The organism is Dyadobacter arcticus (assembly GCF_011762185.1).
GTDB lineage: Bacteria > Bacteroidota > Bacteroidia > Cytophagales > Spirosomataceae > Dyadobacter > Dyadobacter arcticus.
Genome location: NZ_JAASQJ010000002.1, coordinates 980,417 through 1,095,759, shown reverse-complemented (window position 1 = coordinate 1,095,759; position 115,343 = coordinate 980,417). Strand labels below are relative to the sequence as shown.

The window sequence follows — 115,343 nt, the reverse complement described above, 5'->3', positions numbered from 1 at the left end:
TTCCAAACGTACGCCAGAAGGCTGTCTTCCAAATTGCGGCTGGCGCATAAACAAAACAACACCGATAATCAGCAGTGCCAGTATTACAAAAAATATCATAAGGATTTTTTTAAGTCTTTTCATTGTAGGAGGAACATCATGATTTCAAGAGTTTTCCATGCCATGATTCCTGGCCGGAATTTCAATATTCTTTAATTCTGTTCCAAATGATTGCGGCTGACACTTTGGCTTCCCAGCGATATGATTCTCCGCCAGGCTACCAAAGAATTGTCGTTTAATGCGTCTGATCGTCACTTATTATGTTTATTTTTAAGTCTGCATAACGCTCATAAGAATTTCTGTAATAAGCGAATTGGTCGATTCGAATCAGTTTGAATTGCATTCTTGCCTTTCTTTATCAAGCTCAACCTTCGTCTATAAGAATGTGGTCAGGTAAGTCGTTGTGCGGGCGTTTTTGTCATGAAGTGCTAATATGCCTGGTTTTTATTTGCGGGATTTTAGGTAATGCATTGTCTTGTCAGGCTCAGGAACCAGGCATGCTCACCCCGGACATCATTTCCAGTAAGGATGGGCTGCCTCAGGCGTTTGTGCCGGACATTCTTCAAGATCGGCAGGGGTTTATCTGGATGGCTACCCGGGACGGACTTTGCCGGTATGATGGCAGCCGTCTTAAAATTTTTCAGCCTAAACCACAGGGGAAACCGTCGCTATCTTTCACAGGTGTTATCAAAATAATTCTTGACAACAAAGGGAAGATTTGGATATTAACCGAACAAGGCTCTATTGACGTCTTTAATCCCCATACCGAAGAGTTTGATAACATATCCCGTCGCCCACTTTTTGTAAAGCATTTAAAAGGCAATTTTAACAATCAGATGTTCTCGGACAGCCGCGGTCGCATTTGGGGGGCGAGTTTTTTCAAAGGCATCACCAGCTTTGATACGAATACTGAGCGCGTTAATTCGTATCCATTCAGTGAAGCTGAGACGAAGCTATTTTCCGAACATCCGAATATTTCAATAACAGAACTGAATGGCCGGATTTGGATGACGACTTCATGGGCTCTCTCCGTTTTTGATGAACAAAGAAAAAAATTTGTCGCATATCCACAGAAATTGCCGGTCGGACCAAATGCGCTGGAATTCCTGCAGATCCGGAAAGCAACGGGCGAACTTATGATTGGGACAAAGGATTCATTTATCTTATTAAACCCGAAAACAAATAAGATCAGAGAGTACCTCCTTCCTGGAAAAGTTGATAGCGGCACTTCCTACCTTGTCGCAGACCAATCGGGTAATGTTTATTGCTCGAATAATCGTCTTCTCTTTAAATTCTCAGAAGCGGGAGGATTGCAGGTCCTTGCGGATTTTAGTAAAGAGAAATGGGATTGCAGAAGCCTGTTCATGGATCGTTCGGATGTCTTGTGGATGGGTACAAACGGTGCGGGGGTAAGAAAGTTTAATTTACGGAAGGGAGCATTTCAGATATTTGAATACAAAAAAGATTTTGCCCATGACTTGATTAGCACATGGAGCAAAATACCCGGAAATCCTCAACCTTCGGCTGGATCACGGTTTACAGGTTATCAGTTTCGTTATTGTATTGACAAAATAAGAGAAAGCACCTGGTACACCTACGGGGGAACAGAACAGGCCGTTTACAAACTTGATCACAAATCCAACACAATAAGTGTTTTCAGGTTACCCGTCCGACTTCTCTCTCAGGAAAGGGTTTACCCCATTACAGTCGACCCGGCTGGTCACGTTTTCGTTTTACAAGGAACCGATATTTTACAGTTTTCCGATTCGCTAGGCCAATTTGACCGTGTTGCCTATAAATTGGACGCTGCGATTCTTGGAAACCTCTTTCAAATGGTTTCTGACAGCGAACATTTTTGGTTTATCAGTTGGGAGAAAGGCTTAGTCCGTTACAATCGAAAAACCGGTGGATCACGTCTTTTTGCAAGCCAGCCAAACAATCCAAAGTCGCTAAGCAGTAACACGCTGTTTTGCCTTTCCAATGATCCGCTTGACGCGAACAGACTTTGGGTGGGAACATTCGGAAGCGGGTTATGTGCTTTTGACAAACGAACCGGAGAGAGCCAGCGAATTACAGCGGATCAGGGCTTGCCCAATAATGTAATCTACTCTGCCATTCCTGATGGGTTAGGGAATATTTGGATCGGGACCAATAAAGGCCTTGCCCGGATGAACCATAAGACATTAAAAATCCGGACTTATACGGTTGACGACGGCATTATGTCCGATGAATTCAACCGCTATCATTACATCCAGTTTCCTAACGGATACATTGTAATGGGCGGGATTACTGGTTTCACAGGATTTGATCCGCAAAAGTTGAAAGACGATAATTTTAATCCACTGGTAGAACTCGTTTCTTTGGAAATCAACAATAAAGTGGTTTCTGAAGACGAAAGCAGGATAAGTCATTTGCCAGTGCATTTGTTAAAAGAACTGCGTCTGCCTTATGACCAAAACTTTCTGACTTTCGACTTTGCTGCCCTGCAATACAATGAGCCCCGCCGAAACCGGTATCGATACCGATTGGATGGTGTTGATGAAGGATGGATTGAAAGTGACCTGGCCAGGGCCGTTTATACTGATCTAAGGCCGGGAACATATACATTAAAGCTCAATGCTTCCAATACCTCCGGAATCTGGAGTCCTCATTTTCGGCTTTTAAATATCACAATCAAACCACCTGTTTGGGCGACCTGGTGGGCTTATGTAATTTATACAGTAACAATCGCGGGAATTATTCTGTGGATATTCAGGATCTACGTGCACCGTATGAAAATGAACCAGCTCATGTTGCTGAAACAAGCGGAAACAGAGCAACTCAGGGCGGCTGATGAGATGAAAACGCGATTCTTTTCCAACATTACCCATGAATTCAGGACGCCGCTGACGTTGATCATGGCGCCAGCTGAGCAATTGAAAATGAAATTGAAAGATCAGGAAGATCAACGGAAACTGACCTCTATAAACCGCAATGCAAATCAGTTACTGGAATTAATTAATCAGTTGCTCGACCTTTCCAAATTGGAAGCCGGTGCGTTGCCAGTTATGGAAATCCGAGGTGAACTTGCGCCATTTGTGAAGCAAACATTCGATTTGTTTGAACAACCGGCTCAGGATAAGGGAATTGAGTTGTTTTTTGAAAATGTAAATATTACCGGAGATTACTTATTTGATGCAGATAAGATTGAAAGGATCATTCATAATATCGTTTACAATGCGCTTAAATTTACTAAGAGGGATGGTCGAATTGCGTTAACTATTGAGCAGCAGGAAACTTCCGTGCTGATGAAAATTAGTGATACCGGCATTGGGATCGAATCGCAAAAGCTGCCTTCTATTTTTGACCGCTTTTACCAAGCCGATGAGCCAGGAACCCGGCAGCAGCAGGGAACAGGAATCGGCCTAGCGTTGGTGAAGGAAATTATAGACCTGCTAAAAGGGAATATTTCCGTCGAGAGTGAATTAGGGAAAGGTACTTCATTCAGCATTTATCTTCCGTTAACACGTGTCGCCGCAACCACGGCAGAGCCAGTGGCGGTACGCGAAGAGGAATTGGTTGTTGAAAAGTCTGAAAATCAAGAGATCAGGATACTGATCGTTGAGGATAACCCTGAACTTTCCAGCTATATCTCGACGAGCCTGCCGACATCTCACAAAATATCTTTTGCTTACGACGGTCAGGAAGGTTTGGAGAAAGCCCTGGAAGAATTGCCAGACCTTATTATCAGCGATGTGATGATGCCAAAAATGGACGGGCTCACATTGTGCGGCAGATTAAAGGATGATATTCGTACGGGCCATATTCCTGTGATTTTATTAACTGCAAGAACTACTTTCGAAGATCGGATCGCAGGATTGGAACAAGGCGCCGACGAGTATCTTGCTAAGCCATTTAAAGTAGTTGAATTACAGCTGCGGGTCAGGAATCTGCTGGAGAGTAAACGCAGACAACGCGAATGGGTACATTCGGACATTTCTTCATTGAAGGAAAGTATTGTACCAAAACCTTCCCCGGATCCATTCCTTCGCGAGCTGTACGAATTGATGGACCTGCATTTGGATGATTCCACTTTTGGGGTAGAACAGCTTTCCGAACGCATGCGGATCAGCCGGATTCATTTATACCGGAAAATTAAATCCCTAACGGGCTTCACTGCTACCGAATTTCTGAGAAACTACCGTTTGAAACAGGCAGTTGGTTTCCTCAAATCAGGATATCCGGTCAGCGAGGCCGGCTATATGGTCGGGTTTGAAACGCCATCATACTTTACCAAATGCTTCCGAGACCTTTTTCAAGTAACCCCCACAGAATTTTTGATCCAAAAAATGTCCGAAAACTGAGTTTTCAGGCCTTTTTTCATCGATGTAACATATGTGATAGTCGTATGTAACATCTGAAACATCCGTAGCAAAGCCTTGAGATTAGTTTTGGCTTGTTGATCAACAAAGCCTGAAAGCACACGCACATATTGTGAAGTGTCTGCTTCATTATTTACTCAAACATCTCTAATCTCAGCTTGTTATGAAAAAGATCTCCTTAGCATCTCTATTATTTTTATGCGCATTCGTTGGGCCCAGGTATGCCCCAACCCGGACAATGTCCGGCAACGATTTCATAGTTAATTTAAATTGCTCTGGTCCCGGCTGCGTGGATCCTTTGCTTGTCTTTCCAACTCCAGACGCTGTTTCAGGAGCCTACCCAAGTCCGCTGACCCCGAACGAACAGGCGGGCATTTATGTGCCTGGCAATCCCGCACTAAGAGGGTACGACCAAAGTTACAGCGTGATTGTAGGTGGTAACTATTCGGTTTCTTCCAACGGTGGCCGCGAAGTTGAGGGGAGGGTTGCCATCGGTGGTAATCTGATTATCGACAACATTGGTTACGGTATGTCACAGTCCGGAGGAGGAACATTTGTGGTTGGCGATGGAGGTAGTACTTTCCCGGTTGCTGTTCAGGGATCAGTCTCAGGTTCAGGCACATTGGGTGTGGGATTCAATAAAGGAGGTAGTTATATTGTGCGCTCAGGCGGGCCAAACACTGTGGCTTCATCTGGTGGCAGCGCTGGCCAATCCAAATCGCAGAATCAGGGAACATCCGGTGTCAACATATCGACGATCATTGCCGATATGAAATCGTACAGCAAAATCATGTGCTCGGCGATCCCAACAGGTGTAGCCAGTGGTGCAGGTTTTGTGGGCACCAACGCTACAAATGAAGTTTTCACAGTAAATAACAGTTCACTAATCGGAAATCTGTCATTCACAAATATCGCCCCGGGTGCAACAGTGCTAGTGAATATCGAAGGATCTGGTAGTTTAGACGTAAACTGGACGGCACGGATTGGCAGGACCGCGGAATCTGGGACGGCAGATGCTGATGCGACGGTTTACAATGTCATTTTCAATTTTTGCGACGCTACAAATGTTTCGTTCAACAACTCATTTATTGGAACAGTGCTTATTCCAAATGGCGGCGCGGAAATTAAGCAATCATTTGACGGACGTATATACGCTTCCGGTAACCTGGTGCATTCAGGGGAATCGTCTGAAATACACAATTATCCGTTTATAGGAGACTTAACCCCGTATACTCCCTCAACCTTGCCTGTGACATTAATGTCTTTTCAGGCGGTGGCTGGAATAGATGGTGTGGATTTGAAATGGGCTACCCAATCGGAGGTCGACTTCAGTCATTTTGAGATTCAGCACAGTAATAATGCCAGAAACTGGGAAAAAATTGGGGAAGAGTTAGCAGAAGGTAATGGTAAAACTGAAAATAAGCTGTACACTTTCACCCACACTTCGCCTGAGCCGGGAGCACAGTATTATCGCTTGAAAATGGTGGATCTGGACGGTTCCTTCGAATTTTCAAGGGTGCAAAATGCTTTTGTAGATGGTAATGCCAGACTAGTTGTGTCCCCCAATCCTGCGTCTTCACAATTCGCCATTACAGGCCTGTATAATCCTGAAAAACAATTCGTTCATGTCAAGATCTTTAATGCCGCCGGAAAGCTTTTACAAGCATTTAGCAGAAGTGCGGATCAACTCGAATTCCCTGTTTCGAAGAGCTGGCCGAAAGGGATGTTAGTCATTCAGGTGGGCGTTGGGGGAGGCGCCGAGAAGTCGATGAAGCTGTTGAATCAATGAAGGTATTTTTTAGATTCAAATATCCTAATGCAAAGAAATTACTGATTTGTAAATAATCATATCAGTTGAGTCGAGAGTTCAATCAGCCAATCCATGTTATTTGGGTTGGCTGATTCGTTTCCGATCAGGCTAGCGGCACCAGTAGCTTTCTAATCCAATCGATTGATTGCCAAACCTTAAAATAACTCAGATCTGTCGGGAAATAATTCACATTTGCTATTGATGGGACGTCTCTGTTATTTCTTAATTCTAACTATCCCCGATCATGAAAAAAATCACATGGCTACTCGTAGTACTCAATTTGTGCAGTATTGCGACTTATTCACAGGATACCATTATCACGGTGTTATCAAAAAACCACATGAAAACGTTCTTGCCCGAAAGAAACACCTTTGTGGGAACCGGTTGGCTGGATATCCTCGAAAAAGTGAAAAAATCGAATTATGTATTAATTGGTGAAGACCATTTAATGAATGAAGTTCCGCAGTTCTGCTCTGCCCTTTTGAACGAAACCAAATTCGACAATTTCTTTTGTGAAATTGACCCGTTTTCAGCATCCATAATCGAAACAAGATTGAAAAGTCAATCGGATAAAGAGTGGAACGAGTTTATCCTGGCATATGGGAACACATTTTCATTTTATGCCATGAAACCGGAATTGGATCTCTTCAAACAATTGGTGAAGGACAAAACAAAAATTTTCGGGACGGATCAGATCCTAATCGTTGCCGACCGGCTGATTTGCAATGAGTGGAAAACAAAAACGAAAAATGCAGCAGCAGCTGCTATTTACGCCGAAATCGAAAATCAATCAAAAACGCATTTTGATCGGTTTCGGAAAGATCCCAGTCAGCCATTCTACATGCTAACCTCTGATTTTGAGAAAAATATTTCAGCACTTTCGGCATTACAACTGAGCAAAGAGGAAGTGAATGTGATAGACAAGCTGAAACTTACCGCCAGAATCTATAAAGAGCAAAATCACCATTTGCGAATTCAATTAATGAAAGAGCAGTTAATGCAGGAATACGAGAATTGGGCCGATAAAAAGAGCCTGTTTAAATATGGCGCGATTCATATGCCCAAGGGACAAAGCCTGATGGACATTTACGATCTAGGTAACCTAATCAACAATGTTGCCGACAGCCGCTTTCAAAAATCCCTTCACATCATGATCATCGGAAAGTCCGGGTCGCAGGCTTCACCTTTCGAAGGTTTTCCAGCCTCTCCGATTGATCAGGAAAGCGACGACCTGAAAACCTTGAAACCATTCTTCAAAATCGAAAGCGGAGAAAACTGGCAATGCTTCGATTTGGGGTCAATGAATGTAGAAATGAAGAAAGCAAAGATTAACCCTCAGAGTACCAGAATGTCGCAGATACTGGAAGGATATGATTTGCTGGTCATTATACCGACTGCTACGCCCGCCAAGTTCGCCTTCTGAGTATCAGCTCGGATACAAAATATTTCTTCTGTATTTTTGATTAGAAACCTTTAATACACTTCTGATCTGTTATGAAGATATTTTCGCTACTTTTCCTGCTCCTGGCAGGTTCTTTTTTGTCGAATGCCCAAAATGCACCTGCGATCGATACGGGTTTTGTGAGAAGTAACTATCTCAAAACAGAACAGTACATTACCATGCGGGACGGCGTGAAGCTTTTCACCACCATTTACACACCAAAAGATTCGTCCCAGACATATCCCATTCTGATGCAGCGCACCCCATATTCGGTGAGGCCATATGGTGCTAACAATTACAGACGCAGCCTGGGGCCAAATACGATACTTATGCGGGAGAAGTACATTTTTGTTTATCAGGATGCCCGCGGTAGGTATAAAAGCGAAGGAGAATTCAGGGAGATGACTCCTGCAATAGATAATAAGAAAAGTAAAAAGGACGTCGACGAGTCCAGCGATACCTACGACACCATTGAATGGCTTTTGAAAAACACCAAAAACAATGGTAAGGTCGGGCAGTCCGGTATTTCTTTCCCGGGTTACTATTCCTCAGCCGCACTGCCCGACGCGCATCCTGCACTGGTGGCGGTCTCTCCTCAGGCACCCATGTCCGATGAATTCATCGGAGATGACTGCTACCACAATGGTGCATTCTTCCTAATGGACAATTTTGCCTTTTACAGTGGGTTTGACGGGCCAAAAAGTGCTGACGGACAGAATTATAAGTCGCATTTTAATGCTGATTTCAGCGATGCTTACCAATATTTTCTCGATTTTGGCCCGTTGAAAAAAACCAATGCAGCGCCTTATTTTGCGGATGAGAAAAGTATATGGCGACAAACTACTGCACATCCGATCTACGATGAATTCTGGCAATCGCGGAATATCAAAAATCATTTGAAAAACATCAAACCTGCGGTTTTGATCGTAGGAGGGTGGTTTGATGCGGAGGATTTGTACGGTGCATTGAAAACTTACGCTGCCATTGAAAAGCAAACGCCTGGGAACAATAACAGATTGGTTATGGGGCCCTGGACGCACGGTGGCTGGGCAGCCGCTACTTGGAAATCATTTGCGCAATATCAGTTTGGTGCGGATGTGAACAAGTATTATCAGGAGGAGATCGAGACCAAATTCTTTAATTTTTATCTTAAAGGAAAAGGCAGCTTTGATCAGTCCGAAATCACTGTTTTTGAAACAGGGACTAACAAATGGAAAAATTATGATGTTTGGCCTCCCAAAAATAGCCTGCCCACCGCCTATTATCTAGGTCCCAAAGGCACATTGTCGACCACCAAGCCAACTTTCGCTAAAAGTACGTCGGAATACGAGAGTGATCCTGCGAAGCCTGTTCCTTATACCAATGTCATCAGCGGAAACAGAAACAATGAGTATATGGCCGAGGATCAGCGATTTGCGTCCAGAAGACCGGATGTTCTGAGCTTCCAGGGCGATTCGCTTTCCGAAGACGTAACATTAACCGGCGAAATTGTTGCCAACTTAATGGTATCGATGACTGGTTCCGATGCAGATTTCATTGTGAAGGTCATTGATGTGTGGCCGTCCAATACCGCAGTTCCGGCAGCAAAAGAAGGAGAACGTCCTGTACAAATGGGCGGATATCAGCAAATGGTCCGTGCGGAGGTTTTAAGAGGAAAATTCAGGAACAGTTTTTCCAAACCGGAGCCTTTCGCGAAAGATAAAATTGAAAAAGTTACGGTCAGGCTTAATGAAGTCGCCCATACTTTTAAGAAAGGCCACCGCATCATGGTACAGGTACAAAGCAGCTGGTTTCCATTGGTTGACAGGAATCCGCAGAAATTCATCAATATTTTTGAAGCTACTGAAGAAGATTTTCAAAAGGCAAAAATCACCATTCACCACGACTCGAAAAACAGCAGCAGCTTTCTTTTGCCAGTTCTCAAATAGCGCCGTTTTATTCACCTGTTTTTAATTCCCTTCCGCTTTTTGTATTCCTGGTAGCGTTCGTTATATTCCTTCAACTCAGCTTCTTTAAAGCTTTTTTCATAGCGCTCCGGAAGTTTCAGCCGTTCCTGCATTTCCAACTTATCAGACAATTCGACGAGTGTATTGCTTCCGTTTTTGTCTTTTGCCAGGTCAAAGGCATCGTAGAGGTCACCATTTACCGTGAATGCTTTAAAGGAAAGTTTATCCTGATTAATTGTGATCGCCTGATATAACTGGGTATCTGACGCCGCACGGTCCATCCAGTTTTGCAGACCTATATCATACATTTTCGGGCCGCTGACCGAAACCACGTAAATGGGGCCGTCCGGTTTTTTCCGGCTTTGACCAAGAGGCATATTAATCCCTCTTCCATAAGTGTGGTCATGGCCCTGAAGAACAAGATCAACCTTATATTTTTTGTATATCGGCTCCATTTTCTCCCGCCACTCGTCGTTATCCCTGCCTTGTTTGGTAGAATAAATGGGGTGATGGTGGACAACGACAGTCCAGCGGTTTGTGTTTTCGGAAGCTACTTTTTCAAACCATTCGGCCTGCATGTCACGCGAACTTTTGCTCGAAGTGGCTTCCTCGGAGTTGAGAAAGATGAACCGACTTCCTTGGTAATCAATGTAATAGGTGGTTTCCAGCAAATCTTCCGGCCCGTTCTCCGGTAATGCAAATTGCGGTCTCCAATGTTTGGAAACTTTTTCCTTTTGGCCTTCCCGATAATATTCATGGTTTCCTGGTGCCGCAAGATTAGGTACCATACCATTCACCCAACCACCGGCCTCGAACCATTCGCCCCATTGGTAATCACTGTTGGAATTGTTGATCAGGTCACCGGCGTGGATCATGAAATTAGCTTTGGGCAGGGTAGAATACGCGCCTCGAATGGTACGCGACCAAAGCGCCCGGATGTCATTCTGGGCATCGCCAAAGTAAAGAAAAGACAATGGTGTCGGCTTATCTGACGCAGTTTTAAAGTGAAACCATTCACTCCATTGTGTACCATTACCGACCCTGTAGACATATTGAGTTTCCGGTTTAAGGTCGGTAAAGTTCACTTCATGATAAATTACCGATCGCTCTTCCAATTTGGTGGGTTGGCTTAATGCCTTCACAATGATCGCTTTATCTTGAAAATCAGGAGATGCGTCAGCTTCGTCGATTGCAGCGACGGCATTGGTTACAGTAGAATCTGTGCGCCAGTTCACAGCCTGTGAAGTGGCTGGGTTACCCTTGTAACCCAATATAACCCGGTCCGGAAACTGAGACGGCGGATACGTTTTGTTTTGCTGTGAGTAGAGAGGAAAGCAGCAGGATAGTAAAAAACCTGCGAGATATTGAAAAAATAATCGGCGACCGCGGTACATAATTTCTTGAAAAGTTCAGACAATGATAATACCCATTTTACTAATAATCCGACTATTGGCTGTTTAGTTTGTGTTAAGAAAAAGGCTCTTAATTTTGTAGTACAATCTTCATTCGCTTTGCAAAAGAAAACGCTTCTCATTACTCCCCCTTTTACCCAGCTTAATACGCCGTACCCAGCCACTGCATATCTTAAAGGATATTTGAATACACTGGGAAGGGAGTCGTATCAGGCTGATCTGGGTATTGAGGTGATTGTGGAATTGTTCTCTTCCGACGGTCTGGGAAGACTTTTTGCCGATCTGGATAATGCAGATATTGAATTGACTGATAACAGCTTTCGCATTTACTCGCTGAAAGAGGATTACATCAGCACCATTGACCCGGTTATCCGATTTCTGAAAAACATTAATCCCACCCTTGCACACAGCATTTGTGACCGCAGCTACCTACCCGAGGCCGGCCGATTTTCGCAATTGGAGGATATGGATTGGGCATTCGGAACGATGGGGATACATGATAAAGCCCGCCATTTTGCGACATTATATCTCGAAGATTTGGGCGATCTGATCCAGGAAGCAGTCGATCCGCATTTTGGATTTAGCAGATATGCGGAACGCCTGGGACGCTCGGCGACAAGTTTTGATGAAATGGAGAAGGCATTGGAGGCGCCAGTTACGCTGTTGACTCAGATATTAACAGCTGTGCTGGAAAGAAAAATTCAGGAAAACCATCCGGACTTAGTTTGCATTTCAGTACCATTTCCCGGAAATCTCTATGGCGGGTTCAAATGCGGACAATACCTAAAAAAGCATTATCCACACATCAAAATTGTAATGGGCGGCGGTTTTGCGAATACAGAACTTCGGTCGTTAAAAGAACCACGTGTTTTTAATTACATCGATTTCGTTTGTCTGGACGACGGCGAGGCGCCGTTGCTTTCACTACTCGAATATCTGGACGGACAAAGGGAAATTGCACAGCTGAAGCGGGTTTATTCCCGCGTGAACGGTGAGGTTGTGTACCATAATGGCGCAAAGGAAAAGGACGTACCGCAGCGGGACACCGGAACGCCGGATTACAGCGATCTTCTTTTGCACGATTATCTGTCCGTCATTGAAATTGTCAATCCCATGCACAGGTTATGGAGCGATGGACGGTGGAATAAGCTGACATTAGCCCATGGATGTTATTGGGGAAAATGCTCATTCTGTGATATTTCCCTAGATTACATTCGCCGATATGAACCAATGACAGCGGCTTTGCTTTGCGACAGAATTGAGGAAATTATAGCGCAAACGCAGCAGAATGGTTTTCATTTTGTGGATGAAGCGGCACCTCCTGCATTGCTGAGAGACCTGGCACTGGAAATAATCCGCCGCAAAATAACCGTGGTGTGGTGGACGAATATTCGATTTGAAAAGAACTTCACCCATGATCTCTGCATCCTGCTGAAAGCTTCGGGTTGCATTGCAATTTCCGGTGGCCTGGAAGTGGCATCCGATCGGTTGTTGGAGAAGATGAAAAAGGGCGTAACCGTCGCACAGGTGGCGAAAGTGGCAGATGGTTTCACGCAGGCCGGCATTATGGTGCATGCTTATCTGATGTATGGTTTTCCAACACAAACTGCCCAGGAAACCATCGATTCACTGGAAATGGTCCGGCAATTGTTTCAGGCAGGTATTGTGCAGTCGGGGTTTTGGCATCGGTTTGCAATGACCGCCCACAGTCCTGTTGGTTTGCATCCGGCGGAATTTGATGTAATGCGTTTAGGGCCTGATACAGGCAAATTTGCCAACAATGACCTGGAACATCGGGATCCGTTAGGCACTGATCATGACCGTTTTGCAGACGGATTGCGCAAATCATTATTCAATTACATGCACGGAGTTTGTCTTGATTTCCCGCATTCCAGATGGTTTGATTTCAAAGTACCTCCTACATCCATCCCGCCATCCTATATCGAAAAAAGCATTCAGGATATCCCTGATCTGAATAGTCGGCCTAATGCGGTTATGATATGGCTGGGAAGTTTGCCTGAGATGTCCATTTTTCAAGAGCAAAAAGGTAGTTTAGTTCTTGAAGTAGCCGAGCTGGTCTTTTTTAGCAAAAGGAGAGAATGGGCCATTGAAGCCAATTTGGCAATAGGGAAATGGCTCAGGGAAATATTTCCAAGGTTACTTGTCGCCAATCAGGAACCTTACCTTTTTGAACAATTGAAAAAAGATTTCGAACAGGCTGGTTTAGGAAGTTTTGATGCGTGGACTGCTTCGGAAACATGGCAGGAGCTAAGAAACGGAGGTCTTCTTGTTATTTGACACTACATCGTCAACACTTCAAATTTTTCGAGATTGTCATCAAAAGCGGTGAAAATGGCTGGATATCCAATGTCTATGTTGCCGATTTGTTTGTCAAGCCGTAAGGCGGTTGCGGGACGTATGGTCGCCATTTCAATTGCTTCCTGCAACGGAATTCCCACAATTTGAACTGCGTTTCGTACTGCATCTGGCAGCGAAATGGTTGCCCCTGCCAGATTTCCGTCCGAGTTGGTATAGCGACCGTCTTTGAGATAAGCATCAAATTCCCCCCATTTAAATTCAGTTACTTTTTCTCCTAGGAACAAAGCATCGGAAATCAAAAACAGCTTATCTTTTTTGATCTTATAGGCGACACTGGCGGCTCCGAAATCGCAGTGGATACCGTCGATAATAATGGGGGCATAAACAGATGCTATATCAAAAGTAGCACCTACCAGGCCAGGTGCTCGATGGCCAAAGGCGGACATTGCATTGTATAAGTGCGTTACGAGGCCTATTCCCTGGGAAAATGCTTTCACCGCTTCCTCATATGTAGCATTGGAATGACCAGCTGAAACGGTAATTCCGGAATCCAGAAGCATCTGAATCTGATCTTCCGTAAACATTTCGGGGGCTATGGTGATCAGTTTGATGACATCTTTGCCATAACGGATAATCTCTTCCAGCTCTGAATTGATAGGTTTACGTACATATTCAGTAAGATGAGCGCCTCTTTTTATGGGATTAAGAAAAGGGCCTTCCAGATGCATCCCTGGTACACCCGCTTCTGGATTTTTAGAAATATAGTTCCTGGTCGCCTCAATGCCTTTTAAGATATTGTCCAGCGGAGAAGTTATGAGCGTGGGGAGTACGTAGGCAGTTCCAGATTTTACACTCGCCTGATAAATATCATCAATGGTCTCTTCGTCGGCCCTTTCAGTAAAATAATATTTTTCACCGCCATTGATATGGCTATCAAAAAGGCCGGGAGCCAGGTTCGATACCCTTGAAATGGATCCGATAGACGAGGCTTCCACATATTCCATTGCGGCTATCTGACCGTCCAGGACTTGAATAAGCTGATTTTTAAGAACTTCTTTTCCCGTAAAAACCCGATCGGCAAATAGCTGTGACGACATAATTCATTTGAATATTTAATCGGGCCAAGAAACGAAAAATGCCTAGCGGTTCAAAATTCTATTTGATAATTATGTCAAATCTGGTCAGCAGGCCGGCTAAATCGGAAGACAGGAATTTGGCTTTTCGGATATTGTTGCGGGTGGGATCGATGGTGAAGTTCTTACTGCTTGAAAAGTCGACGCCCGACAGATTAGAATTTTCAAAAACAGCGTCCCAGAAATCAATGTTATGTATCCTGCATTTCGATAAGTCAGCGCCGGTGAAGTCGGCACCATGAATTTTGCAGTTACTGAATGAAGATTTATTCAATTTTTTATTTTCGAAAATTGCATAATCAAGAATGCAGTTTTCAAATATTGCGGCAAAGGCAAATTCCTTGCTTTCCGTAAAGTTGACACCAGTTAATTTGCAATTAACAAACTGTACATCAGATATTTTGCAATTCCGAATCAGCGCATTACTCAGGTTGCAATCCTGAAATATGCAATCAATAAATTCAATGCCTGAAAGATCGGTGAAGGTGCAATTGGAAAAACGGATTTGCTCAAAATGATCCCCGTCCAAGGCGTCCGAGCTGAAATTCTTGTCTTTAATAACTTCCAGATGATGGGTCATTAACATGAATACTTATAATGCTGACAGCAAGAATGTTAAATGTATTTTTTTATGATGGACTCTAATTGGTCGGCCTGCACTACCCCGGACTGTCGCCACATTGCTTTTCCATGTTTGAAGACAATGAGCGTGGGGACTCCCTGGATTTTATAAGCATTCGCTGCGGATTTGTTTTTATCCACATCCACTTTAATGATGGTTGCACTATCTCCCAGATCGGCCTTCACTTTTTCCAAAATCGGTTTCATCATTTTGCAAGGCCCGCACCATTCGGCCGAAAAGTCTACCAGGACCGGTTTAATGCTATTTATCAATTCTGAGAACGTTGCCATTTTCAAATGCTTTTTGATTTACATAACCAATCAAAAGTAAAGATCGTGCCAATAAATGCTGAAAATGGATTGATTAGCCCCACTTCGTCCGCAGGAATTTGCTAAACCGTTTCTCTATGATTTCGAATGTAAAATGGGAATAGCACACTGTGAGGATAATGGAGGTAACCAGGGAGACGGCGATCATCATTTCACTTTTGGGCGACTTCAAAAGTCGAAAAAGCGCCACATTGACGAAAATTAAGACGATCGCATGATTGAGGTAAATAGAGTAGGAGATTTTGCCGAGGTACTGAAACGGCTTGGTAGAAAGCATTTTTGTTACTACTCCTGTCGAGCTCGTAAAAATCACTATCCCGATCGCAAACAGGAAAGGAAAAGTAAGTTTCCATAAATTCCATTCCCAATGATGTGCGCAATACATGGCCGAAACCAGTATGATCAGAAAGGGGATTTCCAGAAAAGACAGATAGAAGGTCTTCCTGCGTAGCAAAAGATGTGTGAATATTCCAAGGCAGAAGCAAAGCAACCCACGCACAAAACCATAGTCATAGGCAAGCAAATATTCACCTCTTGAAAAGATAAAAATGCCCGATATGATCAGCAAAATCGTAAAAGCCAGATATTTCAATTTCGGCAAAAGCAGAATAACAATCCCGAAAATAATGTAGGAAATCATTTCTGCGGAAATAGACCACGAGGGATAGTTGTTAGCGATCCAAGCCCCTAAAATGGGCGTGGAGCCCATGAATGTAATGGTATCCAATGTAGTGGAAAAGTAATATTCAGAACCCAGGCTGCCGACATTTTTCATGGGACTTTTTTCCCCCAATAAATTGGCGATTAAAAAAACAATTTCAGTAAAAAATAAGAGCGGATACAAACGGATGAACCGTTTTTTGAGAAAAATAAAGAAGTCGTTTGAGCTTTGAATACGATCTACGTAGTTCAGGGCGATCACAAAACCACTTAAAACAAAGAAGAAATCGACAAAAAGATTGGAATTGATGACGAAAAAATTGTCGTAAAGCGGCGAGGTTTTGAACGCATTATGATGATGAGCTATGACCAGTACCGAAAAAATCCCCCTTAATCCATCCAGTTGTTCTACTCGGTCTTTCATGCGTTTGATGGTTGCCTTACCAAATTGATATTGAAGGCAGGTTTTCCTGGAATTTAAAAGGATTTACGTTGTAACCGGAGCCATTGTTTGCACAACAACAGGCTTTCTGTTAAAACTGTCGAGATAACGAATTCCAAGAAAGCGCATCATTACTGAGTAGGGAAACCAGAATGCAATGTCGTAAGGTCGGCCGCCGGTCACCAGCAACACCATCATGGAAAGAAAAAAATAGGCCAGAAAGGTACTAAGCGGATTGGTATACCTGCGTATTTCGCGAATTGCAAAAACGAAAAGGAAAAAATTGAAACTGGCAAAAAATATAAATCCAAAGATGCCGTGACTTACCCAGGCTTCCAGAAGCGGGACGTCGAGGTAATCGCTCTTATATCCTCTGCCCAGGAAAACATCCCATGAGAACAGGGTTTCCATAAACTCGCCAAACCCGCTTACACGGCCCATCGCGGAATAATCCACGTCTGCGGAATCGGTAAGCTTTACACCTGTGGACGTAAATACTACATCCATGATCCGGTCTTCGAAGACATCCCAGTAATTGAGCAGCAGGCCCATTATGTCCCCATATCTGGAGAGAAAATAGTTGATACCCACAAGTATAATGACGATGAAGATTACATTCCTGAATTTGAATGCATCCCCAACAGCTGAAACGAGGTGGGAAAATTTGAACCGAAATATAAAATAAGCGCCCGCAGCAATGCCCAGACCGAGATAGCTTGATTTAGCAAGAGACATCACTACCACTGCGAGGCCAAAAAGCATGGAGAAAAACAGGAATATCTTTGTAAAAATGCCTTTGGTGCTACCCAACATTACGAAAGCAGATACTAAACATATCACTCCGTTACGCGCTGTAATGTGTGGGTTACCACCGGGTTGGGCGCCTTCATTGGCAAAACTAACCGCCGCGCGCATACCGGGAGACCAGTTGGGATCGGTTATAAGGGAGTATACGAGTGTAATATTCGTGAAAAATGAAAACAGGAAGAATACAGCGATCAGGGTATCTTTGACATCATTGGGAACGTGCAATAGCAGAACAATGAACCCGAATGTGAAAACGTAGTTTCCAATGTCAGCCACGGATTTCCCCTGGTGGTTCATGAAGAAAAAGTAATATAATGTTATGAGGAGAAAGCCTACCCCTAGATTAATCAGGATGACATTTGGCTTATAAAGCCGCTTAAATAAGTGAAGCGGCAACATCAAAATCAGGGCCAGAGAGAAAAAAAGTGCTGTAAAAACGCTGCTGGCAGGTCCTACTCCCAAGGTATCACGAATAAAGAAAATCAGTGGAAACCCGTTGAACATCATTGCGATGCCCACAGAGTATCTGAGATAGTTAAAATTAGTCACTACATTAAATAAACTCCAATTCATCTGGACAGTCTGAAACTGATGTACTTGATATCCAATCGCAGGATGAAGTATGCGATTTTTCGAATACGGCACCAAAGATACTTGATTTTGTTAACAGCCGGGGGACTGTTCGGAGAAATGTACAATTTTTGTATTCTATGGTGCTCCTCTACGCCGACTGAAGCAATGTTAGATGATTTGGCATCTGCATGGACACGAAGCGCCCCTGCCAGTCCTTCCACCTTGCGGGTAACCGTGTTTTTCTGAGCGGTGTATCGGGTTATGAATTCATAGTCAAATGCAAATCGGTAGCTCTCATCAAAGGCACCGTATTGCTGAACTAGGGAACGTTTGAAAAATAAGGATTGATTGTGGATCTGCATTCCTTCGAGCACCTGACAATCAAAATTGTAAGAAGTGGTTTTGAGAATTTCGGTTACGTCGTCATCCGTGGATATCATATACAGATCGCCGTAGAGTATGTCTGCAGATTGTTTTACAGCAGCTTCTCCAAAACGTTTGAAGGTACCCGGGAAATATACATCGTCGGAATTTTGGAAACCAATGTATTCCCCTGTTGCCCGATCGAGGGCTTTATTGATGGCATGAACCTGGCCACGGTCTTTTTCGGATACCCACCAGGAAAGATACTTTTCATATTTTTTGATGACCTCCACACTCTGGTCCGTTGAGCCGCCGTCCACAATGATGTATTCAAGATTAGGGTAATTTTGGTTCAGGACACTTAGAATAGTCCTTTCCAGAAATGCTGCCTGATTGTAGGAAGGCGTGATGATTGTTAATTTTGGATACTTCTCCTGCTGCCCGACAGATTTGATTTTTAATGCGGATAGAAAATCCCTCAGATCCTGTGTGCTTTTTTCGAGAAAGTGCATAGACGCTTTATTACTTGAGTATGTTAAAACTGATCTATGTATACTGAAAGAGACTTCAATGTCTTCGCAATATTATTTCTAAATAGCCTAAAACGCTTAACATGAATGGTTTTCCCAAAACCAGGCCTGTAGTCGGAGTGTTTCAACCCTCCATATTTTTTTAACGTATTTTTATATTCGGCAAAAAAGTTTTTGAAGACACGATTACTTGATAATAATGCCACATAATCTGACCAAATGGGATCAAAATAGGAAAGCCCGGCAAAATCGATCGAAATCAGAGCCGCGCCATCGACAAAATACTTGCCATTCTCAAAAGTCAGCTTCCTGTTAAGTACCTCGTGCAAGCCGTAATGCCATCCTGGATGCCTTACTACCGATGTTTCCGGAACCCAGATCGGCAGGTAATTCAGCCAGAGCTGATCCATATTCATTCCTTCGCAAAGATCGAATTTCGCCCTGTCGACAGTCCTTTCTGCCCACCATTGAAGAACCTTAACATTTGTAGGGTTAGTATTTAATATCCAGCTTCCAGCGTGAAACATTCCGATATTCAGAATCCTCTTGTCATCAAGGATAGCGGATGCTGCAAGGGGCTTCACAATGTTTGGGGTTAAAAAGGCTGTTGAAGAGGAATTTAGGATTTCGGAAAAGCCTTTTAACAAAATAACAGTTGGAGCGAAGAATGTAATTTGCCTGCAATCGGAATACTTAGCGACTAATGTTAATGCAAACCAAGGTCGGCAAGCGGCAAGTAACTCAAAATCAATATATTGATTTTTCATAAACTCCCATTGCGGAACATTTGCTTCCGTAACTGAAAGCACATTTATATGCGGAGGGAGGCCAACAATCGGATAAGTATCGACCCAGCAAAGGTAAAAAGTATGATCCGGTTGATGTTCTGCTACCGAATTCGCCAGAGCCAGTGCATGCGTCAGGTTCGTTCGGTTACAAACAGTGTATATAATATTCATGTACAATTAGTCCGCTTCAGGCAATGTTTTGAAATAGGGCGCATATTGAATATTGGCCCTTGAAATGCCTGTTAATGCAAATGGAAGACTTTTAGCCCCATTAAAGTTGATTGCATTTTGAGCAAAATGTTGACGGACAATTGCAGTCGGTTTCCTAAGGTATGGCCAGAAGCGATTTGCTTCTATGTCCCAAAATACGGAATCGGCATGAATCAGATCATTATTGCGATACTGATAAGCCTCCTTTTTCTTACTTTTCAATGTTTTGGTCATATGTTCAATCTGGCAAAGGTATAGACCATTATCCGTATACCCTTGTCCGAACGCTCGTTTTTCATCTTCTTTCAAACCAGTAACCCTTGAAAGGAAGTCGTCGTTCACCTGTTTTCCGCTTTGAAAAACCGGGGCAGCTTTAATATAATCATAACCTTGCTTGCACCAGTAATAGAGTTCGTCCTTGATTACCCAGCTGTTAAGTTCATGTACAAGTAAAAAATCACACCAATTGAAGCGTTCATAAAAGTCTTCAAGCAGAAAGAGGCTTGCGAGGTGATCCCTGGATCGGAAATATTTTTTTGGAAAATAAATGACGTCTATTTCCTCATTGTGTTCCTTAATAATGGAAAGATCAGCGCCCTCAAAAGTGATGAAAATTAAAGGGTACTTGTATAGTGTTGCAAGACAATGATGCAACATTTTCTCCTCCGTAGGATTGATCTGCGGGTTTAGGATAGGGATCAATACGGATACAAGTTCTTTCATCAGGTCGTTTCCACCAAATCAATCACAAAGTTGACCGGTGTTTTTAGCAGTTTTCTGATCCGCTGGTAACGACGGGCAATATCAGGCTTAATGTAAGCGCACTGAAATTTACGATAATACGCGTTGCCGTTTTTTAACAGACTAGTTCTGTAAAGGTCAAATAGTGGAGCGAGGTCTGTACGGTCGGCTAATTCGAAACGGTTCTGATATTTTGATAGCATGTTAGGTTTTGCAGGATCGTAACCGCTGAAATGAAAGAAGATCAAAGGATTGTCACCATTTACTAAATGCGTATCGTCTTGTATTGTAAAAGTCCGTTCGTGCATGTTCCAATAGGCTGCATTGTACCCAGGATTTCTCTCAATACGGGTACTGGGGACGAAGATAGGAAGAAAGTTCATCCAGTTCTGATCCACAAAAAGCCCACTGCAAACATCATTCAAGCATTCAAACCGTAATTTTTCCTCCCACCATTCAATGAACCTGTTGTTTTCCTCGCTTCTGCGGAATGCCACGAAACCGAGATTGTAAACGCCAGTGTTCAAATGATGAACTTCGTTCGGTGTCATCTGGTCCTCAATCGGCGTGATGATATGGGGCGTAAGCACGGCATTATGCGTAGCCAAAGCATTCAAAAGCTCGGTTAATGGCTGAAAGACAATGATATCCGGGTCGAAATAAATAACATTGTCGGCTTCCGGGTAATGTCTGAAAAAGTAGGTGAAATAAAACGGTTTTACCGCTGTATTCAACTCGGTAATATCATATCGGTCCGCCATGCCCTGAAAATCGCTGATTTCAATTTTATCAATTTCGATCATTGGAAACGTGGGGGCGAAAGAATCCTCGAAGGCAATATCTTTCAGGGAATCGACCAGGCCGACAAAAAATAAGATTTCTGGGTTAGTAGATTTGAGTGAATCTCTTAACGTCCGGGCCTGCGCTAAATAATTGATTGAACAGATGGTAAAGGCAATGGTCATTGATTGTGTTGTTCCGAAACCTGCAAAGGCAGATACTTTTGAATGATGGCTTCAATGCTTCCGACACTTTTCTCGGTATTGTGCCTCTCCAATACTTTTTTGCGGCCATTTTGCCCCAGGGTATCTCTTAATGTCGGGTCAAGAACCAATTGGATAACTGCCTCAGAAGCAGCAGAAATATCCATATAAGGGACCACAAATCCTGCGTCAGATTCGATCAGTTCAGGAGCGCCGCCCGCATCCTCAAAGCAAACCACAGGAATTTCCTGCAATGCAGCCTCGAGGACAACCAAGGGATAAGGGTCTTCTCTTGAACTTAGTAAGAGTACGTCGAAACGGTTAATGTAGTCAAGTGCGTGGGATGTAGGAGGTACAAGGATAATCCTGTCGCTTAACCCCATCAGCCGAATGTCACTTTCAATCAGTTCGTAGATTTGATGTTGCGGACCTGCGCCGACCCAAACAAAGTAAACAGGTAAAGGATGCGTTTTATGGATAACGCGTTTGGCGATCCAGTTGAAAATGTCATTTCCTTTACGCCATTCAGCATTTCCGCAGCCTCCAATTACAATGGCGTCCTTCGGGATTTTATAGGTTTTTTCAAGAATGTCGCGCTGGATTGTTTTCAATTTCCGATCAATATGCTCGTGATCGATTAGCGTGAAAGTGCTGACGTGTTTTTCAGGATAGTCGTATTTTTTGATGTAGTAAGCGGCTACTGCATGCGAAACTGCGATCAAATGATCTGTTTTCTTTAAAAGGAAATTCAGGGTTTTTTCATGTGAATAAACCTTTACAGACATGGCGAGTTCATGCACAAACAAAACCAGCGGCAGATGGTGCAGGAATTTCAGGAAGTCATGATAAACGCCGGAATTTGCTATTGAATTGACGAAAACCAAGCCAATATTCTGTTGCTCCAATTCAAAAACGATCTTCTCGTTGACGCGCTGTACTGAGCGATCCTGATATAATTTATAGAGATTGACTTTTTTGAGAAGTTTTCCGGTAAAAGGATTAGAAGCGACTTTATAGGTTTGATAAAGTCTTGTCATACTAATAACCTCCTCAAATTCACTTTCCAACTCTCCTCCATTGCAAAGCAAGAGGTGCATGGGAACGCCGCGTTCTTTCAACAGCCTCAACAATTGCAACAGCAGCAGCTGACTTCCCGCCCTGTTCGCATCATGACTTACAAATAGTATTTTCTTCGGCTCCATTAACCCAATGATTGCTATCTTAAACTTTCGATATTCCTATCACTACTTCTGCTCAGCTATCAATTCGTCAGTAAGCTTCATGACTAAGTTTGCCGGGAACCTTCTTGGCAGGATTCCCGATATATATTCCCCATTCTTCTGTTTCTTTTGTTATGGCCGACGCCATACCTACCAATGTGCCCTGCGCGATAGTCGTATAATCGCGGATGGTACTGTTCACTCCAAAAAATGAATAGGATTCGACCAGGCAATGCCCGGAAAGAACAACATGTGATGTGAAAAATATGTGGTCTTTGATCTGACCATGGTGGCCGATATGGTTACCGCTCCACATCACCACATTATTGCCGATGGTGGTAAACGGTTGAATGGTATTGTCTTCGAGAATAAAGCAATTGTCCCCGATCACATTATCAAAAAGAGTTGCTTTGGAACTGACATAGGAGATAAACTGATATCCTTTTGACTTCGCCTGATTGTAAATTGCTTCCCTGTTCCGGTTCATATTGCGACCGGTCATAGGCGCAAAAAAGGAATATTCGGCTGGCGGAAACAAATTTTCTACATCTTCAAACGCAACAATCGGCAAACCTTTAAACGACTCATTTTCTAGATATTCACGATTGATAGTAAAAGCAACTACTTCATGCTCTGAGTCATGTGTGATATAATAGTGTGCTAATTCAGCGGTATCGAGTACTCCAAAAATGATAATTTTCGCCATTCCTAAATGAGTTGGTAAGCCTCTAATTGTTTCCTGATTTCCTTAGGATTGTTAAACATCAGCACATCGATAACTGACAACCAAGGTACAAAAGCATTTTTAAATTGGGGATAAGGGCTTGAAACACTCTTCATGAAGTCAAGTTTTATTCCTTCGTTTTCAAATCTGCCTTTATCATATAACTCCATTCCTCCAATCGGATTAATGTAGTGGCTGGCATTTTCCTGTTTGCAGATATCCAGAATTCTTTCCTGTCCCTTCAGGTGCTTGTTATTATATATCGTCGAAGAGGGGGTAATTTGAGTCTCAATTTCCATTGCCGCAGAGAACCTTGACATGGCATAAAGAGCCAGTTCACAAATAGTTTGAACTTCTAAATTTACAATTTCTTCGATCAGAACAAAAACCTTTTGATAATATGGTGCTTTCTGGTAAGACTGCTGAATGGTTTTTAGAAATTTTTTCTGCCACGGGTCGTTTCGCGCCAATTCCACTTCATAGATCAGCTTATTTTGGCTGGCGTCCTTCAATGGAATTGTAAAAAGATGGGAATTGCCGCCAACCAGGATGTTATTTCGGTTAATCCAGCCCTTATTGATAAAATTGACATCGTCGTAAATGATGAACTTATCAACCGCATTAATGAGCTGAAAATAGCCAATATACGGAAAAATATAGGGCTGCATAATGGCAATCGTCATGGGCTGTTATTTAAGTTTCCGGAGGTAATAATCCTCGCCTTTCACATCCAGGCCTGTCATAGTTGTGTCGGATCCAAGGCGGATATCACTTGGCAGGGCTTTGATTTTGCTGGTATCATTAATTACGCTTCTTGCATAAAAAAGATAGTCAGCGTCTTTGGGTATCGGCTTCAAACCTTTTTCAAACGGGTGAATCGTGATCAGCCGGCGCGTAAGTTCTGCCCCGTACAAAGGGTATTCGAAATCGTCATTAATTGTCGCAAGGGCCACCGTAGCGTTTTGAGGAACCAGTGAATCAAATTTCTCATAAGCCTTGGTAATATCCGGCCGGGCAAACGTCTGAAACTGAATGCGTTTTGCTGAAAGCGCAGACTCATAACCGTAAGCCGGAAATGGCAGGCAGCGGATGTTGAGATAAACAGACATGACCGCAGAAATACAGGCTAACCCGACAATGATGAGAATATAGCCCTTCCAGACATTGCGCCTGGGTTTTGTAATGGATAACCGGTGATGCGAAAATAAAAGCAAAAGGAAAGGCACGCCGAACAAACCGGTTTCAATAAAATATCTTCCTTTAAAAGGATCATAAGGTGCTGAATAAGAAAGCGCCGCAAAGTGCAGGCAAAACGCCAGCGCCAGAAACCAATGCACCCTGGATCGAAAAACACGAATGAATACCAGGAGAACAAGCGGCAATATCAATGCAAATCCAAAAATGCCCCAATAGGGATTCGCATTATAATTATTAAACCGCCTCTGCATTGAAAATGGCAGAATGGAAAAATCAGTTTCTTCATCCAGACGCATATGCATCTTTTCTTCCAGGATCGCGATAGGCTTTCTTATGGTAGTATTCAAATCGTAACCCCATTGGGCATTACGGATCCCGTCCAAATTGAAAAATTCATAGGCATACCGAATCACATTCCGGCTTCCCTGTTCAAATAAATTGGATAATGGGCCTGCCCGTTCTATGGACTGATGTTTTAGCGAGGTAGGAGGGCCGATCGGATGCCCAAAGACCATGATGTTTTTGATGTATCCGGTTGGGAATGTATAGATAAGCATTGCAATAAAGATCGAAACAGCCAGTTTCAAAAACCTGTTGAAAAAAACCTTCAAATCCGGAGCAAGGAAAACGGTATAAAGCATGATCACAAAAACCGACGGCAGCAAAAGCACGAATGTAACTTTATGGCCGAAAACGATGCCAAATGCCATCCCCGACAGATATAAATATCGGTTTTGCCTTGTTGTGTAATAAGTAAAAAGAAAGTAAAGAAGGCAGCTCAGATAGGCGGTCATTACAATGTCCGTTTCTGTTGTTACTGCCTGCATCAGGAAATCCAGGAATATGCTGTAAGCCAATGCACAAAAAAAGCTGGCTGACAAGTTTCTGCCAATGCGCTGCGCAATTCCAAAGACGGCTACCAGCGTAACATAATAGGAGAGATGATGGATCAGCTTGAATGCATTTTCAACTTTACCGCTGATCAGGTAACTGTATATCTGAATGGTAGTCAGGCTTTTAGGATAAGTATCCATATTCCAGTTTGTACCACCGAAATGTTCCATCGTACTCCGCTGAATGTACCGGATCGCGCGGTTCAAATGACCTGTCATGCTATCCCATTCATTTGGGATTGTAAAAAACACTAAAACCAGATTGGTCACCGCAATCACTGCAAGTGTACCGAACATGATGATGAATATTGTTTTTAAATAAACAGATAGCTCTTTTGTCCAGAGACGAAATGTAGTCGCCCGGTTGGCCAGAATTTTTCTAACGGAGAAGGATTGGTTCTCCCTGACCAGATAGGACCAGCAGAAGTAATGAATAAGCAATGTAATGTAGGTGCCTGTTATCCAGGCAAAAATATTGGCTGTCAGATCAAGTGCAGACAGTACAAATCCGGTAGGTATGACACTTCCGGCAAATAAAATGGAGCAGGTGATGATCCATTCGGTCAGCGAAGGCTGAGAAATCTTTTTTGCAACGAAACCAATGCCGTATAAAAAAAGCAAAAAGGATAGCCAGTAAAGAAGCACCATTCGACTACGGTAATAGGTGACCATTGATAATGCCCGCTATCCGCTCAATATCTGAGTAAGGAAGACCGACATATAATGGCAAACTTAACACTCTTACCGATATATCTTCCGAAACAGGGCAGGCAATTTGTTTGGGCATGAAAGAAAGGGTGTTTAGCGACGGATAAAAATACCTTCGTGGAATAACTTCTTCAACACGTAAAGCATCCATTACTTTGAACATCACTTCTTCGGATGGAAAAACGACAGGGTAATAAGCGTAGTTGTACTCAACATCCTGGCTAATAGTCGGTTTGAAAAGAATATCCCAGTTTAAAAGGTTGTCATAAGCATCGAAAACCGCTTTGCGGGCCTGGATGATTTTAGGCACATGCGGAAGATTGACCAATCCCATTGCCGCATGAAACTCAGAGTTTTTACCGTTGATACCCGCAAATAAATAATGTTCGTCGCCTGAATGTCCGAACGCGCGGAGCATATCCAGTTTGCGGTCCAGTTCGGGATGATTGGAAATCAACGCACCTCCTTCAATGGTATGAAAGACTTTTGTAGCGTGGAAGCTGCAGGTGCTGATATCACCAAATGATAGCAAAGAGCGGCCTTTATAAGTTACGCCAAATGCATGGGCCGCGTCATAAATCACCTTTAAGTTGTGCTTTTTGGCAATTACTTCAATCGCCTCAATGTCGCAAGGATTACCGTATACGTGCGTGGCCAATATAGCGGTAGTAGCAGGCGTAATAGAATTTTCTATCAGCGCTGCATTGATATTAAAAGTTTTTGGATCAATGTCAACAAAAATGGGCGTGCAATGTTCCCAGAGAATAGCATTGGAAGTAGCGCAATAGGAAAAAGGGGTAGTAATCACTTCAGCCGTTATTTCCAATGCTTTAATGGCGATCTGAAGAACGATCGTGCCATTTCCACAAAAATATAAATGATCGACCTTGAGGTAATCTTTTAATTGAGTTTCGAGCTTTTGAAGGACAGGCCCGTTATTCGTAAGGTATCCGCGCTCCCAAATTTCCCGGACGTACTGCAGATATTCTTCCTGATCTGGTAAAAAGGTTTTAGTGACGTTAATCATTCACTACGTGTTCAGTTTGGCGAATGGAAAAATTAAGTTGGGGGCGAATATAACCAGGCCATTTGCCATACCAGGTAACATTTTCACGATAATCTTCAACATCAAATACGAGCGCTTCTTCCATATTGTACAAAACAGTACTGGTATCCCTGACAATCATCATCGACACAACGTAAGAGCCGTCATTGAGGAAGTTTCCAGGTATTTCGCAAACCCCACTCACAAGTCCTTTTGCAAATGGCTCCGATTGGGTACCGACATTGAAGATACATTCACCGGTAAAGGTGTATAAGTGCATACTTAAATTGATATTGGCACCTTCTACAAGATTCCAGAATTCGAACTGGAAATTAATAGGGGTCCTGACGTCAATATGGTTGAGATCGTCTTGATATTCAGGGAAGATCTTAAATCTTTTTACGCGGACCTGATCAGTTCCTGGGGCGTTTTCTATATTATCCCAATGCTTATCCAGCATTTTGTGGGAAACTTTACTAAGGTAAGTTGTAACAATATGGGTTGTTTCCCCTTGCTCGATTAACCGGCCTTTTTCGAAGTAAAAGGATTTATTGCAAAGTGCCTGGATGGCTGTAAGGTTATGGCTTACAAATATCAATGTCCTGCCACTTTCGGACACATCCCGCATTTTCCCAAGACACTTCTTTTGGAATTCCGTATCTCCAACCGCCAAAACTTCGTCTACAATCAGGATTTCGGGGTTAAGGTGAGCTGCAATTGCAAAACCCAGCCTTACATACATTCCGGAAGAGTATCGTTTTACGGGAGTATCCAGGAATTTTTCAACGCCCGCAAAGTCTACAATGGCATCAAATGATTGTTTGATTTCATTTTTGGACATTCCCAGAATCGCTCCATTGAGAAAGATGTTTTCGCGCCCTGTCAATTCCGGGTGGAAACCAGTTCCTACTTCCAGTAAGCTGGCAATCCGGCCTTCGATTTTGATCTGGCCGGTAGTAGGTTCGGTAATACGGCTTAGTATTTTAAGGAGCGTTGATTTTCCTGCGCCGTTGTGACCCACAATTCCTATACGGTCACCTTGATCTATGCTAAAATTGACATCCCGAAGTGCCCAGAATTCCTCTTTTTCAGCAAAACCGGAGTTATCTTTCTTTCCAGAAAACCATTTGTCCATCTGATCCGTCACGATATCTCGCAGGCTAGATGGACCATTCTTTCGCTGGTGGTCGATGATATATCTCTTGCTGATGTCTTCAGCTACAATTACAGGCATGCCCAAGTATTATTGTTCAGATATGATCCACGAAAGTTTTCTCTTTTCTACGGAAATAAACCAAAGATAATATCAATATCAAAAAGGAGATTATTGCCGTTGAGTACAAACTTTGTGGATTAAAATAGGACTCATCTCCAAGCAGGCACCATCGAAATCCATCGATGATCCCAACCAGGGGATTCAAATTATAATATTTTTCAAACCAAGTGCCGTGCGCCAGTCTTCCGCTGTAAGAAACGGGGCAGACATATGTTCCTACCTGCACCAAAAACGGGATCAACTGACCGATGTCACGAAACCGCACATTTAACACTGCAAAAAACAGGCCGAAACCCATTGAGGTAATAAATGTAAGTAAAATGAAGCAAGGAAGAAATACGATTTGCCAGCCTATCGGGTGTTTGAAGAAAATAGTCATGATCACATAAATTCCGAACGTGATCAGAAAATCCACAAATCCAACGGCAATTGAACTCAAGGGCATCAGCAACCTTGGGAAATAGACTTTGGAAACCAGGTTGGAATTAATCAGAATGCTATTGCTGATCTGTTGAAATGTGCTCGAGAAAAAGGTCCATATGGTAAGTCCTCCCAAAACGGTCAATGGAAACGGAACGCCCGGATCACTCCGTATTTTGGCCAGATAGCTAAAAACAAAAACCATGACCATCATAGTCATTAGAGGTCTCAATACGCTCCATGCAACCCCCAGTAAAGTTTGTTTGTAACGAACTGAAATGTCTCTCTTGGAAAGGATCCACAAGAGCTGGCGGTTCAACCAGAGGTCCTTCCAGTAGTCTTTTTCGGAACCTCCTGCCTTTATCGTAGTTGTGTGCTGAACAGTCGCCATTTTATGCCCTTTCTATTTTTGGAACAGTAGTGAAAACGGTCCTGAAATAAGTAAGGATCAGCGCTATCATTAGTCCCGCAAGGGCACCGATTTTTGAGTTTCTTTGATCTTCACGTTTCACATCCAAAGGAACCTTGATCCCCTCAATTTCTGTAAAAAGAGGAGCTTCACGGACAAGGGACACACGCATTTTTTCTGCATTGGCCATCGCTTCGTAATAAAGTTGTTGGAGAAATGAAGATTTTCTTTCCATGCTATTTGTAGAAACCTTGGCCTCAGGCAGCATAATTTGCTGACTGTAGTCCATCTGCCTGGCGAGCCTGTGTTCAGCAATCCCTAGCACAGAGGCCAGAGAGTCGGCGCGATGTTGGAGGAGACGAAGCGTTTTTCTTGTTTTTTGAGTCTGGTTCTCTGTATACATTTCCTCCACCGTCTTCAAAAGGGTAGTAACCCACAATCCGGCCAGGGTCTCATTTTCCATCTTGGTAGCAAGCATAATAAATGAGGATTTACGGTCCAATGCTGCTATTTCAGTTACCTCTCCCGTTCTCTGCACAATCATGTTGAGCACAATCCTGGATTTCATATCAAGTTTTTTAAGATCCCTGTCTTGAAACTGGAATGTTTGCAGGTCAGGTCTATCTTTCCAATCTGAAATCTTAATACCACTAGAATCAATGTAGAAGTTTGCCAGGATAACCTTTTTCCCGTGAACATCGACTTCCTTCATGAGGTTTCTTTCAAGGACGGGACGAGATTTTACAAAGTAAAAGAAGTTTTCCCCGGTGAAGATATTCGCGTCGGGTGCTGAGCCAAGGCCGAGTAAGCCAGCGACGTCACCAAAACCTGCGGCCTGGCTTCCGCCCCCAAGGTTGAATACGACATTGGCTTCGTAAGTATTCGGCTTTTTCAGATATGTATCCATTCCATACCCGATCCCGAAACCAATGATAGGCAATAGCAATATCAGTTTCCAATTTCGAAATATCGCAGTTTTAACTACGAGTACTTTCTCGACTACCTCCTTGGGAGTTAACTCGTCTTCTGGAACCTGATGTGGTTGTGCGATTGTTGCGGACATTATCTGATGGAGCGGAAAGCTAATACTGTGACGATTAATCCCATTACTGAACTCAACAGGCCTGTGGCTGTTGAAATGGTTTGCTGCGTATTCAATGCTGGCGCTGCTCTCATCGGAACGAAAATCTCTGAGCCCGGTTCAACTCTTGGATAGACATTAAAAAACAGGAACCGCCTTGTACGGTCAATATTTCCGTTAGGATATTTGATATAAGAGCTTTTTCTGAGGGATTGCGTCGTAAAACCGCCCGATTGAGAGATATAGTCTGAGAAAGTCATTCCTTTTCCGTACTTCACCGACGTCGGATACAGCACAGAACCGGCAACCTGAACCGTTTCCAAACGTTTGGGAATCCTGATAATGTCGCCTTCCTGAACAATAAGGTCTTCAAATGAACCCGGGTTTTTCAGAATGTTTTTGAGCACAATACCAATCTTCTCCTCCTTCACATTGGGGGTATCGCCAATAATGGTACCTTTTTTAATGCTTTGTTCTGTGACCTCAGCTTGTTCATAATCAGTAGGCTCTTCCAGGTTTTTAACCATTGTCCTCCGAAGCAATGTAGCCCCTTCGGGGTAGGCAAGATCTGTGAGGCCTCCCGCTCTTTTAATGATATCACTGATTTTATCATTCTTATTAACGATGGTATAAGGCCCGTTCACGAGCACTTCGCCTTCGACGAATACGGTTTGCTGTTCCACATAATTGGGCGATTTACGAACAATTACCTGATCAAATGGAAACAGCGGAAACCCGGAGGCCTTGCTGTTCAGTGAAAGGTCCCTGCTGACATCAAATTTAAAGACTTCTGAAATCTGTGCGTTCGCAGCACCTGCAATGCTATTTCTTTTACGTCTTACGACTTCAACCTCGGTTGTATAAGCCGATTCCTTCAATCCACCTGCCTGTACGAGTACATCTTCAAGCGTCATGTCGATGGTGTAAGGAAACTTACCTTCATTTTCACCAATTCTCGGGTTGTTCACTTCTCCTTCAACACTTACATAAGAAGCCTCCGCCATTTCAAATTTCGATGGTATAATGACCTGGTCAAGCCTGGTCAGGATCAGATCTGGTGCTGTATTATTGATAATGTCGGTATAATTGATGGGTATGCTTTGGATCACAAGGTCGTCGCGGGTACGCAATACGCTTACCCGACCTACAAAGGCATCCTCGCGTAAGCCCTGCGCATTTTCAATTAATTTCTTCAAGGATGGACTGCTATCCAGCGAATAGTCCCCGGGCCTCATGACGGCACCTTCAACGGTTACACGGTTTTCGAAACGATCAAGTACAGTCTCAACACCAATTGAATCACCCGTAGCGACTTCAAAAGTGCCAAAATTATCTTCTGAAACCTCGAGAAGTTTCCGCTCTTTGGAAGTTACCCTTTGGATTTTAAGTCTGGCCCTGTACGCCTTGTCCATAAAACCTCCTGAATAACGGAGCATATCCCCCAGTTTTTCTTCGGGCTTCAACTCGTAAATCCCAGGTCGTTTAACCATCCCAGTTATTTCCGCCCTCTTCAAATAATATCCGACTACAATGTTATCATTATCTTGTACGCGAATATCTCCGTCCACCTTACCATTTGAAAGGTAATCGTAGACATCCATATGCGCCACAACTTTACCATCGCGCACTACACGTACATCGCGGAAAGATCCAATTTCATTTGGGCCACCAGCCTGATACAGCGCGTTAAATGCAGATGAGAGCGAGGAAACGACATAAGTCCCTGGATTAATAACTTCTCCGGTAACAAATACCTTTATGGAGCGGACCGCGCCAAGCGTGACCATTAATTTGGTACGGGCGGTCGCTCCGCCACCGCCAAGCAGGCCAGGTACGAATTTCGAGAACTTGTCAATCAGTATTTTACGTACCTCTTCGATCGTATGGCCAGCAACGTGAACCGGCCCAAGCCTGGTTATAACAATGTTACCGTCCTTATTCACAATGCCTTCGTAAGAGCTTTCCGCGTAATTGTAAATGAAAATATTTAGTTCGTCACCGACGCCAACCACATAATTAGTGGGTGTGGCTATCTGTAAATCAGGAATCAGATCCAGATTTTTGTTAGCAAAAATAGAATAGCCGTATATACGTTGCCGTAATGTCTCTTTTTGTTGCTCTTCCGGGCTTAAAGTGCCTGTCGTATTCTGGTTTGTTTTACTTTGCTCATTGCCAGTTTCTGTATTTTGGACAGCCGGATCACCGGCGGCCTTTCCCTTATCTGTGTTTTGCTGTAAGTCGCCTTGTTGCTGGGTACCTTGTTGAGTACCTTGTTGCTGGGTTGATTGCGATGAGTTTGAACTGGCGGGCTGATTTCCTTGCGTATTTCCCGCACTATTGCTTCTTGGCGCTCCCGGTTGCGTGTTCCCCTGATTACCTGTTGAGGAAGGGGCTTGTGTAGAAGGAGCTGTTGGTGTTACCTGTGCAAAAGTGGGTAGGGCAATGATTAAACAAAAAAAATAGGGAAGTAGAGATTTATAACTTTTAGCCAATTTGAATCTGTTCATATGAAGAATTATTGTACTATTGAAATGCTTTAAATTCTTAAAAACTATGTGTAAGACTAGAATTTTTGAATTTGAGACCGGAGTATGCCTTGTTTTTGAATGTGTATATTAAGGCAAAGTAAATTAGATTTTTCCTATTTTTAAACAATTTCTATTTTTCGGCTCTCAGGCAGCTGTTGTGCAAAGTTATAACAGCGTAACGATAAAAATCTAAAATTATTAAAATACAATATTTAAAATCAGAATTCCGGTTAAAAGAATATTTATATATATGGAAAGTTCAAACGTTCAATACAATGAGGATAGCATCAGGTCACTGGACTGGAAAGAGCACATACGTCTCAGGCCAGGAATGTACATTGGAAAACTGGGTGACGGGTCGTCTATTGATGATGGAATTTATGTGCTGGTGAAGGAAATCGTAGATAATTCCATCGATGAACACATGATGGGCAATGGCAAAACCATCGAAATAAAAATTACGGAGCATAAGGTGGAAGTGAGGGATTATGGCCGGGGTATTCCGCTCGGAAAGGTCGTGGATTGCGTTTCTAAGATTAATACCGGTGGTAAGTACGATTCGGGGGCTTTCCAAAAATCGGTTGGGTTAAATGGGGTTGGAACGAAGGCTGTAAATGCGCTTTCGCAGTATTTTAAAGTACAGTCTTTTCGGGATGGGAAAACGAAAAATGCAGAATTTCATCAGGGCGGTCTCCTGAATGAATCAGGTGAAGAAGCTACGACTCAGCGTAATGGTACCCACATTGCATTTGAACCGGACGCGACGATCTTCAAAAATTTCAAATACATACCCCAGTACCTGGACAACATGATCTGGAATTACTGTTACTTAAATGCAGGATTGACCATCAATTTTAATGGTGAAAAATACATTTCGCAAAACGGGTTACTTGATCTGTTGCGTAGCAAATCCGACGCAGATTCTTTGAGATACCCAATCATACATTTGAAAGGGGAGGATATTGAGTTTGCGATGACCCACGGTAATCAGTATGGGGAAGAATACTATTCGTTTGTCAACGGGCAATATACAACGCAGGGCGGGACGCATTTGGCTGCATTTCGGGAAGCGGTTGTGCGAGCGGTGAGAGAACATTTCAATAAGGATTACGCGCCTGAGGACATTCGTTCGTCCATCATAGCCGCAGTTGCGATCCGGGTTCAGGAACCGGTATTTGAATCTCAAACAAAAACCAAATTAGGCTCCAATACCATCACACCAGATCCCAACAGCACAACTGTCCGCACCTTTGTGAACGACTTTATTAAAGAAAGACTAGACAACTTTCTGCATATGAACTCCGAGGCCAGGGATGCTTTGAAGAAAAGGATCGAACAATCCGAGCGGGAGCGCAAAGAATTGGCAGGGATTAAAAAACTAGCAAATGACCGGGCAAAAAAGGCAAACCTTCATAACAAAAAGCTCAGGGATTGCAGGTTACATCTCACAGACCTTAAAAATGAGTTTCGTTACGAAACTACCTTATTTATCACAGAAGGGGATTCGGCCAGTGGATCAATAACCAAATCGCGGAACATTCAGACGCAGGCGGTATTCAGTTTGCGGGGCAAGCCTTTAAATTGCTTCGGGCTTACCAAAAAGATCGTCTATGAAAACGAAGAATTTAATTTGCTACAGCATGCCCTGGATATTGAGAATGGTGTCGAAAATCTTCGTTTTAACAGGATTGTAATTGCTACCGACGCGGATGTGGACGGCATGCATATCCGGTTGCTTTTGATGACATTTTTTCTTCAATTTTTCCCGGATTTGGTTCGAAATGGCCATTTATTTGTCCTTGAAACGCCATTGTTCAGGGTGCGTAACAAAAAAGAAACCTTTTACTGCTATACCGAAGAAGATAAACAGGCAGCCATAAATAAGCTGGGAAGCAAACCTGAGATTACCCGTTTCAAAGGGCTGGGGGAAATATCACCTGAGGAATTCGGGCAATTTATCGGGGAGGACATGCATGTGGAGCCAGTAATTCTTCAGAAGGAAACTTCGATACAGAAATTATTGAGTTATTTTATGGGTAAGAATACGCCTGAAAGACAGCGTTTTATCATTGATAACCTTAAGGTAGAGAAGAATGTGGAAGAGTTGGCTTTGGCTGGCTAATGTTTTTTGTCAAATCAATTATTTAGAAATTTCCCTGTGGAGTTACGGAATTTAAGAGACAGAATAGATACACTCGACGATCAGCTACTGAGCATTTTAAACGAGCGCATGGAGCTGGTTAAAAAGGTTGGAGAGTTGAAGCGTTCGTCGCAATCGATCATTTATCGCCCCGAAAGAGAAAAGGAAATACTCGACCGACTTGAAAAGCGCAATACAGGTCTTCTGACGCGTCAGGCCATTGATGCTATATTTTTTGAAATATTTGCCGTTTCCCGTAATCTGGAACTGCCCGAAAGAATATCCTATTTGGGGCCGGAAGGAAGTTTTTCACATCAGGCAGCAGAAAGTCGCTTTGGCGGCATGAGCGAATATCTGGTGTTACCCACCATTCATTCTGTTTTTGAAAGTGTGGAAACCAGCCGCGCAAAGTTCGGCGTGGTTCCTATTGAGAATAATCAGGAAGGTATTGTCATCGAAACAGTCGATTTTCTGCGGGAAAAAAACCTGTCTATTGTGGCTGAGGTATTGCTTCAGGTACATTTCACATTCGCTTCTCAGTCGGACACGTTGCGAAATATCCGGAGGATTTACTCAAAAGACATTGCATTCCGGCAATGCGGAAAGTTTATCCACGAATATCTGGAAGCTATGGACATTGAACTGATTCCCGTTGAATCAACGTCCAAAGCTGCTAAAATGGCTGCCGAGGATCCGGATGCAGCAGCTATATGCTCGTCGATTTCAGCCAGGCTTTTTGGGGTACCTATTCTTTTTGACAACATTGAGGACAGTGATCAAAACCGCACCCGGTTTCTGATACTGGCAAAGGACTTCGTCAACATTAAAAGCGACGACGATAAAACAACCATCATTGCCAATTTGCCCAATACCAACCGTCCGGGGGTACTTTATGAATTCCTGAAAGATTTTAACGATCGCGGAATAAATCTAACAAAAATAGAAAGCAGGCCATTGCGCGGAGAAGCCGCATTTCGGACATGGTTTTTGGTGGAGTTCCTTGGCCATCGGGACGATATTCCCGTGCAGGAAATTTTGCAGAAATATGGGACACATCTCAAATGGCTGGGCAGTTATATCAGAATCTCATAAGCAAAAAGGCCCGCAGCATTCACTGTGAGCCTTTTTTGAAGTATTCCTTATTGTTATTTTCTTAATGTTCCCCGATACAACGAAGGCCAGTTTCCATACAATTCAATAGTCGCTTCTGAGCCGTCGGGCAGTTTTATTTTTACCGTTTGGTTTGCGGTAGGGGATTGGAACGAATCAATCGCAAGCACAACAATTTTATCGCCTTTGGTAACAGACGTTATAAATGGTTGTTTTTTGTCGATCGCCAAGAGTGCCTGTTCTTTTTTAGGTTCAATCCATTTCCCATCCATTTGAAACGGTAAGTCTTTATTAGTGCCGCCCACAATTACGTCTTCCACCTGTTTTGCCATCCAATTACCCAGAGAATAAAATTCGGTCGGGAAATCCCAATATGTAGGCGAATTTTTTCGGGGAGCGTTTTTGCCAATTTCACTATCGGGAGTCTTTCCATCTGCCGGATACCATTCATAACCCCAGCCAGGTGCATCCTTTGAAATCTGATAAGCATTAGAGCCGCGACCGCTCGGGCCGCCATCGTGCCATAAGTAGTAGCCGTCGAAAAGAACCAATGAGAAAAGTGAAAAGCCAAGCGCCTGGCTGGCAGGCATCATTTCAAGCTGATTCATGACCAGTTCGCCCTTCGGCTCTGTCAGCTGATAATTCCAGGGAACGATCGGATCCTTGTACAACGGCATATACCGGTTCCAGCCGTAAAAAATGAATTTATTATTTTTCTGGTAAGGTATCAGCTTATTAATCCGCAGGGAATGTAAAGCTGAGAGCAGGACAAAGTTATTGGGAGAGTTTCCCTGCTCATCCATCCCAAACATCGGTTTAGGATAAACGTCGATGGGTGTGGTATTGAAAATATTCTGAAAGCTTTCTCCATTCGGCAGCGGATCGAAATTAGAGTTATTAGCCTTCGGATTCTCATAATCTTTGATAAAATCCTTTGCATTTGCACCGCCTAATGTGTTGATATGCGGGTTAGTATAGGCACCGCCTCCCCAATAATCCATCAAATGCATCTGGGGATGATTTTTACGGATTACTTTAGAAAACCAGATCAGCCTCTGACGGACTTCCGGAGAATATTGCTGGTTCCAAAACTCGAAATCATAAGCATAGACGCCAAATCCTGGGACACCAGCCAATGCTTCCACCTCTTGTTTTGAAAGCGCTGAAAACCATTTTGCGTCTTTATCATTAAAATAGTTGGGGGTGGCAGTATAATGCATTTTCGCAGGGGGCAAATTGCTTTCTCCATTGAAAAGATAAGATATACCGCGATTGTAGTAATTGGCAGAGGGTACATCCGCATTCATCCGGTACTGCATTACCAGCTTGCCTTCAATCGGCTTAAATTCAGGGAATTTGGTATCAAAATCAACATTCAATCCACGCGCAGGTGCAAACCATTGAGGTATCTCAATTTTGGTTAGCTTCTGGTTAGTCACTTTGCCTGATGGACCGGAAATCCAGATATTCTGCTGGCGAACCGAGCGGTTCTTAACTTCATTCCACCAATCATTATAAGGTGCATCGATCCATCTTGCGGTGATCGAATATAAAAATCCGGGTTGAACCTCGATCCCGTTTTCCATGCCTTTTACGCCAATGCCATCGATCATGATGACTTTGGTCCGTCCGTCTTCATAGTTTGCGAAATCTTTCAGGTAAAATTTGCCATTTCGAGTTACCGGCCGCACGTCCAGAAAAATATCCTTGCTACCATGACGAACCCAGGTTTTGGCGTCGGGAATTTCATTTTGGATCGCAGTGTCGAAGTTGAATGAAGCCGTCGTTTCGCAACCAGAGAGTCCCAGGCTAGTTACCTTGATTTTCGCAGGTCCGGATGTAAGATTTACCTCAGATATGGTCAGCCAGGTACCGTAACGGTGTGGGAGCTGCTTGTACTCCTGTACTTTTTCGTTTTGAGAAATCTCGACATTGTAAGGCGCCAACCCGCCAGCATTCGATGCCAGTTCAAACTGCATTTCCTTTCCTATTTGCCGGTACCGGCGTATGACAAGGTCACAGGCATGCGAAGAAGAGTCGAGCGTTTGGGCAATGGGGAGAGCCGTGGAAATTTCAGCGTAATAGTGTTTATCTGAAGGACCAAACCGGTTCCAGGCCCAAATGCCCGAACCGGTTAGGAAAATCAGGATCCCGCTGATCCAGATAAGAGATGTTTTTGACAAAATATTGTTTTTTCGTACCACAATCCGATGATTACCACCAGCGATAGAAAACACCTACCGAGCCGTTCACTGAGGAAACGCCCTTTTCGATGTATTCATGCTTGTAGGAAGTTCCGTCATATTTCACCCGGACGTCGATTCCGAATGAGCCGTCTTTTTTGAATAAAAATTTGGAACCTACGCCCACCCCATATTTGGGAGCCACTTTTTGATGCTGAGTCGTAAGACTGCCGTAATATAAGGTATAATCTACAATGCTAACTCCACCACTTAACTGAACATAAGGCTGAATGGTGGAATTTTTGCCGAGGAGATGGTAGTTTCCAAAAAGCTCAATTGGATATTGTGACAGGGTCCTGGTTTGCACTGCCGAAACCGTTTCGTCCCCGTTTTGGTACAGTGCTCTCGGGATTTTTTTCTGAAAATAAGTAGACCCAATCTCACCGCCTATCGAAAGCGGCGAATTTCTAAGCACCCATTCAATCGAAACAGAGGCATTTTGAAACGAAGCTTTGTCAATGTAAGAATCTGCAAATGAACCTATTGGCATTGCACCCATCAAGCGGGCGGTGGCCAGGTAATGGGTGTAGCGGTCAAATGGTGAGGGAAGCGTGTAAAGCTTTGGTGCTTCCTGCGCAAACCCGGAAAAACCGGCAAGAACGAGGGCTATGATAACGATCGCTTTTTTCATTTCAATTTATTTTTAAATAACCTGACTGGCCGAAGATTGAATCGACCATTTTGTCTATATATTGTGAATCACCAATGCCTCCGCCCCTGATCTGAGCGTCCCAGACAACATTATAGGTTTTGTCAGTGGTATTGGGATGCTTGAAATCCACCATGGAAATGAGCCAGTAACTTTCGCTGGTTTCGTAATAAGAGTAGTAACTCGGATAGCCGTAGCCATATCCGCCGCCGCCACCCCAATAACCGCCATAGTAGGAGGAAATTGGCTGCGAAACTGCATTCAGGTAAGTGTTTGTGATCCAGGATGCATTGATACCCACATCCGGTTTGCTTTTGGGGCTTACATAGGTGTAACCCAGACTTTGCATGTTGGTGATAATGCGTTGCAGAAGACTTCTGTCGATATCGTCCAGCGAAGTTCCTGAACGATCATTTTCTACAATAAGTACCGAATCGACTATACTGAATGTTTTGTACTGGGTATAGTTGGCTGATTTATCATGATTGGTAACATATACGAGCGATTCCTCGGTTGAAAGATCGCCGATCGGGTCCTTGGAGCAGGAGGCCAGTCCAAGGGTGATTGCTAACAGAGCGAATGTTGAGGCTTTTTTTAACATTTTTAGATCTTGTATTTAAAATTTGTTAATTAAACGAAAATTGAAATTGAACATTTTATATTTGGCCATATCATGGTTCAATTTTTAGTTTTAAATATATGGACGATTACGTGACCACTATATCAGAAAATTGGTTGCCTGAGGATAAAAATTGAAGTTAATGAGGAGAAGATATTTACGATTTTCTTTGATTTGAACGAACGGAACATAGCGCCTTACACAAATAAATATGGAGACAAAAGAAGAGCTTTTAAGAATTATAGATGTACTGAACGACACCTACGAAAGTGAGGAAGCATGGTATGGTCCTTCCGTGGTGGAAGCTTTGAGAGATGTCACGCCGAAAATGGCCGAAGTGAGATTGAGCACCAATACGCATTCGATTGCAGAAATTGTCTATCACATGACCACCTGGCGGATATTTGTGGTGCGTAAGATTCAAGGTGATGTGGAATTCGATATCAAAACTGAGGATAAGGACTGGAAAAAGATTCCAATCGTTGACGAATTTGAGTGGGAAGCTATTCAGATGGAACTGAGCCTATCTCAGGAAGAATTGATTTCAGAACTCGAAAAGATAGAAAGTGACGCATTTCTGGAAGAGTTTGTCCCGGGCAGGGATTATTCATATTATACAATGATTCACGGAGTTATCCATCATGACGTGTACCATGCAGGACAGGTCGGATTGATAAAGAAGGCGATAAAAGGAATGCGGTTGGCGGAAGATGACTTCGGTGCTTTCGATGACCGTTCGGAATTTGACAGCGGCGCCGACTATTATTGATACTTGTATGAAATTTCGTGTAAATGCAGAATTACCTATTGTTTATTGTTTAAATTTCTTATTTTGCATTATAATAGAATACGGTATTTCAAAATATACCAATGTTCTAATGGTGTGGATATAAATAAAAAGGCTGTTCGATGCTTCGGACAGCCTTTTTTTTACATGAAATTCTTCGCAACATTAGCATTACGAACAGAGCTTCATTTATGAAAATATTAATTGTTGAAGACGAACCAAAGCTAGCCGGCTTTTTGAAGCGCGGACTGGAAGAACAGTCCTGGGAAGTTGAACTCGCCTATGACGGGCAGGTTGGCAAGAAGATGGCGTCTAATTACCGGTTTGACGTTATTGTTTTGGATGTTAACCTGCCTTTATTGAATGGTTATGACCTCGCCAAGCAACTCCGGCACGACGGACTTTCCACCCCAATTTTGTTTCTGACCGCATTGGGTACCATTGACGATAAGCTGGACGGTTTTGAAGCCGGCGGAGACGATTATCTGGTGAAGCCGTTCGAATTCCGGGAACTCATTGCCAGGATCAAAGTGCTGTCGCAGCGAAATAATTCCAGAGAACAATCCAGCCAGGTTTTAGCACTTGCAGACCTGGAACTGAACCTCGACGAAAAAGTGGCGCGGAGATCCGGTAACCGCATTGACCTCACTGCGAAGGAATTCGCGCTCCTCGAATATTTAATGAGAAACCGGGGCAGGGTCGTTTCCCGTGTTGACATTGCTGAGCAGGTGTGGGACATCCGTTTCGATACGGGTACCAACGTTATTGACGTTTACATCAATTTTTTGAGAAAAAAAGTGGATAAGGATTATCCTAGCAAGCTGATCCACACCGTCGTCGGCATGGGTTATATTTTCAAGGAGGAATGAACATTAAGTCCCGTCTTACACTTCTTTTTACCATGCTGGTAGGGTCGATTATGGCCCTATTTTGCTTGTCGATCTATTTTTTTTACGATCAGTACCGTGAGAGACAGTTTTATACCTTTCTGAACGAACGCGGGCAGACGGTGGCACAATTGGTGGAAGCTAGTACCGGGATCAGTAAGGCGGACATTGAAAAGATTGAAAAAGAGAATAAAACCATTCTGCTTGACGAAGAAATAACCATTTACGACGGTGCTGACTCGGTAATCTTTATCAGCGGAAACGAAAATTTCATCCTTTCCAAAGCATTGCTTAATGAGGCGAGAAGGGGAAAAGAGGTACATGACAAATACCGGAAACGTGAAATGATCATCATACGGCACATTTTGCAGGATCACCGCAAGCCCTGGGTGGTGGTGGTGACTGCGGATGATTACCAGGGAATGAATGCGTTGAAGCGGTTGCGTGAAATTTTGGTCATAGGCTGGCTGCTGTCGTTGGTATTGGTTGGCGTGGCAGGCTGGCAGTTTTCCAATGATGCCATCAAGCCGGTTTCAGACATTATTGATCAGGTAAACAACATTTCGGCAGGTAACCTGCATGAAAAGGTGACTGTTGGAAGAGAAAAGGACGAGCTGGCACTCCTGGCAGAGACATTCAACCAAATGCTGACGCGGCTTGAAATTGCATTTGTAGCCCAGAAGAACTTTGTATCGCATGCTTCCCACGAGCTGCGTACGCCGCTGGCCCTCATCATGAGCGAGGCGGAGCTAAGCCTGATGAAAGAGCGATCGGTACATGAGTATGAAGATGCATTGAAAGGCGTTTGGGCAGAAGCAAAGGAAATGAACGAGCTGGTAAGCAGGTTGCTGGAACTGGCACGGACGGACGAAAATGCATTCAAACTGAGCTTTTCAAAAATCCGGGTTGACGAAGTGCTTTGGCAGGCCAAAGCCTCCATCCAGCAAAAAAACCCGGGTTACGAAGTTCACATTCATTACGATAAAATCCCCGATGACGAGGAACAATTGAAAAGGTATGCGGACGAGAGTTTGTTGCGCACCGCGTTCATCAACCTCATGGATAATGCCTGCAAGTACTCGGGCAACAGGACCGTTAATATTTTCCTGGAAATCAAAAACAATTTCATCAGGATCTATTTTAAAGACACAGGTATCGGAATATCGCCGCAGGAACTCCCCTACATTTTTGATACATTTTATAGAAGTACAAACACCATCAGCAAGCCCGGTTACGGCATAGGGCTCGCCCTTACCAAACGCATCATCAACATGCAGGGTGCCAGTATCGAGGTCGAGTCCACATTAGGCAGCGGAACCACATTTGTCCTCAAATTCCAGCCATTTTAATTTTCTTTTAATTCTGTGTTAATGCTCCTTTAACACCCATAAATGTTTTTTGTAGCATAAATCAGCCAATTCCGGGTCATCCGCTTGCTGCGCGAAAAAATCAAAGAGAAACTGTATTAAGTTAAATTGAGTTAGGTGAGTAGTAACAAAAGAATGGCCTTCGGATTTTCCGGAGGCCAATTTTATTTACCCTCAATGCGGGTGGTTGGAAGTGCTTCCGGATATTCCTGTGCGATGAATTCGATCATCTTCTCACGGACTATGCAACGCAGATCGAACGTTTCCGAGGAATTGCGGGCCGACATCAATGCCCTCACGACCATTAGCTGCTCCTGCGTATCGGTAACCTGCAATGCCCAGGATTTCCCGTCCCACAAAGGGGTTTGATCAAGAATTTCCTTCAACTTCTCCCTGAGCCGGTCAACAGGTGTGTGATAATTGAGGTGAAAAAATGCGCTGCCTATCAGAGCACTTTCATTGCGCGTCCAATTTTGAAATGGGGTTTCGATAAAATAAGTAATGGGCAAAACAATCCGTCGCAGATCCCAGATATTTACAACAACATAAGTCAGGTTAATCTCTTCAATCCGGCCCCATTCTCCTTCCACAATCACCACATCGTCAATCTTAATAGGCTGGGTAAAGGCAATCTGAATGCCGGCCATCAGGTTAGCAAGCGATTTCTGCGCAGCGAAACCAATAATTACACTGGCAATGCCCGCCGATGTGAGAATGCCCACGCCATAAGACCTCACGCTTTCAAAGCTGAGCAGCAAAATCGAAACGCCAATGGTAATGATCATAATGATCACCATCCGCTTGACAAACTTGATCTTGGTAAACATTCGCCTTGCCTGATTATTATCCGGCGTGTCAAAATCAAGTTTATCGATCAGGATTTTCTCGATCACAACCACAATGCGGACCATCAGCCAGGTTGTGAGGGCGATCATTAATGTTTTGCTGATCGCGAAAAGCCATTCATATTCTTTATAAGCCAGAGAATAACTCTTGACGATGGTTGTGATCAAAATCATCGGAATGAAGAAATAAAGCACACTTGTCAGGTTTTCCCGGATTGCGCGGACCGCCTGCCATTGTTTCCTGGCAGCAGTAATTTTGATCAGATTGATGAGAACGGCGCTGATGATCAGGCCGATAATGCCTGTCAGAAGGATGATGAGCCAGGGATATTGTCTGTAATTAAGAAATTCGGGAAAATCCATTCATTGTGTTAGATATCGTTGAGTCTGGCGACGATCATACCCGTGTGTTTGGGGACCGAAGCCACGTATTCAGCCAGGGGAACGCTGGACATGATCACTTTTTTTCCGGACAGGGAGGCGTGGATCAGGTAAGCGCGGCTGCCCATTTTTGTGATTACACCCATATGGTTTACGTCCAAGCCTTCTACTGACGACGTAAAAGCCACAATATCACCATTGTGAAGCATTGGTTCCGCTTTTTGAATTCCTTCTTTGGGAATATAGCTATGCTCTCTGGAATTGATCATGTTTTCTTGTTCCTTTATTTTTTCCCAAACTTCGCCGGACGCCATCGCAGGGTAAAGATTGGCATGATTCGTCATAAAATTGATTTCCTTTTTGTACGGAATGCCGCCTACCTTTTCCGTAATGTCTTCCAGCCTCCCGCGTTTCTGATTTTCATACATCCAATCCAGCACATAATGAAGCCGGGAAGGATATCCGTCAATGTTACCTTCTCTGTAGCGGAGTTTAGTTAATTCATTTTTATAACCTTCAAAAGTCGGATTTTCACTTTTCGCAACAGCCAATGCTACCGAGCTTTCAACCAATGTCGTGCAGTCCAATCCATCGAACTTGCATACCAGCCGCTCCGTAGGGTTTCCTTCAAGGGTTCCGCCTACATACGGCGTTCCCAGGAATGATTCGCTCATGCGCAGCATTTGCGTGCCCATGTCCCGGCTTTCCGGTAAATCCATCTTTTGCCCAAACACTTTTTGCAAACCCGACTGCCCGTAAATGCCCGTCGAGGCGAGTACCAGAATGGATTGAATGATAACTCTTAACATAACCGGATTTTTTTGCGGGGTCAATGTAAATAATGGTATTGATGTAAAAATAACGATCGAAAGGTCTATTTGCAATGCAAACAACGCTTGGAATGGGTAAGGGCATTTGTTATTATTTAAGTTTTTCAACAATGTCAAATACAAAAACAGACATCGGAGGCAATTCTAAACTCACGCCTGTAGATGTGATTTCAGCAGCTTTCAGGCGAAGTTGAGTTACGTGAAGAGGGAAAATAGGGATCAATTGGAATTGGCCAGTACCTCCGAGTTTTAAACAATTATTCCAGGCATCCTGCGGGATCCGAAGAGTTGTCTCAATGGTTTTCTCTTTGCTGAAATTATATACAAATAACAGTTTCTGATTGTCAGTATATCTCAAATAGCTATAAACCAATGTTTTGTCGTAATTGTAAGATTGCCCGTCGACGTTCACATATTGCAGATCATAAAATTCGCCCGCATACACTGCCTCATTGTCAAGCACAAAATGGTTCAGGCTTTCATAAAACGACCGGAGTTGCTGTTGTTCAGGAGTCAATAAGTCTGTATTAAACTTTCCGCCATTTACCCATTGCTGGAATTCAGTTACGCCCCAATAATCGAAAATGGTAGTACGACCGTCCTCGCCCTGAAATCCTTCCGACGTGACCGGAGTAACCCCCAGTTCTTGACCAAAATACAGCATTACCGGGCCACTGTGCAAAGTTGCGCTCAATGTCATGGCAGGTAATGCCAGCCAGGGATTGCCTGCAAAGTACCGCGACGCAATGCGCTGCTCGTCATGGTTTTCGAGGAACCGTAGCATATTTTCACTGATATCACCGGATTCCTGTTGCCAGATCCTCGTAATGTCTTCAACCGTCCCATGTCCCTCAATTAATTTTCGCAAAGAATTGTAAAGGCCCACCTTGTCATAGAGATAGTCGAATTTCCCAATGTTGATATAATTATGATATTCATACGGATTGTAAATCTCTGCAATGAAAATAACCTTTTCACCCACCTTCTTTATTTCAGGAATAACCCAGGACCAGAAATCGACAGGCACCATTTCTGCCATATCACACCTAAAACCATCCACTCCTTTTTGTACCCAATAGCGAAGGATACTGTACATTTTTTGCCACGTGGAAGGGATCGGATCAAAATAACTGGCCCTGCCCTGCAAATAATCCACGCCATAATTGAGCTTAATGGTCTCATACCAATCATATTGGCTCGGCTGGGCCTGGAACACATCATTTCCAGTGGCTTTGGCAGGTCGCTCGTGATAGGGCGTGTGAACCGGGATAGGAGGGGTATGCCCTTCCGGAACCATAAAATCATGATTCGGGATATAATAAAAATTATTAGAAGGACTGAAACTTACCGTATTGTCATCACCTTCCCCAAAGTCCAGGATCCCCGACTGGCGCGCATCGGAATGATATTGGCGTGCGACGTGGTTGGGAATAAAATCAATGATCGCCTTTAAACCGAGGCTATGTGTGCGGCTGATCAGGCTTTCAAATTCCTGCATCCTGTTGTTCACATCTACTGCCAGATCAGGATCTACATCATAATAATCCTTCACGGCATATGGCGAGCCTGCTATTCCCTTCACAATCAGCGGATGATCCGGCTTTATTCCATATTCCGAGTAATCCGTCAGCGTGGCATGTTCCAGCACACCCGTGAACCACACATGCGTAACTCCGAAGTTTTTGAGTTCTGTCAGGGCAACGTCCGTAATGTCATTAAACTTCCCGCTCCCGTTTTCTTCGATGGTGCCATATACCTTATTGGTGGAATTCTGGTTTCCGAACAGGCGCGTGAAAATCTGGTAAATGACAAATTTATCTTTATTGGTATTGGACATAATAAGTTTGAATGTTCAGTCCGGAATAAGGAAAGGTAGTTCATGAAAGTATGAACTAATCCCCAAATAAGCGATAGTTTGGCCATAACGCAGGAGGAAGGGATTTTTTACTATTTTGCAAGATATTAAATTTGAAATAATATGCCCTCAATTAAAGCCTGCCTTTTTGACCTGGATGGAGTGATCGTGGATACGGCGAAGTTCCATTACATTGCCTGGCGCAGGCTCGCAAATGATCTGGGTTTTGATCTGACGCTCGAACAAAATGAGCAATTGAAAGGGATCAGCAGGATGGAATCATTGGACATTATCCTTTCTATTGGCGGGATCACACTCAGCAAAGAAGAAAGATTGGCGCGTGCGACTGAAAAAAACCTTAGGTACCTCGAACTGTGCAAACAAATGACGCCAAATGATGTCCTGCCCGGTGTGCGCACTTTCATGGATGAACTTAAACAATTGTCGATCCCAATGGGGCTGGGTTCGGCCAGTAAAAATGCCACGATCATTCTTAATAGCATTGACATGCTGCGTTACTTTGATACGATCGTCGATGGCAACCGCATCACAAAAGGCAAGCCCGATCCGCAGGTTTTCCTGATGGGCGCTGAGGATTTGCAAACTAAGCCCGAAAATTGTGCGGTATTTGAAGACGCTGTGGCAGGAATTCAGTCCGCCAAATCGGCTGGTATGCTAGCGGTTGGAATTGGAGTAAAGACCGTTCTCGCCGAGGCAGATATTGTTATTGCAGGTTTTGAAGGTTTCAAATTTGCCGATTTACATTAACACCCATCACTTTCGATCTTAAATGAAAAATTACATCACCCATGATGAATGGTGCATCGTAGAGAATGGCTTTCACCCTGAGCACAATGAGATTACCGAAAGTTTGATGAGCCTTGGAAATGGTCGCATGGGGCAAAGAGGGAATTTTGAAGAAAGATATTCGGGAAAAACGTTGCTGGGGAATTATGTGGCAGGTGTTTATTTTCCTGATAAAACGAGGGTTGGCTGGTGGAAAAATGGTTACCCTAATTATTTCGCCAAAGTGCTCAATGCATGTAACTGGATAGGTATTGATGTCCAGATTGGAGGGCAAATGCTGGATCTGAACACCTGCCAGATTGAGGAATTCAGCCGGGTACTGGACATGAAGAAGGGAATATTGGAGCGCTTTGCGACCGTTATCCTGCCAGGTGAGAAAAGACTAAAAATCCATTCGAAACGCTTTTGCAGCATGGCCGACGACGAGTCTGGCGCGATCAGTTACAGCGTTACACCCTTGAATTTTGAGGAAGATTTTATCATTACGCCTTACCTGGACGGTAATATCAGGAACAGGGATTCCAATTACAACGAATCATTCTGGAATGAAATTGAGAGAGAAACCAGTGAAAATTGTGGCTACCTGATCCTGGAAACCAAGGAGAATCCATACGGTGTGGAGCGGTTCCGGGTAGCGACTGGCATGCGGTTCACTGCAACGGTTAATGGAGTGGATGTTCAGCCGGAATCACTGCCTTTTGAGACAGAGAAATATGTTTCCGCAAGCATTAAAATTAACCTTAAACAAGGCGAAGAACTTGCTGTTTACAAATATGCGGTGAACCTGTCTTCTTCCAATTATGAGGCAGGAAATCTCCTGGATGCGGCAAAAAGTTACATCGCACGCATTTCGGAAAAGGGTTTTGAACAGTTGTATACAGAACATATACTGGTCTGGGCCGACAAATGGGCTAAGAACGACATTACGATTGACGGAAATGTAGCCGCCCAGCAGGGCATCCGATTCAACATTTTTCACCTTGGGCAAACTTACACGGGAGAGGATGAACGCCTGAACATTGGACCGAAAGGGTTTACCGGCGAAAAGTATGGAGGCAGCACTTATTGGGATACCGAAGCGTATTGTATTCCTTTTTACCTCGCAACTGCCGAGCAAAAAGTAGCGCGTAACCTACTCGTATATAGACATAAGCACCTGCAAAAAGCCATTGAAAATGCTGAGAAACTTGGCTTTACCGGCGGCGCTGCATTATATCCGATGGTCACCATGAATGGTGAGGAATGTCACAACGAATGGGAGATTACCTTTGAAGAAATCCACCGAAACGGCGCTATCGCTTTTGCCATTTACGATTATACCAGGTACACTGGCGACAAAACATATCTTCCGGAATTCGGCCTTGAAGTTTTGATCGGAATTTCAAGATTTTGGAAACAGAGAATTACCTGGTCGAAGGATAAAAACCTGTATGTCATGCTGGGCGTCACCGGGCCGAACGAGTATGAAAACAATGTGAACAATAACTGGTACACCAATTACATCGCCTGCTGGACATTGCGGTATACCCTTGAAACGATCGGCGGGCTTTGGGAAAATGATTCAAAAAAGCTGAACGAGATCATTGTCAAGACCAATTTACAATTGAATGTGGAACTGGCTGATTGGAAGCACATTGTGGAGAATATGTATTTCCCTTATGATGAAACCCGAAAGGTTTACTTGCAGCAGCAGGGGTTTCTGGACAAGGAAATCCTGACCGTCGACGACATCGCAGACCAGCGTCCCATCAATCAGCGATGGTCGTGGGACCGCATCCTCCGGTCGTGTTTTATCAAACAGGCGGACGTATTGCAGGGATTGTATTTGTTTGAAGAGGACTTCGAGCCTGATGTGATCAGAAGGAATTTTGAGTTTTATGAACCCATGACCGTCCATGAATCCTCATTATCTCCCTGCGTCCACGGGATACTGGCGGCTGGACTTGGGTTGAAGGAAAAGGCTTATGAAATGTATGTGCGCACCGCCCGGCTTGATCTCGACGATTACAATAATGATACAGAAGATGGTTTGCACATTACTTCTATGGCTGGTACCTGGATGAGCGTGGTAAAAGGCTTTGCGGGTCAGCGCGTGAAAGACGGGATGTTAGTGCTAAATCCTTACATTCCCGATCAATGGAATTCCTATTCATTCCGGATCGGTTTTCAAGGCAGCTGGCTGAAAATATCCGTGAAAAAACAGGAGGTAATCATTGAAAACACTTCCGAAAAAGCATTGGCATTGCTTGTAAACGGGAAGGAAGTATATCTGGAAGCGTTCGCTAAAACTCAGATTTGAGGATAAGCTTATTTATTGAAAAAATGATATTTTACGCGGATTTTATTAATCCCGTAAAGCCACAATTGCAAATCTGAAACTTTCCTTGTAGGTTAGTGGCTTTTGAGCCATTCTAATTGACTATGGTAAACAAATTCTACTGGCTAATTTTTGTGGGTATGTTGCTGATGTTTAGGACTATATGCCCTGACGCAGCATCTGCGCAAGATTTTGGTGAATGCCAGAAGATAGTCAAGGATCTTTTGCCTGTTTTTAATAAATCTTTTGAAGAAAATAACCCTGCTCTTCTCAGGGAAGAATCCTACCAGCGCGGAATCAGAAATCTTCAGGCTGCTTACGCATTGTACCATAAGCAGGCATTCCAATCCAGCGATTCGGCCCAGCGCATGAACAATGAGGCCGTGATTTTGGCTTTGTCAGGCAATTATCAGAAGGCGCTGCACATTATGGAAGAGCTCAACCTGAGTACCCAGGATGGTCAGATGCATTATAACCGAGGATTATTTAGTCTCCTTTCCGGAAAATTTGCTGACGCGCGAAACGACTTTGCAGAATCTCCGGGAGGGTCTCACGGAACATTGAACACCATCGTCGCTTTTGCGAAACAAAAGAAGTACAGTGAGGCCGTCGACTTTGCAAATGGTAATTCAGCGAAGAACACCGGAGGCAAATGGAACTACAATATTGGCCTGTTGTACAAATATCTTGGTCAACCTGAGGAAGCGGTAAATGAGATCACGACCGCGATCCGCCAAAAGGACGAAATGGCTTACCGGCTGCAAAGAGGCGATATTCTGATGCGGACCGGAAATGAGAAAAAGGCGGTCAAGGATTTCGAAAAAGTAGCCAGAACGCATCCAAAGGCGCAGATCCGATATGCCAATGCATTACTATCATTGAACCAGTTTGGGGCAGCAAAGGCTGTTTTTCAAACCTATTTGGAAACGGACGACCGGACTTTCCGCGGAGATGCCTATCTGGGCATTGCTCATTGTTCGTACGGTCTCCAGCAAATCAGCGAGGCACAGCGGTATTATAAGCTTGCTTCCACATTGAAGCGGGAAACACCTGCACTGCAATCCGGAATTGCCAATACTCATCTTTCCAAACACGAGTATCAGACCGCATTCACCCTTTTCGACCGGGTTATCAAAAAGGATTCAACTTACCTGCCTGCCTACCTCGGCCGTGCAGTTTCCTATTATGGCCAAAAGAAATACGATCTGGCACTTAAAGACTTCAAAAAGGCGGAAAAGGCTTTGAGCGAGGATAATAAGTTTTTCGCGGATTTGTTTGTGACCAAGGCTTTCTCGGAATATTATCTCAAGAAAACCAGCGAAGCGCAGGACGATTTCCAGAAAGCCATTAAGCTCGATGCGGCCAGGTACGAAGCATTGGCAGGTATGAGCAGTATCATGATCGATCAAAAAAGGTTTTCCGAAGCAGGACAGTTTCTTGCCAAAGGCTTACAGTACGAACAGGGTTACGACCTGATGTGGAGCAATTATGGAAGCCTGCTAATGCATTTCGATATGTATAAAAAAGGCTATAAGGTTTTCCAAAAAGCGGTTTCCTTGAATCCGGCCAATGTGAATGCACAGAACGGCTGGGGTATTGTGTTGCTGGAAAATGATCAGCTGGACAAAGCCATGGCACTGTTTGACAGTCTTGTGCGTGAAAAACCTGAGCTGCCTTTTTTGCATAACAATCACGGGATCGTGCAGGCGTATATAGGAAACAGGCATGACCAGAAACACCAGGTCAATGAGGCTAACACACGGTATGATGGATCGTTTGAAGATTTTAAAAAGGCCATGAATGCTGCACCTTCCCGAAAATTTTACAATGTGAATCAGGGAAATGTGTATCGCTATCTCGAAAAATACGACGAGGCGAAACTGAGCTATCAGACGTATCAGGATAAGAGTGCATTAAACAATACGGCGATCATGTATGCCGGCCAGGAGCGGATCAAAGATGCAAAATATTACCTGGGCGTGGCCATTCAGATTGATTCATTGCACCGCGTTTTCCAATACAATATGACGGTTTTAGCAAAAGGAAAACAGCAGGAAATGATGCGGCTGGTCGCTTCGGCAGATGAGAATAGCCCATTTTCCGACATTGGGATTAAATACAGCCGGGATGGTTTTGTGACCATTTACCTGTATGATTATGAGTACGACGTGCTGTCATTTCCAGGCAGACATTATATGCCCCTGCCCGTCGCTGAATACAAAGAGGATTACTTTATTCCGGAATACGATTTCAAACTGGTAGCTTACGAAAAGAAAAAGGCTAATTCGCCTAAAAAGAAACATGTGCATTACCACAGCCAGAAAGTGAAACTGCCAGGTTCGAGGGGGAAATCCGGGACGAAATGTCCTATACTTTTCTAATCTGAATCTTAACAGATTTTAATATTGAAGCGGGATTTTCACTCAAAATAAAGGATTGAGAAATAGTTTCTACGGATGATAAGCGTTCAATCCTCAGAATACGAATTTTTTTCTACTATCCTTGATGTTCAGGTTTAACTAACTAATGCAGTTTTAATAATTAGCGAAGATGTTGCGGACCTCAACGAAGCTGATAGGTTTGTCAAGAAAAAAATCTGCTCCATTTTTGAGAGCCTCCTCTTTTAAATTCGTCATGGCGCTCATCATCACCACTTTCGTGTGCCTATCCTTGTGAACGTTTTTGATGCGCTGTATTTCATTAATTCCCTTGCCGTCAGGTAGGTTATTATCGATAAAGATCCAATCCGGGCCTAAATCATTGATACAAGCGATACCTTCGATGAGAGAAGCCGCCACTTTTACGGACGCATCAGGCGTCAATATGTTTAGTTGTCTGACTAGAAAATTGCGTAACAACACCCCCAAATCCTGCTCGTCCTCAATAATAACAATTTTCATAGCGATGTGTTATAAATAAATTTTTTGGTCATTAGCAGCAGATTTGACGACCTGGAAGCGCCTTTTTAAATGTATTGAGGCAAAAAGCCTGCCATCAGGGCGCTCAGAAAGGTTTGACAATTAAGCAAATGATCGGCTCAAACAAACAGATGCTTTTTGTAGAATCGAATCCCGGTTTTCCGCTTTTTAGGAATTTTATTTTACAACTGTAACGCAATATGTAAATGAAAAGGGTAATGTTAACTATTTACAAATGAACTACTTACGCATTAAAAATGCCGAGGGGGAATTCTGGTATAGGATTTTTTAGAATTGGAAAAAGATATTATTCATCATAATCCGAATAAAGAGATGTCAGGTAACAAAGTATTTTTAGGGATAGTAGCAGCTGCGGTTGCAGGCGCTGTAATCGGTTTACTTTTTGCACCGGAAGACGGCAGCAAAACAATCAAAAAGATTAAGAAAAAGACGAATAGTTTGGCGAGCGACCTGATCGATGCACTTGAAAAAAGCAAAGGAAAGGCTGAAAACGCTGCTTCTGAATTGAAAAGTGAAGGAAAGGCATACGCAGATGAAGCAGCAAACAAAGCCTCTGAATATGCTGACCAAGCAAAACAGGAATACAACAACCTATAAGCCAAATAGTCCGACCGGAGTTCTTCCCCGGTCGGATTTCAATTTTTCAGAAAGTATGAAAACCGAAATTACTACATCAGCAAATAAAAAATCGGATCTTACGATAGCAGATACAATCGGCCAAATTCGATCCTTCTTCGCGGCTAATCCGTCAAACGGCATGCAGCTAGGCGTTAGCGCTTTGTCAAAGACTGTTATGAGGCGCTTGCCGGCACCGCTTAACCTTATCCCGGCAGTTGCTATTGAAAAGGTAATACTTAATTATGCGGTTCCAGAGGGGAGAGAGTTGCTTTTGCGGGGACTGCGATGGGTCAAAAAAGCAACCGACGAAGAGCCAGCAGATTTCGCATAAAACACACACGAATTAAGAGTACAACCCTTCTGAAAAGAGGGGTTTTTTGTTTTAAAATCGGGTCAGATAAATAAGGCAAGCGTTTTGTTTATTTTTGTTTGAAACAGACAATGATGCCAAAGAAGGGTTTCCTGACCATTTGAACGAATTTAGCCATGTGGATTAGCTCTACATTCTTAATTATTATACTCAGTCTGTGGAAATTACTACGCAATCTTTTGGATGATGCAGAATGCTTGGGGGTAGATTGGATAAAGAGTAGTAAATTTAAACCATTAAGAAAATTACAATTTTACCCTTAGTTGCTATATGCAAAGACAAACGCAGACGCAAAGACAAACCTTAAAGTATTCTCCATTACAAATTCAAATGCTGAATCTTCTGCATTTGACGACCATGGAACTGGAGCAAAGAATTAAAGAGGAAATTGAGGAAAATCCCATATTAGAGGAGGGTAAAGAGGAGAATGCTTCTGAGGATAGCTCGGACGAATTTCAGGATCCGGAGGATAAGGGTGGAGGCGAAGATTCGTCAGTTCAGGATTACTACGATTGGGACGAATTCAGGGACGACGATATTCCCGATTACAAAACCTACGCAAACAACCAATCCGCCGACAATGAATTATACACGCGCCCGATGGTGGAGGCAATTTCCTTTCGGGATGAGCTGAAACAACAGGTGCATTTTTTAAGATTGGATGAAAGGCAGCAGCTGGTTGCCGATTTCATTCTCGATTCACTGGACGAAGATGGATTTTTAAGGAGGGAAGGTGATGTTATCGCGGATGATATCTCCTTCGCAAACAGCATGTTCATTGAGCCCGAAGAGGTGAATGCAATGTTGAAAGTGATCCAGCAGCTTGACCCTCCCGGCATTGCGGCCAGTGACCTCAAAGAATGCCTGCTTATCCAGCTCAACCGCATGGAAACGCAGAATGAGACCTGGAAATGGGCATATCGGATCGTTTGTGATGCTTTCGACGAACTAGGATCAAGGAATTATGATAAAATAATGCGCATTACCGGCCTGGATGAAGAATCTCTGAAAAAGGCCATTCAATTGATCACTACCCTCAATCCAAAACCTGCGTCGGGCCTGAGAAATGATTCAATCGTTAACGAAAGCATTAAGCCTGACTTCATGTTATGGTATGCCGAGGATGGCGAGATTGAAGTACAACTTACCTGGGGCAATAGCCCTGCATTGAAGCTCAATAAGCTTTTTACCAAAATGGCTGAGCAAAAGATCGACAAAGCAACCAATCAGTTCCTGAAAAACAAGATGAACTCGGCGAAGTGGTTTATTGATGCGATCAAGCAAAGGGAGAACACAATGCTCAGTACCCTGAAAGCGATTGTAAGGCTTCAATACGATTACTTCCAGACAGGCGACATCAAAAAATTGCGTCCAATGATCCTCAAAGATGTGGCTGAGATCATATTTATGGACATTTCAACCGTATCCCGCGTAACAACCAATAAATATGTTCAGACCCCATTTGGCATTGTGCTGCTAAAAGACCTTTTTACCGAAGGGGTTACCAACGAGGATGGTACGGAAGTTTCCAACCGGGAAATTCAGGAGGCGATCAGGGAAATAGTGGGGGAAGAAGACAAAAGGCACCCCTACAACGATCAGCAAATCACAGATATGCTTTCGGAAAAAGGCTACTCGGTAGCACGCCGGACCGTTGCCAAATACCGCGAACAGTTGAACATCCCTACCGCGAGATTAAGAGTTACCATTTAAATTAAGCCCTAAAAAACCTGCATGAAAAAAATTGTAGTTGTTGATGACGAAGCTGATATCTGCTTCCTTTTGAAGAGATTTCTATCCAAAAATGATTTTATAGTTGAAACTGCCCAAAACGGCAAAGATGGTCTGGCATTAATTGAGTCGTTATCGCCCGATTTGGTGATGACAGATTTTCGTTTGGGTGATATTACCGGTACAGATCTGCTTACGGCCATTAAGTCTAAAAGACCTAATGTTCCCGTTTTAATCATTACCGGCTATTCTGATATTAAAATTGCAGTAAGCGTCATGAAACTAGGCGCCTACGACTACATTACCAAGCCGCTTTTTCCCGACGAAATATTGGTTACCGTTAAAAAAGCGATCGCGGATGCGGAATCTTCCAAAGACGAGGAACAGGAATATACAACAGCCGTATCATCGGGACAGCCCAGTGAGAATGCAAAACCTGTAAGAAAAGCGAGTTCGCGGATGAAGGCCGGTTATGTAATGGGGCAAAGCGACGTTTCTGATAACCTTTTCAGACAAGTTGACTTGGTTGCTCCCACCAATTTCAGTGTGATCATATATGGCGAAAGCGGATCCGGGAAAGAGGCGATTGCACAGGAGATCCACAACCGTTCCAAAAGACGGGATATGCCATTTGTAGCGATGGATTGCGGTGCTATTTCAAAAGAGTTGGCAGGAAGCGAATTGTTTGGACATGAAAAAGGCTCTTTTACTGGTGCATTGCAAACCAAAATTGGGCATTTTGAAATGGCAAACGGCGGTACATTATTTCTGGATGAAGTCTCGAACTTATCCTATGAGATCCAGGTAGCATTGCTGCGGGTCGTGCAGGAACGTAAGATGCGAAGGATTGGCGGCTCAAAAGAAATTGATCTCGACGTAAGGATACTGGTAGCCAGTAACGAAAAATTATTGGAATCGGCAAAAAGCGGCAAATTCCGGGAAGATCTATATTATCGTTTCAATGAATTTACCATTGAGGTACCTGCATTAAGGAACAGGAAAGACGATCTGATGCTTTTTGCAGGCGCATTTCTGGAAACGACCAATGTAGAGCTGGGCAAAAACGTATCCGGCTTTTCGGATGAGGTGAAAAATGACTTTCTCACCTATTCCTGGCCAGGTAACCTGCGGGAATTGAAAAATGTGATCAAGCGGGCTACGCTGCTATCGGATGGGGAATTGATTGAAGAAAAATCATTGCCATTTGAAATAGTAAACTACAAAAAACTGAAAGACCTGGATGAAGAGCCTGCCGCCCCAAATGTCTCCGTATTAGCGGGTACAATTGAGTCCGCATCTGATATTGAGGATTCCAAACCAAGCTTAAAAACAGTGGCCAATGAAGCCGAGTATGATATGATCATGCAGGTCTTGCGGGACGTTAATTTTAATAAAAGCAAAGCAGCGCGTTTATTAAATATCGACAGAAAGACGCTCTATAATAAGATGAAACAGTTTGACATATAGTGGGGAACGGCAAGAGTGAACTGAGTATGAATAGCAAACTAATCAAAGTACTTCTGGTAGATGACGACGAGGACGACTATTTTCTGACCCGCGAGTATTTTCAGGAACTGGTTAATTGGAAATTTAGCATTACCTGGTGCTCTACCTACAAGGACGCGCAGAAGCATATTGGCCATAAAGGCTACGATCTTTACCTTTTTGACTATTTGCTTGGTGGTAATACCGGCTTAGACCTGATCGAAATAGCAGCTCAGCATGAATGCGAGGAGCCAATGATCCTGCTGACTGGTAAAGGTGACACGAAAATCGCTGTTGAGGCTTTGCGGCTTGGAGCAGCAGATTATCTGATCAAAAGTGAGCTTGATCCCGAAAAACTGGAAAGAAGCATTAGATATGCGCTTGAAAGAACATCGGTTTTGAAGGCTTTGAAACATAGCGAAAGGCGATACCGCCGCATTTTTGAAGAATCCAATGACTTTCTCTTTATCAGTGATTTAAAAGGCAATATTATTGACTTAAATGCTTCTGCAGGCAGCATTACCGGATTCATGGAAGATGATTTGAAGCTAAAAAATATCATTGATTTGATTGAGGAGCCTCAATTCCTTGCCTTATGGGAAAACATCCAGGAGCAGGCAATCCACGATCAGGAAGTAAGCCTGATTACAAAAGACGGGGACAAAAAATATTGCCTTTTTTCCGCATCATTGGAGTTCGATGAAAATCATCCGTACATACAGGGCCGATTGCATGATATGACCGCCCGAAAACAAACGGAGAGAGAAAGGCTTTTTTCCGAAAAAATGGCAGTTACCGGCCGCTTGGTCAGAATGCTGGCCCATGAAGTACGTAACCCGCTCACAAATGTGAACCTTTCGGCAGAACAGCTTGAAATGGAATTGGTTGACGAAGATCAGAAATTCTACACCCAGATCATCAAGCGTAATTGCACCCGTATCAATGATCTGATATCGCAGTTATTGCAGCCGTCGGGTTCAGCCGACATTGACCTGGTACAAAACTCCGTTCATGCCGTACTTTCTGATGCAATTGGGTCCGCGTTGGACCGTGTCCAGCTCAAACGAATTCAGATTGTCAGCCAGTTTGCGGACGGCGAACTGGCTATCCCGCTTGATCACGTGTCACTCCAGATGGCATTTCTCAATTTGATCACCAATGCCATTGAGGCAATGGAAGAGGATAAGGGGATTTTGCGCATCACTACAAAAAGTCATGGGGATACAATTCAGGTGATTTTTACGGATAACGGTATTGGAATCAGCGAAGAGCACATGGAAAAGATTTTCGAGCCTTATTTTACCGGTAAAAATAACGGAATGGGGATCGGGCTTTCCACTACCATGAGCATTATCCACGCCCACCACGGACGCATCGATGTTCAATCCGAAGTTGGTGCGGGAACAACATTCACCATTAGTTTCCAGCAAGCAAACAACAGGGCTTAAAATTAAATGATAACTTACTTCATGTGCAACGATCGGGCGTAAGGGAGCGTAATCCTGGATAGGCTAATCATTATATTGAACGTGGAGACGAAAAGGGTGTGTCTTTCACATTGGTTACGATTTTTCTTCTATCAAAATGCTGTAGTTGTCAGCTACCTGGCTGTTTGGGTTTTACGATTGAAAAATCCGTAAATAATTGGAAAAATAAGCAGGGTCAATACAGTCGCTGTAATCAGCCCTCCAATCACTACAATAGCCAGTGGTTTTTGCGTTTCCGAGCCGATTCCGGTGGAGGTAGCCGCTGGCAAAAGTCCGATCGCAGCCATTAACGCCGTCATGATGACCGGCCTGATCCTTGATTTTACCCCTTCCCTGATTGCTTCGTCTAATGACATTCTCGCAGACAGGTTTTTATTGAAAACGGAAATCAGTATGACCCCATTTTGAACACATAACCCGAACAATGCGATAAATCCGACTCCCGCAGAAATCCCGAAATTCATGTGCGTTACATGGAGCGCCAAAATTCCTCCAATTAATGCAAAAGGAACGTTAATGAGTACCAGCCCGGCATCTTTGGCATTGCTGAACATGATGAACAGCAGGATAAAGATACCGATCAGACTTATGGGCACCACCTGTCCCAGCCGCGCAGTAGCCCGAACCTGATTTTCAAATTCACCCGACCAGTTGACCGAGTAGCCTTTCGGTAGGGACTTCAGAAGTGGTTTTACACGGCTTTGAGCATCGGCAATGGTGCTGCCAAGATCTCTTTCACGAACTGAAAACTTGACTCCAATAAAACGCTTATTATTGTCGCGATATACAAATGCAGGTCCGGTTACAGTTCTGATCGAGGAAATTTCTTTAAGGGGGATTTTTCCTCCTGTCAATGTCGGTACCATTAATTGCTGGATATCATCTACTGAGCGGCGATATTGCTGTTCGTAACGCAGCCGGATGTCGAATTTTCTTTCCCCTTCATAGAGTATCGAAGCCGTTTTTCCCCCAATTGCCATTTCGATGACTGCCTGCGCATCGGCAATGCTAACACCATATTGCGCCATAAGATGATCATGCAGGATGACGCTCACTTCTGGCTGCCCGATATTTCTTAAAATACCTACATCCCTGATTCCAGGAACACCCTTGATCGCTTCCAACACCTGATTAGCCTTTTGATTTAAAGTTTCCAGATCGTCACCATAGATTTTCACGGCATTACTTGCATTCATACCCGCCACCGCTTCCGCAACATTGTCGATAATGGGTTGAGAATAATTGTAGTTGATCCCCTGAAACTGTTTCAGTTTTTTGTCCATCTCTTCAATCAGCTGATCCTGGCTAATTTTCCGTTTCCATTCATCCTTAGGTTTTAGATTAACCTGCATTTGCACGTAATAAAAACCTGAGGGATCGGTACCATCATTGGAGCGGCCGGTTTGAGACAATACCCCGTTCACTTCCGGAAATTCATTGAGTTTATTCCTTAAAATGGTAACCATTTTGATAGTTTCATTCAGGGAGCTGCTCATCGGCATTTTGGCTTCTACCCAAAGTGCACCTTCGTTTAAAGTTGGCAGGAATTCTGTCCCGAGGAATTTGGCTGATAAAAGGCTGACGACCAGAAATCCCGTTGCCAGCATAATGCTTAGCTTTTTGCGCGCATAACACCATTCAAAACCAACGGTAACCGCACGGTCGAAAAACCGTACAATTGGATTGCTCTTTTCTCTGACATTTTTATTTAATAAAATCGAACAAAGAACGGGAACGAGGGTAAGCGTATATAGAAGAGCGCCCAACAATGCAAAACCCAATGTATAAGCCAGCGGCGTGAACATTTTTCCCTCCACCTTCTGGAAGCTAAAAATCGGGATCAATGCCGTGATAATGATTAGCTTGGAGAAGAAAATCGCTTTCCCTAACTCTCCACCTGTCCGTTTGACAAGTCCTAATTTGGAAAGTTTATTGTAACGGTCCATGCCATTCTGGTGCGCGAGATGATCCAATGCGACGAATATACCTTCCACCATTACCACGGCCCCGTCAATGATAATCCCGAAGTCGATCGCCCCCATCGAAAGTAAGTTGGCAGACATTCCTTTGAGCCTCAGACACGTGAATGCAAATAGGAGGGCTAGCGGGATAATGATGGACACGATCACCGTCGTGCGCCAGTCGGCCATGAAAACAAACACAATGACCGTGACCAGCACTATGCCTTCGATCAGGTTATGTTTGACAGTATGTGCGCAAAATTCGATGAGATTGTCGCGGTCGTAAAAGGTAACCATTTTGACGTCGGGCGGTAGGATTTTCGTGTTCAATTCATGAACCTTATCCTTTATACGCGCCAGTACTTCACTCGGATTTTCGCCTTTGCGTTGCACCACGATCCCTTCCACAACATCGTCTTCATTGTCTAATCCTACCTGGCCAACGCGCGGCATATCCGATTCCTTTACATCTGCCACGTCCCTGACCAGCACAGAATTATCCTTTACAAATTCAACAATGATGTTCTCAATGTCCGGGATTGAGTTCAGCAGCCCAATGCCCCGAACCACATAGGCCTGTCCATTTTTCTCAATCACGTCGCCACCCACATTGACATTGCTCTTGGTAACAGCTTGGTACACTTCCAGCGGCGTAATGTTGTATTTGACGAGTTTGGTAGGGTTGACCTGCACCTCGTAGATTTTTTGTCTGCCACCAAACGCCACTACGTCAGCCACGCCTGGTATGCTCCGCAATTGTCTGTCGATCATCCAGTTCTGTAATGTCAGCAATTCGCGGCTGTCCCGGTCCTTACTTCTTAGGGTATACCTGAATATCTCACCAGTAGGGCCATAAGGTGGCTGGACGTCCGGCTCCACGCCTTCCGGCAGGGATATGTTACGGAGTTGATTGTTAACTTGTTGTCGTGCGAAAAAGTCTTCTACATTATCATCGAATATGATCTTGATAATGCTTAACCCAAACATGGTAGTGCTCCTGACATTGGATTTCTGCTGCACCGAATTCATGGCGACTTCAATGGGAACTGTTACGAACCGCTCGATCTCTTCCGCGCTGCGCCCGTTCCATTGGGTTACGATGATGATCTGCGTGTTGGTAACGTCCGGAAATGCTTCCAGCGGCGTGTCGCGGTAACTGACGACTCCTGCTAAAATCAGCAGGCCGGTCATAAAGAATATGAAGAACCGGTTTTTCAAAGAAAACCCGACGATTCCCCGGATGAATTTGTTCATGGATGTTCAATCATTGAGCGCATCATAAACCAGCAGCTGGTTCTTTGAAATGACTGCCTCCCCGGGTTTCAGGCCGACGCTGATGTAGGCGCGGTCGGCCAGGGAACGGTAGACTTCTATTGGGCGCGTTTCGATTTTGGTGCGGCTGTGATATACCATTACCCAGTTTTTGCTTCTGTCGAAAATGATGGCTTGTGAAGGAATTGCCTGCATTTGATTGCCTTCTTCAAAGTTTAGACTAACGGTTGCGTGCATTTCAGGTTTGAGTTTGAAACCGACATTTTGCAGCTGTATCCTGATTTTCATCGCCTTGGTATCGGGGTCGAGCACATTATAGATCTTGTCCACTTTTCCTTTAAACACTTCATCGGAAAAGCTGATGGTGCGCACTTCGGCGGGCATGCCCATTTTAATTCTTGGAATATCACTTTCGTTTACATTGGCCATTACCCCCACATCGGCAATTTGCCCGACCGTGAAAAGGCTTTCGGAATTGTCCGACCGAAGCTGCATGCCCCGGTTGACATTTTTATCAATAATAAAACCATTAATAGGCGATTTGACGACATAATTAGTGGATTTTCCCAAACCATAAATTGAGAAAATTTCTTTCACACGGCTCAGTTCGGCTTGTGCTTTATCGACCATTTGTCGTGCCGTGATCACGTCGCGTTCGGGTACCAGCTTGCTTTCAAAGAGGTCTTCGGTCGAGGACAGATTTTTCTGGGCGATCAGTAAATCGGATTGCGCCTGGATCATCTGGCGCTCAAAATCGGCCACTTCGCCCGAACGGATTACCGCCAGTTTCTGCCCTTTACGAACGTTATCCCCCAATTCCACATTCACTTCCTCCACATTGCCGCCGACCAGCGGGAATACCTTAATAACCTGATTTTCATCGGGTACTACCTTCCCAACCAGGGTCAGTTCATTTCTCACCGCCTCATTTCTGACCGTGTCAATTCTAATACGGCTCATCATCGTATCGGAAAGCATGAACACTTTTGATTCTTCGTTATCCTCTTTCTTTTGCTCGCAGGATGTCAGCCAAATGGCGATCGAGGCCAGCATGACAACATATATGGGATTTTTCATTTTGAAATTTTTATGGCAAAGCCGTGTTTTAAGAATTGATTCTATTGAATGAATTAGTTAAAAAGCTCTTCGCCGACGACGAAATTGAGTTCTTCGTATACCTTGATGCGGTCGGCTTGCAGCCGGTTATATTCCTTAATGCTTTCATTGTAGGTCTCGATAAAATCGATGAATTCGAGGAGGGTTATGTTTCTTTTCTGAAAATTCTCGTACATCCCGTCGCTGAGCAACTGGAACTGGTTGGTAAATTGATTCTCAACACTTTGGTAAGTCTTATCAGCAATACCTACCTTTTGCACGGCAGCGTCTACTTCATTGCTGACGCTGTTTTGTTTGGCCGATTCTGCCGTTTTGTAGTAGCTAATGTTACTTTTTGCCGCGCTGATATTTCCCTGATTTCTGTTGAAAATCGGCAGCGCGATTGAGGCATTTAATCCAAAATAATTATTGACATAATTGCTGGCCTGGTCATAAACCGCACCCACCTGAATGTCGGGCACAGCCAATGCTTTTTGAAGGGTTAGGTTCAATTCCGCTTGTTTAGAAGCTGATTGAGCCACTTTAAGATCGGCCCGGCTCTCTAAGGCTTTTTGCTTCAGATCGGCAGGTGTGTACTTTGCAAGTTGATAGCGCTGAATATCCGTGCTATCGACGATCGATTTTACAGGCCTTTCTGTGTTTAACAGCGTACGCAAGTCGCGCTGATTTTCCTGCAATTCAAACAGGATATCCGCCCGCTCGTTGGTCAGCTCAAATAGCAGTGCTTTTAGTCTTACCACCTCCTTCAGCGAGATATTTTTCCGGTCGTACTCTTTTTGAAAAGCACTAACTGTTGTGTTCAATGTATTGATTTGATTGTCGTACAATCGAACAGTTTGCCCGAGATAATAGGATTCGAAGAAGATCTGGCGCAATTCAAATTTCAATGTCCTGATCAGGTCGAAAAACTGGTATTCGCTTTTGCGGGTGGATTCTACATCCAAGGCCTCCTGCTTGTTACGCTTGCCAGCGCGCGTGATCATTTGCTGGATATTGAATGCTTTTTGTCCGTTCCGGCCTACATCCAATGCACCTCTGGAGGGATTATAGGCACTGATTTCGACGCCAAAAGTGGGGTTATTCCAAAGCTTGTCCTGAATCTCAATGGATTTGGCAATATCGATCTGGTATTTTTCAGCGAGGACTTCGAGGTTGTTCCGAAGAAAAAGGCTATCGGCCTGGCGTGTGGTAACCCTGAGCGTATCCTGAGCGTGTAATGCGGTTGAAAAACAAATCAAAAGCCCAAAAATGTAAGTTCGCATAATTTCTGTGATAGAATGCTGCGAACTTCGGGTACCAGTATTACAGGAGCCTTAAAATAGTCTTAGAAAAAAATTAGAAAATCGGAAAGTGCTCCTAAACATGGTTTAGTTGCACTTGGAACTCACTTCCCTTGCCAATTTCGCTGGCTACGGAAATTTCGCCATGGTGCAATTCCACGATGCGCTGGCAAATGGAGAGGCCTATCCCGAAGCCGGGAAGCTGGGAAGTATTGGAAGATCTGAAAAATGGATTGAAAATATGGGGGATATCTTCTTGGCTGATCCCGATTCCCAGGTCCTTCACTTTCACTATGCACGATTTATTATTGGAAGAAATCATGATATGTGCCTGGTGGTCAGGAGAATACTTACATGCATTGTCCAGCAAATTGGAAAATACCCTTTTCAGCAATTCCTCATTGCCTTTAATCACCGTTTCATTTGCATTTTCGGGAATGCTTTCATAGTCAATAACCACGCTATAATCCGGATGGGCGGATAAGAGCTCTTCTTTGGCCAAAAATACCAGGTCTTCTACATGGATCGGCAGCATTTTCATGGTACCTATGTTTTCGTAGGAGCGCGCCAGGAAAAGCAGGTTATTGGTAATGCTGATCAATCGCTCCGTATCCGAAAAGAGGTTGGTAAAGACTTCTTCCAGGTCAGGGTTGTTTTTGGTAAAGCGCTGGCCCAGTTGAATTTCGGATTTTAATGCGGCCAAAGGCGTTCGCAATTCATGAGAAGCGTGGGATACGAAGCTTTTCTGTTGTTCAAATGCTTTATTGAGACGATAGAGCACGGTGTTAAAATTGATGGCAAGCTGTGCAATTTCGTCTTTGCGGTTGCCTTCATCGAGTTTCTGGGATAAATTTTGGGCTGTAATAAGTGAAACCTGCTCATTGATCCGGCTGATCGGTCGCAACGCATTGCCTGCAAAATAGATTCCTAACACAATTGTGACGCCAATTCCGGCCAATAATCCCCATAAGAGCGTGCTTCTCAGGTTATCCAGCTTGCTATGGCCAAAGGTATCATATGCGGAAGCCAGCACCACCAATGGTTCATCTCCTTCTTGATAAAGCAGACCAATTACCTCATTCTCACCCTGATGGAATTCCATGAACTCCAACTGTTTTACTTCGTTCAGCAATTCCTTTTCATAGGTCAACAATTTATCGTCTACACTGGAATAGATCAACTCATTGCTTGAATCAAATATTAAAACCTTTTCATCCAGCATTTCGGAAAGGGTATTTTGATCGATGGTTTTAAGAAGGTCTTTATCAATGCCCTTTACCTTCACCAACAGGCGGCATGTGGTCTGCGCGCGGCTTTTCAAGCGATCGTAAAATTCTTCCTGACGATAATGTTCGGAAACGCTGTAAATCGCAACGGAAAATAGCAGAAGAACTGCTGCTACCAACAGTGTGAATTGCAATGCGATTCGATTCTTGATCTTCATTCGGGCGCGCTATTCTTCTTTCATAATATAACCCATTCCCGGACGGGTATGGATCAGCTTGGTCGGGAAATCTTTATCTACTTTTTTTCGTAAGTAATTGATATACACCTCGACAACATTCGTACCCGGATCAAAATTTAGGTGCCATACATGTTCTGCCAGGTCCATTTTGGAAACCACCCGGCCGCGGTGGAGCAGGAAATATTCGAGCAATGCAAATTCCTTCGCAGTAAGGTCAATCATGTTCCCCGCCCGCTTGACCTGCTTGGTACCAAGGTTCATTTCCAGATCTGCGATGCGGAGGATCTTGTCGGTAACTTCCGGATTATTCACTTCCGAAACCCGCAATTGGGCATTGATACGGGCAAGTAATTCGCGGAAATCAAAAGGTTTTACGATATAATCGTCTGCGCCGCGGCTAAGTCCTTCAATTTTATCTTCGATCTCGCCATAAGCAGTGAGCATGATAATCGGCAGCGTCGGTTTGTAGATCCTGATCTGCTGGCAAACGTCGTATCCCTTCATTCCGGGCAAGTTTACGTCCAGCAGTACCAGGTCAAATTTTTTGTCCAGCGCCAGTTGCTTTCCAGTAATGCCGTCGTAAGCAATTTCACTTTCAAAATTCTCGGTGGCTAATCCACGAAAAATGTTTTGCGCGATCCTACGATCATCTTCAACAATCAGGATTTTTTTCACTATCAGATTTTAAAATCGGATGTTTTACAGTATCAAAAACAAAATTACTGGCTTGAGCAATGGGTGGTAAATTGAATTTTCCTTCATATGCTAAAAAGTCATTTCTAAATCAGGAGAGATTTTCGGGAAGGATTTCTGGAGGCAAGTCCGCGGGAGCCTGGAAAACAATCCCGTGTTCAAGAGAATGCATGATGGCTTTGTTGCTATGTGCGAAATAGCAGGTATCAATGCCGGATTCCTGAATGATTTTCATCAAGGCGGTGGTCATCGGCTGACTCCGAGTACGGGTTTGTCGGATATAAACGGCGCGAATATTGGAATGGAAAGTCCTGCACACTTCTTCATAAATCTCCGGATCTTTTTGCGAATCATCGCCTAACAGGATAAACTGTAATTCGGGATAAAAATTGATGATATTATGGATCTTACGAAGCTTATGCAAATGAGATCCGCCGCCCGTCATCACAAAATCATCCAGTCCGGATTTGATCTTTTTCAATTTTAAAACCGCCTTTGGCAGGCCATTTAACTCCGCAAAGCGAACGATCATATCATACAAATTCCACTCGCTGCTAGACACATAAAAAAAGATGTTACTCTCTTTTTGCGGATGGGTGCGGCTTGCGAAGGATAACAGCTTATAATGGTTTACAACGTCATCAAAGGGCTTTCGGGCTTGGACATTCTTGGATAGCAGGACAAAAAGTTTCTTAAAAGACCGCCTGCTATGTGAGACCAGAAAAGTATCATCAATGTCGGAGATCAGCCCGTAAGAGGTTTTATAAGGGAGAAAAAATTCCTCAGTACTGCTTGTCTGGTATTTTCTGCCCTCAATTTCGTCATCGATGGTCACTTCGTAGGTATGCCAGCCACTTGGCATGCTTTCTGCAAAAGATACCTGAAAACGAAAATATCCGTCCTCCTCCGCAGTTGTTTCTGCAACCAGATTGCCAACCCGCAAGGTGACTTTCAGAAAAGGAATGGTTTTGACTGAAAAAAGTTCGATGATTGTCCTGGCATAGCGGAATCCGCTTCGGGTATATTTTCGATCACCGGAAGGATATTTCTTGACAATGTGCCCGAAAACAACAAGTTCCTTTTTATTTGCGTAACCACGGTACAGTTTTAAGGCACAACGTTTCATAACTATCTTTATCTCCCCACTTGAAGTTCCTAATTTAGACAATATGTTTTCAGAACGAAAAATTTTGCTGGTAGTAAATCCCATATCCGGTGATGTGGATAAAGATGTGATTTTTGAAAGGATCATTGAAAAAACGCAATCAGAAGGCTACGACCTGCGTATTTACCCTACTACTGGTGAAAAAGACCTGGAAACGATCCGGGAAATGGTTGAACATATTCATCCTGAAAGAATTTTGGTGGCCGGTGGCGATGGTACCATTTCGCTGGTTGCCCAGGCAGTTTATGGGATTGATGTGATCATGGGTATTATCCCGGCCGGGTCTGCAAACGGGCTTTCAGTTGATTTCGGACTTTCCGGATCCGTGGACCAGGCGATGGAAGTAGCGTTTGGAAATAATACAGTGCTTATCGATGCTGTGTCCATTAATGGAGATATTAGTTTGCATCTCAGTGATGTAGGTCTTAACGCGCTTTTAGTTAAAAATTATGAAAACAGCGAAACGCGTGGGAAACTGGGTTATGCGCGGGAAATGCTGAAAACTTTGAGTGAACATGAAAATTTCCAGGTGAGGATTACGGCTGGGGATCAGGTGATTGAGACTGATGCATTGATCGTTATCATTGCCAATGCGCAGAAATATGGGACGGGCGTAACAATCAATCCGGCAGGTGATATGTCTGATGGTATGTTTGAACTGGTGATTGCTAAAAAGCTCGATTTTATAGAAACGGCGAAAATACTGGCTGGTAACACGGATTTCAACCCGGAGATCATGCAGGTAATTTCCGTTGAAAAAGCTGATATTGAGTGCATTGATAAGGAAGTACATTTCCAGATCGACGGAGAATATAAAGGAACGGTAAAGCACGTGGAAGCACATATTTTGAAAGGGTACATTAAGGTAGCGGTTCCTTAATGGCCGACGTCCGAAGTAATAAGTATTCCCCACCCTCCAAATCCTTTTATTCCAAATCACTTCCCAATTCAAATGAAGACTTCTTTCCTCTTTTTGCTTGGCATTTTATTGATAACCTCTGAAGCCGTAGCCCAAACCGCTGAACTCTGCCAAGGTGCTTACTTTACGGAGGAGGAGGGCAAAGCCTTTCTTGAAAAGCATAAAGTAGCTTCAAAATTAGAATGGGAAACCCGTGCAGTAGCGATCAGAAAGCAGATCCGCGAAGGGATGGATCTCCAAACGCTGCCACCCAAGCCACCATCAAAACCAATTGTCCACAGTAGAAAGGAAATGGACGGTTATTCCATTGAGAATGTAGCTTTTGAAAGTATGCCGGGTATTTATGTTACGGGAAATTTATACAAACCTTTGAAAAAACAGACCGCATATGCGGGGATACTGTGTCCGCACGGACATGGCGAAAATCCGCATGGCAGGTTTCGGGATCAAACTCAGAAACGTTGTGCTTCTTTGGCCAGAATGGGCGCAATTGTATTCGTATGGGATATGGTAGGCCAGGGTGATTCGAAGCAATGTGAGCATAAAATGGCGAAGGCTTTGAAGTTGCAGACCATTAATAGTATCCGCTCGCTGGATTATCTTTTATCCATTGAAGGCGTGGATCCTGAGAGAATTGCGGTTACGGGCGAATCGGGTGGGGGAACCCAGACATTTTTGCTGGCTGCTTTGGACGACCGGGTGAAGGTATCTGTTCCCGTTGTAATGGTATCTGCTTATTTCTTTGGTGGCTGCGTTTGCGAAAGCGGCCTCCCAATTCACAAAAACGGTGATTTCCAAACCAATAATGTAGAAATCGCCGCACTGGCAGCACCTCGCCCCATGATCCTGATTTCCGACGGTGGCGACTGGACCAAGAATACGCCTTTGGTAGAATTTCCATTCATTGAAAACATATACAAGTTATACGGAAAAAAGAGCCAATTAGAAGGCGTTCATTTTGCGGATGAAAAGCATGATTTTGGTCCTTCCAAACGAAAGGCGATGTACCGTTTTATGGCCAAACATCTTGGATTGGATTTAAAAGCAATTACCGATTCACATGGGGATATCAATGAAGATCCTGCAAAAGTTGTTGAACAAAGCGATTTGGAAGTGTTCAATACCGATCACCCGCGCCCAGCAAATGCATTAATGGGAGACGATGCGGTCATGGGTGTTTTATAATCATTACCTATGATCATCGTCATTGTTCTCCTCGCGATCCTTTTTATCGTTCTCAGCTCAACGGTTTTCAAATTACACCCATTGGTTGGCTTGCTTCTGGCAGCTATCGGGGTGGGCGTTTTTGCTGGCTTACCGATTGATAAATTGGCCGAGACCATTGGAAAGGGTTTTGGGGAATTAATGGCAAAAATTGGCCTGATGGTCATTTTGGGATGCGTCATCGGTGCCATTCTCGACAAATCCGGAGCTGCGATTAAGGTTGCAGATGTGATCCTGAAATTATTTGGTGAAAAAAGGCCTGCATTTGCTATGTCAGTTATTGGCGGCATTGTCGGCATACCGGTGTTTTGCGATTCAGGATTTATCATTTTGCATAAGCTTAATCAGATCGTGGCGAAAAGAACCGGTAAGCCACTCGGTACCATTGCATTATCACTTTCAGGCGGACTTTTCGCTACGCACACACTGGTTCCGCCTACCCCCGGGCCATTGTCAGCTGCGGGAAACCTGGGAATCGCCGACTCGGTAGGTCTAGTCATTTTAATAGGTCTGATTGTATCAATCCCAAGTTTGTTCTTGTCGACCTGGTTTGCAGGAAAGTATGCTAAAAACGTTGAAATTGTTCCTACGTCCGCAGTCGAAGAGCCGGTTATCATTCAGGAAAAGCGCCTGCCGCCTGCCTGGAAGGCTTTTATGCCCATTTTGTTACCTATTATCCTGATCACATTAGCTTCTTTCGCCAAGATCTTGGAGTTTCCTGAATTCTGGACAAAATGGCTGGGGTTTCTGGGCAGCCCGCTGGTGTCCTTTCTCCTGGCTATCTTTTTTAGCTATTCACTATTTCCTGAACATGCCGCAGAAAAAATGATGGCCTGTTTCAAAAGCGGCATTGAACATTGCGGAACGACGCTGGTTTTAGTCGGGGCTGGTGGGGCTTTCGGAGCGATTCTTAAAGAAACCCCGTTGAAAGAAATGGTTAGTGAATGGTTATTGTACAATGAAATGTCGGGCGGTTATCTGCTGCTCATTGCCTTCGTGATTGCATTATTTTTCAAAACTGCCCAGGGATCAACAACGTCAGCTATGGTGCTCACTACAAGCATTTTGGCGCCTCTTCTTACATCACTAGGTTTTGTCACGCCTATTCAAATCACATTGGTTGTTATGGCTGTTGGCAGTGGCGCTATGGTTGTTTCTCACACCAATGATGCCTGGTTTTGGGTAGTATCCCAATTCACAGGAATCTCCGCCAGGGATACTCACCGCACACATACGATATTAACGGGACTGCAGGGGATTGTAAGTTTTGTAGCGACAATGGTGCTCTGGTTTTTGCTGGGGTAGCATGCCGTTGTTGGTTGTCACCAACAAACGTCCCAAAAACATTGTCACCCTAAGCGAAGCGGCCGCGGCTTCGCTTAGGGTGACAAAAGGGGATGTGCCAAATTAATAATGGCACTAATATTACTCTTAAACCCCCAACTCAGCCAGAACTTCTGAAACTTTCGTAGCGGCTTCTTTGAATTCAATTGCAGAATATACTTTCAAGCCTGACTCGTTGATGATACGGGCACCTTCTTCAGCGTTTGTACCTTGCAAACGAACGATGATTGGAACCGGGATTTCGCCGATAGCTTTGTAAGCTTCCACAACACCAGCCGCAACACGGTCGCAACGTACGATACCTCCGAAAATATTGATCAGGATCGCTTTTACATTAGGATCTTTCAGGATAATACGGAAACCGGCTTCAACAGTGCGTGCATTGGCACCACCCCCAACATCGAGGAAGTTAGCAGGCTCACCACCCGACAATTTGATAATATCCATCGTAGCCATCGCAAGACCCGCTCCATTCACCATGCAACCCACGTTTCCGTCCAATTTTACATAGTTCAGGTTGTTAGCGCCTGCTTCTACTTCCAAAGGATCTTCCTCATTGGTATCACGCATTTCAGCAAGCTCAGGATGACGGAACAATGCGTTATCGTCCAAATCTACTTTTGCGTCAACTGCAAGTATCTTATTATCAGATGTTTTCAAAACAGGGTTGATTTCAAACATCGCTGCATCACTTTCAATATAAGCTTTGTAAAGAGCGCCTATGAATTTCACCATTTCTTTAAAAGCATCACCTTCGAGCCCTAAGGCAAAAGCCACTTTACGTGCCTGGAATGGTTGCAACCCCACTTTTGGGTCAATCCATTCTTTCATGATTTTTTCAGGGGTATGCTCTGCAACTTCTTCAATGTCCATCCCACCTTCGGTGCTGGCCATGATAACGTTGCAATTTTTACCACGATCCAAAAGAATTGACAAGTAATATTCTTTTGGCTCACTTGGCCCTGGATAATATACGTCTTCGGCGATAAGTACTTTGTTGACCCGTTTTCCGTCAGGACCAGTTTGGTGTGTTACCAATACTTTTCCCAGAATGTTTTTTGAAATGGTCCTTACGTCTTCAACGGATTTGGCAAGTGCGACGCCACGTTGTTCAGTGCCTACGATCCTGCCTTTTCCGCGACCACCTGCATGAATTTGAGATTTAACAACATACCATTTGGTGCCTGTTTGCTGGCTTAGCTCCCGCGCAACTTCCACCGCTTTATCGGGCGTGTCAGCGACAAGGCCTTCCTGAATACGGACACCGTATTTTTTAAGAACGCTTTTGCCTTGATATTCGTGAATATTCATGAGAATAAAAGTAAATGGGTATTTTTACGGCAAATTAAGGAATTAATCAAAACGGGCGTAGGAATCAAGCCAATTATCTTTTCAGGTATGCAATTACTTCAGGCACGCGGAATCAGGCGTACATATGGTTCATTACAGGTTTTGAAGGGCATCGATCTGGAAGTAAAAAAGGGTGAAATTGTCGCGATTGTTGGGCCTTCCGGGGCAGGTAAAAGTACGTTTCTTCATATCCTCGGAACACTGGACAGGCCGGAGGAAGGGCAGGTATTTATTGAAGACGTGAATGTCTTTACGCAAAAGGACAAAGATCTCGCCAGATTTAGAAACGAGAAGATCGGATTTATCTTCCAGTTTCATAACCTGCTGGCAGAATTCACAGCATTGGAAAATGTTTGCATGCCTGGTTACATTAACGGAAATGCGGGTGAAAAGGAACTACAAAAGCGAGGTGAAGAATTACTTGAATTACTAGGCCTTTCCGGAAGGAGAGACCACCTGCCTTCGCAACTTTCAGGCGGGGAGCAGCAACGCGTTGCCGTGGCCAGGGCACTATTAAACAAGCCGGCCATCGTCCTGGCGGACGAACCAAGCGGTAACCTCGATTCCCACAATGCATTGGACCTGCACAAATTGTTTTTCAGGCTGCGGGACGAATTCGGACAGACATTCGTGATTGTGACACATAATGAGGAACTGGCAGAAATGGCAGACAGGCGACTTGTCATGCAGGATGGGTTGATGGTTTAAAAAGAAAACGAGGAACTATATACAAGAAAAGCCGTCGGAACTAATCCCGACGGCTTTTCTTGTATATAAAACGGATTAATTACATCATGCCGCCCATTCCGCCACCGTGGCTATGACCACCGCCGGCAGGAGCTTCTTCTGGCTCGTCAGCGATCACACATTCCGTTGTTAACAACAAGCCTGCGATAGATGCTGCGTTTTCAAGAGCAAGACGGGATACTTTCTTAGGGTCAATGATACCAGCTTCCAAAAGGTCTGTATAAACATTATCCTTAGCGTTGTAACCGTATGAACCTGTTCCTTCTTTGATTTTCTGAAGAACAACAGATGGTTCCTGACCTGAGTTGGAAACGATCGTTCTCAAAGGTGATTCCAGCGCAACACGGATAATGTTGATACCTGTGGTCTCATCTTCATTGTTTCCCTGCATGCCTTCAAGAGCAGCAGCAGCACGGATGTAGGCAACGCCACCACCAGCTACGATTCCTTCTTCAACAGCAGCACGGGTTGCATGCAATGCATCGTCAACGCGGTCTTTTTTCTCTTTCATTTCAACCTCAGTTGCGGCTCCGATATAAAGGATAGCCACACCACCCGACAATTTAGCCAGACGTTCCTGAAGTTTTTCGCGATCGTAGTCAGAAGTTGTATTCTCGATCTGCGCTTTGATTTGGTTTACACGGCCTTGAATATCTTCAGAGTTACCTGCACCATTTACCAAAGTAGTATTGTCTTTGTCAATTATCGCTTTTTCGCAGGTACCAAGGTATTCCAAAGTTGCGTTTTCCAATTTGAAACCGCGTTCTTCGCTGATAACGGTACCACCAGTGATGATAGCGATGTCTTCAAGCATTGCTTTGCGACGGTCACCGAAACCAGGAGCTTTAACAGCAGCTACTTTCAATGCACCACGGATTTTGTTTACTACCAATGTAGCAAGCGCTTCACCGTCAACATCTTCCGAAAGAATAAGCAAAGGACGACCAGTTTGAGCGACTGCTTCCAGAACAGGAAGAAGTTCTTTCATGGAAGAAACTTTTTTCTCCGAGATCAGGATATATGGACGCTCCAATTCAGCCTCCATTTTCTCAGTGTTTGTAACGAAATATGGAGAAAGGTATCCGCGATCAAACTGCATACCTTCAACAGTCTTAACTTCTGTTTCAGTACCACGCGCTTCTTCAACAGTGATAACACCTTCTTTACCCACTTTTTCCATCGCCTCAGCAATCATCTGACCGATTTCTTCGTCATGGTTAGCAGAAATTGTTGCTACCTGAGCGATCTCTTTCGAAGTGGAGATATTTTTTTTCTGACTTTCAAGGTTTTTAACAATAACAGAAACTGCTTTGTCAATACCACGTTTCAGATCCATTGGATTAGCACCAGCTGCTACGTTCTTCACACCGATTGAATAAATCGCTTGTGCCAAAACAGTTGCAGTGGTAGTACCATCACCAGCGGAATCAGCCGTTTTTGAAGCCACTTCCTTCACCAACTGAGCACCCATATTTTCGATAGGGTCTTTCAAGTCGATTTCTTTAGCAACAGTAACACCATCCTTAGTGATGCTTGGAGAACCGAATTTTTTGTCGATTACTACGTTACGACCGCGAGGTCCTAATGTAACTTTAACGGCGTCAGCCAGGGTGTCCACACCACGCTTAATCTTGTCGCGTGCTTCTGTGTCAAAAAATATTTTCTTAGACATAACAATTAATAATTTGGAAAAACTTTTAGAGAAACTAGATGAAATAAAATGTCAGACGATTAACCAATGATGGCGTATATATCTGATTCGCGCATAATCAGGATATCTTTTCCTTCGTATGCTAATTCAGTACCTGAGTATTTACCATATAAAACGGTATCACCTACTTTTACTGTGAGAGGCTCATCTTTTTTACCTGGGCCAACGGCAACTACAGTTCCGCGTTGTGGCTTTTCTTTGGCTGTATCAGGGATAATGATACCAAATGCAGTTTTTTCTTCGGCTGGGGCTGGTTCTACAAGAACACGATCAGCCAGAGGTTGTACGTTCACTTGTATTTCTGCTAAAGTTGACATAAATATTAAACGTTTGTTTTTTGATTGTCAGTAATTAATTTGACTAACAACCGGTAAGCACAATCTATGCCAGCCTTACCGCCTCTGACATTTTTTCCGGCGAATGTGACAAATTTGTACCTAACCCGGTCGTTATATGAATATACGGCTATTAGTATGACAGGAAATTCAAAACATTGTTTCCATGTTTTAAAATGCTTAAATTTTATCGGCACCAAATTATAGTCCTATGACAAACCTCCAAAACAATTGGTTAACAGAAGGAATTTTTGATTTTGAGCATAAAAAATATGTGTTAATGGCTTATTTGCAACACATTAATCACGAATTCACGAGCAACCGTCTTCATCCCTACCTACCCGAATTGCAGTTTCATTTTGAATCATGCTCCGAAATAAGGTCTAGCAAGAGCAGGATCAAAACTTCGTTACCCAAAAACCTGTCAGGCATTAATACGAATACCTGGAAATTGGAATATGAGGAAGTACATCAGGACGATCCATATATGGAAGACCTGAATTACATTCTTGACTTCTCGATTCCGAGATTTTCGAAGTCGATTGCAGATGGAACGGAGCGGTTTGATGAAGTGGAAGGAAATGTAAGGATTTCTCCTGTTGGCATTGTTCCGCTGCGACTTCAGGAAGGTTATCTGCTATTTTTGCATACATTTCAGCCGCTCGTGAGCGTATTTCAGTACCAACTGGCGCTATATGATCAAATGAAGGAGCGTTATTTGAAAACCTGGTTTTTGGAAACGGTGAGAATAGGAATTGGTAATTCAGTATCCCAGATAAAAGTAGATTTAACCCGGAAAAATGGTTCGCTACCTAATCCTGCTACCTACATTGTGGAGTCCAACCATGACTACCCGCTTCATGAAACATTGCTTCCGGTTGCGAAAAAGTTAATGCTGAAAGAGATAAATATTACATAAATGGCCCATGACTAATCAATAAAAATGGGTTCACGAAATCATCGTGAACCCATTTTTATTGAGGAAAAATCCTGAATTATTTTGTAGTATCAGCCGGAGCTGCGGGAGTCGTTGCGCCAGGAGCCGCAGACTGTGATCCGGCAGGAGCAGTAGCTCCGGGTGCCGCACCTCCGGGTGCGGGAGCAATTTTTCCGCCAGGGACAACAGCGTTCTGAGCCCTATCGACATTAATACTATTGATACCGCCGCTTTCATTGCTTCCGCCTACAATAATGTAGGAAGCTAAGGAGATCAGGATTATTGCACCTGCCAGCCCCCAGGTAATTTGCTCAAGCAAATCAGTTGTCTTTTTTACGCCAAACATTTGGGTTGTGCCTGCACCGCTGAATTCACTTGAGAGCCCGCCACCTTTTGAGTTTTGAACCAACACAACCAGAATTAGCAACACTGCTACAATCGCCACAAGAATAATCAAACCCAAATACATGACTTATACTATTTTAATAATGATTGAATGATTGAATGAGTGAATGAGTGAATGAGTGAATGTTAGCTTGATAAAAGCATTAACTCATTCATTGTAATGATTCAGCTCACTTAATTTTTTCGCAAAGTAATTCCTTTTTTCTGGTTTTTTCAAGATCAATTTCTGATAGACGTCGATTGCTTTATCAATTTTACCCTGGCGGATCAGTATTTTTGCGAAGGCTTCTGTTTCAACATTTCCGGCGCCTGATTCAGCAACTCTGCCGCTAAGATCGATCGCGATGGGTTCAAGATTATTCTCCTGACGAGCCATTCGAGGGTTTTTCTTCATAAAACCCTCAATAATCTGTTGCTGTCTTTTTTGCTCTTCGGATTTCTGTAATTGCAAAGGAGTTATCTGCTGTTCCACCAGGCTGATCAATATATCCTCCCCGTTTTGCGGAACTGCTTTTTCCTGTGCTTCTAAAATTTCCTCAATATTGACAGAGGCATCGTAACGTTCGGTGTTATTTTCTACCAATTGCTGCAATGCAACGCGGCTCAATGCATATGCTGCCGCCTTTGGGCGGGTTTCATCCAGCTTTTCGGTGCCTGCATAGGCTTTGGCCAACAATGAATAGGAAATCTGGCAGTAAGGAAATGCTTTAATAGTGCCTTCTAAACTCGCAATTATATCGGCGCTAATTTCACGAGGATGTTTCACCAACTGACTGAACACTTCTTTTTCAATGATTGCCATGAGCTGGATTCAATGCGTTAGATAGGGAGATGAAATTAGCTAAAAAAGGATTGTCCTACCAGTCGGCAGCCGATTTGTTGAAAATTTGCTGAACAAGATTTTCACGGATAGTAGGCAGGAGCCGTGCTTCATTCTGGTTAAGAGTTTGATCCTGAGGAAAATCGGCGTAGTAGGTAAAAGATTGGTCAAAATTTTTGGTTTCGTCTTTGCCATTGGTATAACGAACCTGGACTGTCACATTCAACCGGTTAAGTCCCGCCTGGTCATTCGCAGTTGGAGCCGCGGCCAGGACGTCATATCCTACAATGGATCCTTCAAGAACCAGATCTCCGCCACCCGGCTGGCTGATCAGACTCGTATTTCGTTGAAAATATTCTTTGAGTTCCTCGGTTAATCGCTGAGGCAAATCAGAAGGCCCGCCAGCTGTACCCATTGTAAAGTTAAGCACGCTGAAAGTCTTGATATCGGGCGATAGATTGGTTCCTGTGAAAGAGTACACCCCACAACTGGAAATGAAAACGGAGCAATGCAAAAGCAGGAACATCAAAATCCACCCTTTACCATTGCCATTAAGAGAGATACCATTCAATTTATTATTCTTCAATATCATACTGCTTGATTTTCCTGTATAACGTCCGCTCAGATATGCCCAATGCGTTTGCTGCATACTTTCTCTTATTATTATTCTTACGCAATGCTTTGATAATCATCTCTTTTTCTTTGTCTTCCAGAGAAAGCGACTCCTCTTCGGCGGTCACATGGACAACGTCTTCAATTTCACCACGTTCATCGGAATAACGGTCCAGATCCACTGTCCGTGAAGGGGGCGGGGCGAGCAGCCTGGAAGGTTCCTTAGTTGCCGTATTGATGACAGGTTCGGTATTATTAACGGAATTGAACAGCTCCTGATGGTCTTTTAACATGTCGCCGCCATATTTTTCATTTTCTAAAACGGTTCTAACCAGCTTTTTAAGCTCAGTCATATCGCGCCGCATATCGAACAAAACCTTATATAGCAGCTCCCTTTCCGAAAAAGAGGTACTTGCGTCGTCTGAACGGAGCGGGATCAGCGCCTTCCGGGTCGACGGCTGGACGGGGTTGAGATAGTTATTGAGCGTTTCACCACTGATCGGCAATTCTTTGTCTGTTTCAAGAATCGTTATTTGCTCAGCAATATTTTTGAGTTGCCTGATGTTGCCCGGAAATGCATATTGCAATAGTAAGTCTCTTGCATCACCGTCCAGCCGGACAGGTTTTGTCCGGTATCTTTCGGAAAAATCATTGGTAAACTTTCTAAACAGAAGCAAAATATCTTCACCACGGTCCCGCAAAGGGGGGACATAAATGGGAACGGTATTGAGCCTGTAATAGAGGTCTTCCCTGAACTTTCCGTTATTCACCGCATCCAACAAATTAACATTGGTTGCAGCCACGACGCGGACATTGGTTTTTAAAACTTTGGAAGAACCTACTCTGATATATTCACCGTTTTCCAATACACGCAGCAACCTGGCCTGCGTTCCCAGCGGCATTTCACCTACCTCATCCAGAAAAATAGTCCCGGAATTGGTGGTTTCAAAATAACCTTTTCTCGCATCCAATGCGCCGGTAAATGCGCCTTTTTCATGTCCGAAAAGCTCGGAATCAATGGTTCCTTCCGGTATTGCGCCGCAGTTGATGGCAATAAAAGGTCCGTGCTTTCTTGAACTCAAGCTATGGATTATTTTTGAAAAAGATTCTTTACCACTGCCGCTTTCTCCGGTTATCAGCACCGTCAGATCGGTTGCTGCCACTTGAACGCCCACATTGATAGCGTGATTCAAGCCTGGTGAAGTACCAATGATTCCGAAACGATTTTTTATTGCCTGTATTTCTGATGGATTCATTCAAATTGGGATTAGCTATTAGCTGTTGGCTATTAGCTTTAATGAGTGAGTGAGTGAATGACTGAATGACTGAATGACTGAATGACTGTAAATTTATTCACTCATTTAAAATTCACTCATTTACTTTATTTTAACTAAACAGCCTCAACCTCGACCAGCGCTTTTCCTTTAAGTGTGGCGGCGGTGCACTCGGTGATCAGTACATTGACATAATCACCTTTTTTGAAATTTTCTCTCGGGAAAACTACTTTTTTGTTTTGATCTATTCTGCCTGTAAAATCATTCTCAGAACGCTTGGAAGTCCCTTCCACCAATACTTTTTGAACAGTACCAATCAGCCTTTGATTCCGTTCAAGAGAAATCCTTTGCTGCACTTCAATGATCTCGGCAAGCCTCCTCTGCTTTACTTCCGCTGAAATATCATCCTTAAATTTTTTAGCTGCCAATGTCCCGGGACGTTCGGAATAGGAAAACATATAACCAAAATCAAACCTCACATATTCGAGTAATGAAATAGAATCCTGATGTTCTTCTTCGGTTTCAGTGCAAAATCCAGAAATCATATCGTGAGAGATGCCGCAGTCTTCCCCTAAAATATTTCGAATGCTGTTAATTCTCTCCAGGTACCATTCGCGGTTGTAAGTCCGGTTCATCAAATCCAAGACCCTACTATTGCCACTTTGCGCAGGCAGGTGAATGTATTTGCAAATGTTGTCGTACTTTTTAATGGTATAAAGGACTTCGTCGGTAATGTCTTTGGGATGCGATGTGCTGAACCTGACACGAAGTTCTGGACTTATTTTGGCTACCATTTCAAGCAGCTGAGCGAATTTAACCTGGTTCTGCCATTTGTAGCTATCCACATTCTGGCCAAGTAATGTTACTTCACGATAACCGTTACGGAACAAATTATCGGCTTCCTTAACAATGGAAAAAGGATCCCTGCTCCGCTCCCGGCCACGTGTAAATGGTACAACACAAAAGCTGCACATGTTATCACAACCCCGCATGATCGAAACCAATGCAGTCACGCCGTTTGAGTTGAGGCGTATCGGCGAAATGTCGGCATAAGTCTCTTCTCTGGACAGGAAAACATTCACTCCTTTCTGACCGGTTTCGGCTTCGAGGACCAGGTGCGGTAGGTCACGGTAGGAATCCGGGCCTGCTACAATGTCAACCATTTGCTCTTCTTCAAGCAATTGCGCTTTCAGCCTTTCTGCCATGCATCCGAGGATGCCAATTAATGCGCCCGCTTTTTTCTTTTTTACAAAATTCAAATGGACCAGCCGGTTCCGCACTTTTTGCTCGGCATTTTCGCGGATTGCACAGGTATTCAGGAATATAAGATCTGCATCATTTACGTCGGACGTGGTTGCATATCCGGCTTCGCGCATCACAGATGCCACGATCTCGCTGTCTGCAAAATTCATTTGACAGCCGTAACTCTCAATAAAAAGCCGCTTTTTATGGGTAACAGGCTCATTTTCTGAAACGCGCACCGTTTCACAAGCCTCCTTATCTGCTTCTGTTAATATTTTTAATGAATTTGAAATTCTATGCTCCATTTGGAAGGAAATCTTAAACGTCTGAGTAACTTAAGAAAGCCGCAAGGTGGTGGAAATGCCCGCTTCTGTTTCAAGTCGAAGACTGCAAAGATAGGAAGAAATCGTTGAAAACTGACAAACTGTCATAGAGTTATGACCAGCATTACTCCGATTAAAAGGGATAGCCAACACCCAGATTAACGTTCAAAAAGTTGGATTGTGTCCTTTTGAATAGCTTATTGAATTGCAGTTCATCCAGCACAAATCGTTGCAAAGCAGGGTCATACACTTTTATCCCAAAGTCGAAACGGAGAATAAAAAATGAAAGATCATAGCGTATACCAAACCCTGTCCCCACCGCAATTTCGCGGAGAAAGCTATTTGCTTCAAATTTTTGAGATTCTGTCGCGGTACTGTTTAGGTTCCAGACATTTCCTGCATCGATGAAAAGTGCGTAATTGATATCCCCGAAGAATTTGGCGAGATATCCTCTCCATTCGAGGTTGCCTTCCAAGAGGAATTCACCAGGGGATTCAATGGATAAATTATTGGAAGTCAGCCGGGGAGGCGAGGAGCCAGGGCCAAGGCGCCGGGGAAGCCAGGCTCTCAAACTATTAGATCCGCCCGCAAAAAAGTACTTTTCGTAAGGTGGGACTTTGCTGTCCCCATAACTATAAATCGCGCCGGTATTAACTCTCGCTATAAAAGCCGACTTCTTTCCAATCGGCCAATAACGTCTGTAATCAGCGTTCCAGCGCAGATATTTGTAAAACTGAAGATCTCCGAAAACTTCCTTAATCAGATCTTCTTGTTTGGGCAGGACATTCAAAGTGGTACCTCCCGATTCCAATGCTACCCTGAAATACCGGGCGTTTTTGGGAGGGCCGACCAATGGATTGGTGTTGTATACAAAGTTAAAATTGATGTCAGATACAAAGGATTTCTGAAAACTGTTGATAAGGTTATTACCCTGCAAATACAAGGTGTCCAGCAGGCTTTTGAAATCGGGTCGGATATTTTGGGTATTTAGAATATTGAGGTCGACCAGCGAAAGGTTAAAAAGGGTGGTATTCGTCGGTTGCCAGGAATAAGTCATGGCGACCTTAACATTGGTACGGGTGTATTCCGGGCGATTTACATAATTATAACCCAATCCTACCTGTGTCCTCGGGTTGAAGCTGGCAGACTGTTTTTGGAGCAGGTTAGCTGGCGTAAGTAACCTGGGAAAAAATAGCGAGGTATTTAATCCAATTTCCTCACTTCTATAAATTTGCTGATTACCAAGAAAGCCGGGCACCAGCTCGATGCCGCCGCGAAGGTTAGCCTCGAAATTTTCCAGTCCATTGAACACGTTCCGGATCTTGTAAGAAAGGTTAGCGAAAGGCCCCGGCGTTCCCTGGAGCTGGATTACATTCAGACCAACATCGGTGGAGATCTGATACTTTTTTAAAGGAATTACTTTAAAATAGCTGTTAATGCCCCTCCCAGTTGAATCAAGTGTATAACTATAATTTACAAAGTCAAACTGATCGGTCAGTGAAAGCTGCTGCTGGGTATCTCTTTCCTTTTTCTGGCTGTAAAATTCTCCCGGCCTAACCTGAATTTTGCTATCTAAAATCTTCGTCGAAAAACGCTTGTCAGAAAAAGCATATTTGATCCGTTGATAGGTGACGGTATCCTTGCGGAAAAGAGAATCGGGTATACCGGCAGGAGGTAAAACTTCAAAATGAACAGAATTGATCACATACCGGACGGGCTTGTTGACGGCTCCCATATCTACGTTCACCTTAACATCAACGGATTTGAAATTGCTGTCAGTCTTAACATTGGTAATGGTATCGTTGACCAGGTAAGAAATATTTTGTCTCGAAAAGCCCATATAACCCTCATTTCGCAATAACGTCTCGATCCTGACACGCTCTTCTTCGAACGAATCGCCGTCGTATCTCTTTTTTCCAACAAGAAGGGCGTTCTTGGAATTTGCATCAATTATGCTGTCGGCGAAATAGTTCTTTACCTGATAATCGACCTCCCTGAGAATGGTCGGACGATTTTCGGTAACCAAATAATTCACCCTTATCCTGTTAAAAATAGTATCCGGCTTGAAGCCAACTTTTGCCTCAAAAAAACCATTGTTGAACAGGTATTTCTGCATTTTTTCTACATTCTGGGTTACTTCACTGAGTCGATAGTAAACAGGCGCTTCTCCTAAAACGCGCATCCAAAAATTACCCTGCTCTGCCCTTATCTGCGCTTTTTCAAGTTTCTTGGCATATCTGCGCTGTATTTTTTCCAGCTTTCGCGCATTATTTTCATGAATACGAGATTCGTTCTGATAATTCTGCGTGACTTCAATTACTTTACGTTGCTTTTCTTCCCGGTTATAAAATAGCTCACCAAAACGATAAAGCCCCACGTACGGGAAAAACGGAAGGCCTAAGAGACGTCTGTTGGGTTTCTGAGGAATCAATCCATCCAGTTCCGAATCGTTGATCATGTGATTGCCTTTAATCGACGAAGTTCCGAGAAAATAACTTTTTGCAGGAGATGAAGATTTGGGTGCGCAGGACAGCAATCCCGACAGGATAAGAAAAATAAACGAGCTGTATGTAATCTTAGAATTGATATTCAATGCTTTCTAAAAATCGAATAAAGTATATTAACTCGCTTAAAATCAAGAAGTACCGGCAATTACATCAATCTTTTATTGTTGAAGGTGGTAAAAGTGTGCTGGAATTGCTGAGTTCCGATTTTGACATTGAGTTTGTACTTGCAACAGAGGAATTTCAGCAAAAATACTCAAGTATTCTATCCCGCCATAGCACCAGGCCAGAAACGGTGACCATTGCAGAGCTGGAAAGTGCCGGCTCATTTCAAACCAACGACTCCTGCCTGGCTGTTGCTAAAACGAAGCAAAATGAATTTTTGTCTTTACAGGATTCCGAATATGTGTTAATCCTGGACGATGTGCGCGATCCGGGAAACCTGGGTAGCATTATCAGGGTAGCAGATTGGTATGGGATAAATAAGATCATTTGTTCGACGGATTCAACAGATTTTTACAATCCCAAAGTCGTTGCCGCCAGCAAAGGATCTTTCACGCGGGTCAGGACGTTTTACACGGATCTTAAAACCTATCTGTCGGATCATGGAGAAGGCCAAAGCATTGTTGGGGCATTCTTGGGAGGGGACTCAATTTACGATTTTCAGTTTTCACCGAAAGGCGGTTTTATTGTAATGGGTAATGAATCCAATGGCATCGGGCAGGAAGTGGAATCATTTGTGACAGATAAGTTGATGATTCCAAGATTCGGAGAAGCGGAGTCACTTAATGTCGGGATTGCCACCGCGGTAATGCTTGATAATATGAGAAGGCAGCTCTCCGCAAAATTGTAAAAATCGTTGTTACTCGTGCGCCGCCTTGTGGGACAGCTCCTCAGCGTACTCCTTTCCGAGATAGTTATCAATAAAATAATGAGCTACGTAAAGCAATGGAGTAAGCAGGATCGCCACAACACCTTTGTATAAATAGTTGATCGTACCGACTGAAAATACCAATTTCAAATCCCAGTTTCCAAAGACATAGAAGGCAATGCCGATAACCACGAAACTATCTACCAATTGAGAAAACATCGTAGATCCCGTCGCTCTGAGCCAGATAAACCTACTTCCAGTCCTTCTGCGCAACCATGAAAAAACGTAAACATCCAGCAACTGACCAAGCAGGAAGGCTACAATGGAACCGATCATAATACCCAGTCCTTGGTTGAATATCTTGGTAAATGCATCATTAATATTAAATACATTGCCCTGATTGTCAGTCTTATTAAGTTCCAGCCAGAATTGTGCAGGAGGCAGGAGCGTAGCTGCCAGAATTGTGATGAAAGTGTACGCGATAAAGCAGGCGGTAAGAAGTGAAATGCGTTTAACGCCTTTACGACCAAAGTATTCATTGATGATATCGGAGGTAATGAATACGATTGGCCAGTTGATCACACCAGCCGTCATGTTAAAATCAAAGCGTTGTCCGCCTATTCCTATCTGTGCAGGGGCAATACCCAGTAATGCTTCTACTGAAAAGATTTTGCCGCCAATGATTTCCGCAATTAGGGCATTGGTGAGAAATATGCCGCAAAGCAATAAAAAAAGCCGTTGCCTTTTGGCTTCCTGGACGTTTGGTTCCTGTATAGACATGGTCAAGAGGAGGAATAGTAGCAAGCATTAGCCGGTGTGGCAATCCACTCAGGCAACAATTTCTTCAACCGTGCGTGTTGATAAAACCCTGCGATTTTCGAGAAAAAATTCAATTTTGTCCAAGGCCTGATTTAGCTCGTCCACAGTTGGCAAAAACACGATCCGGAAATGGTCGTCGGATATGTAATTGAATCCGGTTCCGGCCACTACCAGCACTTTTTGGTCGCTGAGCAGGTCATAAACAAACTTTTCGTCTGTTTTAAGGCCGAATTTTTTCAGGTCAATTTTCGGGAATACATATAGAGATCCTTTGGGCTTCACGCAGGTAATTCCAGGAATAGAAGTCAGCCGATTATAGACCAGGTTCATTTGCTTGTTCAATCTTCCTGTTGGCGCAACCAATTCTTTAATACTCTGATAACCCCCTAACGCGGTTTGTATAGCGTATTGCGTAGGTACATTGGCACACAGACGCATGCTTGCCAGGAGCAACAATCCTTCTGAATATGATTTTGCTTTGTGTTTCGCACCACTCAGGATCATCCAACCCCCTCTGAATCCGGCCGAGCGGTAATTTTTAGAAAGCCCTCCGTAGGTTACGCACAATGTTTCGGTTACCAGAGATCCCATTGGATGATGTACCGCGTCATCATAAAGGATTTTGTCATAGATCTCATCTGAGAAAATGATCAGCCCATGCTCCTCAGCGATTTTAGCAACGCGGATCAATACGTCTTTTTCGTAAACGGCACCGGTAGGGTTATTTGGGTTGATAAGGACAATGCCTTTGGTGCGGGGCGTGATCTTCTTTTCCAGATCATCCAGGTCGGGGTTCCAGTCAGCCTGCTCATCGCAAACATAATGTACTGGTATGCCGCCACTCAATGCAACGGATGCGGTCCAAAGCGGATAATCGGGGGAAGGGACTAGGATTTCGTCACCTGGATTTAGCAACGCCTGCATGGAAAGCAGGATCAGTTCGCTTACACCGTTACCAATAAAAATATCATTGATTTCGACATCCTGAATTCCAATGGTCTGGGTGTAATGCATCACAGCCTTCCGTGCAGCAAATAAACCTCTTGAATCCGAATAGCCCTGTGCATTGCGCATGTTCATAATGATATCGTGAACAATTTCGTCGGGCGAATCAAAACCGAACGGGGCAGGATTACCAATATTCAGATTATGAATTTTGTAACCCTGGCTTTCGAGTTCCAGCGCTTTCTGATAAGTAGCACCGCGGATTTCGTATCTGAGGTTGTTGAGGCGCTGGCTTTTAAGGAATTCCATTTTGATTTGACCAATAAAAATTTACTTCAAAGGTAAGTAAATATATGAAAATAGGCCAGAATGGACGTAACCGGTATTTTTAATGCCTGATCCGCAGACCAGCCATGTTTTATATTGCTTTGATACCAGCTTTTAATATTTCAATGGTTCTTTGACCTTCGCCAGATCAGCAGGTTTATTATTAAGCCCAGCACAACGAGTGAATATAAAAAGTACCTTCCAAATTGTATGACTTCTTCGTTTCTTTCAGGCACCAGATTGTAAATGACAGATCCAGTTAGGTACATCATGAAAAAGCCAATAATTTTGATAACATTGGACAAATCATCTTCTGTCTGAATGTTCTGAATAACTTTTGCAACCTCTCTAATTTGCTAATTCTTTCGTCCAAAGGAAGTTCCTTAAACTTTTCAAGTATCATTGCTTGAACTGCAAGTTGAGTCGAGGTTAGCAGCAAAAAGCTTTGATCTTTTGCAATGTCCGACGGGTTTGATGACGAAGGTTCGGATTAAATGAAGCAAATAATATTACAAATCTAAGTGCAGCTCAACCAAATCCTTTTGCGAAAACCGCAGGTTGCCAGGTTTATTCTCGGAAATAGTTCCGACTCAAAAAGCCCTGAAACAAGAAAGGCCGGTCAAACGACCGGCCTTTAAAATCACGATAAAAAATCAAAAATCTTAGGCTTGCTTTTACTCGCGTACCAGGATTTCCTCCGTTACGCGCCATCCGCTGGCACCCATATAACCGTATCTCAGGTAAAAGGTTTTGGTCGCTGGATCATAGGTGTTGTTGGCTTTGGCAGCATTTGGCCAGGCAGGAGCATAAGGAGCTGGCAAGGCAGTGTCAAACTGCGTATAAGCTCCTCCCGCTGCCCCGGCTGCAGGCGTTATCGTCACCTTGTTAGTGGTTGGGTTAACTGTCAGATTAGCAAAATAACCTGCCCCTCCTAAATCGCCAAGTTCTACCTTCACGGTTGTCGGCGATACTGTTATCAAGTCTTTATGCGCACTTACAGCCCTTGGTGCCGAAGGGTGATAAACATAGCCGGTTGCAGTGTATGTTGCATCATAGATGTTTTTCGCCGAAACCGCCAACAGTATCGTTCCAAAATTACCGCTTACCTGTCCTGTAGAAGCTGATTTGATCTGGATAGGCAGAACGTAGGATTTACTGAAATCAAACAGGTCGCTTTTAACCTTAAGTGGCACAACAGCCTGACGTTGCCCTTTTAATATAACCACCGTAGTTGGCAAGGTGTAGACAGCCGGGTCGATCAGATCAAAATGTGTTTCCTGCTCAGCATTATACTGGCTCAACGCAGCCGTGTCGATTCCCAATGTTACCGTGATATCTTCCGGCGCCACGTCGGCTCCGGAATAACTGACGGTTATAGGATAATCGTTTTCCGGCGCAAGGTCAAATGCCCTGCTGTATAGTGAGTATTTACTGCCACTAGGCGAAGCAAAGCTGGAAGGGTTCTTGAATTCGACAACATTGGTCGATTTGTCCGGATCCAGTGCTATATCATCTTTTAAGCAAGATGTAAAGGCCATTCCTATCAGGAGCAGGCCTGCTATTTTTATCGGATATTTCATATCAGGTTGTTAATTAGGATCCCAAAAAATGAGGTCTGTGAACTGGTTGATCGCTTTGTAATTTGCCGCATTGTAGGATTGCTCCGACGATGGATAAAGGATCCTTGAAGGAAGCTTGTCCGGTCTGGTAGATGTCGAGAGCAATGATGCAATGTTGTGAAAACCATCTCCGTTGGCAACGGTGACAGGATAACCTGTTCTGCGAAACTCATTATAGCCTTCCTCAGAATTGATCATATTCACGGCAATCCATTTTTGTGTGATAATCGCCTCGAGTCTCTGAGCAGGCGTGGTAGCCAGCTTAATGTTGACCAGGTAACTCGTTGGGTTCTCAACTTTGTATGCTGCGATATCAGCGGCAACATCTTTGCCTGGCGAGACTACATTGGTTACATCTTTATACAGATAGGTATACGATGCATTTATGCCGGCTTCGAAATTAAGTGTGAAATCCCCTGTCAGGAATCCTTTGAGCCTGGCCTCGGCCTGTAAAAATTCGGATTCGGCTTTTAGCATGATAACCTGTCCCTGGCTAGGTCCTTTCAATACACCAAGCGCATTGGTAATACTCGATGCACTGTTAAATGTTCCTGTATACCAGCTTGAGTAATTCGTCACAATCGTAGGTGCTTCAACTTCATTGCCAAGCTGATTCACCGGAGATCCTGTTGCAAAATTCTTATATATCACACCTCCTCTTCCTTCGTCCGTAAGTTTTTGACCTTTATAAAATCCGTAAGCAAATTCGGTCGGGATTCTGGATGCGTTGGACAGGGCGCCCGTATTTGAGTAGCCCCATGAGTTCCAGAGCGGATTGGGTTTGTCTTTTACATAACCCGGATTAATGATCGCATCATCTGCAATGAAGCCAAGCGTCTTATCCAGCGCAGCAAATTTTGCAGTTGTAAAACCGGATAATGCTGCCACACCTGATACCCGTATAAGCATTTTCAGTTTCAATGTATTAGCAAACTGCTTCCACTTTGTCATATCCCCGGCAAACATCGGATCAGAAGAGGAATTAAGACTCAACGGAAACTTCGCTCCATCAATAATCAGAATGGCAGAATCCAGTTTCGTCACAAGATCCTGGTAAATCGTAGCAGCATCGTCATAAGCAGGTGTCAGGTTTGCATTGTTTTGCAAGGCTTCTGTATAAGGAACGTTGCCAAATGCGTCCACCAATCTCTGATAGTTGAGCGCGGTCATAATTTTTGCAGCAGCATTGGCATAAGCCTGTTCGTCGACCCCGGCAGTCTGATCCAGGATGTATTTATAATCCTGAAGATTGTCATACGTGTTCATCCACATACCATTGTAGTCGTTAGGCACCAACTGATAATTAAAAAGGTTACCAAAACCTGAAAAACCACCCGCATTTGCAATATACCCTCCGAAATGCCCACCATAGTTGTTAAACTGGTTTGCAATAAAAGCCGATCCCACGATTGCCTGTGGAAGGACCAGCAAAGCCGAGGTACTGGTGGCTGAATTGGGGTTGGTATTTATTTCCAGATAATCCTTGCAGGATGAGAGGACCGTGATGATCAAGGCCAGCATCCAACTAATGTTATATTTTTTCATTCGTTTTTTTCAATTAAAATGTGATTGATACCGTACCGCCATAATATCTGGCAGGAGGTGTTTGTCCTAACGTAGTAAAACCTACTGCATTGCTATCGGCACCATTATTACTGTATTCTGGGTCCGTGTAAAGGTTGGATTTTGGTACCCATATGAACAAGTTCCTGCCTTGAATGCTGAGAGAGGCTCCTTTGATAAACTTCGTTGCCGAAAGAATGGAAGCAGGGAAATCAAAAGACAGAGAAGCCTCACGCATTTTCCAGAATCCAGCAGAGTTGGCATAATTTTCACCAATACCGGTATTTCTTGTTCCGTCGGTCCAGAAATCGGCACCACCGCTCCTAACGGCAATGTTGGTGTTTTCCACGTAGTTTCCTTCAGCATTCATATAAGATGAATTAGGAACTACGAAGCGATCCCGGTTATACCATGCTGTACGGATACCCGCACCTGAGAAGTCGTAGCCGGTAGAAATGGCATTGTAGATATAATGGCCATTACGATATTCAAACAGAATGTTAAACCGAAGCTTTTTGAACCTCACTGTTCCATTAGCGCCCAGGATATGTGGTGGGTTCGTGATGCCGACATCTGTGAAAGAGCCATCAGATGCAGGGTTACCTGTTATTGGATCAACAATGATTCTTCCTTGGGGATCGCGGTTATAGGTGGTTGTCTGTAAAAGAGGAAAAGGGGAACCTACTTTTGCTATGATTTTAGCAGCAGCTCCCTGCTCGGACAATGCGAATTCAGACGCTCCGTCAGATAATGAAATGACTTTGTTTTTGTTGAACGTATAATTTGCACCCAGCGAAACTTCCAAGCCATTGGGCAATTTGACGGGGGTGATGCGCAGGTAACTTTCGATACCGTTGTTTTGAACTTCACCAACGTTGGTTGTCAACCTGTTGTATCCGGTAGAAGAGGCGATAACAACTGAGATCGTCTGATCAACCGTGTTGGTTTGATAGAATGTCATACCACCACTGATCTGCATTGGACGAACCTCAAAGTCAAAACCTCCTTCAAACCCTGTGGTGATTTCAGGATTCAGGTTGGCAGCAACCAGCGTGTTGTCCAGGGTAAATCCCGCGCCACTCGCATATGGGTAGTTGTAAGCCTGTGAAAATGTGCTGTTTAGGGCATATGCTCCGAATGTGTAGGTACTTCCAAGGTTAACCTGGCCTACTTTGGAATAACCTCCCCTTAGTTTCAAACTTTCAAGGATATCCGATTGGCCAAGTGCCGGGATGGCATCTGTCACAATGAATGAGACGTCAGCAGATGGGTAGAAGAAGGACCGATTGCTTTTCGATAGAATGGAACGCCAGTCATTTCTGCCGGTCACGTGCAGGTAAAGGAAATCTTTAAATCCTAAACGGGCTTCTCCATAAACCCCGATCTGACGGCTTTTGTAAACAGCTTCCGAAGCAAACGGGTTGCTCAAACTGTTTCCGACATTATAAAGGCCTTCAATTACAAGCCCGTTGGCTGATATACCGACATCTTTTCTGCTGTTTTCCCTAAAAGTTGTTCCAAGAACCACATTTAAGTTAAAATCTTTACTGAGATCAGTTCTGAACTCGGCAATGAAGTCGTTGACCAGCTGGGTATTGAAACCACTATAATCAGATACCGATCCTGCTACATCTGTCTTGGAACTACCAGAAATGCCTTTTGTATAGTCAGTAAAAGTAAATTTGTTGGTACTCGCCTTTCCTGAGAGGTTTCTGGTGCTGATCCCTACCCGATAGGTAAAAGTCAAAGGCTTGATTGGGTTATACTTCAGCTCCATATTACCTTGGAAATAGTCGTTACGGCCATCCGTCCGGTTGTTGGAAAGCGTAAAGTAAGGGTTGGGATAGTATTCGTTGAAATATCCGTTTGGATTTGCGAACGGATCTGTCTGCCAGTTTTCGTATTTCGTAACATCTACCTGAGAAGGCGACATTAACAGGTTTTGATATGCTTGTGCTGTCTGGCTACTCTGATCATAACGGTTTGCGATAAAGTTCGTGTTGAATGTCGCAGACAGGTTTTTGTAAATATGCCGCGTACTGTTGGCACGGATGCTGTAACGTTTATATTTATCGTAGGGAACGGTAGATTTCTGGTTAAAATACTGTGCAGATAAGTAGTAGGTACCCTTTTCATCGCCCGAAGAAATACTGAAATCCGACTGATTGGCCAAACCTGTTTCCCAAAAATCTTCCCTGGAATTTTTCGACGAATAAATTTCCGACTGGATGGAACCATCCTGCAAAGGCTTACCGATTACAACGGTCGAGCCATCAAATGCTGGTCCGTACTGCTGATTTTCATAAGGTGTGTAGGTTGGCACATCATCTGGTGTTGTTCCTGAACCGAATCCTTTTTGTAGCTGTGGCAAAAAGCTTACACTCTCGAGGGTAGTAGTGTTGGAGAAACGTACTTCTGTTTTGCCGGATTTGCCCTTTTTTGTAGTAACAATCAATGCACCATTGGACGCATCAGAACCGTAAAGTGCTGCTGCACCAGCGCCATTCAGGACCTGAATGTCATCGATATCTTCCGGATTGATGTTGCCCAGAATGTCACTGGTTGAAATGATGTTATCAATGATAACGAGTGCCTGGTTGTTACCCGTCAAAGAACGGTTTCCGCGAAGTACCAGACGATAGCTTGGATTAACACCGCTGCTTACGCCCATTACTAAAAGGCCGGGAACACGTCCGGCGAGACTTGCCGCAACGCTGATTGGCTTGCCCTGGACAATATCCTGTGCTTTTACAGTTGTTGATTGATTGCCCAGCTCTCTTCTCTGGGCGGTGAGACCACCGGCGGTAATTACCACCTCATTCAATGCTAATTCGTCCAATGTCAGGACAGCATCCAAAGGGCCGGAATCAGGCGCTTTTAATTCCTGGTTAAGGAAACCTACAAAAGAAAAAAGAAGTGTTTGCCCGGGCCGTGCATTGATGCTGTATTCACCCTTGTCATTTGTAAGCGTTCCGGAATTTGTACCGGCAATCCTGATAGATACCCCTGGTAAGAGGGAAGCGTCGTCCTTGGAAGTAACCGTCCCGGTCACTTCCCTACTTTGGGCGTAGACCTGACTGCACAGCAGCAACAATCCTCCCAAGAAGGTTAGTAGATTTTTTTTCATTAAGTTAGGTTTGTTATAAAGTAATCTCTGTAAAAATAATAATTGTTCTAACAATCACAAGAGGTTCTACGATTATTTCGAAATTTTAGTTGGCTAAAAACGGCATTGTCCGGCTGATACTTTGGCGAAACCTGGTATATCCAAAATAAAGGAAAGCCTTGCAAGTTACTTTAAGGCACATTTTTGACGAAAAATCTATTACAGCATTTGCACAAAAAAATAAGGCGGACTTATGTCCGCCTTATTTTTTTGTGCAAATGCTGTCTATTATTGCTTATCCCACCATAATTTGGTAATAGCAAGGTCACCGCCAATGGCACCAGCAGCCGTCTCACGGTTAGCCGGGTTCAATGTTTGCTCGTTGATAGGATAAATGAGCCTGACAGGGATTGCCAGACCGGCCGGAGCGCTTCCACCTGTCGGGGGAAGCAATTTTGGATAATCCAGTCTTCTCCATTCTACCCATGCTTCGTATCCACGGTTGTAAAGTGCGATCCATTTTTGGGAACCAATTTTTTCTTTGTAATCGCCTTTCGCAGTAGCGTAAGCAACGAGCGGCTGCGCGAGGTAAGTAGTTGCGTCAGCAGCTGTTCCACCCCAATATAAAATGGAAGACGTTATTCCGGCATTATAATGAGAGGCAGCAGTTCCGCTGGTGATAAATCCTCTTTCTACTGCCTCTGCAAGGAAAAACTCAACTTCCGCATAGTCCATAAACAAACCTTCCAAAGTTGGTTCGATAATTTTTGGAGCAACTTTGGAGAAGTTTGCGTAAGTATTGAGGAAACCGTAGTTTCCGCCTACGTACTTTCCATCAGCAGTTGTAGTGAAGAATGAAGCTCTTCTAGGATCATTCAATGCGTTCAAAGGATTGATCAAAGTAGAAGCACCGACATAATCCTGGCGGGTTGAGTACAGAATGTTAAGGTTCTGCGCGATCGGGTTGTAATTTGGTGGTGTTCCAATGTATGGGAATGCCGCTTTATCAGCATTTGCGGTAAATACATTTGGTGCCGCCGCCGCAACTAATGTTTTAGCTTTCGCAGCATCCACATCGGCAATGATCATCGCCAGTTTCAACTTCAAAGAATTTCCGAACTTGCTCCATTTTGCCATATCACCTTTATAAATAAGGTCTCCTGCTGTAAAGCCGGCAGAAGCGGGTGTAATCATTCCCAAAGCCGCATCCAGACGAACAAGAATTGCATCATATACAGTTTTAGCGTCATCATATTTCGGCAATGGATTTTCAGGATTCATCGCTTCAGTATAAGGAATATTGCCAAATGTGTTTAGCAACACAGACCATGCGTAAACTTCAACAATTTCAAGTTGCGCAAGCTGATTGTTTTTAATCGCAGGGCTCAAAAGCGCGTCGGCCGTAAGGATCTTTCTTGACTCTGTCAAATCTGAAATCACGTCGCGATAAAGTGCTTGCCACATTGCCTGAGGAATGGGGCGAGCAGTAAGGTTGTAACGTGGCTCATCAAGATAAGTCGTTGTCGACCAATACTGAACGTACAGACGAAAGTTGTTTGTGTTTACGCTGGGCGTAGTTAAAACGTCCGCCAAACCTTTCAATGAATTTGAAAAAAGAGTTGCTGGTGGTACCACCGTGGCCTTTTTCTCATTGATGTTGTAGTCATCCAGGCTATCAACGCAGGATGCCAGTAACACGACCGGTAATAAGAATATGATTATTTTTTTCATGTTGTTTTTAGAAACGGAATTTAACATTAAATCCATAATTTTTTACAGCCGGATAAGCACCTGTCTGGTATCCACCAGCACCTGCCAAAAGACCTGAACCCAAGCCTTCTTCCGGATCCTGATAATCCATGTTTTTATCGATGATCCACAAGTTGCGTCCCACAAGTGAGATATCAATTTGTTTGAAAGCTTTCAGTTTTGAAACTATTGATTGTGGCAGACCGAATGTCAACGCTACCTCCCTCAATTTTACATAGCTTCCGTCGTAGATATACTGTGCTCTCGGAGGGTTAGCAGGATAACCATAAGCAGTAGCACCGCCACCGTCCGTGTTCGCCGCATAAACAGTGTTTGGAGAACCGTCAGCCTGTACGCCTGGATAAAGAACTCCACCACCACTCGCAACAGGATCTCTCTTAGGGATACCTTTGTCATTCAAGCCGGCAGTGATTGGGTAAATACCAGTACCTTCTCCATACCATTGATCCAGTGACCAGATATCTCCACCGTGACGAACGTCAATCAGGAAGCTAAGAGCAAGTGTTTTGTATTTCAATGTGTTGTTCAAACCACCGATCCAGTCTGGATTAGGGTTACCAATGATTTCAGCAGAACTTGCACTAGCCTGGTACATTCCGTTGGCTTTTACAATTTTCTGACCGTTTTCATGGTATACGAAGTTAGTTCCGCGTATAATTCCGAAGGGCATGCCGGTGATTTTACCATTTGCATCTTTTGTGAATGCTGCGTTCAATGATACGCCACCCTGCAAAGCTGCAACCTGTACGTTTTGTACATCGCCATAAAGGCTCAATACTTCGTTTCTGTTTCTTGCAAAGTTCACATTCACGGTCCACTCGAAGTCGCCTGTCCTGACCGGTGTAACAAATGCGGAGATTTCAACGCCTTTGTTCTGAACTTCTCCTGAGTTTACATATCTACCTGTGTAACCAGTTGCTGAGGTAATATCGACAGGAAGAATTTGGTCAAGGGTATTCGATTTATAATACGTAACGTCAAATCCAACACGCTCCTGAAGAAAGCCCATCTGAAGTGTGAATTCAAGGTTTTTAGTTCTTTCTGATTTAAGATTAGGGTTGTTCTTAACGTTCGGCAGAGAGAAGTAAGGAATTGAACCGATTGCAGTTGGCTTGTCATAAATGTCTCTTGTCGCACCAAATGGAGCATCGTTACCTACTTCTGCATAATTCGCGCTGAACTTACCTGTGCTTAACCAATTTGATTTCAATGCGGGCAACTCAGAGAATACGAAGTTCGCTCCAACAGATGGGTAGAAATAAGTATTTTCCGACTCAGGAAGCGTAGTTGATTTATCTTGTCTTGCAGTCAATTCAAGGTTAACCAGTTCTTTAAAGCCGAAAGATGCCTGTGCATACAATCCATCTACGCCTATGCGGCGAAGAATTTCTGTTGGCGCCTCAATCGGGTTTTTCGAATTTTCGAGAGAATAAAGTTCAGGAACAACCAGGCCGCCGTTTGTAGAAGCGCGGATAGAAGTTTCTTTTGACCTTCTCATACTTCCACCCACCAAACCGGCAAAGTGAAGATCCTTGGTAATGTCTTTTCTGAAATTTGCGATTATGTCAAGGTTCGTTTCGTTAAAAGAACGATTGAAACGTGTATAGTTACCAGGAGCCTGGCTTAACACTGCGATTCTCTCTTCCTGCATATCGTTTGTTCCGTTATAGGCGAAACGTCCCGTCAAATCAAACCATGAAGCAATTTTGTAGGTTGCTGTGGCATATCCGAAGAAGTTGTCACGAGAGTCATTTGAAAAGTTTTTGTAACGGCTCCAATAAGGATTATCGAAATAGATCGGATAATTGTTTGCGAAATTTGCGCCAGCACCAGAGTGGTTGGCCCAGTTCCATGTAACGTTTTGTTCATTTCTGAAATAAGCGTCTTTCAATTCAAGCATGTCTACGTTGGCTTGTGACCATTGACGAAAACCCTGATTTGGGTTTTTACCATTGTAACCCGTGCCGAAACGTCCAAGACCTTTGATCTGAGAGTAGTTTACGTTAGCAGATACAGAGAGCTTTTTGGTAAGGTCATATGAAGCAGAGAAGTTGAAAAGATTCTTGCCAAGCTTACTGTTTGGAAGAACACCTTTCTCGTCGTTTCTGGTATAACCGATTTTGAATGTACTGTTGTCACCACCACCTGTGATGTTGATACTTTGGTTTGAAGTTACCCCGGTCTCATAAAATTTGTCCGGACCGTTCTGAGCGGCGACCCATGGACGCATTTGCTGATAGAAAGGAGATGTTGGATCAATAGCATTCCATTGATATACATTTAAGGAAGGATCAAATTTGGGTCCGAATGATGCATCCGAGTCAAATGAAGCAATCTTTCCTACACCAGACCCAAGGTCACCTTCATAGAAATCCTCAGCGCCACCGTAGCCAGCGCCATATTCTGTTTGATATTTGGCGAAAGTAGTTTTATCGATTTTTCCCCATGTTATACCACTGTTAACGGTTACATCAAAGCTGTTTTTCCGGCCCTGTTTGGTCGTAATCAAAATAACACCGTTTGAAGCGCGCGATCCGTAAAGAGCAGTGGCAGCAGCACCTTTCAATACGTTGATCGATTGAATGTTGTCAGGATTGATATCCGCTGCGGCATTGCCATAATCTGTCCCCGCCCTGCCCGTTTGCTGATCGTTTGTATTCGTGTTTGCATTAGAAACAGGAATACCATCTATTACATATAGTGCCTGGTTATTACCGGTGATCGATTTGTAACCACGAATGATCGTGCTTGTAGATCCTCCCATGGTGTTGCTCGCTTTTATGTCCAGACCTGCTACTTTGCCTGAAAGTGCGTTCATCAGGTTGGTATTACGACCGCGTGTAAGTGTTTCCGAGCTCACCTGTTGCGCTGCGTAAACAAGCTCATTGCGTTTTTTCTCCTGGCCAAGCGCGGTAACCACTACTTCCTGAAGCTGGCTAACGTCGTTTTTAAGAGCAATGTTAATGGTCGTCTGGCTGCCAAGAAGGGCTTCCTGAGATTCGAAACCGATGAAGCTGAATACCAATGTCGTGCCTGATTCGGCAGCAATTGAATACTCTCCCTGCGTGTTGGTCGTAGTACCACGAGTAGTACCTTTCAAAGAAATGTTTACACCCGGTAGCGCCGAGCCGTCATCAGCTGTGACTTTACCTGTCACTGTGCGATCCTGGGCGTATAATTGTGCAGTCAAAAGCAACATACATCCCAGTAAGGATAATAGAGTCTTCCTCATACGTGATTAAAAATTAAGTTTGTTATGTTAACATTATGTTGCAAAAATAATTATTAGTTTAACCATTACAACCTTTCTATTGCGAATTTTCAAAATATACTTTGGCATGACCTGCATAATCGAAAAATATTATACCTGAACAATGGCATTTTTTGCGATTTTTATAAATGTTGGAATATGGATAAAACGCGGCAATGATTATGTAATTGTTAACAGATTGGTGCTTTTATTGACTTTTTTGTATCATTAGCATAAACTCACTTTAAGTTTTATAATGAGATTAGCCTTCGGACGCTTTCGCTATACGTTTAACTTATATAGAATATTTCTAAATTAAATGGCGCTTTTGTATAGGCTGGGGAGGCAGGTAAAAGGCAGGGTAACTAATTTGTATTATTTTAATATTTACTTAACCAAAAGAATGGCATGTTACTACGAAATTTAGTCATTACCCTCATGCTTTTATATACCTATGGTAGTGATGCGCAAAATGTTTTGTCAGCAAAAATTGACCAGAAAGCACAATCGCTGGAGAAAAAGTTAATCGACTGGCGGCGCGATTTCCACCAGAATCCGGAACTCGGAAACCGTGAATTTAAAACCGCAGAGAAAGTAGCCAATCACCTGAAACAGCTTGGACTGGAAGTGCAAACAGGTGTGGCGCATACTGGTGTGGTAGGGTTGCTCAAAGGAGGAAAACAAGGGCCGGTTGTTGCCTTACGGGCCGACATGGATGCTTTACCAGTAACCGAACGGGTTGACGTACCTTTTAAATCGACTGTGGTCACGGATTATAATGGACAAAAAACGGGTGTAATGCATGCCTGCGGACACGATACGCATATTGCTATCCTGATGGGCGTGGCAGAAGTGCTGTCATCCATGAAAGGAGAATTGGCGGGCACAGTCAAATTTATATTCCAGCCTGCGGAAGAAGGTGCGCCGGAAGGGGAAGAGGGAGGGGCTGAACTAATGGTTAAGCAGGGCGTACTCGAAAATCCAAAAGTGGATGCCGTTTTCGGATTGCACATTGATTCTCAAATCGAAGTGGGCAAGATTGGGTATAAGCCGGGCCCAACGATGGCGGCGGTGGATATTCTGACCATCAATGTCAAAGGCAAGCAAACACACGGTGCTTATCCGTGGTCGGGCGTAGATCCCATTGTTACTTCTGCACAAATTATCAATTCGCTTCAAACGATCGTAAGCCGAAACCTTAATCTTACGCAGGCACCGGCTGTGGTAACCATTGGTATGATCAATGGAGGGATCAGACAGAATATTATTCCGGAATCCGTAAAGATGGTAGGGACAATTCGCACATTCGATGAAAAGATGCACGTTTTCGTCCATAAACGCATTAATGACATTTCCACCCACGTTGCCGAAAGCGCCGGTGCGACGGCTGACGTCAAGATCCAGATACTTTATCCGGTTACCGTAAACGATGTGCCTTTGACCGAAAAGATGATTGGTACGTTGCAGAATGTTGCCGGAACCGAAAATGTGTCTTTAATACCAGCGAAAACCGGAGCGGAGGATTTCTCTTATTATCAGCAGAAAGTACCTGGTTTATTCTTTTTTCTTGGCGGGATGCCAAAAGGCAAAAATGTAGCGGACGCTGCGCCGCATCACACACCCGATTTTTATGTCGACGAGGGCAGCCTTGTTTTGGGTGTAAGGTCGTTGAGCAGGCTTACTATCGATTATCTTGACATGCATAAGCTGGCTGCCAAAAAATAGCTCGGTTCTACTCTGGAATATTTTTCCTCACCTGATCAAATAAAAGATTAGGGAGGAATCTTTTTATATAGATAGCCGCTACTTCCTGGAAACCGCCAATATAAATTTCCTTTTTATCATTTGCCACGGCTTTCAAAATGCGTTGGGCACATTCGTCGGCAGGTATGCCATTCTCTTGATTAGAATCCATTTTGCCAAATTTTCCACCGGATTCATTCAAGGCATTCACTGAAATGTTCGTACGGATGTATCCCGGGCAAATGGTGGTAACTTTAATGTTGTCTGGATATCCCTCGGCTCGCAATGAGTCAAAAAAACCATGAAGCGCATGTTTTGCAGCATTGTAGCCAGACCGCATAATCGTCCCGATCTTGCCAGCTACGCTGCTCATGACAATAAAATGCCCACTTTTTTGCTGCATCATATAAGGTAACACGGCCTTGGTAAGGGCTACGGTACTGAAAAAATCTACATTCATTAATTGCTGGTAAACTTCCAAGCTGGTATCCCTGATATATGAACGCTGACTTACGCCAGCGTTGTGAACCATGATATCGATTCGCTCGAACCGGGAAATGACCTGTGTAGCCGCACTTTCCGCATTTTCAAATTCAGTAACATCCATGGGCAGGATGAGGACTGATCCGTCTGGCAAGCCGGTTGATTTTTTTACTCTTTCGAGCTCGTCCTGGCGCCTGGCAGTGAGCACCAGTTTCGCCCCTTCTTTTGCAAATGCCATCGCCAATGCTTCCCCAATGCCCGAAGAGGCACCAGTGATCCAGACTACCTTATCTTTGAAATTCTCCATGTTTGTTTAGATAGCCGGTACTGCAACAGAAAAGCTGAACTCGACCAATTCATTTCCAATATTTAAAGAAGCATTCATTCCAATTCCCATTGCTCGATTATCACCGACATGTCCGACTGGGAAATTGTAGCAAACCGGATAGTCGAATTCCTGGACATGTTCCTGAATGATTTCATAGGAATCTTTTCCAAATGTCGGATGCTTATTGTCTTTCATATCTGTAAACTGGCCAATGATCAGCCCCGCAAGGTTTGATAATTTGCCAGCCCTTTTTAACTGGATCATCATGCGGTCGAGGTTATACAGATATTCATTAATGTCTTCGATGAAGAGAATCTTGCCGTCCGTATCGATTTCGGTAGCTGATCCAATTAAATGTGCCACAAGGCATAGGTTACCACCAACAAGTTCGGCTTGCGCAATGCCTGGGCGGTTGAAATCGTGAGCAGGGAAAGAATAAGATGGCATTTCACCAAAGAGAATTTGCCGCAACGATTCTGCGGCGTTCTCTGCGCCGTCCGTCGTAATCGATTTCGCCATAGGCGCGTGCAGGCTTGCATAGCCAAGATTGTACAGTTGCGAAAGCAGGACGGTCAGGTCACTGAAACCGATAATCCATTTGGGCGACTTAATAAATTGATCAAAATTGAGACTATCGACGATTCGTGAGCAGCCATAACCACCGCGTGCCGCGATGACTGCCTTGATCGAAGGGTCATCCAGCATTTCCTGCATATCGGCAAGGCGGATATGGTCAGGTGCAGAAAATTGATGAAAAGAGCTTTTCAGGGTGGAACCTTCCACTACTTCAAGTCCCCACTTTTTGAAAAGCGCAATACCTGGCAGAACATCTTCGTATTTAATCACACTGGCCGGCGCCACAATCCCAATTTTATCGCCAGGTTTCAAAAATGGGGGCAGCTTAATGTCATTCATTTTAATCAGATAAAAATCACTTCCTCGACCAGATTGCTATTCATTTCCCGGTTGATGAGTTCAATAATTTTTGACTTGGCGCGGAACAGTTCGTTGCGCAATGGAGCGGATTCAATTTGGAGAAAAAGCGTCCTGTCTTTGATGAACACTTTCTTGGTTCGGGTGGCGATGGCCGTACCCATGATCTTGTCCCAGTGTGCTACTACATACGACTGGTCAAACCGGTTTCGCAGCCGATATTTGTCCAGCATTTGATCTATGGCATCTTTCAACGGTGTAACGCCAGGCCGTCTCGAAGCTTTTTCTTTATCAAATCTGTATTGCTGCGCCATATTTTTGTGGAGGTGAATGATACAAGATAGCTACTTTTTCAACAATTCCTGATAAACCACGTCCATGATTGCAGTGCGTATATTCAGCGTCGATATCCTCGGATTTTCCCTGGTAGGATACACCCTATTGGATAAGAAAACATAATTGAGCTTCCATGCGGGGTCGGCCCAGGTCATAATTCCTGTGTAGCCTGTGTGCCCAAAACTAGATGGACTGGCGTATTTCGGAGCATTGCCGGAATATTTAAAAGTTGGCTTATCAAACCCAATCCCACGGCGGCTACCCATTTCGGGATACTGGTAGCGGGTGAATTCAATGAGTGCATCTTTGCTTAATAATTGCTCGCCGCCATAATATCCTTGCTGTAAATACATTTGCCACACCTTCATCACGTCATTGGCGTCCCCGAACAAACCTGCGTGCCCGCTCAATCCCCCAAGCATGGCAGCCGCCTCGTCGTGAACCTGACCATGCAGCTGCGTCATCCTGAAAAAAGTGTCCTTCTCAGTAGGCACAATGTCTTCCAGCTTGTAAAATCTTTTCGGATTGAATGTCAGCGTATTCGCTCCTAACTTATGATAGTAATGGTTTTTGAGATAGTCTTCGAAATTTTCCCCACTCAGGCTTTTGACAATTTGCGGATAAAGAATGAATGATAAATCGCTATACACATAACCGTCCTTCTCATTCAATGGAGAATTACGGATTGCTTTAAAGATCGTTTGATCATAATTTCTGAAAATAAAGAGGCTGTCGCCAACAACAGATGTCGGATATCTCTTAGATTCTTTCGTACTGAAAGTCTTCTTTTTCCAGCTTCCGTCCGGATTTTGAGCTTCTTTCCATAAAACGATAAAAGCCTTCAAACGGGCGCTATGCGTTAAAACCCTTCTCCATTCAAGGTCAGCCTTATTTGATTTTGCAAAATCGGGGAGATAATCTTTCATGGTAGCGTCCAGATCAAACTTTTTCTGGTCCCACAGGCTCATCAATGCCAATGTGGATGCGGTAATCTTGGTTACCGAAGCCAGATCGTACAAATCGGTCAGCTTTACGGGCGCCGCACCTTCATAAGTATGTTTTCCATAAGCCTTTCTGAAAAATACCTTTCCATCCTTTGCGAGCTGTACCACACAACCAGGTGTTGCCTTTTGCGTCAGTGCGACGTTAGCAATGGAGTCAATCTTATAGGTGATGATTTTAGAATCCATTCCTAGTTCTTCCGGAATCGTATATTTCAGCCGGCCCAGGGAAGGTGTTTCAATGCCTGCATTGTAAGGGAATTGGTCATTTACCGTAACAGGCAATTTTCCTTTTGCTGGAATTGCGCCAAAAATCAATTGGGCCGAAATATCCTGGGTATATGCCGTTAGCTGATACGACATCACCAATGCTTTCGCATTTTCCGCTTTTGAGATCTTATTCAATGCATAAGGATTGCCGAAAATGGAAACCACCGCCTTATTGGTCGCTATCAAATCCTGTAAAACAGCATTCATCTGATCAGTCAAACCGTAATTGGTCCTCGGTGAAATGCTGCCCAGGTGCACACCGACCAAAAGCAGGTTAAATTCTTTCAGCTGCGATTTCAGCGCAGTAATTTGCTCATCCGTCGGTTTTGTAGGGATCTGAAAATGTTTGATTGTTGTATATAATTCAAGTGTTTTTTGAAAAGTTGTGATCGTATCGACACCAATGGATACGGAGGCGATTTTTAAGGTATCCAACGCCCGCAGCGGCAAAAGAGAATTTTCGTTTTTGAGGACTGTTAGGGCTTTTTCGGTTAAAAGACGGTTCATTAGCTCCGCGGATTTCGGGTTAAGGTCCTGGTAAAGGTTATTCAGGTCAACCGGTTTGTAATGATTTAGTCCTGCCCAGGCTTTGGCGTGCAGGATTTTTTTGCAACGATAATCGATTTCAGCTTGTGTAATTTTTCCTTCCGTAATGCTTTTTTTGATCTCCGCAATGGATTTATTAACATCTTCTGTAAATTCCAAAACATCCATTCCGGCTTCCAGGCCCATCGCGTCCGCTTTACCATCGGGGAAATATTTGGTAACCCCTTTCATATTCATCGCGTCGGAATAAATTAATCCTTCGAAACCCAGCTTGGTCCTCAAAACGTTGGTAACGATCGGTTTGGAAAGCGTTGAAGGGAGATTTGCCGTACTATCCAATGCTGGAATGCTCAAATGCGCGATCATTATGCCGCTGATGCCATTGTTGATCAATGCTTTGAAAGGATACATTTCAAGCGAATCGATGCGCGTGGTGTTATGGGCAATCAATGGAAGGTCGTAATGCGAGTCGGTTCCGGTATCACCGTGTCCGGGAAAATGTTTGGCGCTGGTAAGCAGGCCATTGTCCTGCATTCCCTTCATATATGCCACAGCCTTATCTGCAACCATATATTTATTTTCTCCAAATGAACGGAAGCTGATTACAGGATTATTGGGATTGTTGTTTACGTCAGCTACCGGGGCGAAGTTAATGTGCATTCCGAGCCGTTTCGCTTGCCTGGCAAGCTGCGCACCCATCTCATAGATCAAATCATTGCTTCCCTGAATTGCACCAAGCGTCATCTGGTACGGATATCTGACGGTACTATCAATCCGCATTGCCAGCCCGAATTCTGCATCCATGGCTACCAGCAACGGGACTTTGGAAATCGATTGGTAATGGTTTGTAAGGTTTGCCTGGGGTACCGGTCCGCCCTGAAAAAATACGATCCCGCCAATTTTGTTTTCCCTGATCAGCTTTTCAACCATCGCGGGGTTACTCGCTTTCGGGTCAATCAAAGCTCTTTTTACATCTGAAACAGCCGGAATCATAATTAATTGCGCAATGCGTTCGTCCGGAGTTAACGTTGCAAAAACGGAATCAACCCATTGCTGGTTTTTGTGCAGGAAGCTGGGAGAAGTATTTTGGGCAATTGAGGTATTTGAAACAAAAAGGGAAAAAGAGAGAAGTGTCAGAAGGGTATGTTTCATTTGTCTTAAAAAGCTAGTCTTTATTAATGTTAATTTCATTCACTCTAGTCAATACTTCTATGATCAGATCCGGACTGAACCATACTCCAACGTCTTCTATAGTGTTTTTAAAATCGGTTTGACTTCTTTAATGAGATTCTGACGCTTAGCTTCTATAAGTGTTCCTAGAATTCCGGTAATTTTAACACCCATTTTGGAAGCAATCATCCTTCCCTTTTTCTCATCAATCAACAGAACATCAGCATTTAGTTCTCTCGCCAACATTATCGCCTCGGCTTCTCCAAGGTCTAATATTGACGAAAGTTCATTTAGCAACGGGGTTTTAGTAACCTTGATAACTTCAATCCAGTCATTTGATAACTGATCAAGGTATCGCTTGTCAAGTTTATTAAGTTCGAAGAATACTTCGTTTGGAATTACTATTCTTTTGTAGAGTTTTTGAAGAATAAACAGGCTCTCTGCTTGTATTAAGCCACTGATAACAGACGTGTCACTAACTACAATCACTGAAATAAGCCAGCTAATGTCTCTAAATCAGAGTTCAGATCCTCTTTGGTAAACGGTGATGAAATCCGTCTTCTGCCGAGTTCCTGCTGAAATTTAACTGAACCCATCCCAGTCATTCTTCCTCCCTGGCCGACTGTTAATTTTTCTTGCTTATACAATTGTACGGCAAGTTCAATTCTCAGTTCCTCCGGACTCAGGCCCGTACTTTGTACGATTTGATCATCAAGCTCTAAAAGCATGGTTGGGAAATTAGGTGTCTTGTAAAGATAAGCATAGAAATCAGTTTTGCCATTAAACCCCAAATTCTTAAAATATCAGCCCTAGCAACAGCCCGGCGATGATAATTACGTAAGAAGGGATCTTGGCGAATGTTAAAAGGAGCAGGGTAATAATTACAGTAAGCAGAGGCTGTATATCATTCATCATGGGTTGAAAAAGCGATATGGCTGCCGCAATGGTAAGTCCGCAGCTTGCGGCGTGGATGCCTTCGAGGGAAGCGCGGATACCGCGGTACTTTTTGAGCTGGTCCCAAAATGGATAGGCAAAAAAGATGAAAAATGTACCGGGCAGGAATATCCCGGCAGTTGCCACGAACCCTCCTACAATCTGTCCGAGCCAGCCGTGTGATTGCAGCGACACACTTCCGACAAACGTCGCAATAGAAAATACAGGCCCGGGCACGACTTGTGTAAGAGCCATTCCTGCCAGAAACTCCTGGTCTGTCAGGTAATGTTTAAACTCTACAAACTCATTATAAAGGAGGGGTATCAGTACCTGGCCACCGCCAAAAACCAGGCTGCCATTCCTGTAAAAGTTCTCAAAAAGCCTTACCGGCAGCGAGTTGGTAAGTTTACCAATGATGGCTGCCGCAATCAATACCGAAATCCAGAAGATTATAGGACGCCAGATGATTCTGATCGGGCCCTTTTCCATTTTCTCGTGCTTTTTGAAATTCAGCGACGCAGCAATTCCGCCTGAAATAATGAGTACCGGGGTCATATAGGGAGACGGGTACATATATGCCAGCATTGTTGAGATGATAAGGAATGTCCATCCTTGCGCATTATGGATCACTTTTCGGGCGATGGCATATGCGCCATACATCAGGAATGCGACGGCCATTGGACCGACAAACCGCGTGAATGACAGTGAAATGGAATGGCGTTCCAGATAATGAATACCTATCGCAGCCGCTGTCATCAAAAACATAGCAGGTATTGACCAAACGATCAGACTTAGGTAAGCGAGAGGCTGACCGCCGATTTTGAGACCAATAGCCGTCACCGTCTGCGTAGAACTCGGACCAGGCAATACCTGACAAAGCGCCTGCAGTTCGAGCAACTCTTCTTCGGTAATGTATCTCCGCTTTTTGACCAACCTCTCGATCATCATCATTAAATGTACCTGCGGGCCGCCAAATGCCGTCAATGACAGCAAGAGTATATCCATCAGATAAATGATGTAGCGAAACCGGCGAATGGGAGGAAAAGCCAAGTGTTCTTGAGGGTTATTTTTTCAATCCCAATTCTCGCAGACGTTCATCTAGAAATTCTCCGGCAGTCATATTGGTATACAGTTTGGGATGTTGCTGAGAAACGCAGCTTTCCAGACAAGTAAGGTCCATATCCGCGCGCGGGTGCATGAAAAATGGAATGGAATAACGGGAAGTGCCCATCTTTTCCCGCGGCGGGTTAACTACCCGATGGATGGTGGATTTCAATTTATGATTGGTGAGGCGGTCGAGCATATCGCCCACATTTACTACGATCTGGTCGGGTAATGCGGTGATCGCGATCCATTGTCCGTCTCTCCGCAACACTTCCAGCCCTTCCGCGCTGGCGCCCATTAATAAAGTAATGAGGTTAATGTCACCGTGCGCGGCAGCCCTCACGGCGCCTTCTGCAACCAGCTCTGGATTAGGAATTGGGAAGTAATGCAATGCGCGTAAGAGGCTGTCTCCATTTTTCACCCTATCCTCAAAATAGTCCTCAGGCAGATCAAGATAGATTGCAATGGCACGCAGAAGCGTTTTTCCGGCACTTTCGAATGTCCGGTACACTTCCAATGTATATTTTTCGAAGTCAGGTATTTCTGTCGGAAAAACGTTGGAGGGCATACTGCCGGTTGGTTCGGGCTGACCGATGTGGTAGAATTCTTTAAGATCAGCGACTTTGAAGCCTTTTGCGGTTTCCTTCCCTTTTCCGATATATCCCCTTTGCCCAAAAAGCTCCGGGAATTCGTATTGTTTTTTGATGATATCAGGCTCTGTGAAAAATTGGCGCACCGTATCATAAAGTTTGGCCCGAAGGTCATCGCTCAAACCATGATTCTTGATTGCGGCGAAGCCAATATTGGTAAATGCAGACCCCAGGTCGGCCACAAATTGCTGTTTTTGCTCGGCATTGCCGGATGTGAAGTCAGCCAGATCCAGCGAAGGGACCTGATCTAATAATGCTGGTTCCATATAATCCTTTTTTCTGCAAAGTATAAAACTATCCCGGTAGTTCTAGACTTGCAGACTTGGTAAGTCTTAAAGACTTGCCAAGTCTGCTCTCCGGTCCGGAGACCGGATAAAGCGCGAGCGTAGTCTTTAGACTACGCTCAACTTTGTCAACTTACTACTTGATATTCTTAATATAAGCGATCGTAACCGGTATCTGCTTCAGATAAGATGGACTTTCATCTTCAATGAAGTAGTGCTCAACCCCCACTTTTTTTGCGGCTTTCAAAATGGCGGGAATGTCAATCGAGCCGTTTCCAAGCGCTACGTCATTGGTCGTTGGCGTTCCGCCGGACAAATTTCCAACAACCCCTTTTTTAAGGTCTTTCAGGTGCATTAACTTCCAGCGGCCTGGATATTTCAGGAGCAACTTCGCAGGATCTTGTCCGGGAAACGCAGTCCATAGGATATCCATTTCGAAAGAAACGTAATCAGGATTAGTATTTTTTACGAGGTAGTCGAACAAGGTACCATCTTCATAAGGCTCGAATTCGTATCCATGGTTATGGTATGTGAAGGTAATGCCTGCATCTTTCAATTCTTTGCCCACTTTATTGAAGTCAGCCACAGCCTGTTTCGCCGTTGCCAGGTCGAATGCACCTTTGTGAGGGATCCAGGGTACCATCACATAGGTAGCGCCCAGGATTTTGCAATTCTTGATCGTTTCTTCGGTGCTTGCGGCGATCAATTTGTAATCGGCGCCAATGGAAATCATTTTAATGTCTCTCTTGTCAAGTTGCTTGCGAAGTTCCTCCGTTGTCATCCCTTTAATCGGCCCGCCTTCCAATTCCTTAATGCCCAGGGACTTAATTGTATCCAATGTAGCCTCTATTCCCTTGCCCCAACTGCCACGGAAAGTATATGCCTGCAAGCCTATGGGATTGGTGAATACAGGTTGTCCCTGCCCGAAGCCATTGAAAGACAACAGCACGCCGAGCGCGAAATACACCATCTTGTTTACTTTCTTCATTGTAAAAGAGTGTTAAAAATTTGGATAAAAGTTTTCAGCAAAAGCAGGAATTCCGGTAAAAACTACTGATGTCTGTTAATGAAGACGTATAGACATTGACGAACATTTTGACGATTCTACATCATGGAATCCAGCAACATTTAGGAAATCGATCTCAATGCGCCACCTTATTAATTGGCTGTGTAATTGTTTGATAATAAGGTTATAATCGTTTACTTAATGATGCTTTGATTGGCAAATTGGAAGATGCAGGCACTATACCGTAGGCTTCAAAAATGGAATTATAGAATATTATCAAGAATTTTTGCTCAGGTATTTAATAATATTTTTTAAAAAACAATTTGCCAATACATACTGCAGGCAGAAGGATGGCTCGGCGCAAGAACGAAACTGGAATTCTAAAACGAATAAAATTTTAATTATTATAATTTTAGCAAAATATTATACTGAATTAAAAACATATTAAAATTTAATATGTAACCCATTTTCCAATTAATCTACTCTTTGTATCGAATTGATATTTGAATACATTTGCTTAGAGGCAAGCCTCGATACCAACCTAACTATACTTACTGATGAAGAAAACTCTACTGCTCGGCACACTGCTGGTGTGCCTCTGCTCATCATTGCTATGGGCTCAAGAAAAAAGTGTTACTGGCACAGTCACCGCTGCCGAAGACGCGTCGCCAATCCCCGGGGTGAATGTCCTGGTGGCCGGAACCAACAACGGCGCGATCACGGACATTGACGGGAAGTACAGCATTACGGTGCCCGACAAGGGCAAGTTAATCTTCAGTTTCGTGGGCATGATCTCTCAGGAATTTGATCTGGGAAGTGAATCGGTCATCGATGTCAAACTGGTGTCGGATGCACGGATTTTGAGTGAAGTTGTGGTAACAGGTAGCGGCGTGGCTACCACCAAAGCTAAACTTGGCATTTCTGTTGAAACCATTTCTGGTAAAAACCTGCCACAAACGCCAAGCGCTTCGGTGGACCAGGCGCTGATCGGGAAAATCCCAGGTGCGCAGATTACCAGCGGAAACGGTACGCCGGGTGCTTCGGTCAACATTCTGTTGAGAGGTATTAACTCCGTAAACCGTGGTACCTCTCCTATGATCCTCATTGATGGTATTCAGATGGCGTCAACGGATCTGAATGCAATAGATCTCAACTCCATTGAGCGCATTGAAGTTGTTCAAGGCGCCGCTTCAGCTTCCATCTACGGGGCGCAGGGTGCAAACGGGGTTATTCAGCTTTTTACGAAAAGAGGTAAAAATGGCCAGTTGCTGATTGATTTTTCAACTGCAATCACCAATAATACCTATTTGAATGTCGGCGGAATGGCCAAGTCCGAATTTCATGGGTACAATACAGATGGCAGCAACAATATCATCGGTTCTTCGGGCAAACCGATTACTATTGATCCGCTTACTGGTCTATACTCAGAAAACGTGATCTGGAACAGTACCGATCCGTTGAACAAAACTGATAAGCCATACAATGCAAATCTTGCGTATCATGATCACTTCAAACAATTTTTCGTTCCTGCCAATACCTATAACAATAATGTTTCCATTTCGGGAGGCAGTGAGAAATTCGATTTCAGTGTTTCCGCATCTAATAACCATCAAAAATCAAACTTCCTGAACAATGGTATTAATGACCGGAGTAATCTGACGTCTAATATCGGAGTTCAGCTGGCAAAAGGGTTGAGGTTTCGGACAACAACACAATTGGTTTACACCAAAAACACGGTGAACGGTAACAATATCTACTCAATCTTCAACAGCCGCGCTTTCGTTGATTACGATTTTAAGTTACCCGACGGAAGCCCGATCAACAGGCTTGGAGATGCGGCCGGTGTGAACGGCAGCAACCCGATCTACGCCCAGTATTATTCGGATAGCGATGATAAAAGAGTTGACATTATCCAAAATTTCAGCCTAAACTATAAAGTCAATAAGTTTCTGGAACTGGATGCGAAGTATGGTTTGAATTACAACCGGGAGGATTACGTTTACACTGTTCAGAACCAATCCGATAACGCCAATTCTGTTGCAGCTTCGACCTGGGTCGGCTCGGCGATCAGTCCAGATAATACAGGTGGTATCGATAAATATACCTACGCGAGGACATTCCAGAATTTTCTGGGTACGGCGTTTATTTACACGAATTTTCAGGACGATTTCCACTGGAACATTCCAATTACGACATCTACGCAGTTATCCTTTGATTACCGCAATCAGAACGTTAAATTTTATGGAGCAGCTGCCGCAGGATTACCCAATTACACGCCATTTACAAGCACGCAGGGAACTTCCTTCAAGGTTGTCCAGGATTACACCGAGCCATTTATTACTTATGGATATTTGGTCAACCAAAAAATTGAATATGGTGAAATTTTTGGTGTAGCCGGAGGATTCAGGAGTGATTATTCTTCTGCATTCGGCGGGGGTTCAAAGCCGTTCACTTTTCCAAGAGGAGATGTTTATTTGAGAATGTCGTCATTTGATTTCTGGAAAGGCGGAGCGCTCGCTGAACGTGTTCCTGAATTTAAATTACGCGCTGCGTACGGAGAAGCAGGTATCCAGCCTAAACCTTTCGACCGCTACGTGACTTTAAGTACAAAGGTTTTAGGATCTAGCAATGCATTCTATTTTGACCCAAATCAAAACAACCCTGACTTGGGTGTGGAGGTTTCCAAAGAACTTGAAATTGGAACCGACATTACCTTTAATATAATGCCAGGCGGAAACTGGCTGAATGATGTCCGGCTGTCTGCTACATATTGGAAACGTACCACAGACAATGCAATATGGAGCATTGATGTCGCGCCAACTTCGGGTTCGGGAACATTGAAAACCAATGCTTTTTCATTGGGCTCTAATGGCTTGCAGGCTTCATTGAATGCGGCCATGTATAATAGCAAAGGTTTTAACTGGAATTTGACGACCAATTTCACGAAGCAAACATCTAAGATCAATTCGGTGGTTGGAGATCAGGAAATTGTTATTATTTCCAATGCGGGAAGTACCAATTACGTGCTTCGGAAGGATGAAAAGATCGGTCAGCTTTATGGTCATAAAATGATCCACAGCCTGGATGCCAAAAAACCTGATGGGACCCCATTTCTTACAGAAGCTGAAAAAGGCAACTATACGCTGGGAAGCAACGGATATGTGATAGATAAGGCTACGAAATTCCCTTACGTGACGCCGGATAAATACAGCTTTGGCGATCCTAATCCCAAGTTTAACCTGTCGTTTATCAATGATTTTACATTCAAGAACTATCTGAATTTTGGATTTCAATTGGATTGGATCCAGGGAAGTCATCTTTACAACCAAACCAAAGAATGGATGTACCGCGACGGTATCCATGCTGATTACTCGAAACCTTTTACGATTGATGGCGAAACGGGTGCATGGACCGCATTTTACAGAGGTGTATATGCAGCAGTTACCAGAAATGGTACCAAAGATTATTTTTATGAAGACGCTTCTTTCCTTCGTCTGAGAAATATTTCCCTTGGGTTGGATTTTGCAAAACTGACCAAGATTAAAGGTTTCAGGAAACTCCAATTGGTATTGTCCGGACGTAACCTGTTCACATTGACCAAATACACAGGAATGGATCCTGAAATTGTATCCGGTGCAAATAACTCAGCCTGGGACCGCGGAACCGACCACAGCAGTATGCCGAATTACAGGTCTTATCAGGTCTCGTTAAACTTCGGCTTCTAAAAATCACTCATTGTATTCTCAAAAGATCAAAATATGAAAAAATTTAAAATACTATCGATGTTGATGCTGCTGGGTTTTGTGCTTTCCTGCAAAGACCAGCTGGATGTCAAAAACCCCAATCAGCCAACAACCGGAAGCGCAAATTCAGAATCCGGGCTGATCAACCTGGCGCAGGGCGCTATTTATGTAAATGGTTTCCTGACCGTCAAGTATGGTGGTTTTTACGGCGGGTTTTTCGGAGATCCTGTGGGTTATCATGAAATTATGGGGGATAACGTAGGTGCAGAAGCGGCCAACCAGCGCCTGAATGAGATTGGGGTGGCCAATTACGTGATCCTCGATGACGGTACCAAAGTAATTAACCCCAATTCTCCAAAGTTGCAGATAGATATGCTCAGGCAGGTCAACATTAATGCGAATGCGAGTGATAATCCATTGTATTATGAGTGGGCTTATATGTACAGCCTGAACAGCGGCGCAAACAACGTTTTAGCGCTGGTCGATGAAACTGAATTTACAGGTGATGCCGAAAGCAAAAAGAACGCGCTAAAAGCCTGGGCCTATTGGTGGAAAGGTTACGCCTATGCCCGCATTGGATCAGTTTATTACGCTGGTATTATAAATGACGAGGCAGTTGGGACCAATAATAATTTCGTGACCAAGGAAGCTATTATCGCGGAATCCAATGCAAACTTCGATAAAGCGGCGGCAGCATTGGGCGCCGTTTCCAGTGTTGCTGATTACTCTGCCGTCATCGGCAAAATTATCCCTGCGTTTTTTCAGGTTGGAAAAGGCGGGATACTTACGCCGGATATGTGGAAGAGGAATATAAATTCCATGAAAGCGCGTAATCTCCTGGTGAACACCACCGTAAAAGCAATGACCCCGGCGCAATGGGCATCTATCATTGCACTTGCAAAAGACGGCGTTAACGCTACGGACTTTGTGCTCACAGCCAGGTCCAACGAAACCAGCGATTTTATTTCTGCTACTGGCAGCACGCCTTCAGCACTTACAGCCGGCACTACCAAGACCAGCAATTTCAAGGTCAGTGAACGCCTGATACAGGATTTCAAAGCGGGTGACAAAAGATTGGAGAACAATTTCGCGATTGAAACCAATCCATGGATTGGCAACAATGACCGTGGAAACATATTTAATACCCGTTACGGTCTGATCGACGGTGGTAAAGGCCTCGCAGGTGTGGTCGTTTTAGGAAACAAATCCGTGGGGGCTTATGAATTTTATATGGCTACTACCTACGAAGAAAACCAATTGACGCTGGCTGAGGCCCTCATTAATACAGGAGACATTGAGGGTGGCCTAAAAATCATTGATGGGATCCGGACGCTTCAAGGTGCCGGTCTCGCTGCTGTTGCCGGTAAGGGACTAGCATTAGCAGCTGCCAAAGAAGAATTGAGAAGTGAAAGAAGGGTTGTTTTACCTTTCCGTGGCCTTGCCTTTTACGATGCCAGACGCTGGGGCATCATTGATGATGTTGCCAGTGGCGGCGGCAGGGCTGGTGCTATTGTCGTTGATAAAGCGGGAGTGGTCAGCAAGAAAGCTACCATAAACTATAACTTCCTGGATTATTGGGATGTACCTGCCAATGAGCTTGCTTACAACAAGGCGAGCGAAGCAAGCGTACCGGTTCAGAATCCAAAAGGACTTTAAGCTAGGTTTGTAATTTTAAAAGACCGGGCCGGGATTCATTTCCTGCCCGGCTTTTTTCTATAAGCCTTCGTCTTTTAGCCAATTAACCCGCACAACCCGGCTTTTTACACCATGTTCGGAAAAGAAATGCTGCCAATGTAGCTGCCTGGAAGACAGGTGATCTGTGGGGGATTTGATTTCAATAAATGCATACTCCGATTCATTCCAGATCAGAATATCAGGAAATCCCCGGGTGTTTTCTTTTAGGTTTAATGCGATTTCCAGCATGACCAGCCGGATCTGTTCGTGACTCAAAAGTGAAGTTAATGTAAGGACCTTGTCCAAAGCGCCATCGTACCAGGGCACAAGCACATTGGTGATGCCATACATTTCCTTGTAAGTCTGGCTGACCATTTCATCAATAATTTCCCGGGAATGTGCAGCTTCCAAACGTTCTCTTAAAAGCGCTGACCTTTTGTAATAAAAATCAGGAAGAAAGAAATCGGAAGGTATGCGCTGAAACGGATTGTGAATGGTTTGCACATTGGTATCGTAAATGATATCCCAGAACAGCAGCCCAAATAAAGCCCGCCAGGGCTCATTCTCGCTGAAAAATGCCTTGAAACCCAGCGAACGGTAATATTCCAATGCCCCATATTCGACCTGATAACGGAAGAAAACGGATACCTCGATGGCTTCAGACGCTTTCAATGCCTGGGTTGTCCGTTTGACAATCCTGGTCTTTTTGTTCTTTATCCTTTCATAAAAATCCAGACTGAAATAGCGCTCATCCGCATTCTGGGGGTTTTCGGCGATTTCTTCGCAAAGCGCCAGTGCTTCGTCGATCTCGCCCAGATTGTACAAAAGACGAACACGCCTTTCGCGGGCCGGCGCATCATTGGTAAGCTGGTAAATGCTGAGTGCCTGGGAAAGCATTTTTTTTCTTTCCAGCCAGGCACTTACCCTTAAAATAAACGAGTTAAATGATGGTATCGCCTTGTTACTCAGACCGGTGCCGCTTCCCGCCTGCCAATTCATAAACCAGTCGAAAATATCCTCCGGTGGCATTTCCTGCTTGATCACATCGAATGTCTCCTTCATCAATGAAATCATGAGGGTATCGTCCACATCTTTCCTGGTTTCAAACTGAACAGACAAGTGCTGTTCATCGAAAGACTGAAAACGGACGTGTCCCAGGTCGCGTATGACGAATTCGGTCATATCGGCATTGCGGTTTCCGAAAAAGAGGAATTTCATCAGCATTACCTCTGCTTCAAAAGTCACTTTTACCACGGATTCCATTTCGGAAATGATCTCGCATAGTGCCTTGAAATCATATTCGTATAAAAGCCAGCGGACCAAATCGTTTTTCTTAATGCTTTTGGAGGGCATCACATCTGGTTCCAGCATTTTTGTCAAAACCAAAAGTTCCGGCTTTGTAAATAGATCGATAATCTCGGAAAATCGCGATTCGTGCGCTTCGCAAATGGACTCAATGAATGCTTGTTCGAGCAGTTCATTCAGTACGGCTGGCAGGTCTGAAATTTCGGAATAGGAGAGGCTCTTGACCCTGAAAAATGATTTGCTGCGATTGCTGAAACGGATAAAAAGACATTGCGCATCTTCGGAAAGGCTTTCGTAGCCCTCAAGGAACCCAGCCTCGTTTTCGGTCAGGATATGGGCATATCTCCTCCTCACAAAGTCGAGGACGTAGTTGAAATAATCGTGGTAA

At 43.9% G+C, this 115,343-nt stretch carries 86 protein-coding genes (2 of these 86 running past the window's edge); 27 read left to right on the top strand and 59 right to left on the bottom strand.

The annotated features are described in order from the left end of the window. Positions 1-99: the beginning of an MBL fold metallo-hydrolase gene (locus FHS68_RS12390; protein WP_167270417.1), read on the bottom strand. The gene continues 1,005 nt to the left of window position 1, outside the view; 99 of the gene's 1,104 nt are visible here — the first part of the coding sequence; the start codon lies at positions 97-99; its stop codon lies off the left edge, out of view. 323 nt (positions 100-422) lie between these two features. Here FHS68_RS12390 and FHS68_RS12385 point away from each other — a divergent pair, with 323 nt between their 5' ends. The 4 genes from FHS68_RS12385 (at position 423) to FHS68_RS12370 (ending at position 9,579) form a co-directional block, all read left to right on the top strand. Next, positions 423-4,382, top strand: a complete 3,960-nt coding sequence (locus FHS68_RS12385) for a hybrid sensor histidine kinase/response regulator transcription factor (protein ID WP_167270415.1) — start codon at positions 423-425, stop codon at positions 4,380-4,382. 181 nt (positions 4,383-4,563) lie between these two features. Next, the gene (locus tag FHS68_RS12380) at positions 4,564-6,189 is read left to right on the top strand and encodes a choice-of-anchor A family protein (protein WP_167270413.1); all 1,626 of its coding nucleotides are present in this window, start codon (positions 4,564-4,566) and stop codon (positions 6,187-6,189) included. A 265-nt stretch (positions 6,190-6,454) separates the two neighbouring features. Then, positions 6,455-7,633 carry a hypothetical protein gene (locus tag FHS68_RS12375; RefSeq protein ID WP_167270411.1) on the top strand — a complete coding sequence of 393 codons (1,179 nt, stop codon included), beginning with the start codon at positions 6,455-6,457 and terminating at the stop codon, positions 7,631-7,633. A gap of 71 nt (positions 7,634-7,704) precedes the next feature. Next, positions 7,705-9,579, top strand: a complete 1,875-nt coding sequence (locus tag FHS68_RS12370) for a CocE/NonD family hydrolase (protein ID WP_167270409.1) — start codon at positions 7,705-7,707, stop codon at positions 9,577-9,579. A gap of 11 nt (positions 9,580-9,590) precedes the next feature. Here FHS68_RS12370 and FHS68_RS12365 read toward each other — a convergent pair whose 3' ends face one another. Further along, positions 9,591-10,991, bottom strand: coding sequence for a purple acid phosphatase family protein (locus FHS68_RS12365; RefSeq protein ID WP_167270407.1), 1,401 nt, complete (start codon positions 10,989-10,991; stop codon positions 9,591-9,593). 117 nt (positions 10,992-11,108) lie between these two features. Between FHS68_RS12365 and FHS68_RS12360 the strand changes: the two genes are divergently transcribed. After that, on the top strand, positions 11,109-13,307 hold the full coding sequence (locus FHS68_RS12360; RefSeq protein ID WP_167270405.1) for a B12-binding domain-containing radical SAM protein: 2,199 nt from the start codon (positions 11,109-11,111) through the stop codon (positions 13,305-13,307). 2 nt (positions 13,308-13,309) lie between these two features. Here FHS68_RS12360 and nagA read toward each other — a convergent pair whose 3' ends face one another. The 18 genes from nagA to FHS68_RS12270 form a co-directional block, all read right to left on the bottom strand. Further along, positions 13,310-14,425, bottom strand: coding sequence for an N-acetylglucosamine-6-phosphate deacetylase (nagA, locus tag FHS68_RS12355; protein ID WP_167270403.1), 1,116 nt, complete (start codon positions 14,423-14,425; stop codon positions 13,310-13,312). A 58-nt stretch (positions 14,426-14,483) separates the two neighbouring features. Then, entirely contained in the window at positions 14,484-15,041 is a 558-nt protein-coding gene (locus FHS68_RS12350) for a pentapeptide repeat-containing protein (RefSeq protein WP_229211867.1), read from the bottom strand. A 35-nt stretch (positions 15,042-15,076) separates the two neighbouring features. Next, on the bottom strand, positions 15,077-15,373 hold the full coding sequence (gene trxA, locus FHS68_RS12345; RefSeq protein ID WP_167270399.1) for a thioredoxin: 297 nt from the start codon (positions 15,371-15,373) through the stop codon (positions 15,077-15,079). A 73-nt stretch (positions 15,374-15,446) separates the two neighbouring features. Continuing rightward, complete coding sequence (locus tag FHS68_RS12340; protein WP_167270397.1) at positions 15,447-16,496, bottom strand: acyltransferase family protein; 1,050 nt, start codon at positions 16,494-16,496, stop codon at positions 15,447-15,449. Between the two features lie 63 nt (positions 16,497-16,559). After that, positions 16,560-17,894: a hypothetical protein gene (locus tag FHS68_RS12335; protein ID WP_167270395.1), complete on the bottom strand. Its 1,335-nt coding sequence runs from the start codon at positions 17,892-17,894 to the stop codon at positions 16,560-16,562. Then, positions 17,891-18,769 carry a glycosyltransferase family 2 protein gene (locus FHS68_RS12330; RefSeq protein WP_167270393.1) on the bottom strand — a complete coding sequence of 293 codons (879 nt, stop codon included), beginning with the start codon at positions 18,767-18,769 and terminating at the stop codon, positions 17,891-17,893. The genes FHS68_RS12335 and FHS68_RS12330 overlap by 4 nt, the downstream gene beginning before the upstream one ends. Before the next feature lie 23 nt (positions 18,770-18,792). Continuing rightward, positions 18,793-19,746: a hypothetical protein gene (locus tag FHS68_RS12325; RefSeq protein WP_167270391.1), complete on the bottom strand. Its 954-nt coding sequence runs from the start codon at positions 19,744-19,746 to the stop codon at positions 18,793-18,795. A gap of 6 nt (positions 19,747-19,752) precedes the next feature. Next, a complete protein-coding gene (locus FHS68_RS12320) occupies positions 19,753-20,508 on the bottom strand; it encodes a DUF5672 family protein (RefSeq protein WP_167270389.1) in 756 nt (251 codons plus the stop codon). Beyond that, the gene (locus tag FHS68_RS12315) at positions 20,508-21,491 is read right to left on the bottom strand and encodes a glycosyltransferase family protein (protein ID WP_167270387.1); all 984 of its coding nucleotides are present in this window, start codon (positions 21,489-21,491) and stop codon (positions 20,508-20,510) included. Before FHS68_RS12315 ends, FHS68_RS12320 begins: the two co-directional genes overlap by 1 nt. Next, on the bottom strand, positions 21,488-22,711 hold the full coding sequence (locus FHS68_RS12310) for a glycosyltransferase family 4 protein (RefSeq protein ID WP_167270385.1): 1,224 nt from the start codon (positions 22,709-22,711) through the stop codon (positions 21,488-21,490). The genes FHS68_RS12315 and FHS68_RS12310 overlap by 4 nt, the downstream gene beginning before the upstream one ends. Positions 22,712-22,778: 67 nt before the next feature. Continuing rightward, complete coding sequence (locus tag FHS68_RS12305; RefSeq protein ID WP_167270383.1) at positions 22,779-23,435, bottom strand: acetyltransferase; 657 nt, start codon at positions 23,433-23,435, stop codon at positions 22,779-22,781. A 2-nt stretch (positions 23,436-23,437) separates the two neighbouring features. Then, positions 23,438-24,136: a WbqC family protein gene (locus tag FHS68_RS12300; RefSeq protein ID WP_167270381.1), complete on the bottom strand. Its 699-nt coding sequence runs from the start codon at positions 24,134-24,136 to the stop codon at positions 23,438-23,440. Between the two features lie 6 nt (positions 24,137-24,142). Next, the gene (locus FHS68_RS12295; RefSeq protein ID WP_167270379.1) at positions 24,143-26,191 is read right to left on the bottom strand and encodes an ArnT family glycosyltransferase; all 2,049 of its coding nucleotides are present in this window, start codon (positions 26,189-26,191) and stop codon (positions 24,143-24,145) included. A gap of 4 nt (positions 26,192-26,195) precedes the next feature. Further along, entirely contained in the window at positions 26,196-27,278 is a 1,083-nt protein-coding gene (locus FHS68_RS12290; protein ID WP_167270377.1) for a DegT/DnrJ/EryC1/StrS family aminotransferase, read from the bottom strand. Further along, positions 27,271-28,530, bottom strand: a complete 1,260-nt coding sequence (locus FHS68_RS12285) for an ABC transporter ATP-binding protein (protein ID WP_167270375.1) — start codon at positions 28,528-28,530, stop codon at positions 27,271-27,273. The genes FHS68_RS12290 and FHS68_RS12285 overlap by 8 nt, the downstream gene beginning before the upstream one ends. Before the next feature lie 16 nt (positions 28,531-28,546). After that, positions 28,547-29,383 carry an ABC transporter permease gene (locus FHS68_RS12280; protein ID WP_167270373.1) on the bottom strand — a complete coding sequence of 279 codons (837 nt, stop codon included), beginning with the start codon at positions 29,381-29,383 and terminating at the stop codon, positions 28,547-28,549. Position 29,384: 1 nt separating this feature from the next. Next, entirely contained in the window at positions 29,385-30,464 is a 1,080-nt protein-coding gene (locus FHS68_RS12275; RefSeq protein WP_167270371.1) for a hypothetical protein, read from the bottom strand. Further along, positions 30,464-32,989, bottom strand: a complete 2,526-nt coding sequence (locus FHS68_RS12270; protein ID WP_167270369.1) for an SLBB domain-containing protein — start codon at positions 32,987-32,989, stop codon at positions 30,464-30,466. The genes FHS68_RS12275 and FHS68_RS12270 overlap by 1 nt, the downstream gene beginning before the upstream one ends. Positions 32,990-33,260: 271 nt before the next feature. Here FHS68_RS12270 and FHS68_RS12265 point away from each other — a divergent pair, with 271 nt between their 5' ends. Together FHS68_RS12265 and pheA are read left to right on the top strand one after the other, a co-directional pair. Continuing rightward, positions 33,261-35,132, top strand: a complete 1,872-nt coding sequence (locus FHS68_RS12265) for a DNA topoisomerase IV subunit B (RefSeq protein ID WP_167270367.1) — start codon at positions 33,261-33,263, stop codon at positions 35,130-35,132. Positions 35,133-35,168: 36 nt separating this feature from the next. Continuing rightward, a complete protein-coding gene (gene pheA / locus FHS68_RS12260) occupies positions 35,169-36,242 on the top strand; it encodes a prephenate dehydratase (protein WP_167270365.1) in 1,074 nt (357 codons plus the stop codon). A gap of 53 nt (positions 36,243-36,295) precedes the next feature. On the opposite strand, the gene FHS68_RS12255 is transcribed toward pheA, so the two are convergent. Genes FHS68_RS12255 through FHS68_RS12245 form a run of 3 tightly spaced genes read right to left on the bottom strand, consistent with a single transcriptional unit; the run spans position 36,296 to position 39,753 of the window. Beyond that, entirely contained in the window at positions 36,296-38,443 is a 2,148-nt protein-coding gene (locus FHS68_RS12255) for a hypothetical protein (RefSeq protein ID WP_167270363.1), read from the bottom strand. 31 nt (positions 38,444-38,474) lie between these two features. Continuing rightward, positions 38,475-39,134 carry a hypothetical protein gene (locus tag FHS68_RS12250; RefSeq protein WP_167270361.1) on the bottom strand — a complete coding sequence of 220 codons (660 nt, stop codon included), beginning with the start codon at positions 39,132-39,134 and terminating at the stop codon, positions 38,475-38,477. A gap of 1 nt (position 39,135) precedes the next feature. Continuing rightward, a complete protein-coding gene (locus tag FHS68_RS12245; RefSeq protein WP_167270360.1) occupies positions 39,136-39,753 on the bottom strand; it encodes a DUF4136 domain-containing protein in 618 nt (205 codons plus the stop codon). A gap of 229 nt (positions 39,754-39,982) precedes the next feature. On the opposite strand from FHS68_RS12245, the gene FHS68_RS12240 reads away from it, so the two are divergent. The 3 genes from FHS68_RS12240 (at position 39,983) to FHS68_RS12230 (ending at position 42,794) form a co-directional block, all read left to right on the top strand. Beyond that, the gene (locus FHS68_RS12240) at positions 39,983-40,540 is read left to right on the top strand and encodes a DinB family protein (protein WP_167270358.1); all 558 of its coding nucleotides are present in this window, start codon (positions 39,983-39,985) and stop codon (positions 40,538-40,540) included. 209 nt (positions 40,541-40,749) lie between these two features. Next, positions 40,750-41,427 carry a response regulator gene (locus FHS68_RS12235; protein WP_167270356.1) on the top strand — a complete coding sequence of 226 codons (678 nt, stop codon included), beginning with the start codon at positions 40,750-40,752 and terminating at the stop codon, positions 41,425-41,427. Next, positions 41,424-42,794, top strand: coding sequence for a HAMP domain-containing sensor histidine kinase (locus tag FHS68_RS12230; protein WP_167270354.1), 1,371 nt, complete (start codon positions 41,424-41,426; stop codon positions 42,792-42,794). The genes FHS68_RS12235 and FHS68_RS12230 overlap by 4 nt, the downstream gene beginning before the upstream one ends. A 182-nt stretch (positions 42,795-42,976) precedes the next feature. On the opposite strand, the gene FHS68_RS12225 is transcribed toward FHS68_RS12230, so the two are convergent. From FHS68_RS12225 to FHS68_RS12215, 3 genes are all read right to left on the bottom strand, one after another. Then, on the bottom strand, positions 42,977-44,020 hold the full coding sequence (locus FHS68_RS12225; protein WP_167270352.1) for a mechanosensitive ion channel family protein: 1,044 nt from the start codon (positions 44,018-44,020) through the stop codon (positions 42,977-42,979). Positions 44,021-44,028: 8 nt separating this feature from the next. After that, complete coding sequence (locus tag FHS68_RS12220) at positions 44,029-44,847, bottom strand: N-acetylmuramoyl-L-alanine amidase-like domain-containing protein (RefSeq protein ID WP_167270350.1); 819 nt, start codon at positions 44,845-44,847, stop codon at positions 44,029-44,031. 112 nt (positions 44,848-44,959) lie between these two features. Further along, positions 44,960-46,705, bottom strand: coding sequence for an alpha-amylase family protein (locus tag FHS68_RS12215; protein WP_167270348.1), 1,746 nt, complete (start codon positions 46,703-46,705; stop codon positions 44,960-44,962). Between the two features lie 141 nt (positions 46,706-46,846). On the opposite strand from FHS68_RS12215, the gene pgmB reads away from it, so the two are divergent. The 3 genes from pgmB (at position 46,847) to FHS68_RS12200 (ending at position 52,228) form a co-directional block, all read left to right on the top strand. After that, positions 46,847-47,491, top strand: a complete 645-nt coding sequence (gene pgmB, locus FHS68_RS12210) for a beta-phosphoglucomutase (protein WP_167270346.1) — start codon at positions 46,847-46,849, stop codon at positions 47,489-47,491. 22 nt (positions 47,492-47,513) lie between these two features. Beyond that, positions 47,514-49,829, top strand: coding sequence for a glycoside hydrolase family 65 protein (locus FHS68_RS12205; protein WP_167270344.1), 2,316 nt, complete (start codon positions 47,514-47,516; stop codon positions 49,827-49,829). A 122-nt stretch (positions 49,830-49,951) separates the two neighbouring features. Further along, entirely contained in the window at positions 49,952-52,228 is a 2,277-nt protein-coding gene (locus FHS68_RS12200) for a tetratricopeptide repeat protein (RefSeq protein WP_167270342.1), read from the top strand. Between the two features lie 153 nt (positions 52,229-52,381). Here FHS68_RS12200 and FHS68_RS12195 read toward each other — a convergent pair whose 3' ends face one another. After that, positions 52,382-52,747 carry a response regulator gene (locus FHS68_RS12195; RefSeq protein WP_167270340.1) on the bottom strand — a complete coding sequence of 122 codons (366 nt, stop codon included), beginning with the start codon at positions 52,745-52,747 and terminating at the stop codon, positions 52,382-52,384. 312 nt (positions 52,748-53,059) lie between these two features. On the opposite strand from FHS68_RS12195, the gene FHS68_RS12190 reads away from it, so the two are divergent. The 5 genes from FHS68_RS12190 (at position 53,060) to FHS68_RS12170 (ending at position 58,438) form a co-directional block, all read left to right on the top strand. Next, the gene (locus FHS68_RS12190) at positions 53,060-53,383 is read left to right on the top strand and encodes a YtxH domain-containing protein (RefSeq protein ID WP_229211866.1); all 324 of its coding nucleotides are present in this window, start codon (positions 53,060-53,062) and stop codon (positions 53,381-53,383) included. Between the two features lie 55 nt (positions 53,384-53,438). Then, on the top strand, positions 53,439-53,735 hold the full coding sequence (locus tag FHS68_RS12185) for a hypothetical protein (protein WP_167270338.1): 297 nt from the start codon (positions 53,439-53,441) through the stop codon (positions 53,733-53,735). A 309-nt stretch (positions 53,736-54,044) separates the two neighbouring features. Next, positions 54,045-55,487 (top strand): RNA polymerase factor sigma-54, encoded by a 1,443-nt coding sequence (gene rpoN, locus FHS68_RS12180; RefSeq protein ID WP_167270336.1) that lies wholly within the window; start codon positions 54,045-54,047, stop codon positions 55,485-55,487. Positions 55,488-55,508: 21 nt separating this feature from the next. Further along, entirely contained in the window at positions 55,509-56,972 is a 1,464-nt protein-coding gene (locus FHS68_RS12175) for a sigma-54-dependent transcriptional regulator (protein WP_167270334.1), read from the top strand. Positions 56,973-56,998: 26 nt separating this feature from the next. Next, positions 56,999-58,438: a hybrid sensor histidine kinase/response regulator gene (locus FHS68_RS12170; protein ID WP_167270332.1), complete on the top strand. Its 1,440-nt coding sequence runs from the start codon at positions 56,999-57,001 to the stop codon at positions 58,436-58,438. Between the two features lie 152 nt (positions 58,439-58,590). Here FHS68_RS12170 and FHS68_RS12165 read toward each other — a convergent pair whose 3' ends face one another. The 6 genes from FHS68_RS12165 to FHS68_RS12140 all read right to left on the bottom strand — a co-directional run bounded on the left by FHS68_RS12165 (position 58,591) and on the right by FHS68_RS12140 (position 67,390). Further along, the gene (locus tag FHS68_RS12165) at positions 58,591-61,692 is read right to left on the bottom strand and encodes an efflux RND transporter permease subunit (RefSeq protein WP_167270330.1); all 3,102 of its coding nucleotides are present in this window, start codon (positions 61,690-61,692) and stop codon (positions 58,591-58,593) included. Between the two features lie 6 nt (positions 61,693-61,698). After that, positions 61,699-62,787 carry an efflux RND transporter periplasmic adaptor subunit gene (locus FHS68_RS12160; RefSeq protein ID WP_167270329.1) on the bottom strand — a complete coding sequence of 363 codons (1,089 nt, stop codon included), beginning with the start codon at positions 62,785-62,787 and terminating at the stop codon, positions 61,699-61,701. A 53-nt stretch (positions 62,788-62,840) separates the two neighbouring features. Further along, positions 62,841-64,088 (bottom strand): TolC family protein, encoded by a 1,248-nt coding sequence (locus tag FHS68_RS12155; RefSeq protein WP_167270327.1) that lies wholly within the window; start codon positions 64,086-64,088, stop codon positions 62,841-62,843. A gap of 94 nt (positions 64,089-64,182) precedes the next feature. After that, positions 64,183-65,550, bottom strand: coding sequence for a sensor histidine kinase (locus FHS68_RS12150; protein WP_167270325.1), 1,368 nt, complete (start codon positions 65,548-65,550; stop codon positions 64,183-64,185). A 9-nt stretch (positions 65,551-65,559) separates the two neighbouring features. Beyond that, positions 65,560-66,246 carry a response regulator transcription factor gene (locus tag FHS68_RS12145; protein ID WP_167270323.1) on the bottom strand — a complete coding sequence of 229 codons (687 nt, stop codon included), beginning with the start codon at positions 66,244-66,246 and terminating at the stop codon, positions 65,560-65,562. A 109-nt stretch (positions 66,247-66,355) separates the two neighbouring features. Then, positions 66,356-67,390, bottom strand: a complete 1,035-nt coding sequence (locus FHS68_RS12140; protein ID WP_167270321.1) for an App1 family protein phosphatidate phosphatase — start codon at positions 67,388-67,390, stop codon at positions 66,356-66,358. Positions 67,391-67,433: 43 nt separating this feature from the next. Between FHS68_RS12140 and FHS68_RS12135 the strand changes: the two genes are divergently transcribed. The 3 genes from FHS68_RS12135 to FHS68_RS12125 all read left to right on the top strand — a co-directional run bounded on the left by FHS68_RS12135 (position 67,434) and on the right by FHS68_RS12125 (position 70,877). After that, positions 67,434-68,309, top strand: a complete 876-nt coding sequence (locus FHS68_RS12135) for a diacylglycerol/lipid kinase family protein (protein WP_167270319.1) — start codon at positions 67,434-67,436, stop codon at positions 68,307-68,309. A gap of 72 nt (positions 68,310-68,381) precedes the next feature. Then, on the top strand, positions 68,382-69,533 hold the full coding sequence (locus FHS68_RS12130; protein ID WP_167270310.1) for an alpha/beta hydrolase family protein: 1,152 nt from the start codon (positions 68,382-68,384) through the stop codon (positions 69,531-69,533). A gap of 9 nt (positions 69,534-69,542) precedes the next feature. Then, positions 69,543-70,877, top strand: a complete 1,335-nt coding sequence (locus FHS68_RS12125) for a GntP family permease (protein ID WP_167270308.1) — start codon at positions 69,543-69,545, stop codon at positions 70,875-70,877. A 126-nt stretch (positions 70,878-71,003) separates the two neighbouring features. Here the strand turns inward: FHS68_RS12125 and sucC are convergent, their stop codons facing one another. Next, positions 71,004-72,227 (bottom strand): ADP-forming succinate--CoA ligase subunit beta, encoded by a 1,224-nt coding sequence (gene sucC / locus FHS68_RS12120; protein ID WP_167270306.1) that lies wholly within the window; start codon positions 72,225-72,227, stop codon positions 71,004-71,006. A gap of 87 nt (positions 72,228-72,314) precedes the next feature. Between sucC and FHS68_RS12115 the strand changes: the two genes are divergently transcribed. Beyond that, positions 72,315-72,974 (top strand): ABC transporter ATP-binding protein, encoded by a 660-nt coding sequence (locus FHS68_RS12115; protein ID WP_167270304.1) that lies wholly within the window; start codon positions 72,315-72,317, stop codon positions 72,972-72,974. A gap of 79 nt (positions 72,975-73,053) precedes the next feature. On the opposite strand, the gene groL is transcribed toward FHS68_RS12115, so the two are convergent. Together groL and FHS68_RS12105 are read right to left on the bottom strand one after the other, a co-directional pair. Next, positions 73,054-74,685 carry a chaperonin GroEL gene (gene groL, locus FHS68_RS12110; RefSeq protein ID WP_167270302.1) on the bottom strand — a complete coding sequence of 544 codons (1,632 nt, stop codon included), beginning with the start codon at positions 74,683-74,685 and terminating at the stop codon, positions 73,054-73,056. A 59-nt stretch (positions 74,686-74,744) separates the two neighbouring features. Further along, on the bottom strand, positions 74,745-75,041 hold the full coding sequence (locus FHS68_RS12105; protein WP_031526862.1) for a co-chaperone GroES: 297 nt from the start codon (positions 75,039-75,041) through the stop codon (positions 74,745-74,747). A 229-nt stretch (positions 75,042-75,270) separates the two neighbouring features. On the opposite strand from FHS68_RS12105, the gene FHS68_RS12100 reads away from it, so the two are divergent. Further along, a complete protein-coding gene (locus FHS68_RS12100) occupies positions 75,271-75,978 on the top strand; it encodes a hypothetical protein (protein WP_167270300.1) in 708 nt (235 codons plus the stop codon). Positions 75,979-76,054: 76 nt separating this feature from the next. On the opposite strand, the gene secG is transcribed toward FHS68_RS12100, so the two are convergent. The 6 genes from secG to tamL form a co-directional block, all read right to left on the bottom strand. Beyond that, positions 76,055-76,465, bottom strand: coding sequence for a preprotein translocase subunit SecG (gene secG, locus FHS68_RS12095; RefSeq protein ID WP_167270299.1), 411 nt, complete (start codon positions 76,463-76,465; stop codon positions 76,055-76,057). 84 nt (positions 76,466-76,549) lie between these two features. Then, complete coding sequence (locus FHS68_RS12090) at positions 76,550-77,203, bottom strand: DUF8458 domain-containing protein (protein ID WP_167270297.1); 654 nt, start codon at positions 77,201-77,203, stop codon at positions 76,550-76,552. A gap of 55 nt (positions 77,204-77,258) precedes the next feature. Continuing rightward, on the bottom strand, positions 77,259-77,813 hold the full coding sequence (locus tag FHS68_RS12085; RefSeq protein WP_229211865.1) for an LptE family protein: 555 nt from the start codon (positions 77,811-77,813) through the stop codon (positions 77,259-77,261). After that, positions 77,797-79,089: a sigma-54 interaction domain-containing protein gene (locus FHS68_RS12080; protein WP_167270296.1), complete on the bottom strand. Its 1,293-nt coding sequence runs from the start codon at positions 79,087-79,089 to the stop codon at positions 77,797-77,799. The genes FHS68_RS12085 and FHS68_RS12080 overlap by 17 nt, the downstream gene beginning before the upstream one ends. Positions 79,090-79,223: 134 nt before the next feature. Further along, entirely contained in the window at positions 79,224-80,654 is a 1,431-nt protein-coding gene (gene miaB / locus FHS68_RS12075) for a tRNA (N6-isopentenyl adenosine(37)-C2)-methylthiotransferase MiaB (protein ID WP_167270294.1), read from the bottom strand. Between the two features lie 151 nt (positions 80,655-80,805). Continuing rightward, positions 80,806-83,265, bottom strand: a complete 2,460-nt coding sequence (gene tamL / locus FHS68_RS12070; protein WP_208408287.1) for a translocation and assembly module lipoprotein TamL — start codon at positions 83,263-83,265, stop codon at positions 80,806-80,808. On the opposite strand from tamL, the gene FHS68_RS12065 reads away from it, so the two are divergent. Then, entirely contained in the window at positions 83,265-84,029 is a 765-nt protein-coding gene (locus tag FHS68_RS12065; protein WP_167270293.1) for a TrmH family RNA methyltransferase, read from the top strand. The two genes, tamL and FHS68_RS12065, sit on opposite strands and share 1 nt — an antisense overlap. A gap of 9 nt (positions 84,030-84,038) precedes the next feature. Here the strand turns inward: FHS68_RS12065 and FHS68_RS12060 are convergent, their stop codons facing one another. The 7 genes from FHS68_RS12060 to FHS68_RS12030 all read right to left on the bottom strand — a co-directional run bounded on the left by FHS68_RS12060 (position 84,039) and on the right by FHS68_RS12030 (position 97,428). Continuing rightward, positions 84,039-84,827, bottom strand: a complete 789-nt coding sequence (locus FHS68_RS12060; protein WP_167270292.1) for a queuosine precursor transporter — start codon at positions 84,825-84,827, stop codon at positions 84,039-84,041. 48 nt (positions 84,828-84,875) lie between these two features. Next, the gene (locus FHS68_RS12055) at positions 84,876-86,120 is read right to left on the bottom strand and encodes a pyridoxal phosphate-dependent aminotransferase (RefSeq protein WP_167270291.1); all 1,245 of its coding nucleotides are present in this window, start codon (positions 86,118-86,120) and stop codon (positions 84,876-84,878) included. 692 nt (positions 86,121-86,812) lie between these two features. Further along, positions 86,813-87,718, bottom strand: coding sequence for a BT_3987 domain-containing protein (locus FHS68_RS12050; RefSeq protein ID WP_167270290.1), 906 nt, complete (start codon positions 87,716-87,718; stop codon positions 86,813-86,815). Between the two features lie 9 nt (positions 87,719-87,727). Beyond that, entirely contained in the window at positions 87,728-89,302 is a 1,575-nt protein-coding gene (locus FHS68_RS12045) for a SusD/RagB family nutrient-binding outer membrane lipoprotein (protein WP_167270289.1), read from the bottom strand. Between the two features lie 13 nt (positions 89,303-89,315). Further along, positions 89,316-92,447 (bottom strand): SusC/RagA family TonB-linked outer membrane protein, encoded by a 3,132-nt coding sequence (locus FHS68_RS12040; RefSeq protein WP_167270287.1) that lies wholly within the window; start codon positions 92,445-92,447, stop codon positions 89,316-89,318. Between the two features lie 267 nt (positions 92,448-92,714). Further along, entirely contained in the window at positions 92,715-94,157 is a 1,443-nt protein-coding gene (locus tag FHS68_RS12035; RefSeq protein ID WP_167270285.1) for a SusD/RagB family nutrient-binding outer membrane lipoprotein, read from the bottom strand. A 7-nt stretch (positions 94,158-94,164) separates the two neighbouring features. After that, positions 94,165-97,428 carry a SusC/RagA family TonB-linked outer membrane protein gene (locus FHS68_RS12030; protein WP_229211863.1) on the bottom strand — a complete coding sequence of 1,088 codons (3,264 nt, stop codon included), beginning with the start codon at positions 97,426-97,428 and terminating at the stop codon, positions 94,165-94,167. A gap of 426 nt (positions 97,429-97,854) precedes the next feature. On the opposite strand from FHS68_RS12030, the gene FHS68_RS12025 reads away from it, so the two are divergent. Further along, a complete protein-coding gene (locus FHS68_RS12025) occupies positions 97,855-99,171 on the top strand; it encodes an amidohydrolase (RefSeq protein ID WP_167270283.1) in 1,317 nt (438 codons plus the stop codon). Positions 99,172-99,178: 7 nt separating this feature from the next. Here FHS68_RS12025 and FHS68_RS12020 read toward each other — a convergent pair whose 3' ends face one another. From FHS68_RS12020 to FHS68_RS11980, 9 genes are all read right to left on the bottom strand, one after another. Further along, positions 99,179-99,979 carry an SDR family oxidoreductase gene (locus FHS68_RS12020; RefSeq protein ID WP_167270281.1) on the bottom strand — a complete coding sequence of 267 codons (801 nt, stop codon included), beginning with the start codon at positions 99,977-99,979 and terminating at the stop codon, positions 99,179-99,181. Between the two features lie 6 nt (positions 99,980-99,985). Beyond that, positions 99,986-100,915, bottom strand: a complete 930-nt coding sequence (locus FHS68_RS12015; protein ID WP_167270279.1) for a S66 peptidase family protein — start codon at positions 100,913-100,915, stop codon at positions 99,986-99,988. A gap of 5 nt (positions 100,916-100,920) precedes the next feature. Next, positions 100,921-101,247 carry a DciA family protein gene (locus FHS68_RS12010; RefSeq protein ID WP_167270277.1) on the bottom strand — a complete coding sequence of 109 codons (327 nt, stop codon included), beginning with the start codon at positions 101,245-101,247 and terminating at the stop codon, positions 100,921-100,923. 30 nt (positions 101,248-101,277) lie between these two features. Further along, complete coding sequence (locus tag FHS68_RS12005; protein ID WP_167270275.1) at positions 101,278-104,238, bottom strand: serine hydrolase domain-containing protein; 2,961 nt, start codon at positions 104,236-104,238, stop codon at positions 101,278-101,280. Positions 104,239-104,334: 96 nt separating this feature from the next. Further along, positions 104,335-104,745: a PIN domain-containing protein gene (locus FHS68_RS12000; RefSeq protein ID WP_167270273.1), complete on the bottom strand. Its 411-nt coding sequence runs from the start codon at positions 104,743-104,745 to the stop codon at positions 104,335-104,337. Beyond that, positions 104,742-104,984: a UPF0175 family protein gene (locus FHS68_RS11995; protein ID WP_167270271.1), complete on the bottom strand. Its 243-nt coding sequence runs from the start codon at positions 104,982-104,984 to the stop codon at positions 104,742-104,744. The genes FHS68_RS12000 and FHS68_RS11995 overlap by 4 nt, the downstream gene beginning before the upstream one ends. Before the next feature lie 67 nt (positions 104,985-105,051). Continuing rightward, a complete protein-coding gene (chrA, locus tag FHS68_RS11990; protein ID WP_167270269.1) occupies positions 105,052-106,194 on the bottom strand; it encodes a chromate efflux transporter in 1,143 nt (380 codons plus the stop codon). A 58-nt stretch (positions 106,195-106,252) separates the two neighbouring features. After that, entirely contained in the window at positions 106,253-107,209 is a 957-nt protein-coding gene (locus FHS68_RS11985) for an isopenicillin N synthase family dioxygenase (RefSeq protein ID WP_167270268.1), read from the bottom strand. A gap of 154 nt (positions 107,210-107,363) precedes the next feature. Beyond that, the gene (locus FHS68_RS11980) at positions 107,364-108,215 is read right to left on the bottom strand and encodes a sugar phosphate isomerase/epimerase family protein (RefSeq protein ID WP_167270266.1); all 852 of its coding nucleotides are present in this window, start codon (positions 108,213-108,215) and stop codon (positions 107,364-107,366) included. A gap of 575 nt (positions 108,216-108,790) precedes the next feature. On the opposite strand from FHS68_RS11980, the gene FHS68_RS11975 reads away from it, so the two are divergent. Together FHS68_RS11975 and FHS68_RS11970 are read left to right on the top strand one after the other, a co-directional pair. Beyond that, positions 108,791-111,958, top strand: a complete 3,168-nt coding sequence (locus FHS68_RS11975) for a SusC/RagA family TonB-linked outer membrane protein (protein ID WP_167270264.1) — start codon at positions 108,791-108,793, stop codon at positions 111,956-111,958. A gap of 33 nt (positions 111,959-111,991) precedes the next feature. Next, positions 111,992-113,632 carry a RagB/SusD family nutrient uptake outer membrane protein gene (locus tag FHS68_RS11970; protein ID WP_167270262.1) on the top strand — a complete coding sequence of 547 codons (1,641 nt, stop codon included), beginning with the start codon at positions 111,992-111,994 and terminating at the stop codon, positions 113,630-113,632. Between the two features lie 57 nt (positions 113,633-113,689). Here the strand turns inward: FHS68_RS11970 and FHS68_RS11965 are convergent, their stop codons facing one another. Continuing rightward, a protein-coding gene (locus FHS68_RS11965) for a VRR-NUC domain-containing protein (RefSeq protein WP_229211862.1) crosses the window boundary here: on the bottom strand, positions 113,690-115,343 show its 3' portion. Its footprint extends 80 nt past the window's final position; only the last 1,654 of its 1,734 coding nucleotides appear in the window; the start codon falls outside the window, past its right edge; its stop codon occupies positions 113,690-113,692.

Coding starts and splice junctions, on each gene's coding strand:
- FHS68_RS12385 (WP_167270415.1), top strand. CDS start 423: ATGTGGTCAGGTAAGTCGTTGTGCGGGCGTTTTTGTCATGAAGTGCTA.
- FHS68_RS12380 (WP_167270413.1), top strand. CDS start 4,564: ATGAAAAAGATCTCCTTAGCATCTCTATTATTTTTATGCGCATTCGTT.
- FHS68_RS12375 (WP_167270411.1), top strand. CDS start 6,455: ATGAAAAAAATCACATGGCTACTCGTAGTACTCAATTTGTGCAGTATT.
- FHS68_RS12370 (WP_167270409.1), top strand. CDS start 7,705: ATGAAGATATTTTCGCTACTTTTCCTGCTCCTGGCAGGTTCTTTTTTG.
- FHS68_RS12365 (WP_167270407.1), bottom strand. CDS start 10,991: ATGTACCGCGGTCGCCGATTATTTTTTCAATATCTCGCAGGTTTTTTA.
- nagA (WP_167270403.1), bottom strand. CDS start 14,425: ATGTCGTCACAGCTATTTGCCGATCGGGTTTTTACGGGAAAAGAAGTT.
- FHS68_RS12350 (WP_229211867.1), bottom strand. CDS start 15,041: ATGACCCATCATCTGGAAGTTATTAAAGACAAGAATTTCAGCTCGGAC.
- trxA (WP_167270399.1), bottom strand. CDS start 15,373: ATGGCAACGTTCTCAGAATTGATAAATAGCATTAAACCGGTCCTGGTA.
- FHS68_RS12340 (WP_167270397.1), bottom strand. CDS start 16,496: ATGAAAGACCGAGTAGAACAACTGGATGGATTAAGGGGGATTTTTTCG.
- FHS68_RS12335 (WP_167270395.1), bottom strand. CDS start 17,894: ATGAATTGGAGTTTATTTAATGTAGTGACTAATTTTAACTATCTCAGA.
- FHS68_RS12330 (WP_167270393.1), bottom strand. CDS start 18,769: ATGCACTTTCTCGAAAAAAGCACACAGGATCTGAGGGATTTTCTATCC.
- FHS68_RS12325 (WP_167270391.1), bottom strand. CDS start 19,746: ATGAATATTATATACACTGTTTGTAACCGAACGAACCTGACGCATGCA.
- FHS68_RS12320 (WP_167270389.1), bottom strand. CDS start 20,508: ATGAAAGAACTTGTATCCGTATTGATCCCTATCCTAAACCCGCAGATC.
- FHS68_RS12315 (WP_167270387.1), bottom strand. CDS start 21,491: ATGACCATTGCCTTTACCATCTGTTCAATCAATTATTTAGCGCAGGCC.
- FHS68_RS12310 (WP_167270385.1), bottom strand. CDS start 22,711: ATGGAGCCGAAGAAAATACTATTTGTAAGTCATGATGCGAACAGGGCG.
- FHS68_RS12305 (WP_167270383.1), bottom strand. CDS start 23,435: ATGGCGAAAATTATCATTTTTGGAGTACTCGATACCGCTGAATTAGCA.
- FHS68_RS12300 (WP_167270381.1), bottom strand. CDS start 24,136: ATGACGATTGCCATTATGCAGCCCTATATTTTTCCGTATATTGGCTAT.
- FHS68_RS12295 (WP_167270379.1), bottom strand. CDS start 26,191: ATGGTGCTTCTTTACTGGCTATCCTTTTTGCTTTTTTTATACGGCATT.
- FHS68_RS12290 (WP_167270377.1), bottom strand. CDS start 27,278: ATGATTAACGTCACTAAAACCTTTTTACCAGATCAGGAAGAATATCTG.
- FHS68_RS12285 (WP_167270375.1), bottom strand. CDS start 28,530: ATGCCTGTAATTGTAGCTGAAGACATCAGCAAGAGATATATCATCGAC.
- FHS68_RS12280 (WP_167270373.1), bottom strand. CDS start 29,383: ATGGCGACTGTTCAGCACACAACTACGATAAAGGCAGGAGGTTCCGAA.
- FHS68_RS12275 (WP_167270371.1), bottom strand. CDS start 30,464: ATGTCCGCAACAATCGCACAACCACATCAGGTTCCAGAAGACGAGTTA.
- FHS68_RS12270 (WP_167270369.1), bottom strand. CDS start 32,989: ATGAACAGATTCAAATTGGCTAAAAGTTATAAATCTCTACTTCCCTAT.
- FHS68_RS12265 (WP_167270367.1), top strand. CDS start 33,261: ATGGAAAGTTCAAACGTTCAATACAATGAGGATAGCATCAGGTCACTG.
- FHS68_RS12250 (WP_167270361.1), bottom strand. CDS start 39,134: ATGAAAAAAGCGATCGTTATCATAGCCCTCGTTCTTGCCGGTTTTTCC.
- FHS68_RS12245 (WP_167270360.1), bottom strand. CDS start 39,753: ATGTTAAAAAAAGCCTCAACATTCGCTCTGTTAGCAATCACCCTTGGA.
- FHS68_RS12240 (WP_167270358.1), top strand. CDS start 39,983: ATGGAGACAAAAGAAGAGCTTTTAAGAATTATAGATGTACTGAACGAC.
- FHS68_RS12235 (WP_167270356.1), top strand. CDS start 40,750: ATGAAAATATTAATTGTTGAAGACGAACCAAAGCTAGCCGGCTTTTTG.
- FHS68_RS12230 (WP_167270354.1), top strand. CDS start 41,424: ATGAACATTAAGTCCCGTCTTACACTTCTTTTTACCATGCTGGTAGGG.
- FHS68_RS12225 (WP_167270352.1), bottom strand. CDS start 44,020: ATGGATTTTCCCGAATTTCTTAATTACAGACAATATCCCTGGCTCATC.
- FHS68_RS12220 (WP_167270350.1), bottom strand. CDS start 44,847: ATGTTAAGAGTTATCATTCAATCCATTCTGGTACTCGCCTCGACGGGC.
- FHS68_RS12215 (WP_167270348.1), bottom strand. CDS start 46,705: ATGTCCAATACCAATAAAGATAAATTTGTCATTTACCAGATTTTCACG.
- pgmB (WP_167270346.1), top strand. CDS start 46,847: ATGCCCTCAATTAAAGCCTGCCTTTTTGACCTGGATGGAGTGATCGTG.
- FHS68_RS12205 (WP_167270344.1), top strand. CDS start 47,514: ATGAAAAATTACATCACCCATGATGAATGGTGCATCGTAGAGAATGGC.
- FHS68_RS12200 (WP_167270342.1), top strand. CDS start 49,952: ATGGTAAACAAATTCTACTGGCTAATTTTTGTGGGTATGTTGCTGATG.
- FHS68_RS12195 (WP_167270340.1), bottom strand. CDS start 52,747: ATGAAAATTGTTATTATTGAGGACGAGCAGGATTTGGGGGTGTTGTTA.
- FHS68_RS12185 (WP_167270338.1), top strand. CDS start 53,439: ATGAAAACCGAAATTACTACATCAGCAAATAAAAAATCGGATCTTACG.
- rpoN (WP_167270336.1), top strand. CDS start 54,045: ATGCAAAGACAAACGCAGACGCAAAGACAAACCTTAAAGTATTCTCCA.
- FHS68_RS12175 (WP_167270334.1), top strand. CDS start 55,509: ATGAAAAAAATTGTAGTTGTTGATGACGAAGCTGATATCTGCTTCCTT.
- FHS68_RS12170 (WP_167270332.1), top strand. CDS start 56,999: ATGAATAGCAAACTAATCAAAGTACTTCTGGTAGATGACGACGAGGAC.
- FHS68_RS12165 (WP_167270330.1), bottom strand. CDS start 61,692: ATGAACAAATTCATCCGGGGAATCGTCGGGTTTTCTTTGAAAAACCGG.
- FHS68_RS12160 (WP_167270329.1), bottom strand. CDS start 62,787: ATGAAAAATCCCATATATGTTGTCATGCTGGCCTCGATCGCCATTTGG.
- FHS68_RS12155 (WP_167270327.1), bottom strand. CDS start 64,088: ATGCGAACTTACATTTTTGGGCTTTTGATTTGTTTTTCAACCGCATTA.
- FHS68_RS12150 (WP_167270325.1), bottom strand. CDS start 65,550: ATGAAGATCAAGAATCGAATCGCATTGCAATTCACACTGTTGGTAGCA.
- FHS68_RS12140 (WP_167270321.1), bottom strand. CDS start 67,390: ATGAAACGTTGTGCCTTAAAACTGTACCGTGGTTACGCAAATAAAAAG.
- FHS68_RS12135 (WP_167270319.1), top strand. CDS start 67,434: ATGTTTTCAGAACGAAAAATTTTGCTGGTAGTAAATCCCATATCCGGT.
- FHS68_RS12130 (WP_167270310.1), top strand. CDS start 68,382: ATGAAGACTTCTTTCCTCTTTTTGCTTGGCATTTTATTGATAACCTCT.
- FHS68_RS12125 (WP_167270308.1), top strand. CDS start 69,543: ATGATCATCGTCATTGTTCTCCTCGCGATCCTTTTTATCGTTCTCAGC.
- sucC (WP_167270306.1), bottom strand. CDS start 72,227: ATGAATATTCACGAATATCAAGGCAAAAGCGTTCTTAAAAAATACGGT.
- FHS68_RS12115 (WP_167270304.1), top strand. CDS start 72,315: ATGCAATTACTTCAGGCACGCGGAATCAGGCGTACATATGGTTCATTA.
- groL (WP_167270302.1), bottom strand. CDS start 74,685: ATGTCTAAGAAAATATTTTTTGACACAGAAGCACGCGACAAGATTAAG.
- FHS68_RS12105 (WP_031526862.1), bottom strand. CDS start 75,041: ATGTCAACTTTAGCAGAAATACAAGTGAACGTACAACCTCTGGCTGAT.
- FHS68_RS12100 (WP_167270300.1), top strand. CDS start 75,271: ATGACAAACCTCCAAAACAATTGGTTAACAGAAGGAATTTTTGATTTT.
- secG (WP_167270299.1), bottom strand. CDS start 76,465: ATGTATTTGGGTTTGATTATTCTTGTGGCGATTGTAGCAGTGTTGCTA.
- FHS68_RS12090 (WP_167270297.1), bottom strand. CDS start 77,203: ATGGCAATCATTGAAAAAGAAGTGTTCAGTCAGTTGGTGAAACATCCT.
- FHS68_RS12085 (WP_229211865.1), bottom strand. CDS start 77,813: ATGATATTGAAGAATAATAAATTGAATGGTATCTCTCTTAATGGCAAT.
- FHS68_RS12080 (WP_167270296.1), bottom strand. CDS start 79,089: ATGAATCCATCAGAAATACAGGCAATAAAAAATCGTTTCGGAATCATT.
- miaB (WP_167270294.1), bottom strand. CDS start 80,654: ATGGAGCATAGAATTTCAAATTCATTAAAAATATTAACAGAAGCAGAT.
- FHS68_RS12065 (WP_167270293.1), top strand. CDS start 83,265: ATGCTTTCTAAAAATCGAATAAAGTATATTAACTCGCTTAAAATCAAG.
- FHS68_RS12060 (WP_167270292.1), bottom strand. CDS start 84,827: ATGTCTATACAGGAACCAAACGTCCAGGAAGCCAAAAGGCAACGGCTT.
- FHS68_RS12055 (WP_167270291.1), bottom strand. CDS start 86,120: ATGGAATTCCTTAAAAGCCAGCGCCTCAACAACCTCAGATACGAAATC.
- FHS68_RS12050 (WP_167270290.1), bottom strand. CDS start 87,718: ATGAAATATCCGATAAAAATAGCAGGCCTGCTCCTGATAGGAATGGCC.
- FHS68_RS12045 (WP_167270289.1), bottom strand. CDS start 89,302: ATGAAAAAATATAACATTAGTTGGATGCTGGCCTTGATCATCACGGTC.
- FHS68_RS12040 (WP_167270287.1), bottom strand. CDS start 92,447: ATGAAAAAAAATCTACTAACCTTCTTGGGAGGATTGTTGCTGCTGTGC.
- FHS68_RS12035 (WP_167270285.1), bottom strand. CDS start 94,157: ATGAAAAAAATAATCATATTCTTATTACCGGTCGTGTTACTGGCATCC.
- FHS68_RS12030 (WP_229211863.1), bottom strand. CDS start 97,428: ATGAGGAAGACTCTATTATCCTTACTGGGATGTATGTTGCTTTTGACT.
- FHS68_RS12025 (WP_167270283.1), top strand. CDS start 97,855: ATGTTACTACGAAATTTAGTCATTACCCTCATGCTTTTATATACCTAT.
- FHS68_RS12020 (WP_167270281.1), bottom strand. CDS start 99,979: ATGGAGAATTTCAAAGATAAGGTAGTCTGGATCACTGGTGCCTCTTCG.
- FHS68_RS12015 (WP_167270279.1), bottom strand. CDS start 100,915: ATGAATGACATTAAGCTGCCCCCATTTTTGAAACCTGGCGATAAAATT.
- FHS68_RS12010 (WP_167270277.1), bottom strand. CDS start 101,247: ATGGCGCAGCAATACAGATTTGATAAAGAAAAAGCTTCGAGACGGCCT.
- FHS68_RS12005 (WP_167270275.1), bottom strand. CDS start 104,238: ATGAAACATACCCTTCTGACACTTCTCTCTTTTTCCCTTTTTGTTTCA.
- FHS68_RS11995 (WP_167270271.1), bottom strand. CDS start 104,984: ATGCTTTTAGAGCTTGATGATCAAATCGTACAAAGTACGGGCCTGAGT.
- chrA (WP_167270269.1), bottom strand. CDS start 106,194: ATGGATATACTCTTGCTGTCATTGACGGCATTTGGCGGCCCGCAGGTA.
- FHS68_RS11985 (WP_167270268.1), bottom strand. CDS start 107,209: ATGGAACCAGCATTATTAGATCAGGTCCCTTCGCTGGATCTGGCTGAC.
- FHS68_RS11980 (WP_167270266.1), bottom strand. CDS start 108,215: ATGAAGAAAGTAAACAAGATGGTGTATTTCGCGCTCGGCGTGCTGTTG.
- FHS68_RS11975 (WP_167270264.1), top strand. CDS start 108,791: ATGAAGAAAACTCTACTGCTCGGCACACTGCTGGTGTGCCTCTGCTCA.
- FHS68_RS11970 (WP_167270262.1), top strand. CDS start 111,992: ATGAAAAAATTTAAAATACTATCGATGTTGATGCTGCTGGGTTTTGTG.